Source organism: Paucibacter sp. Y2R2-4, from assembly GCF_025717535.1.
GTDB lineage: Bacteria > Pseudomonadota > Gammaproteobacteria > Burkholderiales > Burkholderiaceae_C > Paucibacter_A.
On the sequence record NZ_JAJIRO010000002.1, the window covers coordinates 691,165 to 806,507 of the forward strand.

At 63.7% G+C, this 115,343-nt stretch carries 96 protein-coding genes (2 of these 96 only partly in view); 39 read left to right on the top strand and 57 right to left on the bottom strand.

Annotation, left to right across the window (positions count from 1 at the left end):
- Together LNV06_RS10000 and LNV06_RS10005 are read left to right on the top strand one after the other, a co-directional pair.
- On the top strand, positions 1-260 hold the 3' portion of the coding sequence (locus LNV06_RS10000; RefSeq protein WP_263538097.1) for a copper-binding protein. The gene continues 103 nt to the left of window position 1, outside the view; 260 of the gene's 363 nt are visible here — the last part of the coding sequence; its start codon lies beyond the left edge, outside the window; its stop codon occupies positions 258-260.
- Between the two features lie 84 nt (positions 261-344).
- Positions 345-866 carry a hypothetical protein gene (locus tag LNV06_RS10005; RefSeq protein WP_263538098.1) on the top strand — a complete coding sequence of 174 codons (522 nt, stop codon included), beginning with the start codon at positions 345-347 and terminating at the stop codon, positions 864-866.
- A 26-nt stretch (positions 867-892) separates the two neighbouring features.
- Here the strand turns inward: LNV06_RS10005 and LNV06_RS10010 are convergent, their stop codons facing one another.
- On the bottom strand, positions 893-1,339 hold the full coding sequence (locus tag LNV06_RS10010; RefSeq protein ID WP_263538099.1) for a cold shock domain-containing protein: 447 nt from the start codon (positions 1,337-1,339) through the stop codon (positions 893-895).
- Between the two features lie 213 nt (positions 1,340-1,552).
- Between LNV06_RS10010 and ylqF the strand changes: the two genes are divergently transcribed.
- A complete protein-coding gene (gene ylqF, locus LNV06_RS10015; RefSeq protein WP_263538100.1) occupies positions 1,553-2,569 on the top strand; it encodes a ribosome biogenesis GTPase YlqF in 1,017 nt (338 codons plus the stop codon).
- Between the two features lie 37 nt (positions 2,570-2,606).
- Here the strand turns inward: ylqF and LNV06_RS10020 are convergent, their stop codons facing one another.
- The 8 genes from LNV06_RS10020 to LNV06_RS10055 form a co-directional block, all read right to left on the bottom strand.
- A complete protein-coding gene (locus LNV06_RS10020; protein WP_263538101.1) occupies positions 2,607-3,047 on the bottom strand; it encodes a type 2 periplasmic-binding domain-containing protein in 441 nt (146 codons plus the stop codon).
- Between the two features lie 62 nt (positions 3,048-3,109).
- Entirely contained in the window at positions 3,110-4,267 is a 1,158-nt protein-coding gene (locus LNV06_RS10025) for a hypothetical protein (protein WP_263538102.1), read from the bottom strand.
- 247 nt (positions 4,268-4,514) lie between these two features.
- Positions 4,515-5,411, bottom strand: a complete 897-nt coding sequence (locus tag LNV06_RS10030; RefSeq protein ID WP_411970107.1) for a beta-keto acid cleavage family enzyme — start codon at positions 5,409-5,411, stop codon at positions 4,515-4,517.
- 5 nt (positions 5,412-5,416) lie between these two features.
- A complete protein-coding gene (locus tag LNV06_RS10035) occupies positions 5,417-7,411 on the bottom strand; it encodes an ATP-binding protein (protein ID WP_263538104.1) in 1,995 nt (664 codons plus the stop codon).
- Positions 7,408-8,214 (bottom strand): enoyl-CoA hydratase/isomerase family protein, encoded by an 807-nt coding sequence (locus LNV06_RS10040; RefSeq protein ID WP_263538105.1) that lies wholly within the window; start codon positions 8,212-8,214, stop codon positions 7,408-7,410. Before LNV06_RS10040 ends, LNV06_RS10035 begins: the two co-directional genes overlap by 4 nt.
- 17 nt (positions 8,215-8,231) lie before the next feature.
- Positions 8,232-9,386, bottom strand: a complete 1,155-nt coding sequence (locus LNV06_RS10045) for an acyl-CoA dehydrogenase family protein (RefSeq protein ID WP_263538106.1) — start codon at positions 9,384-9,386, stop codon at positions 8,232-8,234.
- Positions 9,387-9,590: 204 nt separating this feature from the next.
- On the bottom strand, positions 9,591-11,201 hold the full coding sequence (locus tag LNV06_RS10050; RefSeq protein ID WP_263538107.1) for an acyl-CoA carboxylase subunit beta: 1,611 nt from the start codon (positions 11,199-11,201) through the stop codon (positions 9,591-9,593).
- On the bottom strand, positions 11,198-12,103 hold the full coding sequence (locus LNV06_RS10055; RefSeq protein WP_263538108.1) for an SDR family oxidoreductase: 906 nt from the start codon (positions 12,101-12,103) through the stop codon (positions 11,198-11,200). The genes LNV06_RS10050 and LNV06_RS10055 overlap by 4 nt, the downstream gene beginning before the upstream one ends.
- A gap of 219 nt (positions 12,104-12,322) precedes the next feature.
- Here LNV06_RS10055 and LNV06_RS10060 point away from each other — a divergent pair, with 219 nt between their 5' ends.
- From LNV06_RS10060 to LNV06_RS10080, 5 genes are all read left to right on the top strand, one after another.
- The gene (locus tag LNV06_RS10060) at positions 12,323-12,619 is read left to right on the top strand and encodes an SCP2 sterol-binding domain-containing protein (protein ID WP_263538109.1); all 297 of its coding nucleotides are present in this window, start codon (positions 12,323-12,325) and stop codon (positions 12,617-12,619) included.
- A gap of 32 nt (positions 12,620-12,651) precedes the next feature.
- Entirely contained in the window at positions 12,652-13,122 is a 471-nt protein-coding gene (locus LNV06_RS10065; protein ID WP_263538110.1) for a MerR family transcriptional regulator, read from the top strand.
- Between the two features lie 5 nt (positions 13,123-13,127).
- Positions 13,128-14,309 (top strand): acyl-CoA dehydrogenase family protein, encoded by a 1,182-nt coding sequence (locus tag LNV06_RS10070; protein ID WP_263538111.1) that lies wholly within the window; start codon positions 13,128-13,130, stop codon positions 14,307-14,309.
- A 253-nt stretch (positions 14,310-14,562) separates the two neighbouring features.
- Positions 14,563-15,771 carry an acetyl-CoA C-acetyltransferase gene (locus LNV06_RS10075; protein WP_263538112.1) on the top strand — a complete coding sequence of 403 codons (1,209 nt, stop codon included), beginning with the start codon at positions 14,563-14,565 and terminating at the stop codon, positions 15,769-15,771.
- A 2-nt stretch (positions 15,772-15,773) separates the two neighbouring features.
- Entirely contained in the window at positions 15,774-17,927 is a 2,154-nt protein-coding gene (locus LNV06_RS10080; protein ID WP_263538113.1) for a 3-hydroxyacyl-CoA dehydrogenase NAD-binding domain-containing protein, read from the top strand.
- A gap of 4 nt (positions 17,928-17,931) precedes the next feature.
- On the opposite strand, the gene LNV06_RS10085 is transcribed toward LNV06_RS10080, so the two are convergent.
- Entirely contained in the window at positions 17,932-19,104 is a 1,173-nt protein-coding gene (locus LNV06_RS10085; RefSeq protein WP_263538114.1) for a YbfB/YjiJ family MFS transporter, read from the bottom strand.
- 64 nt (positions 19,105-19,168) lie between these two features.
- On the opposite strand from LNV06_RS10085, the gene LNV06_RS10090 reads away from it, so the two are divergent.
- Positions 19,169-20,005 (top strand): M90 family metallopeptidase, encoded by an 837-nt coding sequence (locus tag LNV06_RS10090; RefSeq protein WP_263538115.1) that lies wholly within the window; start codon positions 19,169-19,171, stop codon positions 20,003-20,005.
- Positions 20,006-20,020: 15 nt separating this feature from the next.
- Here the strand turns inward: LNV06_RS10090 and LNV06_RS10095 are convergent, their stop codons facing one another.
- The 5 genes from LNV06_RS10095 to LNV06_RS10115 all read right to left on the bottom strand — a co-directional run bounded on the left by LNV06_RS10095 (position 20,021) and on the right by LNV06_RS10115 (position 24,480).
- The gene (locus LNV06_RS10095; RefSeq protein WP_263538116.1) at positions 20,021-20,644 is read right to left on the bottom strand and encodes a protein phosphatase CheZ; all 624 of its coding nucleotides are present in this window, start codon (positions 20,642-20,644) and stop codon (positions 20,021-20,023) included.
- A 149-nt stretch (positions 20,645-20,793) separates the two neighbouring features.
- Positions 20,794-21,486: a CBS domain-containing protein gene (locus LNV06_RS10100; RefSeq protein ID WP_263538117.1), complete on the bottom strand. Its 693-nt coding sequence runs from the start codon at positions 21,484-21,486 to the stop codon at positions 20,794-20,796.
- 5 nt (positions 21,487-21,491) lie between these two features.
- On the bottom strand, positions 21,492-22,670 hold the full coding sequence (locus LNV06_RS10105; RefSeq protein WP_263538118.1) for a GGDEF domain-containing protein: 1,179 nt from the start codon (positions 22,668-22,670) through the stop codon (positions 21,492-21,494).
- A 71-nt stretch (positions 22,671-22,741) separates the two neighbouring features.
- Positions 22,742-23,635, bottom strand: a complete 894-nt coding sequence (locus LNV06_RS10110) for a Rossmann-like and DUF2520 domain-containing protein (RefSeq protein ID WP_263538119.1) — start codon at positions 23,633-23,635, stop codon at positions 22,742-22,744.
- Positions 23,632-24,480: a class I SAM-dependent methyltransferase gene (locus LNV06_RS10115; protein ID WP_263538120.1), complete on the bottom strand. Its 849-nt coding sequence runs from the start codon at positions 24,478-24,480 to the stop codon at positions 23,632-23,634. Before LNV06_RS10115 ends, LNV06_RS10110 begins: the two co-directional genes overlap by 4 nt.
- 146 nt (positions 24,481-24,626) lie before the next feature.
- Between LNV06_RS10115 and LNV06_RS10120 the strand changes: the two genes are divergently transcribed.
- The 3 genes from LNV06_RS10120 (at position 24,627) to LNV06_RS10130 (ending at position 26,722) form a co-directional block, all read left to right on the top strand.
- Positions 24,627-24,971, top strand: coding sequence for a zinc ribbon domain-containing protein YjdM (locus LNV06_RS10120; protein ID WP_263538121.1), 345 nt, complete (start codon positions 24,627-24,629; stop codon positions 24,969-24,971).
- 228 nt (positions 24,972-25,199) lie between these two features.
- On the top strand, positions 25,200-25,643 hold the full coding sequence (locus tag LNV06_RS10125) for a DoxX family protein (RefSeq protein WP_263538122.1): 444 nt from the start codon (positions 25,200-25,202) through the stop codon (positions 25,641-25,643).
- A 146-nt stretch (positions 25,644-25,789) separates the two neighbouring features.
- The gene (locus LNV06_RS10130; protein WP_263538123.1) at positions 25,790-26,722 is read left to right on the top strand and encodes a winged helix-turn-helix domain-containing protein; all 933 of its coding nucleotides are present in this window, start codon (positions 25,790-25,792) and stop codon (positions 26,720-26,722) included.
- A 4-nt stretch (positions 26,723-26,726) separates the two neighbouring features.
- Here LNV06_RS10130 and LNV06_RS10135 read toward each other — a convergent pair whose 3' ends face one another.
- A complete protein-coding gene (locus LNV06_RS10135; protein ID WP_263538124.1) occupies positions 26,727-27,407 on the bottom strand; it encodes a LysE family translocator in 681 nt (226 codons plus the stop codon).
- Positions 27,408-27,510: 103 nt separating this feature from the next.
- On the opposite strand from LNV06_RS10135, the gene LNV06_RS10140 reads away from it, so the two are divergent.
- Positions 27,511-28,482: a helix-turn-helix transcriptional regulator gene (locus LNV06_RS10140; RefSeq protein WP_263538125.1), complete on the top strand. Its 972-nt coding sequence runs from the start codon at positions 27,511-27,513 to the stop codon at positions 28,480-28,482.
- A 32-nt stretch (positions 28,483-28,514) separates the two neighbouring features.
- Here the strand turns inward: LNV06_RS10140 and LNV06_RS10145 are convergent, their stop codons facing one another.
- Positions 28,515-28,985 carry an Lrp/AsnC family transcriptional regulator gene (locus tag LNV06_RS10145; protein ID WP_263538126.1) on the bottom strand — a complete coding sequence of 157 codons (471 nt, stop codon included), beginning with the start codon at positions 28,983-28,985 and terminating at the stop codon, positions 28,515-28,517.
- A 146-nt stretch (positions 28,986-29,131) separates the two neighbouring features.
- On the opposite strand from LNV06_RS10145, the gene LNV06_RS10150 reads away from it, so the two are divergent.
- Together LNV06_RS10150 and LNV06_RS10155 are read left to right on the top strand one after the other, a co-directional pair.
- Positions 29,132-32,707 carry an indolepyruvate ferredoxin oxidoreductase family protein gene (locus LNV06_RS10150; RefSeq protein ID WP_411970108.1) on the top strand — a complete coding sequence of 1,192 codons (3,576 nt, stop codon included), beginning with the start codon at positions 29,132-29,134 and terminating at the stop codon, positions 32,705-32,707.
- 190 nt (positions 32,708-32,897) lie between these two features.
- Complete coding sequence (locus LNV06_RS10155) at positions 32,898-33,572, top strand: substrate-binding periplasmic protein (protein ID WP_263538128.1); 675 nt, start codon at positions 32,898-32,900, stop codon at positions 33,570-33,572.
- Between the two features lie 27 nt (positions 33,573-33,599).
- Here LNV06_RS10155 and LNV06_RS10160 read toward each other — a convergent pair whose 3' ends face one another.
- The 5 genes from LNV06_RS10160 to LNV06_RS10180 all read right to left on the bottom strand — a co-directional run bounded on the left by LNV06_RS10160 (position 33,600) and on the right by LNV06_RS10180 (position 38,517).
- Positions 33,600-34,256 (bottom strand): 2-hydroxychromene-2-carboxylate isomerase, encoded by a 657-nt coding sequence (locus tag LNV06_RS10160; protein WP_263538129.1) that lies wholly within the window; start codon positions 34,254-34,256, stop codon positions 33,600-33,602.
- Positions 34,257-34,431: 175 nt separating this feature from the next.
- Positions 34,432-35,346 carry a DUF11 domain-containing protein gene (locus tag LNV06_RS10165; RefSeq protein ID WP_263538130.1) on the bottom strand — a complete coding sequence of 305 codons (915 nt, stop codon included), beginning with the start codon at positions 35,344-35,346 and terminating at the stop codon, positions 34,432-34,434.
- 212 nt (positions 35,347-35,558) lie between these two features.
- The gene (locus LNV06_RS10170; protein WP_263538131.1) at positions 35,559-36,689 is read right to left on the bottom strand and encodes an acyl-CoA dehydrogenase family protein; all 1,131 of its coding nucleotides are present in this window, start codon (positions 36,687-36,689) and stop codon (positions 35,559-35,561) included.
- 143 nt (positions 36,690-36,832) lie between these two features.
- A complete protein-coding gene (locus LNV06_RS10175) occupies positions 36,833-37,507 on the bottom strand; it encodes a PEP-CTERM sorting domain-containing protein (RefSeq protein ID WP_263538132.1) in 675 nt (224 codons plus the stop codon).
- A 341-nt stretch (positions 37,508-37,848) separates the two neighbouring features.
- Positions 37,849-38,517, bottom strand: coding sequence for an SDR family oxidoreductase (locus LNV06_RS10180; RefSeq protein WP_263538133.1), 669 nt, complete (start codon positions 38,515-38,517; stop codon positions 37,849-37,851).
- Positions 38,518-38,677: 160 nt separating this feature from the next.
- Here LNV06_RS10180 and LNV06_RS10185 point away from each other — a divergent pair, with 160 nt between their 5' ends.
- The 8 genes from LNV06_RS10185 (at position 38,678) to LNV06_RS10220 (ending at position 51,919) form a co-directional block, all read left to right on the top strand.
- Positions 38,678-42,496, top strand: a complete 3,819-nt coding sequence (locus tag LNV06_RS10185) for an ATP-binding protein (RefSeq protein WP_263538134.1) — start codon at positions 38,678-38,680, stop codon at positions 42,494-42,496.
- Between the two features lie 68 nt (positions 42,497-42,564).
- Positions 42,565-43,932, top strand: a complete 1,368-nt coding sequence (locus tag LNV06_RS10190) for a hypothetical protein (RefSeq protein ID WP_263538135.1) — start codon at positions 42,565-42,567, stop codon at positions 43,930-43,932.
- Positions 43,933-43,945: 13 nt separating this feature from the next.
- Complete coding sequence (locus LNV06_RS10195) at positions 43,946-44,413, top strand: substrate-binding domain-containing protein (protein ID WP_263538136.1); 468 nt, start codon at positions 43,946-43,948, stop codon at positions 44,411-44,413.
- A gap of 5 nt (positions 44,414-44,418) precedes the next feature.
- Positions 44,419-46,986 carry a SpoIIE family protein phosphatase gene (locus tag LNV06_RS10200; protein ID WP_263538137.1) on the top strand — a complete coding sequence of 856 codons (2,568 nt, stop codon included), beginning with the start codon at positions 44,419-44,421 and terminating at the stop codon, positions 46,984-46,986.
- A gap of 50 nt (positions 46,987-47,036) precedes the next feature.
- Positions 47,037-47,381, top strand: a complete 345-nt coding sequence (locus LNV06_RS10205; protein WP_263538138.1) for an STAS domain-containing protein — start codon at positions 47,037-47,039, stop codon at positions 47,379-47,381.
- 23 nt (positions 47,382-47,404) lie between these two features.
- Positions 47,405-49,069, top strand: a complete 1,665-nt coding sequence (locus tag LNV06_RS10210; RefSeq protein WP_263538139.1) for a Na/Pi cotransporter family protein — start codon at positions 47,405-47,407, stop codon at positions 49,067-49,069.
- 21 nt (positions 49,070-49,090) lie between these two features.
- Entirely contained in the window at positions 49,091-50,929 is a 1,839-nt protein-coding gene (locus LNV06_RS10215) for a uracil-xanthine permease family protein (RefSeq protein WP_263538140.1), read from the top strand.
- Between the two features lie 342 nt (positions 50,930-51,271).
- Positions 51,272-51,919: a PEP-CTERM sorting domain-containing protein gene (locus LNV06_RS10220; RefSeq protein ID WP_263538141.1), complete on the top strand. Its 648-nt coding sequence runs from the start codon at positions 51,272-51,274 to the stop codon at positions 51,917-51,919.
- Between the two features lie 371 nt (positions 51,920-52,290).
- Here the strand turns inward: LNV06_RS10220 and LNV06_RS10225 are convergent, their stop codons facing one another.
- The gene (locus LNV06_RS10225) at positions 52,291-52,773 is read right to left on the bottom strand and encodes a hypothetical protein (RefSeq protein WP_263538142.1); all 483 of its coding nucleotides are present in this window, start codon (positions 52,771-52,773) and stop codon (positions 52,291-52,293) included.
- Positions 52,774-52,832: 59 nt separating this feature from the next.
- The gene (gene udk / locus LNV06_RS10230; protein ID WP_263538143.1) at positions 52,833-53,474 is read right to left on the bottom strand and encodes a uridine kinase; all 642 of its coding nucleotides are present in this window, start codon (positions 53,472-53,474) and stop codon (positions 52,833-52,835) included.
- A gap of 386 nt (positions 53,475-53,860) precedes the next feature.
- Between udk and LNV06_RS10235 the strand changes: the two genes are divergently transcribed.
- A complete protein-coding gene (locus tag LNV06_RS10235) occupies positions 53,861-58,834 on the top strand; it encodes an autotransporter-associated beta strand repeat-containing protein (protein WP_263538144.1) in 4,974 nt (1,657 codons plus the stop codon).
- A 108-nt stretch (positions 58,835-58,942) separates the two neighbouring features.
- Here the strand turns inward: LNV06_RS10235 and LNV06_RS10240 are convergent, their stop codons facing one another.
- The 3 genes from LNV06_RS10240 to LNV06_RS10250 form a co-directional block, all read right to left on the bottom strand.
- Positions 58,943-59,722 (bottom strand): hypothetical protein, encoded by a 780-nt coding sequence (locus tag LNV06_RS10240; RefSeq protein WP_263538145.1) that lies wholly within the window; start codon positions 59,720-59,722, stop codon positions 58,943-58,945.
- A gap of 259 nt (positions 59,723-59,981) precedes the next feature.
- A complete protein-coding gene (locus LNV06_RS10245) occupies positions 59,982-61,205 on the bottom strand; it encodes a globin domain-containing protein (protein WP_263538146.1) in 1,224 nt (407 codons plus the stop codon).
- A 46-nt stretch (positions 61,206-61,251) separates the two neighbouring features.
- On the bottom strand, positions 61,252-61,563 hold the full coding sequence (locus LNV06_RS10250) for a hypothetical protein (RefSeq protein WP_263538147.1): 312 nt from the start codon (positions 61,561-61,563) through the stop codon (positions 61,252-61,254).
- 128 nt (positions 61,564-61,691) lie between these two features.
- Between LNV06_RS10250 and LNV06_RS10255 the strand changes: the two genes are divergently transcribed.
- Positions 61,692-62,141 (top strand): RrF2 family transcriptional regulator, encoded by a 450-nt coding sequence (locus LNV06_RS10255; RefSeq protein WP_263538148.1) that lies wholly within the window; start codon positions 61,692-61,694, stop codon positions 62,139-62,141.
- 73 nt (positions 62,142-62,214) lie between these two features.
- On the opposite strand, the gene LNV06_RS10260 is transcribed toward LNV06_RS10255, so the two are convergent.
- The 6 genes from LNV06_RS10260 to LNV06_RS10285 all read right to left on the bottom strand — a co-directional run bounded on the left by LNV06_RS10260 (position 62,215) and on the right by LNV06_RS10285 (position 68,846).
- The gene (locus tag LNV06_RS10260; RefSeq protein ID WP_263538149.1) at positions 62,215-63,396 is read right to left on the bottom strand and encodes an acetyl-CoA C-acyltransferase; all 1,182 of its coding nucleotides are present in this window, start codon (positions 63,394-63,396) and stop codon (positions 62,215-62,217) included.
- 25 nt (positions 63,397-63,421) lie between these two features.
- The gene (gene aceK / locus LNV06_RS10265) at positions 63,422-65,257 is read right to left on the bottom strand and encodes a bifunctional isocitrate dehydrogenase kinase/phosphatase (RefSeq protein ID WP_263538150.1); all 1,836 of its coding nucleotides are present in this window, start codon (positions 65,255-65,257) and stop codon (positions 63,422-63,424) included.
- Positions 65,258-65,285: 28 nt separating this feature from the next.
- A complete protein-coding gene (gene can, locus LNV06_RS10270; protein ID WP_263538151.1) occupies positions 65,286-65,978 on the bottom strand; it encodes a carbonate dehydratase in 693 nt (230 codons plus the stop codon).
- Positions 65,975-66,565 carry a GNAT family N-acetyltransferase gene (locus LNV06_RS10275; protein ID WP_263538152.1) on the bottom strand — a complete coding sequence of 197 codons (591 nt, stop codon included), beginning with the start codon at positions 66,563-66,565 and terminating at the stop codon, positions 65,975-65,977. Before LNV06_RS10275 ends, can begins: the two co-directional genes overlap by 4 nt.
- Positions 66,565-67,743 carry an isovaleryl-CoA dehydrogenase gene (locus LNV06_RS10280; RefSeq protein ID WP_263516732.1) on the bottom strand — a complete coding sequence of 393 codons (1,179 nt, stop codon included), beginning with the start codon at positions 67,741-67,743 and terminating at the stop codon, positions 66,565-66,567. The genes LNV06_RS10275 and LNV06_RS10280 overlap by 1 nt, the downstream gene beginning before the upstream one ends.
- Positions 67,744-67,961: 218 nt before the next feature.
- On the bottom strand, positions 67,962-68,846 hold the full coding sequence (locus LNV06_RS10285; RefSeq protein ID WP_263538153.1) for a LysR family transcriptional regulator: 885 nt from the start codon (positions 68,844-68,846) through the stop codon (positions 67,962-67,964).
- Positions 68,847-68,962: 116 nt separating this feature from the next.
- Here LNV06_RS10285 and LNV06_RS10290 point away from each other — a divergent pair, with 116 nt between their 5' ends.
- From LNV06_RS10290 to LNV06_RS10320, 7 genes are read left to right on the top strand one after another with little or no spacing between them, the layout of a single operon-like run.
- A complete protein-coding gene (locus tag LNV06_RS10290; protein WP_263538154.1) occupies positions 68,963-69,304 on the top strand; it encodes an HPF/RaiA family ribosome-associated protein in 342 nt (113 codons plus the stop codon).
- Between the two features lie 53 nt (positions 69,305-69,357).
- Positions 69,358-70,056, top strand: coding sequence for a Bax inhibitor-1/YccA family protein (locus tag LNV06_RS10295; RefSeq protein WP_263538155.1), 699 nt, complete (start codon positions 69,358-69,360; stop codon positions 70,054-70,056).
- Positions 70,057-70,105: 49 nt separating this feature from the next.
- Positions 70,106-70,411, top strand: coding sequence for a TFIIB-type zinc ribbon-containing protein (locus LNV06_RS10300; protein WP_263538156.1), 306 nt, complete (start codon positions 70,106-70,108; stop codon positions 70,409-70,411).
- 13 nt (positions 70,412-70,424) lie between these two features.
- Positions 70,425-70,580 carry a hypothetical protein gene (locus LNV06_RS10305; RefSeq protein WP_263538157.1) on the top strand — a complete coding sequence of 52 codons (156 nt, stop codon included), beginning with the start codon at positions 70,425-70,427 and terminating at the stop codon, positions 70,578-70,580.
- A gap of 38 nt (positions 70,581-70,618) precedes the next feature.
- Entirely contained in the window at positions 70,619-71,080 is a 462-nt protein-coding gene (locus LNV06_RS10310) for a TerB family tellurite resistance protein (RefSeq protein ID WP_263538158.1), read from the top strand.
- Positions 71,081-71,121: 41 nt separating this feature from the next.
- The gene (locus tag LNV06_RS10315) at positions 71,122-71,760 is read left to right on the top strand and encodes an exopolysaccharide biosynthesis protein (RefSeq protein WP_263538159.1); all 639 of its coding nucleotides are present in this window, start codon (positions 71,122-71,124) and stop codon (positions 71,758-71,760) included.
- A 58-nt stretch (positions 71,761-71,818) separates the two neighbouring features.
- On the top strand, positions 71,819-72,811 hold the full coding sequence (locus LNV06_RS10320) for a sodium-dependent bicarbonate transport family permease (protein ID WP_263538160.1): 993 nt from the start codon (positions 71,819-71,821) through the stop codon (positions 72,809-72,811).
- An 18-nt stretch (positions 72,812-72,829) separates the two neighbouring features.
- Here LNV06_RS10320 and LNV06_RS10325 read toward each other — a convergent pair whose 3' ends face one another.
- Positions 72,830-73,315: a cyanophycin metabolism-associated DUF1854 family protein gene (locus LNV06_RS10325; protein WP_263538161.1), complete on the bottom strand. Its 486-nt coding sequence runs from the start codon at positions 73,313-73,315 to the stop codon at positions 72,830-72,832.
- Complete coding sequence (locus LNV06_RS10330) at positions 73,312-75,591, bottom strand: cyanophycin metabolism-associated ABC transporter (protein ID WP_263538162.1); 2,280 nt, start codon at positions 75,589-75,591, stop codon at positions 73,312-73,314. Before LNV06_RS10330 ends, LNV06_RS10325 begins: the two co-directional genes overlap by 4 nt.
- A 292-nt stretch (positions 75,592-75,883) precedes the next feature.
- Here LNV06_RS10330 and LNV06_RS10335 point away from each other — a divergent pair, with 292 nt between their 5' ends.
- The 4 genes from LNV06_RS10335 to LNV06_RS10350 all read left to right on the top strand — a co-directional run bounded on the left by LNV06_RS10335 (position 75,884) and on the right by LNV06_RS10350 (position 84,007).
- On the top strand, positions 75,884-78,073 hold the full coding sequence (locus tag LNV06_RS10335; RefSeq protein ID WP_263538163.1) for a cyanophycin synthetase: 2,190 nt from the start codon (positions 75,884-75,886) through the stop codon (positions 78,071-78,073).
- A gap of 59 nt (positions 78,074-78,132) precedes the next feature.
- A complete protein-coding gene (cphA, locus tag LNV06_RS10340; RefSeq protein WP_263538164.1) occupies positions 78,133-80,712 on the top strand; it encodes a cyanophycin synthetase in 2,580 nt (859 codons plus the stop codon).
- 849 nt (positions 80,713-81,561) lie between these two features.
- Complete coding sequence (locus tag LNV06_RS10345) at positions 81,562-83,292, top strand: ExeA family protein (RefSeq protein WP_263538165.1); 1,731 nt, start codon at positions 81,562-81,564, stop codon at positions 83,290-83,292.
- 22 nt (positions 83,293-83,314) lie between these two features.
- Positions 83,315-84,007, top strand: coding sequence for a general secretion pathway protein GspB (locus LNV06_RS10350; protein ID WP_263538166.1), 693 nt, complete (start codon positions 83,315-83,317; stop codon positions 84,005-84,007).
- Positions 84,008-84,063: 56 nt separating this feature from the next.
- On the opposite strand, the gene LNV06_RS10355 is transcribed toward LNV06_RS10350, so the two are convergent.
- The 6 genes from LNV06_RS10355 to LNV06_RS10380 form a co-directional block, all read right to left on the bottom strand.
- Positions 84,064-84,267, bottom strand: coding sequence for a YbdD/YjiX family protein (locus LNV06_RS10355; RefSeq protein ID WP_102769604.1), 204 nt, complete (start codon positions 84,265-84,267; stop codon positions 84,064-84,066).
- 49 nt (positions 84,268-84,316) lie between these two features.
- Positions 84,317-86,386, bottom strand: coding sequence for a carbon starvation CstA family protein (locus LNV06_RS10360; protein ID WP_263538167.1), 2,070 nt, complete (start codon positions 86,384-86,386; stop codon positions 84,317-84,319).
- Between the two features lie 181 nt (positions 86,387-86,567).
- Positions 86,568-87,203, bottom strand: a complete 636-nt coding sequence (locus tag LNV06_RS10365; RefSeq protein WP_263538168.1) for a response regulator transcription factor — start codon at positions 87,201-87,203, stop codon at positions 86,568-86,570.
- Positions 87,200-88,579 carry a cache domain-containing protein gene (locus LNV06_RS10370; protein WP_263538169.1) on the bottom strand — a complete coding sequence of 460 codons (1,380 nt, stop codon included), beginning with the start codon at positions 88,577-88,579 and terminating at the stop codon, positions 87,200-87,202. Before LNV06_RS10370 ends, LNV06_RS10365 begins: the two co-directional genes overlap by 4 nt.
- 75 nt (positions 88,580-88,654) lie before the next feature.
- Positions 88,655-89,290, bottom strand: a complete 636-nt coding sequence (locus LNV06_RS10375) for a PEP-CTERM sorting domain-containing protein (protein ID WP_263538170.1) — start codon at positions 89,288-89,290, stop codon at positions 88,655-88,657.
- An 82-nt stretch (positions 89,291-89,372) separates the two neighbouring features.
- Positions 89,373-92,030: a cellulase family glycosylhydrolase gene (locus tag LNV06_RS10380; protein ID WP_263538171.1), complete on the bottom strand. Its 2,658-nt coding sequence runs from the start codon at positions 92,028-92,030 to the stop codon at positions 89,373-89,375.
- Positions 92,031-92,387: 357 nt separating this feature from the next.
- Between LNV06_RS10380 and LNV06_RS10385 the strand changes: the two genes are divergently transcribed.
- Entirely contained in the window at positions 92,388-93,023 is a 636-nt protein-coding gene (locus LNV06_RS10385; RefSeq protein ID WP_263538172.1) for a PEP-CTERM sorting domain-containing protein, read from the top strand.
- Positions 93,024-93,173: 150 nt separating this feature from the next.
- Here LNV06_RS10385 and LNV06_RS10390 read toward each other — a convergent pair whose 3' ends face one another.
- The 3 genes from LNV06_RS10390 to glmS form a co-directional block, all read right to left on the bottom strand.
- Positions 93,174-94,070, bottom strand: a complete 897-nt coding sequence (locus LNV06_RS10390; RefSeq protein WP_263538173.1) for a TIGR02285 family protein — start codon at positions 94,068-94,070, stop codon at positions 93,174-93,176.
- A 113-nt stretch (positions 94,071-94,183) separates the two neighbouring features.
- Complete coding sequence (locus tag LNV06_RS10395) at positions 94,184-96,079, bottom strand: GGDEF domain-containing phosphodiesterase (RefSeq protein WP_263538174.1); 1,896 nt, start codon at positions 96,077-96,079, stop codon at positions 94,184-94,186.
- Positions 96,080-96,490: 411 nt separating this feature from the next.
- Positions 96,491-98,362 carry a glutamine--fructose-6-phosphate transaminase (isomerizing) gene (glmS, locus tag LNV06_RS10400; protein ID WP_263538175.1) on the bottom strand — a complete coding sequence of 624 codons (1,872 nt, stop codon included), beginning with the start codon at positions 98,360-98,362 and terminating at the stop codon, positions 96,491-96,493.
- A gap of 149 nt (positions 98,363-98,511) precedes the next feature.
- Here glmS and LNV06_RS10405 point away from each other — a divergent pair, with 149 nt between their 5' ends.
- Positions 98,512-99,000 carry an Lrp/AsnC family transcriptional regulator gene (locus tag LNV06_RS10405; RefSeq protein WP_263538176.1) on the top strand — a complete coding sequence of 163 codons (489 nt, stop codon included), beginning with the start codon at positions 98,512-98,514 and terminating at the stop codon, positions 98,998-99,000.
- 83 nt (positions 99,001-99,083) lie between these two features.
- On the opposite strand, the gene LNV06_RS10410 is transcribed toward LNV06_RS10405, so the two are convergent.
- The 9 genes from LNV06_RS10410 to LNV06_RS10450 form a co-directional block, all read right to left on the bottom strand.
- A complete protein-coding gene (locus LNV06_RS10410) occupies positions 99,084-100,202 on the bottom strand; it encodes a trypsin-like serine protease (RefSeq protein WP_263538177.1) in 1,119 nt (372 codons plus the stop codon).
- A 276-nt stretch (positions 100,203-100,478) separates the two neighbouring features.
- Positions 100,479-101,585, bottom strand: a complete 1,107-nt coding sequence (locus tag LNV06_RS10415) for a trypsin-like serine protease (RefSeq protein ID WP_263538178.1) — start codon at positions 101,583-101,585, stop codon at positions 100,479-100,481.
- A gap of 232 nt (positions 101,586-101,817) precedes the next feature.
- The gene (locus LNV06_RS10420) at positions 101,818-102,999 is read right to left on the bottom strand and encodes a class I SAM-dependent rRNA methyltransferase (RefSeq protein ID WP_263538179.1); all 1,182 of its coding nucleotides are present in this window, start codon (positions 102,997-102,999) and stop codon (positions 101,818-101,820) included.
- Positions 103,000-103,026: 27 nt separating this feature from the next.
- Positions 103,027-104,550: a hypothetical protein gene (locus LNV06_RS10425; RefSeq protein WP_263538180.1), complete on the bottom strand. Its 1,524-nt coding sequence runs from the start codon at positions 104,548-104,550 to the stop codon at positions 103,027-103,029.
- Positions 104,551-104,570: 20 nt separating this feature from the next.
- Positions 104,571-105,539: a tyrosine recombinase XerC gene (locus LNV06_RS10430; protein WP_263538181.1), complete on the bottom strand. Its 969-nt coding sequence runs from the start codon at positions 105,537-105,539 to the stop codon at positions 104,571-104,573.
- Positions 105,540-105,556: 17 nt separating this feature from the next.
- A complete protein-coding gene (locus LNV06_RS10435) occupies positions 105,557-106,288 on the bottom strand; it encodes a DUF484 family protein (protein WP_263538350.1) in 732 nt (243 codons plus the stop codon).
- Between the two features lie 8 nt (positions 106,289-106,296).
- Positions 106,297-107,154 (bottom strand): diaminopimelate epimerase, encoded by an 858-nt coding sequence (gene dapF / locus LNV06_RS10440; protein ID WP_263538182.1) that lies wholly within the window; start codon positions 107,152-107,154, stop codon positions 106,297-106,299.
- A 45-nt stretch (positions 107,155-107,199) separates the two neighbouring features.
- Positions 107,200-108,090 carry an LpxL/LpxP family acyltransferase gene (locus LNV06_RS10445; protein WP_263538183.1) on the bottom strand — a complete coding sequence of 297 codons (891 nt, stop codon included), beginning with the start codon at positions 108,088-108,090 and terminating at the stop codon, positions 107,200-107,202.
- Positions 108,091-108,092: 2 nt separating this feature from the next.
- On the bottom strand, positions 108,093-108,986 hold the full coding sequence (locus LNV06_RS10450; RefSeq protein ID WP_411970098.1) for a lysophospholipid acyltransferase family protein: 894 nt from the start codon (positions 108,984-108,986) through the stop codon (positions 108,093-108,095).
- Positions 108,987-109,162: 176 nt separating this feature from the next.
- Here LNV06_RS10450 and metK point away from each other — a divergent pair, with 176 nt between their 5' ends.
- Entirely contained in the window at positions 109,163-110,344 is a 1,182-nt protein-coding gene (metK, locus tag LNV06_RS10455; protein ID WP_263538184.1) for a methionine adenosyltransferase, read from the top strand.
- Between the two features lie 761 nt (positions 110,345-111,105).
- Here the strand turns inward: metK and LNV06_RS10460 are convergent.
- The 4 genes in view from LNV06_RS10460 to glyS are tightly spaced (at most 39 nt apart) and all read right to left on the bottom strand, a layout consistent with a single transcriptional unit that may run on beyond the window.
- Positions 111,106-111,939: a M48 family metallopeptidase gene (locus tag LNV06_RS10460; RefSeq protein ID WP_263538185.1), complete on the bottom strand. Its 834-nt coding sequence runs from the start codon at positions 111,937-111,939 to the stop codon at positions 111,106-111,108.
- Between the two features lie 39 nt (positions 111,940-111,978).
- Positions 111,979-112,758, bottom strand: a complete 780-nt coding sequence (locus LNV06_RS10465; protein ID WP_263538186.1) for a lysophospholipid acyltransferase family protein — start codon at positions 112,756-112,758, stop codon at positions 111,979-111,981.
- On the bottom strand, positions 112,758-113,408 hold the full coding sequence (gene gmhB / locus LNV06_RS10470; RefSeq protein WP_411970099.1) for a D-glycero-beta-D-manno-heptose 1,7-bisphosphate 7-phosphatase: 651 nt from the start codon (positions 113,406-113,408) through the stop codon (positions 112,758-112,760). The genes LNV06_RS10465 and gmhB overlap by 1 nt, the downstream gene beginning before the upstream one ends.
- Positions 113,409-113,426: 18 nt before the next feature.
- On the bottom strand, positions 113,427-115,343 hold the 3' portion of the coding sequence (gene glyS, locus LNV06_RS10475) for a glycine--tRNA ligase subunit beta (RefSeq protein ID WP_263538188.1). It continues 189 nt past the right edge of the window; the window shows 1,917 of its 2,106 coding nt (coding positions 190-2,106); its start codon lies beyond the right edge, outside the window; the stop codon is at positions 113,427-113,429.

Here is a 115,343-nt window from a genome sequence, read left to right on the forward strand (position 1 = left end):
CCGCTGCCGCGGCTTCTGAACAGGCCGAAGCCTGGACCGAAGCCGAGGTAAGACGCATCGAGCTGGCCACCCGCAAGCTCACGCTCAAGCATGGCGAGATCAAGAACCTGGACATGCCGGCCATGACCATGGTCTTCACCCTGAAGCCTGGTGCGTCGGGCGAAGACCTGCTGCCGCAACTCCGGGTGGGCGAGCGCATCCTCTTCCGGGCCGAGATGGCGCAGGGCAAGACCTGGCTGGTGGAATTGAAGCGCCCCTGAGCCCTTGGGTTTCGGGCCCTCAAGTTCTAGGCCAAGCAGCCGAAGTCCAAAGACCAAGTTGTCCAAGGACTGAGGGGTGCCTGCATGGCCGACAGCCACAGCGTCAATCCAAGCCAAACCCTGCCGGAACTCGAAGCCGCGCTGGCCAAGATGGTGCATGAGCGCTATTTCGAAGCCGAGAGCGACGACGAGGCCGAGATGCAGGCACTGGCCGCCAAGGACTGCGAGTACCTGATGACTCGCATCCGCTGCCTGGAACTCAGCCTGAAAGCGGCGGATGATGAATTGGCCTGGATAGGCCCGGCGGCGCGCAGCTCACCGGCGCAATCGCTGCGCCGCATCAAGGCCTTGTGCGGCCGCTACCCGGACCTGTTCAGCGCCATGCAAGCGGTGGCAGTCACGCACCCCGGTGTGTCGCGTGAGATGCTGGCCATGGCCATCAAACAGTTCCGGCGCGATGCCGAGGCCTATACCCAGGAAGACCTGGTCGGCCTGCTGACCTGCGTCACCCATGGCGCCCTGCAGGCCTTTGAGGCGGTGCTACGCACCCGCAAAGGCGCCGACCGCAAGGCGGCGGCTCTGCCCTGGGGCAAACACACCGATTGATCGCCGAGCGAACCGGCAAACGGGCTTCAACGCAACACGCTTGCGCCGGCCGCCAGCTTGGTGCCGCCCGCGGTCTTGTGGCCCAGCAACTTGGCTACGTGGCGGCCATCCGCCTGCGAATAGTCCAAGCCAATCAAGGCCCCTGCGCTCAAGAGCAAGACCAAAACCGCACAGGCAGCGTAAGCCAGAGTCGGTCGACGTGACTTCAAAGCGGGTCGCTTGGAGCGATGGCGCTCCAAGGCCGTTTCGGCGAATGTAGGTGTGGGTTTGGGGCGCATCACGCGCGCCGCCTGTTTCTGGCCGTTGCTTCCTGACACAACTTCGAAGCTGAGCAACTCGTTTTGCATTGGCTGCGAACTGCTGGCCGGAAAGGCCGAGATATGCACGAACAGCGCCTGGCCACCATGCAAGGGTGTGATGGCGCCAAAGCCGCGCTCCACATGCCACTGTGTCAATGTGCCTTCGAATCGCATGATTTTTCCCTCTGAACGATAGGCCTGAGGTCAAACCCGCCCAGCCAAGGCGAGCACGGCCGCAAGCGCCGCCCCCTGTTTTCTTATGGCTCTCATGGTGCCGCAAGCAGAAAAAGCAGCTGCAACAGTTGGTAAGCAAGTGCATGCCGCCGGGCACATCAGGAGCCGCGACAATAGCCAGGTCAGCGCAGCAAAAAAGAAAGAGCAAGAAGCATGGCCATCAACTGGTTCCCCGGGCATATGAATTCGACCCGGAACGCGATCAACGAACGGATGAAGGCCGGGCTCGATGTGGTCATCGAGATGCTGGACGCCCGCATCCCCGGCTCCAGCGCCAACCCGCTGCTGGCCCAGCTGACCGAAGGCAAGCCCACGCTCAAGCTCTTGAATAAGCAAGACCTGGCCGACCCCGAACGCACCGCGCTGTGGATGGCGCATTACAACGCCCTGCCCGACACCCGCGCGATTGCGCTGGACGCCAGCATCAAAGCCCCGGCGCAAGCGCTGATCAAGGCCTGCCGCGAGCTGGCGCCGCTGCGCGGTGGCATGGTCAAGCCGGTGCGGGTCTTGATCTGCGGCATCCCCAACGTCGGCAAGTCCACCTTGATCAACACCTTGGCGTCCAAGCGGGCGGCCAAGACCGGCGATGAGCCCGGCATCACCAAGATCGAGCAAAAAATCGTGCTGGCCGAAGACTTCTATCTCTTCGACACGCCCGGCATGTTGTGGCCCCGCATTGCCATCGAGGAGAGTGGCTACAACCTGGCCGCCAGCGGCGCCATCGGCCGCAATGCTTTTGAAGAAGATGAGGTCGCGCTGGAGCTGCTGGACTATCTGCGGGTGCACTACCCCACCCAGCTGATCGAGCGCTACAAGCTCGGCGACATCAGCGGTTTGAATGATGAGGAACTGCTGACGGCCATCGGCCGCAAGCGCGGGGCCATGCTCAGCGGCGGCCGCGTCAATTTGCAAAAAGCCGCGGAAGTGCTGATTTACGAATTCCGCCAGTGCATCCTCGGCCGCATCACGCTGGAAACACCCGAAGAGTTCAAGCAATGGGCCGCCAAGGCCGAGGCAGCGGAAGCGGCGCGTAAAGCCAAGGCCGATGCCCGCAAGGCTCGGCGCAAGGGCAGCGGCGTTCGCGAGGCCAGTTCGGGCTCAGCCCCGCAGACCGAGGGTGAGCACGCTGAAAACGCTGAGGACGCTGAAGACGAGGCCAGCGAAGACTGAATCGACGGCCGAACGGCTGTCGACTCAAGATGCCCCCTCACTCGACCACCAAGACCACCTTGACGCTGGCGTCGACGGCCGACTTCTCGATATAGCCGATGGCATCCACATTGGCAGCCACATACTTTTTCACATCGGCTGCGCTGGGTAACTCCTTGGGCGGCGTGGCCTTGCCGGAAAAGGTCAGGCGCGACCAAGCCGCCTTCACCTGCGCGCCGGTCTTGCCCGCCGCCTTGCTGTAAAACTGCTCACGCACACTGCTGGAGTCTGGCAAATCGGCCAGCGCCACCGTGCCGCCGCTGGGCAAGGTGCTGGACTTGCCCAGGAACAAAGCAGCCGCTTGCTCGGGCGTCAACGCGCTCAAGGGGCTCTTGGGGTTGACGATCACGGCGGTCTGCGCCGCGGCCCAGCTGCTCAGGCCGCACAACAGCAAGGCCACAAGGACGCGGGACTTGGACTTCAAGTAAGAATTTTTCATGGCTGTGTCCTGATCATGGAATGCAAATGCTGGGTTCATTCAATGCCTGTCGGTGCCAAGGCCTAGAACACCACGTCGTAGGAAGCACTCATCAGCTGCGCATTGCCCGCCCCTGGAACGGCACTGCTGTCGCGAACGCGGTCAAACTGCAGCTTCAAAGCGCCGCCCTTGTGCAACTCATAGCGCAGGGCCAGCAGTTGGCTGCGTAGCTTGACGGGTGAATAGGCTGCCGCGTCATAGCTGCTTTCCAGATAGGCGCTGGTGCCGCCGGTCAGGGTGAAGGCGCCCATGCGGTAGCCCACGGTCAGCAAGTAGTACTTGGCCTTGTAGTTCAGCGACTGCCGCTTGGCCTGACCGAACTCGCTGCGCACAATCCAGTTGTCAATGTCGGCATTCAAGGCCAGACCCACGAAGTCTTGTTTGGGCCCGTTCGATTCAACATCCACCACGCCGCTGTCACGGTCGACCTGCTTGAAGGTGCTGCGCACATAACTCAAGCGGCCGGTGAACCAGTCTCTAGAAAACTCGAAACTGACGCCGCCGATATCGCCCCACTCCACATCCTTGGGGGATTCGTTGTAGAGCCGCGAATAGGGGTTCTTCTTGCTGCTCTCGTTGCCGATCAGCGCCTCGGTGCGCAAGGACCAGGCGCCAACTTCGCTTGAATAGCTCAGGCTGGCGCCGTTGTAATTGACCACGTCCCAGCCGTATACATCCGGGCTGGGTCTTATGGTGTTGTAGGCATAGCCCACGTCCTGAAAGTCGGAGTAGTAGTACAGCGGCAAGCGCTTGCGCCCAACTTGCAGCGTCCATTCGGGCGCGATTTGATAGGCCAGGTAGAGCCACTCAAGGTTCAAAGCCTGGTCCTTGACGGCGCGGGTCGTGAGCTGAGTCGTCGCGCTCCACTGCGGATTGAATTTGACGGTGGCCTGCAGGCCGGCCCTCGACTCGGGCGAGGCCGTCACATCGTCACCATACACACCGGCATGGCCCCAATCAGCAATGAAACGGGTGCAGTTATTGCTGTGTGCGGGCGCGAGGCCGCTGCTGACACAAGAGCCCGAGGTTCGCCCCAGGACCAAAGATGCAAAGCCCGATGTGCTGAGCTCTTGTGCATGGGCGCCCAGTTGCAGGCCCAAGCCCAGACTCAACAATGCCAAGACGCCCCGGCTGCGCGCCGTTGAACCTGAACCCAAGAACGCCTGTCGACGATGCACCATGCCAAGCTCCAGTCAGAGTAGAGGGAAAAACTGCTTCACCAAACATCTCTGTACCCAGGGCTTGAAGCGGAGCCTGCTGCGCGTGATCTCGTCGCTGGCCCCCTGCCCTTGTTGCGGCACCCGCTTGACCCCTCCCGAAGCCAAGCTTTGCTGCAACGATAGCCAAATCAGGGCGGCATGGCAGGGTTTTCACTCGGGCTTTGGAACAAAAACCACAGGGCTTGCCTGCAAGCTGGCGCTTCGTTAACTAGTTCTCAGTTGGCAGACCCAAGAGTTGCCGGGTTTCGTCGGGACTGGCGATTCCCCGGCCCGCCCGCACTGCGCAAGCCGCCAAAGCCTCGATCAAGGCCCCGTTGCCGCTGGCTCGCTCGCCATCGGGGAGATAAAAAGTGTCCTCCAGCCCTGTGCGCAACATGCCACCCAGATCCGCGGTGAGCTGATGCACCGGCCAAATTTCCTGCCGGCCGATCAGCGTGGTCTGCCAAATGGCCTCGTCGACCAAATAGCGCGGCAAAAGCTTCAGCAAGTCGCCATCCACCGGCATGCCCGAGGCCACGCCCATCACCAGGTTGTACTCGGGCCGCCCCATCTCGGGCTTGAACATGCCGGACTTCACAAACATGCCCACCGCCCGCACGATGCCGACATCGAAGCACTCGAACTCGGGATGCACGCCGCATTCGCTCATCACATCCAAAAAGGCCTGGATCTTGGACACCGGGTTGTCAAAGACCATGGGCGGCCAGGCCCAGCGGCCGTCGTCTTTGAGCTTGAGGTAGTTGAGGCTGCCCGCATTGCAGGCGGCAACCTCGGGCTTGACGCGCCGGATGCAAGCGGCGGGGCCGGAGATGTCCGCACCGATCACTCCAGTCGTTAGGTTGATGATGACGCCGGGACAGGCCGCGCGGATGGCGGCGATGACCTGATCCGCCACCTCCGGGTCCCAACTGGGCAGATGACCCAGGCCCTCCTCCTGCATGCGCAGATGCACATGCATCACCGACGCACCGGCATTGAAGGCGTCGCGGGCCTCAGCCGCCATCTGGGCCGGCGTCACCGGCACCGGGTGCTGCTTGGGATTGGTCAGCACCCCGGTCAGGGCGCAGGTGAGCACCGCTTTGTCGCTGCGCAGGCTTTGGGGCATCTTCATCACTCGCTTCCCTTCACTTCTTCCGAGACTTCCATGACTTGCAGTTCCACCAAGACATCGCCTGCGGCCACTGCATCTTTTGGCGCTGCGTGAATGGCTTTGACGCGCGCGGCCATGCCCGCTGTCAGCCACATCTCCATCTTCATGGCCTCAACGCTGAGCAAGGCCTGACCCTCGCTGACCCTGTCGCCCACCTGCACCAGCAGCTGCGCGACCAGGCCGGCCACCGGCGAGCAGGCACGCAAAGGATCATCGGCGCGCTGGGCGCTCTGCGGAAAGGCCGAGACCTCGCTGAAAACATGACAAGCCGCCTCGCTGACCAAGTGCAGCTCGGGCCCGTCCGGCGTTTCGGTGCCGCGACAGATGAGGCGGCGCTGCACCCCATCGAGGCGCACACGGGTCCAGCCATCGCCGACTTCGGGCAAGCGTTCAAAGTCATGCTGCTGGCCCGAGTCGGTGATGCGAACCTGCTGACCCAAACAAGCCACACGCAAGCTCTTGCGCTCCGCGCCGCATTGCAGGCTGAGCTGAAACGCTTGCACGCAGATCGGCCGCGCTGAGGCCGGGCCTGCCGCCAAGGCCATCAATCCTGCGGCGATCAGCCAATCGCGATGCTGCGGCTGGGGTCGCTGCATCAGCGCTGCGCCTGCCTGAGCCCAGGCGTCCAGCGTGCCAGTATCCATTCGGGCCTCGGCAAAGACTGGGTGTTGCAGCAGATCCCGCAGAAAGCGACCGTTATTGCGCAGCCCCAGCAGGGGCAGGTCTTCAAGGGCCGCGCTCAAACGACGCCGCGCATCATCGCGGTCACGGCCATGCACGATCAGCTTGGCCACCATGGCATCGTAAAAAGGCGAGACCTCGTCGCCCTCTTGGATGCCCGCATCGACGCGCACATCCGCTTGTGTCCTTTGCGGCGCCCAGCCAATGATGCGGCCGGTCTGCGGCGCGAAGGCTTCATAAGGATCCTCGGCATACAAGCGCGCCTCGATGGCGTGGCCGCTGAACTGGATCTGTTCCTGACGCAAGGGCAAGGCCCCGCCGGCCGCCACTCTCAGCTGCCATTCGACCAAGTCCAAGCCGGTGATCGCCTCGGTGACCGGATGCTCCACCTGAAGCCGGGTGTTCATCTCCAAGAAGTGATGCTTCAACTCAGCGTCCACGATGAACTCCACCGTGCCCGCGCCCACATAGCCTACGGCCAGGGCGGCAGCCACCGCATCGCGGCCCATGGCTTCGCGCATGGCCGGGCTGACGATGGGCGAAGGCGCTTCTTCAATCACCTTCTGCCGGCGCCGCTGGGCGGTGCAGTCGCGCTCACCAAGATGCACAGCATTGCCTCGGTTATCCGCAAAGACCTGCACCTCGATATGACGCCCACCCTCAATCAGGCGTTCCAACATCAGGTTGCCATCGCCAAAAGCACTCTCGGCCTCACGCCGTGCGCCGGCAATGGCTTGCGCCAGCTCGCTGGTTTGCAAGGCCAGGCGCATGCCACGGCCACCGCCGCCGGCCACCGCCTTGACCAGCAAGGGGAAGCCCAAGGCCTCGGCCTCGCGCTGCAAGCTGGCATCGTCTTGCTGCTCGCCCAAATAGCCGGGCGCGCAGGGCACACCCGCTGCCAACATGCGGCGTTTGGCACCAGCCTTATTGCCCATGGACAAGATGCTGGCCGCAGGTGGCCCAATGAACACCAGCCCGGCGTCCACACAGGCCTGGGCAAAGTCGGCCCGCTCGGACAAAAAGCCATAGCCGGGGTGAATAGCATCGGCGCCAGTCGCGCGCGCCGCAGCCAGAATTGCCTCGATGTTCAGATAGGACTGAGCCGCCGGCGAGGCGCCGATGTGCACGGCCTCATCGGCCTGCAGCACATGCGGCGCGCCGCGGTCGGCGTCGCTATAGACCGCCACGCAGCGATAGCCGAGCCGGCGCGCCGTGCGCAGGATGCGGCAGGCAACCTCGCCCCGGTTGGCGATCAAGATCTTTGAAAAACTCATTGCGGTGCCCACCGTGGTTTGCGCTGCTCTACAAAAGCCATCACGCCCTCTTGACCTTCCGGCCCCGCCGCCGCGTGAGCAAAGGCCTCGGCCGCCTCTTCCACCAGCGAGGCCGCCTCGTGATGGCAGGCGCGCGCCATCAAGCGCTTGGTCGCCGCAACCGCCTGGGGCGCGCACTGCAGCATGCCGCTGAGATGGCGCGTCAGCGCGGCGTCCAATTGGGCGCCGGCATGCAGCTCATGCACCAGGCCGAGCTGCAAGGCCTGGGCGGCATCAAGCCGCCCGCCACAAACCGCCAGGCGCCGCGCTTGCGAATATCCGAGGCGCTCGACCAAGAAGGGCGCAATCTGCGCCGGCACCAGGCCCAGCGAGGTCTCGGGCAAACGAAAGCTGACCGTCTCGCTGGCCAAGACCAAGTCAGCCACGCAGGCCAGACCAAAGCCTCCGCCCATCACCGAGCCCTCCAGCACCGCCACCACGGCCAAAGGGCTGCGCGCAAAGGCGCCGCACAGATGGCCAAAGGCGGCATTCATCTGCTGCAACACGCCAGCGCCCTCGTCGGCCATGCGCATGCGCGCTTGCGCCATGTCCTTCAGGTCGGCGCCGGCACAAAAATGGCCGCCGGCACCGCGCAAGACCAACACGCGGACTTCGCCGCCCTCTTCGGCATCGGCCAGAGCGACGCGCAACTCGGCCACCATTTCCAGCGAGAGCGCGTTGCGGACCTCCGGCCGATTCAAGCTCAGGTGCAGAACCCCACCGGCTTCGCGGCGCAGTTCCAGCGTTTTGTAGTGCTGCAGCATGGCGATGCCCTCCTCGTTCAGTGGCTGCCTTTGGGCAGCGTGCCTTCGAGCTTGCAGATGATGCCCAGCATCACTTCGTCCGCCCCGCCGCCAATAGACACCAGCCGCCCATCGCGGAAGGCCTGGCTGATGGGGTTGTCCCAGGTGAAGCCCATGCCGCCCCAGTACTGCAAGCAGCTGTCCGCCACCTCGCGGATCAGCCGCCCGCATTTGAGCTTGGCCATAGAGGCCAGCTTCATCACGTCCTTGCCCGCCACATACTGTTCCACCGCGGAATAGGTCAGCGCCCGCAGCGCCTCCACCTCGGTGCGCAACTCGGCCAAACGGAAGTGCACCACTTGGTTGTCCAGGATGCTCTTGCCAAAGGCCTTGCGCTCGCGGGTGTACTCAATCGTCAGATCGATCAGGCGGTCTAGATTTTTCAGTGAGGAGGCCGCGCCCCAGAGACGCTCCTCTTGGAACTGCATCATCTGGAACATAAAGCCCAGGCCCTCTTGGCCGATCAGATTGCGCTTGGGCACGCGGACGTTGTCGAAGAAAAGCTGCGCGGTGTCGGACGCGTCCATGCCGATCTTGTGGATCTTCTGACGGCTGATCCCGACGGCGTCCATGGGCACCACGATCAAGCTCTTGTTCTTGTGCACCGGGCCTTCGCTGGTATTGGCCAAGAGACAGCACCAGTCGGCTTGCATGCCGTTGGTGATCCACATCTTGCCGCCATTAATCACATAGTCACCGCCTTCGCTGCGCGCCGTGGTCTTGACCGCAGCCACGTCTGAGCCGCCCCCCACTTCGCTGACGCCGATGCAGCCGACCAAATCACCCGCGATGGAGGGCGTTAGGAACTCGCGTCGCAACTCATCACTGCCGAAGCGCGCCAGCGCCGGGGTGCACATATCGGTGTGCACGCCAATGCCCATGGGCACACCGGCGCAGTAGCAGGTACCCAGGGCCTCGGCCATCACCATCGAGTAGCTGAAGTCCAGCCCAGCGCCACCAAACTCCTCCGGATACTTCAGGCCCAAGAGGCCCAAGTCGCCCAGCTTCTTGAACACCGCGTGCGCGGGGAACTGCTCGGCCTTCTCCCATTCGGGCACATAGGGGTTCAGCTCTTTCTCGACAAACTTGGCCACCGTGTCGTAGAGGGCGCGGTGTTCTGGGCTCAGGTTCATATCTAGGTCTCCGTGCTTGTTGTAGAACTTGTCCGTCAATAGTCGGGGTCGGCTGCCGGTCGCTTTGAACGCATGGCTGCGTTGCAGATCCTCGCGATACCTCCGGGTATCGCTCCGGTATGCGCCTTGCTCTGCGCTCAAATCGTCTCGCCACCCTCTGACCCACCTATTGACGGACAAGTTCTTAGAAATCCGAGCTCGGGCCTAAAGCCGCGCCACGCCAAAGCTATTGCCATGCAGATGGCGTTGATCGGCCTCACGCGCTAGGCTCAGAGCAAGGGCCAGCGTGCGGCGGGTATCGCGCGGGTCGATCACGCCGTCGTCCCAGAGCCGGGCGGTGCCGAAGAGCACGCTGGACTCACGGTCGATGCGGGCGCGCAGCTGCTCGCTCATGGCGGACAAGGCTTCGTCATTGACCTCAGCGCCCATGCGCTCCAGCTTGGCCCGGTTGATGATGTCCATCACCTTGGCGGCCTGCGCGCCTCCCATCACCGCGGTGCGGGCCGTTGGCCAGGAGAAGATGAAACGCGGATCGAAACCGCGACCACACATGCCGTAGTTGCCGGCCCCGAAAGAGCCGCCCAGCACGATGGTGAACTTGGGCACCCTCGCATTGGCCACCGCCTGAATCATCTTGGCCCCATGCTTGATGGCGCCGCCGCGCTCGGCGGCCTTGCCCACCATATAGCCGGTGGTGTTCTGCAGAAAGACCAAGGGCGTGCCGCTCTGGTCGCAGAGTTGAATGAACTGCGCGGCCTTGGTGGACCCCTGCGGCTGGATCGGCCCGTTATTGCCAATCAGGCCGACGCGTTGGCCTTCGATGCGCGCGTGGCCACAAACCGTCTCGACGGCGTACTCGGCCTTGAACTCCAAAAAGTCCGAGCCATCGACCACGCGGGCGATCACCTCGCGCACGTCATAGGGCTCGCGCTCATCTTGCGGCACCACGCCCAGCAGCTCTTCGCTGGGATACAAGGGCAAGGGAGCAGGGATTGGAGCCTTGACCTCATCCCAATTCAATTGCCCCAGCAACTCGCGGGTCAGCGCGATCGCGTGCGCATCGTTCTCGCTCAGGTACTCGCCCAGGCCGGTGATGCGCGCATGGGTGTCGGAACCGCCCAACTCTTCGTCACTGGCATCCTCGCCAATCGCGGCCTTGACCAGCGGAGGGCCCGCCAGATAAATGCTGGAGCGATCCTTCACCAGCACCACATAGTCCGACAAGCCTGGCAGATAGGCACCACCGGCCGTGCTGGAGCCATGCACCACGGCGACCTGCGGCAGGCCCATGGCCGAAAGACGCGCTTGGTTGGCAAAGCTGCGCCCGCCTTCCACAAACATCTCGCTTTGGTACATCAGATTAGCGCCGCCGCTCTCCACCAAATAGATCAGTGGCAGCTTGTTCTCGCGCGCAATCTCCTGGGCCCGCAGCGCTTTCTTCAAGCCCATGGGCGCCACTGTGCCGCCCTTGATGGCGCTGTCGCTGGCGGAAATCATCACCCGCTTGCCGGTCACCACACCGATGCCGACGATGGAACCGCCGCCCAGCACCGCCTTCTTGCCATCGTCATCGTGCATACCCAAACCGGCCAAGGGCGACAACTCCAGAAAGCCGGAGTCGCGATCTAAGAGGCGGGCCACCCGTTCACGAGGCAAGAGCTGACCCCGGGCCTCGAACTTGGCGCGCTTGCTTTCCGATTCAGCCACCACCTTGGCCTCCAGCGCGCGAATCTCGGCCAAGCGCTCGTTCATGCGCCGCGCATTGGCGGCAAAGGCGGTCGAGCGCGGGTTGATGCGGCTGTGGATGACGCTCATTTCAGTACCTCAGGCACGGCCGCGCGATGAAAGCCGTCAAAGGCCGGTGTGCCCGCGTGATCGATGGAGGGGAACATCGGATTTCCCAGCGAAGCGCCGCCGTCGATTTGCAGCGTCACGCCGGTGATGAAACCGGCCGCGGGCGAGAGCAAGAAGACAATAGCCGAGCTGATCTCGGCCTCGCTGGCCAGGCGGCGCAGCGGCACATGGTCTTTGAGCTTGCGAATCATGGGCTTGATCGCATCGCCATAACTGTCCATGCCACTGGAGGCCACCCAGCCCGGTGCCACCGCATTCACCCGCACCCCGGCATGGGCCCACTCAAAGCTGGCACTCATGGTCAGATTGCTCATGCCGGCGCGCGCCGCGCCGCTGTGCGCCATGCCGGGCATGCCGTTGCGGAAGTCGGCCGTCATATTGACGATGGCGCCACGGCCCTGCCCCTGCATGCTTTGTGTGAAAATCTCGCGCATCATCAAGAAGCCGCCGGTCAAATTGTTGGCCACCACCGCCTCAAAGCCGCGCTTGCTGATCATCATCAGCGGCGCCGGGAACTGCCCACCGGCGTTGTTAACGAGGCCATGAATCGGGCCATGCTCGGCGATCACGCCAGCCACCTGGGCCTTGACCGCTTCGTCATCGCGGATGTCAAAAGCACGCCAGGCGCACAGCCCGCCGTCGGCTTGGATCTCTGCGGCCACGGCCTTGAGCTTTTCTTCGCTGCGGCCCGAGATCAAGACCTTGGCGCCCAGAGACGCCAACTCATGCGCCACACAGCGACCAATCCCGGAGCCGCCGCCGGTCACCCAGATCAACTGACCCGCAAACAGGCCGGGGCGAAATACCGAGCGATAGTGGGACGACGAAGGCTCAGCCTTCGGAACAGCGGCAACCTCACTCATAGGGGCAAGCTCCTGCACTGCGGCAATTCGGCACTTAGCGATCCATGCCTGAGCCAGGCATGACCTTGTGGGTTGATAGCTTCCGTTAACGTCACCCCTATTGCCTATCGGTGATTACCATGAAACTAAGGGCAGCGTTTGTGCGTAGCATGCAGACACGCTTGGAGTGCCCAACCCAGGCCCAGCCCCTTCGCAGATACCCCACAACAGGAGAGCCCTATGGACATGCAAGCCGCTACCACTGCCCTGCGCGCCAAAGTCGGAGACGACAGCGGCCTCAATGCCATCCTCAAGTTCGACTGCGGCGCCGATGGCGTGGCGGTGATTGATGGCAAGTCGGTGCCGAACAGCGTCAGCAATGAAGACCGCGAAGCCGACTGCACCGTGGCCATCTCGCTGGAGAACCTGGCCGCCCTTTTGAGCGGCGAGCTCAATCCCATGAACGGCTTCATGATGGGCAAGTTCAAAGTCTCGGGCGATATGAGCGTGGCCATGAAGCTGCAACGCGTGGTTTGAGCGCTGCAGCCGCAAGCATGGACCTCAAGCTCATGAGCAGCAGTAGCCAGAACAGCAGCACGGCAGCGCGCACCGCCGCCGCCCGCGAGGTGTTGAATCAAAGCGCGGCCGGTGCACCGGTGGAAGCTTTGTTCGGCATCACCGAGTTGTGCGCCGAGTTTGATTTGTCGGCCCGCGCCATCCGCTTTTATGAGGATAAGGGCCTGCTGCAACCACGCCGCGTCAATGGCGCGCGGGTCTACACCCAGCGCGACCGCACTCGGCTGAAGTTGATTTTGCGCGCCAAGGCCTTGGGTTCCTCACTGGCGGAGATCAAGCAATTCTTGGACCTGTACGGCACCCACGGCGAGGGCCGTGCCAAGCAATTGCAGTTCACGCTGGAGCGCACCGATCAGGCGATTGCCGAGTTAGAACAAAAGCGCGCCCATATCGAGGCAACCCTCGCCGAGTTGCGCCTGATCAACACATCGGTGCGCCAGCAACTGGCCGCCCAGGAGAAGTAAACACCATGTCTGCCCTGCCTCTTTTTCCTTCAAGCTGGATCAGCGAAGAGCACCGGATGCTGCAAGACTCGGTCGCCCGATTCTTCAAGCAGGAATGGGTGCCGCGCGCGGCCGAGTGGCGCGAGGCCGGCATGATGGGCCGCGACACCTGGCTGCAGGCCGGCGCCAACGGTCTGCTGTGCGCCTCTATGCCTGAGGAATATGGTGGCGGTGGCGGCGACTTCGGTCATGACGCCATCATCCTGCTGGAGCAAGCCAAGGCGAACTTGAGCGGCTTTGGCGGCGGCCTGCACTCGGCCATCGTGGGGCCTTACATCCTGCACTACGGTAGCGAGGAACAAAAGCAGCGCTGGCTGCCCAAGATGGCCAGCGGCGAACTGGTCGGCGCCATCGCCATGACCGAGCCGGGCACCGGCTCTGACCTGCAAAACGTGGCCACCCATGCCCGCCGAGATGGCGATCACTATGTGCTGAGCGGGCAAAAAGTCTTCATCACCAATGGCCAGAACGCCAATCTGATCATCGTCGTCTGCAAGACCGACAAGACGCAAGCTGCCAAGGGGATCTCGCTGCTGGTGGTGGAAGTCGAGAAGGCCGACGGCACTTTGGTCGACGGCTTCCGCCGCGGCCGCAATCTGGACAAGATCGGCATGAAGGCGCAAGACACTTCGGAGCTCTTCTTCGACGAGGTGCGGGTGCCGGTGGCGAATCTGCTCGGTGGCGCCAATGGCGAAGAAGGCCAAGGTTTTTTCCAGCTGATGCAAGAGCTGCCGCAGGAGCGGCTGATCATTGCCGTCACAGCGGTTGGCTCGATGGAGCGCGCACTCACTGAGACATTGGCCTACACCCAGGAACGCAAGGCCTTTGGCAAGACGATTTGGAACTTCCAGAACACACGATTCAAGCTGGCCGAGGTGCAGTCTCAGGTGCTGGCCGCTCGCGCCTTTGTCGATGCCTGCATGGAAGCGCATTTGAAGGGCCAACTTGATGCCGCCCGCGCCGCCCTTGCCAAGGCCTGGACCACCGACCTCGCCTGCAAGGTGATGGACGAGTGCCTGCAACTTTTTGGCGGCTATGGCTACATGATGGAGTACCCCATCGCCGAGCTCTACGCCGACGCCCGCGTGGCCCGCATCTATGGCGGCACCAACGAAATCATGAAAGAGTTGGCGTCGCGGTTTATGTGAGCCGCACCTCTCCGCGCGTTCCCAGTGCGGAATCTGACATTGAGCGGGCACCCACATCGAAACGAACAAGCAGGCTGTGTGCAAGACGGGCGGCCGGGCGCTCTGCGGAGGGAAGTAAAGGAGGAGCCGGCGAAGCCGGCGGGGGACATGGACGGAGCAGAGTGACCGGTCGCCTTGATCCGCCAGACTTGAAACCCAAGCTTGCGCAAGACACCACGGCCAACACACGACAAGAAAGCAGGAGACACGGCCCATGAACTTCGATTCCTACATCTACGACCACGTCCGCACTCCACGCGGCAAAGGCAAAAAAGACGGCGGCCTGCATCAGGCCAGCCCCGTCTGGCTGCTGCGCACGCTTTTGCAGGCCCTGGCGCAGCGGCAATCGCTGGACACCGCCCTGGTGGACGATGTGGTGTTGGGCTGCGTGACGCCAGTGGGCGAACAAGGGGCGGACATTGCCCGCACCGCAGTGCTAGACGCCGGCTGGGCCGAGAGCGTGACCGGGGTGACGCAGTCGCGGTTCTGCGCCTCGGGGCTGGAGTCCGTCAACCTCGCCGCAGCCAAGGTCGCCAGCGGCTTTGAGCGCTTGGTGGTGGCCGGCGGCGTGGAATCCATGAGCCGCTGGCCCATGGGCAGCGACGGTGGCGCCTGGTTCATGGACCCGCGCATCAATCAAGCGCTGGGCTTTATTCCACAAGGCATCAGCGCCGACCTGATTGCAGCGCTGGAAGGCTTCAGTCGCACCGATGTGGACAGCTTTGCAGTGGAATCCCATCGCCGAGCCAACACCGCTCGGTCACAAAGTTACTTCAGCAAGTCACTCGTGCCGGTGTATGACATCGCCGGCCTCTTGCTGCTGGCCCAAGACGAAACCATACGCCCCGGCACCAGCCTGGATACCTTGGCCAAGCTCGACCCCAGTTTCGCCATGATGGGCCAAATGGGCTTCGACGCCACCGCCCTGCGCAAGTACACCACGCTGGAACGCGTCCCGCATATTCATCATGCCGGCAACTCCTCCGGCATCGTCGATGGCGCGGCGCTGATGCTGATCGGCAACAAGGCCGGTGGCGAAGCGGCAGGGCTGAAACCCCGTGCCCGCATCCGCGCAGCGGCGGTGATCGGCTCCGAGCCCACCATCATGCTCACCGGCCCCACACCGGCCTGCCAAAAAGCACTGAAACAAGCCGGCATGCAAGCCGCCGACATCGACCTCTGGGAAATCAACGAAGCCTTTGCCGTGGTGCCGATGAAGACAGCGCGCGACCTGGGGCTTAGCTTGGACCGGGTCAATGTGAACGGCGGCGCCATTGCCATGGGCCACCCGCTCGGGGCCACCGGCTGCGTCATTCTGGGCACCCTGCTCGATGAGTTGGAGCGCCGCAACTTGAGCACAGGCTGCGCCACGCTCTGCGTGGGCGGCGGCATGGGCATTGCCACCATCATCGAAAGGGTCTGATCGTGAGCAAGGCTTTGAACATTGAACGCGGCGCGGACGGCATCGTCATCGCCACCATGGACCTCCCCGGCCATTCGATGAATGTGCTGAACGAGGCCTTGTCTGCGCCGCTGGCTGGCCTGACCGATCTGCTGGAGCAAGACGCCAGCGTCACCGGCCTGATCCTGCGCTCGGGCAAAAAAGACTTTCTGGCCGGCGCCGACATCGACCGCCTGCGCGCGCTGAGCACGGCCCAAGAAGCCTTTGATGCCTCGATGGCGCTGAAGCACTTCATTCGCCGCTTTGAGCGCTGCGGCAAGCCGGTGGTGGCCATCATCAACGGCATGTGCCTGGGCGGCGGGCTGGAGATCGCGATGGGCTGCCACTGGCGCATCGTCATCGACGACGGCCGCGCCAAGCTGGGCCTGCCCGAGGTCAAGTTGGGCCTGCTGCCGGGCGGCGGCGGCACCCAGCGCCTGCCGCGCCTGGTGGGCATGCAACAAGCCTTGCAATGGATGAGCGAAGGCACGGAGGTGCGCGCCGCCCAGGCCTTGTCCAGCGGTTTGGTGAACGCCTTGGCCGCTAACCCCGAGGACGCGCTGATGCAAGCGCGCGCCTGGATCAGCGCCAACAAGTCGCCCAAGCAGCCCTGGGATGCGCCCAAGTTCCGCTACCCCGGCGGCGACTCACGCTCGCCCGCCGTGGCGCAGATGCTGGCGATTGCGCCCTCCATGGCCTCGGCCAAGAGCTATGGCAATTGCCCGGCGCTGAGCCACATCATGTCCAGTGTCTTCGAAGGCGGCCTGACCGACTTTGACCGCGCCTTGGAAATCGAAGCGCGTTACTTCGCCGCCTGCGCCATCAGCCCCGAATCGAAGAACATGATCGGCACGCTCTGGTACCAGCTGAATGCGCTGAAGAAAGGCGCCTCACGGCCCGCCGGCCTACCGCGCAGCAAAGTCAGCAAGTTGGGCATTCTGGGCGCTGGCATGATGGGCGCAGGCATAGCCTATGTTTCGGCCAAAGCCGGCATCGAGGTCGTGCTTTTGGACAGCAGCCAGGCTGCCGCCGACAAAGGCAAGCAGTACTCGCAAGAGCTGCTGGACAAGGCTGTCAAAAAAGGCCGCAGCACGCCCGAGAAGCGCGATGCCCTGCTCGCCAAAATCACCCCGACCACAAGCTATGCAGACTTGGCCGGCTGCGATCTGATCATCGAAGCGGTGTTCGAAGACCGGGCAGTCAAGGCCGATGTGACGCGGCAGGCCGAGGCCATCATCGCTGCAGACGCGGTGTTCGCCTCCAACACTTCCACCCTGCCCATCACCGGCCTGGCCCAGGCCTCGCAGCGGCCGGCGCAGTTCATCGGCCTGCATTTCTTCTCGCCGGTGGACAAGATGCCGCTGGTGGAAATCATCGTCGGCAAGGAGACTTCGGACGAGACGCTGGCGCGAGGCTTTGACTATGTGCTGCAGATCGGCAAGACGCCCATCGTCGTGAACGACTCGCGCGGCTTCTACACCAGCCGGGTCTTTGCCACCTATGTGATGGAGGGCCTGGCCCTGCTGGCCGAAGGCGTGCATCCGCGCTCGATTGAAATGGCGGGCCTGCAAGCCGGCATGCCGATGCCGCCACTGGCCTTGCAAGACGAGGTCTCGCTGAGCTTGGGCCTGCATGTGGCCGAGCAAACGCGCAAGGATCTGGCCGCAGAAGGGATCCGTTATGTCGAACATCCCGGCGAGCCGGTCTTGCGCCAACTCTGCGCGTTGGGCCGTATCGGCAAGAAGGGCGGCCAAGGTTTTTATGACTACGCCCAAGGCGAGAAGAGCTTGTGGCCGGGTCTGGCAGAGTTGTACCCGCTGAAGGCCGAGCAAGCCAGCCAGGCCGAGCTGATCGACCGCCTGATGTTCGCCCAGGCCAATGAGGCTGCGCGCTGCTTGCAAGAAGGCGTGCTGCGCTCGGTGGCCGATGCCAATATCGGCAGCATCTTCGGTTGGGGCTTTGCGCCCTTCCAAGGCGGCGCGCTGCAGTTCATCAACGCCTATGGCCTGCCTGCCTTTGTGGCGCGTGCTCAAGCGCTGGCGGCGCAATATGGCGAGCGCTTTGCCCCGGCGCAGCGCTTGGTAGAGATGGCCGCCAAGGGCGAGCGTTTTGAAGAAGGCGGGCCAGGCGAGCCCTGATCCCTCAAGCGCTCGGCTCGCGCATCAAAACCGTCAGCAAGCCCAGGCCCAAGGCCAGCACCGCGGCCGTGATCCACAGCGCCCCTCGGTAGCTGCCGCTGGCTTGCGCCATCGCGCCGGCCAGCGCCGGGGCGCCTACTTGGGCGAGGCCATAGCTCAGCGTCAGCCGGGCCATGGCCTTGCCGGGGTTGTGCGGCGCGCGCCGCCCCACCAGCGCCAGCGTCAGGCTGACGATGCCGATGAAGGTGGCGCCGTAGAGCAAGGCGCCGGACAAGGCCGCTGCCAGTCCGTCGGACCAGGCCGGTAGCAAGACCGACAGAATCTGCAAGGCAAAGGCAGCAAACAAAGCCTTCAACTCACCCCAGCGCCGCGCCACCCGGTCCCAGATAAAAACGGCCGGCGTGGCCGCCAAACCCACCAAGGCCCAGGCCCAAGGCCCCTGACCGGCCAGCAGCGGCTGGCGCTCGACGATCGCAACGGTAAAAGTGGCGCTGATCACAAAGCCCCAGCCGGCGCAGAAGTACATGGCCATCATCAGCGCCATCCAGCGCCGGGCCGGTACTGCGGGGGCGGCAAGTGCGGCGCTTGGTGCCGGCGGCACCGGCGGCCGCCAGGCCCAAGCCGGCGCAAGAAACAGCAGGCCAATACCAGCAAAGCCCAGCCATTGCTGCGACCAACTCAGCGCCCATTCCGCCATCAAGTAAGCGCCCAGCGCCGACACCACAATGCCTAAGCCCAGTCCGATGAAATGAAGGCCTAGCTCCGGCCGGCGGCCTTGCCGCATCAGCCAAGCCAGCACCAGGCCCGAGCCCAGCAACATGCCGGCGGCGCCGCACAAGCCGCCCAGATAGCGCGATAAAGCCCAGACCCACAGCTGATCACTCAGGCCCATCAAGGCGGTGATCAAAAGGCTCAGCAGCAGACCGGCGCTATAGAGCCGCTGCCGCAAGGCCGGGCCGTCCATCCAAGCGGCCAAGAGCGCACCACTCATATAGCCCAGGTAATTGATGGAGGCGAGCCAGCCGCCCTGCAAATGGCTGAGCCCAGCCTGGGTCTGCATCAAGGGCAAGAGCGGCGTGTAGGCAAAGCGCGCCAAACCAATCGTCAAGACCAAGCCGCAAATACCGCCGACGATGACTTGCCAGGCTTTCAAGGTTTCGGCAGGGGTATTTGGCATGGCCCAAGCCTAAGCGATCCGGCGCCGACTTGTAATCAGCAACTGCGCGCCCATATGGAAGCCTATGGACACGAATGCCCTGCCCCTCTTGCTGACCATCGCTTTGGCGCTGGTCTTGATCTTGTGGCTGGCGAGCGGCCCCTTGCTGCAGCGCCGGCGTCGACACCGTCTGCGTGCGCAAGCCTTCCCGCAGGCCTGGCGGCGCATCTTGCGGCGCCGCGTGCCCTTGGCGCAGCGCTTGCCGGCAGACTTGCATCTGCGGCTCAAGCAAGAGATTCAGGTGTTTTTGGCTGAGAAGCCCATCATCGGTTGCGATGGCTTGGTGGTGACCGATGAGATGCGCGTCACCATCGCAGCGCAGGCCTGCTTGCCGCTGCTGGGGGCGCGGCGCGACTACTACCCCAAGCTGAAGCAGATCCTGCTTTACCCCGGCGCCTTTATGGTGGACCGCCCGGTCACCGAGGCTGGCGGTGTGCTACGCGAACAGCGCCGTGCACTGGCTGGGGAGAGTTGGGTCCAGGGTCAGGTCTTGCTGTCTTGGCGCGATGTGCAGGCGGGTGCCGCCGACCCGTCCGATGGCCACAATGTGGTCATTCATGAGTTTGCGCACCAACTCGATCAAGCCAAAGGCCATGCCAATGGCGCGCCGGTCTTGGCCGATGCCCAGGCCTACCGGCGCTGGTCCACGGTGATGCAAAACGAGTTTGATGCGCTGCGAGCCCGCCTGGCGCAGGGCGAGCCGGGCCTGATCGACACTTACGGCGCCACCGATCCGGCCGAGTTCTTCGCCGTCTGCAGCGAGTTGTTCTTTGAACGGCCGCTGGACTTAGCGATGCAGCATCCCGCCTTGTACGGGCAATTGAGCAGCTATTACCGGCTCAACCCGATCGCTTGGCAGTAAGTCAGGATTTAGAGTTCAAAAGCCCAAAGAGGCCAGCAAGTCGTCCACATCGTCTTGCTGCAAGGCCTTGTCCGGGGTCTGCACGCCTTCCAGACTTTGGCTGGCAGAGTCGCTGAACTCGGGCTTGGGTGGCTCGAACTGGGCCAACATATGCTCCAGCGGCGCTTCCACGCTTTCCAGCATGCCGACCACTTTATTGATGACTTGGCCGGACAGATCTTGAAAGCCCTGGGCCATCATGATCTCGGTGTGCAAAGACTTTTCGCGGCTGGCAAAACTGGCCGCATTGGCGGCATAAGCGGCGCAGAGTTTGAGCATCTGGCGCGCGCGGTCGACCGTCAAATCCGGCGCCAAAGCCATGCGGCACAGGGTTTCTGAGAGATCCGAGCCCTGGCGGCGCACCTGTTCGGCATCATCTTGGGCCGCATCGACCAGGCCCAGCACCTTGGTGGCGGCCTCTTCGGTCATGCTGCGCACATAGGCCAGACGCTCGCAGGCATCGGGCAGTTCTTGCACCACTTTGTGCAGAACCTGCACCGGGTCCTGGGCCGCCAAAGCGGTCTCAGCCGACTCGGCCGCCACGGCGACAGGGGTTTCAGACACTGGGGACGGACTCACTTGCTGAAGAACTGCTGACATGGTGATCGACTCCCTGAACTGCCCGCCCACTACCGGCGGCAAAAAACCTGGCAGCGATTATCGAGACACCCCCCGGTTTGCGGGTCAAACGCGCTTCAAGCCGCCGCCATGTTTGAGAGATTTTTCACAACTTGCGAGCTAGCGGGACCTCAAGTCCAAAGGTCCAGCGGGGCCTCGCGGGTCAAGGCACGCAAGATGTCGCTGCGGGACAGAAAGCCCAGCATATTGCCGTACTCGTCCACCACCGGCAGGCCGGGCAGGCGCAGGTCCAACAAGGCTTGCGCGACTTCGCGTATCGGCGTGTCCGGCCGCGCGGCCGGCACCGGGCTCCACATCACCTGTGCGACAGGTTGGTCCAGCCAATCCAGCCAGGCTTGGCTATCTTCCAAATGTTGTGGCCCAGGCAGCAGATCGGCCCGCAAGAGCAAACCGACCAGGCGGCCATGCGCATTGACCACGGGCGCCTGCCCTACGCCGGCCCGGCTCAGCAGCGCCAGCCCCTGGGCCAGCGTCGACTGCAAAGGCACGGTGTGCAGGCGCCGGCTCATCAATTGCTCCACCAAGCTCAGCACATGGCGCTCCGCCGTGCCCTCGCCCATGGACTGCGCCTGCTGATAAGCCGCCAAGGCATCGCTGGGGCGCGGCTCGGCGCCACCCAGGGCCGGCAATGCCGTGTCAGGCGCCGGGCCGGCCAGCAAGACGCCCGGCGCTTGCAAGGCCGGGTCCGCTTGCACCGGCTCGATCGCCCGGACCCGGGATACCGCCTGCACCGGGCTCAGCTCACGCAAACCCTCGAGCCGGCCGCTGAACACCCGGCCATTGAGCCCATAAACGGTGAACATGGCCGCTAGCCTCCCGCCAGCAGGGCGGGCTGTGGCAGAGCCACCTCGACCCGGTTGCGGCCGTTCTGCTTGGCGCGGTAGAGCGCGGCATCGGCGGCGCCGACCAATTTGTCGGCCGTGTCGCCCCCAGTGACCGCCCCGCCACGCACGCCGATGCTGATGGTGACGGCAATGCTGTGCGCGCCCCATTGCGTGGGCGTGGCCTCCACCGCTTGTCGCAGCGCCTCGGCCAAGGTTTGCGCGCCCTCCAAGCTGGTATCGGGCAGGATGACCAAAAATTCTTCGCCACCAAAGCGACCAATCTGGTCCTGAGCCCGCAGCCGACTTTGCAGAATCTGGGCCACGCCGCGCAAGACCATATCGCCGGCCTGATGGCCGTAGCCATCATTGACATGCTTGAAGTGATCAATGTCCAGCATCAAGACACTCAGGTACTGGCCTTGTCGCTGCGCCCGCGCCACGGTGTTCAAGAGTTGGTCGGTGATGGCGCGCCGGTTCGCCATGCCGGTCAGCATGTCCTTCATGGCCAACTCAAAATTGAGCCGTTCGGCGCGCTCCACCGTCATATAGACAAAACCCAAAGTGATGCTCAGGATCACCCACATGGAAATCAAAAACACCAGCGCCAGCCAGCGGCTGGTGTCGGCCCCGGACTGGTCGTCCAGCGCACCCGTGATCGCCGCCGCCGAGCGCAGCGACAGAATCAACAAAAGCACCGAGAACGCGCCCACCAGGATGTAGCGGCCGCGGCCATGCTGCTTTTGGCCCGGGTGCAACAAGGCCAGCAAGATCACGCCGATCTGATAGCAAAACACCAGGGTCACGCTGAGTACCCGCCAGCGCGGCTGGTTCAGCGACAGCAGCGTCAAGAAGGGCACCAAGACCACCGGCAAAGACCAGCGCAGCCCCAAGCTCTCAGCGCCTTGAAAGCGCCTCAGGGCCACTTGCATCAAGACCAGAGCGAGTGCACAGGCCGTGTTGCCCGTCACGAGGATCACGCCGAAGGACAAAAAATCCCGCAGGGCAAAGACGGCTTGGCTGGCGCCATAGAAGAGCAGAGCCAGCGCCCAGGCCCACAAGGCATGCCGAGCCGGCTGCCCCCAGGCCATGAATGCAACCCAGAAAGACAGCAGCAAAGCGACCGAAGTCACCACCACGAACAGGGTCTGCATGTCCAGGCTCATGGGCGCATTCTAGAAGGCGAACGCTTGTTCGCGCTAACGGATCAATCGCTCAGGGCCGAAGTCGCTGCTGATCAGGGTTTGATCAGAGTTTGCAGGTCCTGCAAGCCGGCTTCATCCAGGCGGCCGCTGAGGCGCGCCAAGCGCAATTGGCGTTGTGCCAGCTGTCGGTAAAAAGCGCCGTGATCGCCAGCCATGGCGTCCAGCGCTTGCAAATGGGTGGCGACCACGCCCAGGTCACCCCGTGAGATCGGGCCAGACAGCGCACCGCTCAGTCCACGCGCCTCGGCCGCGTCCAGCGTGCCTCGAGCCAGGGGCAGCAAGGCCGACAAAGCGGCCGATTCCGGCAGCCCCACCTCGGCCCACAACTGCGCCGCCTCATCCAACATCGACAGCAAGAAACTGGCCGAGTAACTGGCCGCCGCATGGTAAGCCGCACGGCTGCCGGGCGGCAGTTGCAAAGGCCTCATGCCCAGCCGATCGGCCAAGTCATGCAAGCGCTGCTGCAGATCAGCATCGGGCGAGCCCAGCTCGATGGCCACAGTGCTGCCGGCAAGCAGGTGCTCGGCACGCGCGGGGTCTGAAAAAATCTGCAGCGGATGAAAGCCCGCCGTCTGCGCGCCCGCCCGCGTGGCCGCCGCCAGGGCGCTCAACTCGGTCGCGCCGCTACAGTGCAAGGCCAACTGCGCGGACCTCCAGGGCAGGCGATCGGCCAGCGACGCAATCGCATCGTCAGACACGGTCAAAAACACCCAGTCGGCCGCTTCCACCGCCTGCTCGGGGCTCAAGGCCTGGCAAGCCGGAAGCTGCGCGGCCAGTTCTTCAGCGGCCGCCGTCGAGCGGCTGGCCACCGCCACCACATCCGCCCCTCGAGCCGCGCAGGCGCGGGCCAGGGTCCGCCCCAGGCGGCCTGCGCCTACAAAGGCCAGGCGGGGCGAGTGATGGCTCGGTGGCGGCGTTTTGATCAAGGCTTGACGAACTTCAGCGTCATGCGGTCGCTCTCACCAATGGCTTCGAAGCGGGCGCGGTCCTTGTCTTTGCTGGCAAAGCTGGGCGGCAGGTCCCAGACGCCGTTCGGGTGGTCCGCCTTGTCCTTCGGGTTCGCATTGACCTCGCTCGTGGCCACCAGCTTGAAGCCGGCGCCCTCGGCCATGCGGATCACATAGGCCTGATGGACGTAGCCGCTTTCGGCCTTTTCGGTTTGCGTGGCGCTGGCTGGCAGGCGATGGTCCACCACGCCGAAGACGCCGCCCGGCTTCAGGGCCGTGAAAACGCTCTTGAAAACCGCCTGGGTCTTGGCTTCGCCCAAGGACACCCAGTTGTGGACATTGCGGAAGGTCAGCACCATATCGGCGCTGCCGGGCTTGGCGTAGTCCAGCTTGCCGGTGCCGGCGGCAAACACGGTCACTTGTGCGCGGTCGTAGAGCGCCGGGCTGGCGGCCAACTTTTCCTTCATGCGCGCGGCGCTGCGCTGAAAGTAAGCCTGCTCGGAGGCCGGATCATCACCCGCCAGGATCAGCTGCCCCTTGTCGCGCAGATAGGGCGCCAAGATCTCGGTGTACCAGCCGCCGCCGGGCGACAACTCCACCACGGTCATGGTCGGCTTGATGCCAAAAAAGCTCAGCGTCTCGTAGGGATGGCGTGCGGCATCACGCGCCACAAAAGCCGGCGTGCGATGGCTGCCGGCGATGGCGGCCTTCAGCGCCTCATCCGCCGAGGTCTGCGCATGGGCGGACGAGAGCGTGGTCACCGCGGCCACCAAACCCAGGCCTGCCAGCAGGGCGCTTCGACGAGACTTGTGCAGCAAATTCATGGTCAAGGATTCTCCGAATCAGGGGGATGAAGTGCAAACAGGCGCGAGTATGGCTTGCCTGCGAAGACCTTGCCGAAAGGCATGAGCGAAAATAGGCCCATACCCCGCCACACCCGGCGCCCTAACTCCAAGGCTTTGCCCCCACCATGTCGAACCCCAGCGCCTGCCCTGTCTGCACACTTGAAAACACCTACCGCGACGGCGAAATGAATATCTGCCCTGACTGCGGCCACGAGTGGAGCGACAGCACCGCGCAGGACAGTGCAGCCGAAGACGGCGTCAAAGTGGTCCGCGATGCCAATGGCCAAGTCTTGGTCGACGGCGACTCCGTCATCCTGATCAAGGACCTGAAGGTCAAAGGCTCGTCCATCGTGCTGAAAAAAGGCAGCAAGGCCAAAGGCATTCGCCTGGTCGACGGCGACCATGATGTGGACTGCAAGATCGACGGCGTCAGCCTCAGCCTCAAGTCGGAATTCCTAAAGAAGGCTTGAGTCACTGTTGGGGCTTGCTCCCGCAGGGGCCTAATTCGGGCCCAATTCGGGTCCAAATACGCCCATTCCAAACTAAAAAGTAAGTATTCAGAGTTCTTCAGACAAGTTTCAGAACTTTTCAAACGAGATTGGCCCGCTTCGCCGCAGCATGCGGCCTCGTGACCTTGAGGCATCCGCAACGCCGCAAAGCCCAAACCCGGGCCAATCTTTTTCAAAGGACTCTGATTCATGTTGTTCACCCCCACCCACGATGCACGCTCCGATGCGCGCAGCCAGCAAGCCCTGATCGCACTGCGACTCACCATCGCCCTGCTGATCGCCATCCACGGCTGGACCCGCTTCCTGCATGGTCATGTGCCCGGTTTCGGCGTTTACCTGGGTCAGCACGGCCTGCCCATGGCCGCCTTTCTAGGCGCCACCATGACCGCGCTGGAAGCCTTGGCCCCCTTGCTGCTGAGCTGGCGCCGCATCGTCTTCCCGATGAGCCTGGTCTATGCCTTCATCTACATGGTCGGTATCCCGGTTCACCATCTGCAAAACGGCTGGTTTTCATCCGGCAGCGAGGTGGATGGCTGCGAGTACCCAGTGCTGATGATCGTCTGCTTCCTTTGTGTGGCCTGGCAACACGCGCCGCAATCGCTGCGCCGCCCGGGGCTTGTCGCTGCGGCTTGACGAGCGTGAGCCGATAGTCGCAGCGCCGGCGCCCTAGAATCCGCCAGCGCCGGCCCCAAGCCGGCATGCGCCAAGCCCGGCCGGCGCGACCCACCAGGGGTTGCGCTGTGTAAACAAAGCGGGAAGGCACTCTGACCAGACCAGCCGTGGACCGAAGCTCCGATCAAGATTTTCTGCTGGGCGACTGGCGCGTGATGCCGAACAGTGGGCAGATCTGCCTGGCTGACAGCTGCGTTCGCCTGGAAGCCCGCAGCATGCGCCTGCTGGTCTATCTGGCCGAGCGGGCTGGCGAGGTCGTCAGCATCGAGGAATTGCTGGAACAAGTCTGGCCCGGCGTGGTGGTCTCGCCAGACTCGGTCTACCAAGCCATTGCTGGACTCCGCAAATCGCTCGGAGACGACCCCAAACAAGCGCGCTACATAGCCACCGTGCCCCGCATGGGCTACCGCTTGGTGGCCCCACTCGGCGCTAGCGATGCCGTGCCGCCTGAACTCATTGAACCGAGCGAGACCGCCGCCGCAAAGGCTTCGACGACAAGCAACACAGCGACACCGGACCGCGTCGGCCAGACTTGGTTCAAGCCGGGATTGATCATGACTCTCGTGGCCTTGCTGCTGGCCCTCGGCATGGGGATCTGGTCGGCCAACCGCGCGCCTGCAAGCAAGGCGGCCATTGTGGTGCTGCCCTTTCTGGATCTGAGCCCCGAGATGGATCAAGAGGTGTTTGCCGACGGCATGACCGAGTCCCTGATCGAGATGCTGAGCAAACAGCCGCGCCTCAGCGTTGCGGCGCGCTCGCTGGCGTTTGCCTACAAAGGCAAGGGCACGCCGATCGGTGAGATCGCCAAGGCCTTGGGGGCGAACTATGTGCTGGAGGGCAGCGTTCACAAGTCGGGCCAGACCCTGCGAGTCAGCGCCCAACTCGTTCGGGTCGAACAAGGTTTCGTGGTCTGGTCTGAATCCTATGACCGGCCCGCCACCGATCTGCTGATGATTCAGGACGATATCGCCGCCGAAGTCGGACGCGCGCTGCTCCCCTCACTGAATCCCCCGCCCGGCCTCACGGCCTCCTCTCCATAAGCTGTCAGGCCTCCAAGCCGTGCCAGCCCCCCCACAGTCCGGCCAGCGCAGCCAGTATCAAGAGCAAGCCCACCCCGAACATCATGCGGCGCTGGGTGGCCAGCCGCGGCGGTCTCGCCTTATGGGCCAGCGCCACCAGCAACAAGACCGTGCCGTAAATAGCAATCTGGTTGCCGGCGATGATGGCGCCGAGCAGGAAGGCCTGCGCCCCCACGCTGCGCACCTCGCTACGCAAAAAGGCCGGGAACACCGCCAGCATGAAGGCATAGGCCTTGGGGTTGAGCAGGCAATTCAAGATGCCGCTGCGAAACACCGCCCACAAGCTGCCCGCCGGCATCGGAGCCGCTTGGGCGGCAGCACCCTCGGGCATGTTCTCCACCTTGCCCAGTTGGCGGGCACTGCGCATCAAGCCCCAACCGATCCAGGCCATATAGGCCGAGCCGGCCAGCAGGAGCAGTTGAAACGCCCCCGGCCACCAGCGCAGCAAGGCCGCCACGCCGCTGAGATTGATCAGCACATGCAGCAGGCCGCCCACCACGATGCCCGCCAAGGCGGCCACGCCACCGCGCAGGCCCCGTGCCAAGGCGCTGCCGGTGATGAAAGCCATGTCCATGCCGGGCAGCACGATGATGCCGAAGGTCAGGGCAAAAAAGAGCCAAAGGCTGCTGGAGGTATCCATCGTCATTGCAAACATCCCTGAAGGGATCCGGAAGAAAGTGGCGGCAGTCTAGGGGCTTGATAGGACAGAATCTGCCCTGTATTGAATGCTAGGAACCAAGGAGAGCCCGATGGGCCAAGACAAACCCACCGGCCGGGTGCTGGCCTTGCTGGAACTGCTGCAATCACAAGCCCTGTTGCGCGGGCCGGAGCTGGCGCGGCGCCTCGACGTAGATGCCCGCACTCTGCGCCGCTACATCGTCCACTTGAGTAATTTGGGCGTGCCGGTCCAGGCGCAGCGCGGCCGCGACGGCGGCTACCGGCTGCGGCCCGGCTTCAAACTGCCGCCGATGATGTTCACCACGGACGAGGCGCTGGCTTTGGGCATGGGCTTGCGCGCGGCCCGTGAGCTGGGCTTGGACGGCATCTTGCCGGCCATCTCCAGCACCCAAGCCAAGCTGGAGCGGGTGATGCCGCAAGGCTTGCACCGCCGCATTGCGGACTTGAACGAGGTGGTGACGCTGGACACGCGTCGCCACGGCGCCGGGCAGCGCCAGCTGGGCTCGGGCATCAAAGACTGCTTGCCCGCACTCAGCGCCGCGACTCGTGCCCAACAGCGGGTGAACCTGGACTATTTGGCCGGCGACGGCGAAAGCAGCGAGCGCGCCGTTGACCCCTATGGCCTGGCGCTGCGCGGCGGCGCTTGGTATCTGGTGGGCTATTGCCATTTGCGCCAAGACCTGCGCACCTTTCGCCTGGACCGTATCCGCGCCCTGCAAGCCCTGCCGGCCAGCTTTGCACGCCCCCAGAACTTTGATGTGCAGCAGCATTTGAGCGAGGCAATCGCCACCTTGCCGCGCAATCACACGGTGGAGCTGCTGATCAAGGCAGACCTCGCCCAGGCGCAGGCCTGGATTGCGCCCGAGCTGGGCCAGCTCAGCAGCACCCGTGGCGGGGTGAGGCTGAACGCACAGATCGACGCCCTGCCCGCCTTTGCGCGCGAGCTGGCCGCCTGGCCATTTGCTTTCAAGATCATCAAACCCATCGCTTTGCGCCGCGCGCTCGCGGCCCATGCGCAAGCGCTGCTGGACTTGGCAAGCTGAGCGGCCGCAGGCTTCGGGCCTGCCATCAAGCATCACCCCACCGGCAGTGCCGTCTCGTACTTGACCTCGCGCAGCACCACATTGCTGCGCACACTGGCCACACCGGGCACCTTGAAGATCTGGCCTTGCAGGAACAGGTCGTAGGCCTTCATATCGGGCACGACGACCTTGATCACATAGTCGGCCTCGCCGGTGATGCCGTGGCATTCGATGATTTCGCGGCTGGCCAGCACCAGGCGCTCGAACTGCTCCACCGCCCCCTCGCTGTGGCGCACCAGGCTGACGTTAGCGAGCACGCAGATATTGAGGCCCAGTTTTTCGCGGTCCACCAGTGCCACATGGCGGCGGATCACGCCGCTGTCTTCCAGCTCCTTGATGCGGCGCCAGACCGGTGTGGCCGACAGGCCCACCTTGTCAGCCAGGGTCTGGGTGCTTTGCCGGCAGTCGGCCTGCAAGGCTTCCAAAATCTGTTTGGTGGCCCGATCGAAACGATCCATTTCCATTTAAGACTCCTTTGAGATGAATTCTCTCATTCGCCCGCTTGACAGCGGTAAACAGAGCAACAAACACTTGGCCCTCTGACGAAAAATCCCGGCCAGCCATCGCTCGTTCGATCGTCCCTCGAGGAAAGCCCATGTCCAGCTCAGAAATCCAAACCACCAGCCCCGCTCCCCAGGAGCCCGCGCTGCGGGACTACAAGCTCTCGGACAACCTCGCGGCCACCAGCGGCGCGGTCTTCCTGACCGGCACCCAAGCACTGGTGCGCTTGCTGCTGGCGCAAAAAGCGCAGGACGAAAGCAAGGGCCTGAACACCGCCGGTTTTGTCTCCGGCTACCGCGGCAGCCCGCTGGGCATGGTGGACCAGCAGCTCTGGAAGGCCAAGAAGTTCCTCGAGGCAGCCAAGGTCAACTTCCTGCCCGCCATCAACGAAGACCTGGCCGCCACCGCCTGCCTCGGCGTGCAGCGCGTGGCCCTGGACCCGAAGCGCACGGCCGATGGCGTGTTCGCCATGTGGTACGGCAAGGGCCCGGGCGTGGACCGCTCGGGCGATGCACTCAAGCATGGCAATGTCTACGGCACCTCGAAGTTAGGCGGCGTGCTGGTGGTTTGCGGCGACGACCATGGCTGTGTCTCGTCGAGCACCCCGCACCAGAGCGATCTGGCCCTACAGGCCTGGCACATGCCCATCGTGCACCCGGGCAATGTGGCGGAGTATCTGGAGTTCGGCCTCTACGGCTGGGCGCTCAGCCGCTTCTCTTCCACCTGGGTCGGCTTCAAAGCGATCTCCGAGGTGGTGGAATCGGGCATGACGGTGGACCTGGACAGCGTGCCGCTGGACTTTGAGCTGCCGGTCGATCACAAGCCCCCGGTGGACCTGCACATCCGCGCGGTCGACCTGCCCTCGCTGGAGCTGGAAACGCGCCTCGAGCACAAGCTGAACGCCGTCAAGGCCTTTGCCAAGCTCAACAGCATCGACAAGCACATCGTCGTGAGCCCGCGCGCCAGCCTGGGCATCGTCACCGTGGGCAAAGCGCATTACGACTTCATGGAAGTGCTGCGCCGCCTGGACCTGGACCCCAATGCCCTGGCCGCCGCCGGCGTGCGGGTCTACAAGGTCGGCCTGGTGTTCCCGCTGGAGGCCTCACGCATGAGCGAGTTCGCCCAGGGCCTGACCGACATGCTGGTGATCGAAGAGAAAGCCCCGGTCGTCGAGCGCCAGATCAAGGAACTGCTCTACCACCTGCCCGATGCGCAACGCCCGCGCGTGGTGGGCAAGACCGATGAGCATGGCCAGGCCGTGCTGAGCGCTTTAGGCGAGCTGCGCCCCTCGCGCATCATGAACACGGTGGCCGACTGGCTGGCCCGCCTCAACCCCGCGCTGGACCGCCGCCATCTGGTGGTGGATTTCCTCACCCCCTGCCTGCTCTCCAACGCGGCCGATGGCGTCCGCCGCCAGCCCTACTTCTGCTCGGGCTGCCCGCACAACACCTCGACCAAGCTGCCCGAAGGCTCACGAGCCCTGGCCGGCATCGGCTGCCACTTCATGGCCAGCTGGATGGAGCGCGGCACCTCAGGGCTCATCCAGATGGGCGCCGAGGGCGTGGACTGGGCGGCGCACAGCCGCTTCACGACCGAGAAGCATGTGTTCCAGAATCTGGGTGACGGCACCTACTACCACTCGGGCTATTTGGCCATCCGCCAGGCCATCGCCGCCAAGACCAATATCACCTACAAGATCCTCTACAACGACGCGGTCGCCATGACCGGCGGCCAGCCGGTGGACGGCCAAACCAGCGTGCCCCAGATCGCCCGCCAGGTGGAGGCCGAGGGCGTGAAGCGCCTGGTGGTGGTGAGCGACGAGCCGCAGAAGTACCAAGGCCACGAGAACCTGTTCCCGCCGGGCACCACCTTCCACGACCGCAGCGAGCTCGACGCGGTGCAGCGCGAGCTGCGTGAGATCGAGGGCGTGACGGTGCTGATCTACGACCAGACCTGCGCCGCCGAGAAGCGCCGCCGTCGCAAGAAGAAAGAGTTTGTCGACCCGCCCAAGCGGATCTTCATCAACGAGGCGGTGTGTGAGGGTTGCGGTGACTGCGGCCAGGCCAGCAACTGCCTGTCGGTCGTGCCGGTGGAAACCGATTTCGGCCGCAAGCGCGCCATCGAACAAAGCAGCTGCAACAAAGACTTCAGCTGCGTCAATGGCTTTTGCCCTAGCTTTGTTTCGGTGCATGGCGCGCAGCTGAAGAAGCGCGTGGGCGGTGGCTTCACCGCGCAAGACCTGGCACGCGAGATCGCGGCGATTGGCACGCCCAAACCCTGGAACTGGACGGGGCCTTTTGACCTCTTGGTCACCGGCGTGGGCGGCACCGGTGTGGTGACCGTGGGCGCCTTGGTGTCCATGGCCGCGCACCTGGAGGGCAAGCAAGCCTCGGTGCTGGACTTCATGGGCTTTGCGCAAAAAGGCGGCTCGGTGCTGAGCTTTGTGCGCGTGGCGCCAACGCAAGACCTGCTCAACCAAGTGCGCATCGACACCCAACAGGCCGATGTGCTCTTGGCCTGCGATATGGTGGTGGGCGCTTCGCCCGATGCCTTGGGCACCGTCAAGCCCGGCCGCACCATCATCGTGGCCAACACCCATGAGCTGCCCACCGCCGCCTTTGTGCGCAACCCCGATGCCAGCCTGCAAGGCGACTCGCTGCTGGCCAAGATGCGCCATGCAATTGCCGATGACAGCCTGCTCTCCACCCTGGATGCGCAAGCCATCGCCCAAGACCTGATGGGCGACACCATGCCCAGCAACATCATCATGCTGGGCGCCTGCTATCAGCGCGGCCTCATTCCTCTGAGCCAAGGCGCTTTGCTGCGCGCCATGGAACTCAATGGTGTGGCGGTGGAAGGCAACAAGACCGCCTTTGCCCTGGGCCGCTTGGCGATTGGTGCACCTGAAGCGTTGGACCGCCTGCGCGGCGGCGGTTCCACCGAGCACAAGGTGCAACTGCTCTTGGGTCAAGACAAGCTGGATGGGCCTGACGGCTTGATCGCCCGCCGCATGCAACATCTGAGTGCCTATCAAGACGACGCCTATGCGCAGCATTATGCCGCTTTGGTCGCTCGCGTGCGCAAGGCCGAATCCGCCTTGGGCGAAGCCGGCAAGGCCGAGCGCCTGTCCAAGGCCGTGGCCCGCTACTACGCCAAGCTCTTGGCCATCAAGGACGAGTACGAAGTCGCCCGCCTCTACACCGACGGCAAGTTCGAAGCGGCCATGAAGGCGCAGTTCGACAACTGGGAGCGCCTGAGCTTCCACCTGGCTCCACCGCTGATCGCCAAGCCCGGCGCCGATGGCCGAGCCAAGAAGATCGAAATGGGCAGCTGGACCTTCAAGGCCTTCAAGCTCTTGGCCAAATTCAAGGGCCTGCGCGGCGGCGCACTCGACATCTTCGGCAAGACCGAAGAGCGGCGCATGGAGCGCCAGCTGATCAAAGACTACGAGGCGCTGGTGGACGAGTTGCTGGCGGGGCTGAGCGCCGAGAAGCTAGACATCGCCCTGCAACTGGCCCGCTTGCCCGAGCAGATCCGCGGTTACGGCCATGTCAAGCATGCGAACGTGGTGACAGCCCAAGCCAAACAAAAAGCACTGCTGGACCACTTCCACGGCCGCAGCGCCGAGCCGGTGGCGCAGAACGTCGCCATGCCGCAGCGGATCAAGAGCGTGGCGGAACTCTGAGGCCCACACTGAAAGACGCGTCCTCTCGATAGCCCGGACTTCGAGACGACGCGCTTGGGGTTATCGTTCAAGGGTGAAACACGCGCCCCGCTTTTCTCGTCGAACCCAGGCTCTGGTGCGGCTGCTGGCCGCGTCGTGGCTTGGCTTGATTGGCCTTGCCGCGGGACCTACAGCTTTTGCGGCAGCGACAGTGCCCATTTGTGTCGGCGACTTCCCACCGTTCAACAGCCCCAAGCTGCCCAAGCAAGGGCCCGTGATCGAGATCACCACCGAGGCCTTCAAGCGCTTGGGCTATGAAATCCAAACCCAATTCATGCCCTGGGCTCGCATCTTGAAAGAGGGCGAAGACAAGAACTGCCTGGTCTTGGGCATGTGGCGCAATGCGCAGCGCGAACAAGTGTTCAACTTCTCATTGCCGATTGTTCAGCAAGAGCTGGGCTTCTTCATCAAGCGAGAGTCCAAGATCAAAGACTGGCGCGAGCCCGGCTTGCTCCAGCAACAACTGATCGGCGTGGAGCGAGCCAGCTATTTGCCACCGGCACTACAGGAACCCGGGATCCGGCTGGACCCGTCGGCGGGCATCAAGTTCAACCTTCAAAAACTCGCGCGTGATCGTATTCAGCTGACCTTTGGCAACAAAGACAGCGGCCTGTACATCATCAAAAACGAGCCCGATCTACAAGGCACAGTGCGATGGCTGCCTCCCGGCATTGAGCGCAAAGACACTTACCTGGCCTGCGCCAAGAATCACCCCGAGCAAGAGGCGCTGCTGGACGCCTTCAATCAGGGCCTGCGCAGCATGCGGGCCGATGGCAGCTTTCAGAAAATTCTCAGAGAAGCTGGTTTATCGTCCTCAGCGCCTTGAGATATCACCGAAGCCGCCTGCCAAAAATCAAGCCAATCCCTTGAATGGGCCCGAGTGCAGCCAGCTCTCAATTTGCGTTTGCCGGTCATTGCCCCAGAAGGGCTCACCATCGATGATGAAGAACGGCGCGCCAAAAACCCCGGCGGCGATGGCCGCGTCATTGGCGGCCTTCAAACGGTCTTTCCATTGCGGATCGGACCAAGCGGCCTCAGCGGCGTCGGCGTCCAAACCGCTTTGCGCCGCCAATTCCTTCAGTTGCACAGGATCATTCAAGGCCACGCCGCGCGCGAAGTAGGCGCGAAAGCCCGCTCTGGCCCAAGCCACGGCTCGCGCCGGATCTTGACTGTTGAGCCACCAGAACACCCGAGCCGCGTTCTGCGTCGGGATGGGGAAGCTCTCCGGCTGCCGGTAAGGCAGGCCCGCAAACTGCGCCGAGCGCTCAAAGTCACGCAAGGCGTATTCACGTTTGAGCGGATAGGCCACCGGCGGCTTGAGTTCCGCCACCTGGAACAGCGCGCCCAGCAAGACCGCATGCCACTGCACGCGGCGCCCATGGCGCGCGGCGACGGCATCGATCCACTCCGACGCGATGTAAGAGTAAGGCGAAGAAAAATCGAAATAGAACTGGATGGAGCCGCGCTGCATGGCTTGCGCGGCGCGTTCGGGAAAGGTGGTTTCAAGCATGGGTCAACAGTGGAACATTTCAGCGCTGTGCGGCACCCGGATAAGCACGCAACGCTCTGCGCACAGATGGCGCAAATTCACGGAAAAGAGAAAGGGGCCAAGCCTCGCGGCCTGACCCCATTTTTTCTCTCGTCCTCAGAAAGTAAACGCGATGACGCGATTCGCGCCTGCCGCCTTACTGAGGCGTGAGGACGGTAGCCTCGTCGTTGCCGGAATTACTGTCTCCTTTGACACGTGTCTTGACACCGAATACCAAGCCCGCACTCTTACCTGCAGCGAACTGATACGGCAGTTTGATCACCACCGTCTCGCCCTTGGGCAAGCTGGGCACCGTCATCAAGGGAGAGCTCAGGGTACTCGGGCAAACTGCGGCACCCGTCGCGCTGCAAGTGATGGTGCCCAAGGTGGGGGCGTTCTCCGCTGGGGTGCTCGTAAACAAAAGCCCGACCGGCACGTCGGTGGCGGTATCCGGACCTTGGTTGCTCAAGGTAATCACATACTCAAAGTTGCCGCCGGCAGGCACGGCCACCGTGGGTCCGGTGGCTTGCACGCCAACGTCCACGCTATAGGCCTTGACGCCCACGGACTGGCTGCTGCTGGACAACTGGCCGCCATTGCTGGTGCTGGCCGCGGCGGACATATTGACCGTGCCGCTGGTGCCCGCTTTGATCTGACCTTCCACATCAAAAGTGAGCGTCGCACCAGGCTGCAGATTGCTGACCAAGATGCGTGAGCCGCCGCCGGCAGGACAAGCGCTGCCCGCGTTGTCCGACGAGCATCGGACCACCTTGAAGTCAAGCAGCACGGCATCAGCGGAGACGCTGAAGTCGGTCGAGCCTGCCACGCCCTTGCCGACATTGCTCAGCTTGACGGTGGCCATGGTTTGCGTATTGCCCGACGGAATCGGGTTGCCAGCAGGCTTGATGCTGACCGAAACTTCGGCCGCGTCCACAGGAGGGGGGGGCGTCACCTCGCCGCCACCACCGCCGCCGCCACATGCGCTCAGCAAAGCAGCCGCGGACAAAGAAGCCACTGCCAGCAGCGGGCGAAGACGAGGGCTGGTTTTGAATGGGGTGGCTTGCTTGTCCATGGATATCTCTCGAGGGCTTTCAAAAAGGCTGGGGTCTAGGCCTGGCGGCGAAATGCATCGGTCGGTCACCTCCTATACAGAGGGGTTTCTGACGTTGAGGCGGCATTCTAGGAATCCCACTTTCGCCTGTCTGTGTAAGTTTTGTACAAAGACGAAGCCGCCCCCCTGATCCAGGCTTTCATTGCCCTCCTCAAAGCCCCGAGTCCAGCCAATCAAGCCAGCGCGCGGCCGATCAAGATCTTTTGCACTTCAGAAGTGCCTTCATAGATCTGGCAGACGCGCACATCACGGTAGATGCGCTCAACCGGGAAGTCGCTCACATAGCCGTAGCCGCCGTGCACCTGGATGGCGTCGGAGCAAACACGCTCGGCCATCTCGGTGGCGAAGAGCTTGGCCATGGCTGCCTCTTTCAGGCAAGGCTGACCGGCATCCTTCAAGCTGGCGGCATGGTGGATCAGTTGGCGCGCCGCTTCGATCTGCGTGGCCATATCGGCCAGCTTGAAGTTGATGGCTTGGTGCTTGAAGATCGCTTGACCAAAGGAGCTGCGTTCCTTGCTGTACTTCAAGGCCGCTTCAAAAGCCGCACGCGCCATGCCCACGGCTTGCGAGGCAATGCCGATGCGGCCACCCTCCAGGCCCGACAAGGCGATCTTCAGGCCTTGGCCTTCTTCGCCCAAACGATTGGCCACCGGCACGCGGCAGTTTTCAAAGCGGATCTGCGCGGTGTCGCTGGCATGCTGGCCCATCTTGTCTTCGATGCGGTCCACTTCGTAACCGGGCGTGGTCGTCGGCACCAAGAAGGCGCTGATGCCCTTCTTGCCCGCCGCCTTGTCGGTCACCGCCATGACGATGGCCACATCGCCGTTCTTGCCGCTGGTGATGAACTGCTTGACGCCGTTCAGCACGTATTCGTCACCGTCCAACACAGCGGTGGTGCGCAAACCGCCAGCCTCCGAGCCTACATGCGGCTCGGTCAGGCAAAACGCGCCCAACATATCGCCGCGCGCCAGCGGCTTCAGAAAGCGCTGCTTTTGGTCTTCATTGCCAAAGGCCATCAGGATGGAGCAGACCGGGCAGTTGTTCACGCTGACCACCGTCGAAGTGGCGCCATCACCAGCACCAATCTCTTCCAAGATGATGCTTAAGCCCAGATAGTCCAGGCCCGCGCCGTCGTACTCGGTGGGCACGGCCACGCCGTAGCAACCCAGCTCGGCCAAGCCCTGCAACTCAGCGGCTGGGAAGTGATGGGTCTTGTCCCAGTGCGCCGCCTTCGGCGCGATTTCGGTTTGCACATAAGCGCGGATCGCGTCCTGGATGGCGCGGTGGTCGTCGGAAAGCAGCATGGCGTTTGTCTCGGATAAGTCTGTATTCAGGCGCCACGCGCCTCAAGCGCGCAGCAAAACCTGAACGATACCGCGTCCGGCGAAGCCTGCCTTCGCTCAGGGCATGCGGCGCGGGGCGATGCCATGCCCCGCACGCCCCAGCATCAAGCCTGCTTGCGGCGGCGCGCGACGGTCACGCCCGCCAATGCCAGGCCGACCAAGGCCAAAGAAGCGGGCTCGGGCACATGGTTGCTCAGGGCCACATTGTTCAGCGCAAAGTACTCGGTACTGGAGTTATTGCCTGAAGCGTAGCCGTAGCCGATCCAGCGCAGCGAGTGCGTGCCCGCGCTCAGGCCAGACTTCAAATCAATGTTCACGGTCGAACCGTTGGTGCCAGCCGAGGCGAGCAAATTTGTGGCCAAGTCCAACCAGCCATCGCCGTTGTTGATCTGCACTGCGAACTTGTACCCAGGCGCAGTTGGGAAAAACGCATTGTGGTTGTGGAAATGCGTGAAGCTCAGTGACAGATCATTCATGGCCTGTGCCAAGGTGAAAGTCAGCGAAGGCGTGTTGTTGCTGTTGTTGAAATAACGTGTCGCCGAGACCTTGCCGTAGGTGCCACCAAAAGGCTCCACGCCATTGTTGCCGGTGTTGAAGCTGGCATTGCTCACGCCCGCCGCTGTGCTTGAGGCGGCAATGCCGCTGATCTGGCCCAGTTTGGCGTTCTCAAAATCCCAGGCCGCCACCACACCGGCCTGCGCCGAGGCGCTCAGCGCAGACAGCGCCACGGTCATGGCAGCCAGGCCCAGCTTGGACGTGGATGTGTTGATTTGCTTCATTGGATTCCCCCGCTTCTTTCATCAAAATTGGTTGATGACAAAGCCAGACTTGCGCAACTCCTGTGTGCAGTGATCATGACGTTTGACGAGCGAATTATGGGAAGCAAGCCCCCGATAAACACCCCTCAACTGCGGTGTTAGGTTTTCACGAAACGCGAGGGGACTAGAGCTAAAACGCAGACGCCCATCCGAAGAGAACGCCGATGAATAGGGGCCTTTATGGCCTTGACACCCAAACCCACTTCTTTGACGAATCGGCCAATCGACACTTCAAGCCACAACACAAAGTGCCGAAAAGCGGAACAAATTCACGCTCGGCGTGTGGCGCCAAAGACAAGCCCTTACCAGCTCAGTCGTTCGCCGTCGTAGTTGATGAAGCTGCCCTGGTCGGCCGGGCTCAAACCCGCCATCACCGAGCGCATGCCGGCCACGCTGGTGTGCACCTCAATGTCCGCGTCCTCGCCACCCATCTCGGTGCGCACCCAGCCGGGATGCACGCTGATGCACATCGCCTTGTCTTGCAGCAACAAAGACGCATCCTTCAGCACCGAATTCACCGCCGCTTTGGAGGCGCGGTACAGCCAGCCCTGGCCATTGCTGCGCAAGCTGATCGAGCCCATGCGCGAGGAGATGATGGCCAGGCGCGCTCCCGGCGCCAAGGCATCTTGCAACTGCGGCAGCACCCGCATCGGCCCCAAGACATTGGTCTGCATGACGGTGTTGAATTCGGCCTCGGTCGGCGTTTGCAGCCCATTGGAACGCGGGCCGTAAACACCCGCCACCAAGACCACCTGATCGAAGGCATAGCCGTCGATCTGCCAAGCCAGGCCCGAGGCGCTGGCGGTGTTCATGACGTCCAACTTCAGCGCCACCGCACCCAGATCACGCAGGCGCTGCAGCCCGGCCTCGTCGCGCGCCGTGGCCACCACCCGGTCGCCCGCCTCGCGCGCCTGACGCACCCATTCCAAACCAATGCCGCGCGAAGCGCCGACGATCAAGACTGAGGCCATGTTCGAGAGTTCCAAGTGATTGGGAGAGCTGGGCGCGATTCTGCCCCAGCCCCTGCCTGCCCCTGCTTGCACGGGCTTGTGTTGGGCCGAACTGCTGAGGGCTGCGCGCGGAGCGGGTGTCATCTCGGACGGGCATACTGCCGCCTGATTCTGGACCGCCATGCCGCTCAAGCCCCCCGATCCCTCTGCTTTCGCCACTGCCGCTGCGAGCCCGCAGCCAGCCGCCAAGACCTCGCCTCAGCTGCGTCTGCTGGGCGGCTTTGAATTGCGCGGCGCGCAGGGCCAGGTCTTGCCCCTGCCCTACGACAAGGTGCGCGCCCTGTTGGCCATGCTGGTCTTGCAGACCGGGCCGCTGTCGCGCGAGCTGCTGGCCGAAACCCTGTGGCCAGACTCCGCGCTAGAGCAGGCGCGCGCCAATCTGCGCCGCGCCTTGTTCGATTTGCGCCGGGTGCTGGCCCAGCTTTGGCCCGAACAGCCGGACCTCGAGCCGCTGCGGAGCGACAAAAAGCAGTTGCAGCTGCGCGATGACCTGGCCTGGCAACTGGACTGCCGAGACTTCGCCCTCGCGCAACTGGATGCCGCCACGCCGCAAGCCGAGGCACGCCGCCAGGCTCTGCAGCAGGCCATGGGCCTTTATCGCGGTCCGCTGCTGGACGGCTTGCAATTGCCCGAGGCGCCCGGCTTTGAGGCCTGGCTGCAGCCGCGCCGCGAAGCCTTGCTGCGCCAGGCCCAACAGGTGCTGGAGGCGCTGGGCCAGTTGCATGAAGACGCCGGTGAGGTCCAAGCTGCTCTGGCCTGCGCGCGCCGCGCCCTGGCCCAAGACCCCTGGTGCGAGCTGGCCCTGCGCCGTTGCATGCGCTTGCTGGCGCCCACCGCTGCCGGCGAGGCGCTGGCCTTGTTCGAGCAGTTCCGCAAGCAGCTGCAAGCCGAGCTGCAGCTGCAACCGCAGGCCGCCACCCTGGCCCTGGCCGAGGGTCTGCGCCAGACTTCATCGCTCGCCCCCGAGGTCCCGACCGCAAGAGCCGAACGCCGCCGCGTCGTCGCCCTGGCCTGCGAATGGGAAGCCCCGGCCGACGAAGCCGACCGCGAGGCCGAGGCCCTGGCCGCCGCCCTGCAAGCTCGGCTACAGCAAGCTCGCCAGCTGCTGCAGGCGCGCGGCGCCCATGTGCAGCGCGCCGAGGGCGGCGAGCTCTTGGCCTTTTTCGGCCACCCGCGCGCACAAGAGCAAGCGCCGCGCCTGGCCCTGGATGCGGCGCTGGAGCTGGCCGCCGCGCAGGAAGAAAACAGCCGCCAGCCCTGGGCTCTGCGCCAGGGCCTGCATGTGGGCTGGGTCCATGCCGACCCCGAACAGGCCTCTCCCGACAGTGTCGGTGCGCTCTCGCGCCTGGCGCGCAAGCTGGCCTTGCAGGCCGAGGCGGGCCATATCGGCGTCAGCGCCGAGCTGCGCCAGCAAAGCGAACGTCACCACCGTTTCGCCATGCCCCACACACCGGGGGGCAGCGCCGAGCTGCTGGGCGCCCGCCCGGCGCAAACTGCCAGCCGCCTGGACACGCTCAAGCCCATGGTCGGCCGCAGCACCGAGCTGGCCCAGCTGCAAGAGGAATGGGCGCGAGCCCAGCAGGGGGCACGCACGGTCTGGGTGCAAGGCGAGCCCGGCCTGGGCAAGACCCGGCTGCTGCTGGCCTTGCGCCAGCAAGTCGCGGCTCAGCCGGGGCACAGTGGGCAGCCTGCTCCGCCCATCTCACAGCTGCATTGCCGCCCCGAGTACCGCCACACCCCGCTGCAGCCGGTGCGCGCCACGCTGCGCCGGCGCCTGGGTGCCGCGCTGGAGGGCGACGAAGCGCAAGCCGAACAAGCCCTCGGCCTCCTCTTGCTGCAGGCCGGCATCGCCCCGGCCGCGCAAGCTGGCGCGCTGAGCCTGCTGCGCCCACTGCTGCTGCAGAGCCAGGCCGACACCGCCGCGAGCGAACCGCTGCACAAGCGCGAGCTGCAAACCTTGCTCTGCGAGCTGTTCGAAGGCCTGGCTCAAGGCCGGCCGCAGCTGCTGCTGCTCGAAGACCTGCACTGGGCCGACCCGTCCACGCTGGAGCTGCTGCAGCTGCACCTGCAACGACATCTGCAGCGCCCCGCCGCTCAGCGCGCTCCGGGCCTGCTGCTGCTCAGCTCCCGCGAGGCGCCGCCCGAAGACCTGCGCGCCAGCCTCGACCTCTGTCTGACGCTCAGCCCCTTGCCTGCCGATGACATGGGCCGCCTGATCGACCTGCTCGAGGGCAGCCCACCGCCCGCGGCCCAGCGCCAGCAAGTGCTGCAACGCGCCGGCGGTGTGCCGCTGTTTGCCGAAGAGCTGGTGCGCTCGCTGCGCCTGCGGCCCGAAGACAAGGTGCCCGCCACGCTCTGGGACCTGTTGGCCGCCAGCCTCGACCGCCTGCCGCCCGAGGCCAAACGCCTGGCCCAGGGCGCGGCTCTGCTGGGCAGCAGCTGCTCGCCGGCCTTGCTGCAAGAGCTGCTGCAGCTGCCGGCCGGGCCGCTGGCGCAGCAGTTGGCCCAGCTGGCGCGGCTCGATCTGCTGCAAGCCCACGGGCCGCAACACTGGCAGTTCCGCCATGCCTTGATTCGCGACGCGGCACTGGAGACCCTCAGCGCCGGCGAGCGCCGCGCCTTGCACCGCCGCGCCGCCCAGACCTTGATGGGCCCCTTCGCCAGCCTCGCCGCCGATGCACCCGAGGCCCTGGCCCAGCATTTGCACGCCGCCGGCGACCCGGTGGCCGCGCATTACTGGCTGCAAGCGGCCGAGCGCGCCGCCGCCCAATCGGCGCACCAGGAGGCGCGCCACGGTTTCGAGCAAGGCCTGGCCGCCCTGCAATTGCCCGAGGCCACGCCGGCCCTGCTGCAGCGCCTGCGCCTGCCCTTGCTGATGGGCCTGGGCCACGGCCTGTTGGCCCTGGAGGGCTATGGCTCGCCGGCCGCGCGCCAGTGCTACCGCCAGGCGCTGCAAGCCTGCGACGAAGCCGGTGCCAGCAGTGGCCCAGGCCAGCGCTTCCAAGCGCTCTGGGGCTTGTGGCTGGGCAGCCGCAGCGGCCCGGATGAGCGCCCCGTGCTGGACCTGGCGCAGGAGCTGCTGACGGTGGCCGCCGACACCGGCGATGCCGCTGCCGCCGTGCAAGCGCGTTATGCCCTGGGCAATAACCAGTTCTTCCTGGGCCACTTGCAAGCCTCGTGCGAAGCCCTGGCCGAGGCGGCCGCAGCGGGCGAACGCCTGCCCGCCCGCCAACGCACCCAGCTGACCCAGCGCTTTGGCGAGCATGGCGGCATCGCCGCGCGCGCCATGTTGGGCTGGCCCTTGGCTTTGCAGGGCCGGGTGGACGAGGCCCTGGTGCAAAGCCAGCTTGGCTTGCAGCAAGCACGCGAACTTGGCCACGCCCACACCCTGGGTTTTGCCCTGGCCATGAACGCAGTGCTGCAGCGCCATCTGCGCCGCCCCGAGGCCGCCATGCCGCTGAGCCTGGAGCTGCTGGCCCTGGCCGAGCGTCATGGCCTGGCCCTGTGGCAGGCCGTGGGCGCCCTGGTGCTGGGCTGGAGCCAAGCAGCCGGTGGCGACCCGGCCGGCCTGCTGCCCATCCGCCAGGCGGCCAGCGCCTCGGCCGTGGCCATGCCCAGCACCGAAGCGACCTTCCTCTCCTTTCTGATCGAAGCCTTGCTGAACCTGGGCCAGGCCGAGGAGGCCCTGGCGCAAGTGGACGCCTGCCTGCCCAAGGCGCAAGAGCGGCAGGAGTTCTACCTGCTGCCCGAGCTCTGGCGCATGCGTGCCCAGGCCCTGGCTGCCTTGGACGGGCCAGGCGCCGAAATTGAACAAGCGCTGGATGAAGCCTTGAAGGCCGGCCAAGCCATGGGGGCCGACTTGCTCTTGCAGCGCAGCGCCGCTCAGCGCCAGGCCCTGTTCAAGGGCTCTCCCGGCCTTTCAACGGAAATTCAACGCTAGCTCGGCAAGCTCTCGCTTAATTTCAGGCCCGCCACACATGCTGCGGGCCGTAGCGAGGGGATGCTTTGATGCGGACAAGACCAAAACAACACAGGCGCCCGGCCGCCTGGGCGCTGGTAAGCCTGGGCCTGAGCCTTTCTTTGGCCGGCGCCAGGACCTATGCGGCCGAAGAAAGCAACGACAACCGCGGCAACCCGCTGCGTTTCTCTGGCTTTGCCACCTTGGGTCTGACCCACAACGACAACGCCACGGCCGGCGCCGTCACCTCCTTCTCGCAGCTCAAGCCGGTGTACCAAGGCTGGTCGGCCAATATGGACACCGTGCTGGGTCTGCAGTTGGAATGGCAGCCGCTGAACAGCACCACCTTTCAAGTGCAAGGCGTGGCGCGAGCCGGCGAAGACATGCAGCCGCGCCTGCGCATCGCCGCCCTGCGCCAGCAACTGGGCCAAGGTCTGAGCCTGAACCTGGGCCGCATGCGCAGCCCGCTGTTCTTTGACTCCAGCATTGCCGAGATCGGCTATGCCAATCTGACCGTGCGCCCCTCTCCGACCATCTACGGCGTGATCAACAGCGTCGCCAGCTTGGACGGTGCCGATCTGCAGTGGCGCCTCAACCTGGGCGACGCCAGCCTGCTGGCGCAGGTCTTCGGCGGCCGCTACGACTACACCCACCGCTTCAACAACTTCTCGCCCGCCCTGTCGGCCGATGCCAGCCTGCGCGGCCTGCTCGGCTTCAGCCTCAGCGCCAATCTGCAAGACTTGACCCTGCGCGTCTCACGCACCGAGATTGACCGTTATGTGCTGCGCTCCGATCAAGTCACTCAAATCAACACCGGCCTCACCCAGCTCAGCGGCGCTTTGCAGCAGATGACCCTCAACCCCATGCTGCCACCGGCCATGGCGGCCGCCTTGCAGGCCAAGGCACAGGGACTGGACGCCTTGCGCAACCCTTTCGACAACCGCCCCATCTACACCAGCGTCGGCCTGGACGGCAACTGGCAGCGCTGGCGCCTCTTGGCCGAGCTGACCTGGATGGACCCGCGCAACGATCTGGTCGGTCGCGGCACCGGCTACAGCCTCACCCTGGCGCGCAGCTTCGGTGATTTCACACCCTATTTGAATGTGGCCCAGCTGAAGCGCTCCAGCGCCAAGCTCAACACCTCGACGCTGGCCCCCACCGGCCTGAACCCGCAGCTCGACGCCGGGCTGAGCCAGCTGCAGCAGGGCTTTGACCAGGCCCAGCAGTTCGCCGACATCAGCAGCCGCTCGCTCAGCTTCGGCCTGCGCTGGGACTGGCGCGAGAACATGGCGATCAAAACCCAGCTCGACTTGGTGCGCACGCCCAATGCCAACACGCCTGGCCCGCTGGCCGTGCCTAAGCTGCCCTTCGACAACAAGCTCCAGCTGTTCAGCGTCACGCTGGACGCGGTGTTCTGAGGAGGGCATGGACATGAACTTCGCAAAACACTTGTCGCCCCGTACGACCTCCACCTTATTTGCTCTGCTGACCCTGCTTTGGCTTGCCTCGTCACAGCCTGCGCTGGCCGCCAACGAACTGGTCGTGATCGCCCACAAAGACGTGGCGTTGGACAAGATCAGCCCCGAGCGCATGACGCAGATCTATCTGCGCCAGCAACAAAACTGGCCCGATGGCCAAGCTATCCAGCCCATCGACCTGCGCGAGGGCAGCGGCCTGCGCCGCGCTTTCTATGACCAGGTCACCGGCCGCAGCCCTGGCCAGCTGCGCGCCTTCTGGGCACGCCAGAGCTTCACCGGCATGGGCTTGCCGCCGCGCCAGGTGGACAGCGATGAAGAAGTCACTCGCCTGGTGCAAAGCACGCCGGGCGCGATTGGCTACGTCTCACGCAAGCCCAGCGGCGCGGGCGTGAAAGTCCTGCTGACCGCCAATCTGGACTGACTGTTGTGACGACTGCCGCCACCGACCTCGGCCGCACGCAAACCAGCTGGCTGCGCCTGCTGGCGCCGGCCAGTTGGCTGTCGGGGCGGCTGAGTTTTTCGCGCAAGTTCCTGCTGGTCGGCGCGGTCATGCTGGTCGCCCTGGCCATGCTGAGCTGGCCGCTGCTGCGCAAGGCCAGCCAAGACGCACAAAGCGCCGAACTGGAGCGCCGCGGCCTGGCCGCCCTGGCCCAACAAGCGAGCGTGCTCAACACCTTGGTGCGCCAGCGCGGTGAACTCAAGGCCGAGCGCAGCGACGCCCAAGCCGTCAAGGCGGCCAACGCTGAACTGCAAGCCTTGCTGAGCTGGGCGTCCGCGCCGCAGGCGCCAACCCAGGCCCCATCCGTCAGCGCCCTGCCCAGCACCTTGCCCGCTCTGGCGCAGCGCCTGCAGCAGCAATGGCAGCAGTTGCAAGACCTGGGCGCGCAAGAGGACGATGCCCAGCGCCGCTTTGCCGCCCACACCGGCACCATCAACGCCCTGCTGGCCTTGATGCGCGAAAGCGCCCGCGCCCACCGCCTCAATGTGGACCCCAAGCTGGACGCGGCGTTTGAAATGCTCAGCCACCGCCTGCCCCTGCTGATGGAGACCCTGGCCAAGCAACAAGACGCGCTGGCCCTGTCCAGCGACAGCATGGCCAGCTACGCGGTGGCCGCCCAAGTGGTGCTGAGCGAGGCCACGCCCGCCCTGCGCGCCGGCATGCAGCAGCTGCTGGCGCCGGGCGACCGCGCTGGCCTGCAGGCCCAACTGGACGAACTGCTGGCCCGCATCGAACGCCAGCAAGACGCCGTCGACAAAGTGCTGGATGCGCCCCAAGCCCTTGCCGAGCTGCGCCCCATCGCCAGCGCCAATCTGGCCCAAGCCCAAGCCTTGCTGGTGGCCAGCACCGTGCAGGCCGACGCCTTGCTGCAAGAGCGCCTGACCCAGCTGCGCCGCAGCCAGTGGCAGGTGGGCGCGCTGTTGGTGGGGGCGATGGCGGCGATTGCCTATCTCTTCGCCGGCATCTATGTCTCCACCCTGCGCTCGCTGCGCCGGCTCTCACAAGGCACGCAAGACTTCTGCGCCGGCCGGCTGGACACCCGCATCCACATCGACACCCAAGACGAGCTGGTCCTGGTGGCGGGCAACTTCAACACCGTGGCCTCTGAGGTGGGGCGTTTGCTCGATGTGATCCGCGAGCAAAACGAGTCGCGCCAGCGCGAGCTGGAGCGCCTGGTGCAACAGCGCACCCTGGAGTTGGCCGACAAGAACGACCAGTTGCACCTGGCCGCCCTGCGCGTGCAAGAAGAGCTGGAGTCGGCCCGCGATATGCAGCAGGCCATCCTCCCGCAGCACTTCCCCGACACGGCGGACTTCTCCATGCAAGCCTGCATGCACCCGGCGCGCGAGTTGGGTGGTGATTTCTATGACTGTTTCGCGCTCTCGGGTGGCCGCTGGGGTTTTTTGGTCGCCGATGTGGCCGGCAAAGGTGTGGGCGCGGCCTTCTTCATGGCGGTCTCGCGCACGGTGCTGCAAGACCTGGCACAAGACGAACTCGGCCCCGAAGAAGTGTTGGCCCGTGCCAATGATTTGCTCAGCGGGCGCAACCCCATGGAGCTGTTCGTCACCGCCTGCTACTGCATCTACGACCCGCGCGACGGCAGCCTCGCCTACGCCAGCGCCGGCCACCCGCCGCCGCTCTTGCGCAGCGCCCAAGGCGAGGTGCAGGCGCTGGACTGCGCGCGCGACATCGCCCTGGGCGTGCTGCCCGGCATGAGCTACAGCCGCCGCCACGCGCAGCTCGCAAGCGGCGACACCCTATTGCTCTACACCGACGGCATCACCGAAGCCTTTGACGCCGCCGAACGCGCCTATGGCGAAGAGCGCCTGATCGCCTGGCTGCGCAACAGCCGCGAGCCCCAAGCCGCCGCCAAGCTGGCCAGCCTGGTGCGCGATGTGGCCGACTTCGTCGGTGGCGCCGAACCCAGTGATGACCTGACCGCCCTGCTGCTCTGCGGCAAGCCACGCACCGAGGGCGAGCCCTTGGCCGAAGCCCCCACCGATTCCCCCGACCTGTCCGCCAGCCCCCAAGCCCAAGGAGCTCTGACCGTGAGCCACACCCCCCTGGAACTGAAGAACAAAACCTTGCTGTTGGAGTACCGCTTGGACAGCCGCGTCGAGGAGATCGCGCCGCTGGCCGAAGCGGTGGACGAAGCCCTGGCCGAGCGGCCCGATCTGGCCTTTGCCGTCAACCTCTGCCTGGAAGAGCTGATCACCAACACCATCCAACACGGCCTGCACGGCGCGCCCGACCGCCCCATCCATGTGCGGCTCTCACGCTCGGACGAGTGGTTGGAAATCATCCTCAAAGACGACGCCCCGCCCTTCGACCCCTTTGTCGAAGCGCCCGAGCCCAGCCTGGACGCCGGCGTGGAAGAACGTGCCGTCGGCGGCCTGGGCGTGCACATGGTCAAAACCATGATGGACGAAGTGCGCGCCTTCTACGACGGCAGCGGCAACCTGATCGTGCTGCTCAAAACCCTCAAGAAGCCTTGAGGCCAACGTCCTGCCTGCCTACCGAATTCGACCCAAAGAAAGACACCCCCATGAGCTTCGAACACCAAAGCAGCGATGAACAAGGCAGCCGCCTGCTCAGTCTCAAAGGCCGCATCGACAGCGCCACCGCCGGCGCCTTTGAGCAAGCCGTGCAAGACCTGTTCGCCACGCCCGGCGCCCGCGCCCTGCTGGACTTTGCCGCCGTGGACTACATCTCCAGCGCCGGCCTGCGCGTGGTGCTGATGGCCGCCAAACGCGCCAAGCAAGCGCAGGGCCGTTTGCTGCTTTGCGGCCTGCCCCAGCATGTGCGCGAAGTGTTTGAGATCAGCGGCTTCTTGAAGATCATCGACAGCGTCACCGACCGCGCCGAGGGTCTTCGCCAGTTGAGCGCCTGACTGCGAATTCCCACGGTTCCTTCATGAGCATCTTTTTCAGCCTGTTCGCCGGGCTGGGCCTGTTCTTCATCGGCGTTCGCCTGATCAGCAGCAATCTGCGTCAGGTGATCGGCCGCCGCCTGCGCCAGCTGATTGCGCGCGCCGTCACCAGCGCGGGCTCGCTGGCCTTGTTCGGCCTGCTGGCCGGCGCAGTGATGCAAAGCGTCAACGCCGTCATCCATGTGCTGGTGGCCCTGGTCACCGCCGGGGCCATGGACCGCAAGCGTGCCTTCCCCATCATCCGCTGGGCCAATCTGGGCACCTCGCTGCTGGCCCTGGTGGCCGCCATTGACTTGCATGCTCTGGCCCTGTGCCTGGTCGGCCTGACGGGCATTGCCTACTACCAGCAGATCGACCAATCCACCCGCTGGCGCCACGCCGTTGGCGCGCTGCTGGGCTTGGGCCTGCTGTTCCTGGGCACCGACTTCATCAAGACCGGCGCGGCCATGCTGCGCACCGCCCCTTGGCTGCGCGAGCAGATCGCCGAGCTGGGCGTCTGGCTGCTGCCCAGCTTCTTCATCGGCGCGGCGGTGGCCTGGGCCGCGCAGTCGTCCACCACGGTGGTGGTCATCACCATGAGCCTGGCGGCCGGCGGCCTGATTGGCTGGAACGGCGGCGCCATGCTGGTGATGGGCGCCGGCCTGGGCTCAGCCGCCTCGGCCTGGAACCTGGCCGGCCGCTTGCAAGGCAGCGCGCGCCAGCTGGTGCTGTTCCAGGTCTTGCTGCGCCTGCAGGGCCTGCTGCTCACCTTCATCTTCTACGCCTGCAACCGCTGGCTCTTGGACGAGCCCTTCGGCCGCCTGCTCGATCACTTTGACATGGGCTTGCCCGCGCGGCTGGCAGCCTTCTATATGGTGGTGCAAGTGCTCAGCGACCTGGGCAGCCGCGCGCTAGAAAAACCCAGCCTGCGCTGGCTGCAAGCCTGGGCTGCGCCCTCGCTGCAAGAGAACCTGAGCAAGCCCCACTTTGTGCACGACGAAGCGCTGGACGAAGCCGAAACCGCCCTGCTGCTGGCCGACAAAGAGCAGCAGCGCCTGCTCGCCTGCCTACCCGCTTATCTCGACGCACTGCGGCAAGACGCCCCCGCCGCCCTGGCCTCGGCAGACAAACGCCAGGCCGCCGAGAGCCAGGTGCTGCAGCTCTGCGAGCAGTTCTTGGTGGAGCTGGCCGACCGCCAGCGCAGCCGCGATGTGCTGGAGCGCAGCATGGTGCTGCGCGACCGCAACCGCCTGCTCGGCTCGCTGCAAGAGTCGCTGGCCGAGCTGCACCAGAGCACCCAGGCCGCCATGGGCGACCCCACCGTCGCACAGCTGCTGGACCAGCTGGTGCAAAGCCTCCACATGATGTTGGAAACCCTGGCCGAAACCGCCGCACTCGCCCAGCCCGACGCCGAAGACCTGGAGCTGCTGCGCAGCCTCACCCACGACCGCTCGGAGCTGATGGACGGCATACGCCGCCGCCTGCAAGGCAGCGAGCTGGACGCCGGCCTGCGCCAGGCCGTGTTCAGCGCCACCACGGTGTTTGAGCGCTGCGTCTGGCTGGCGCGGCGCTATGTGTTGCTGCTGGACAGCCCCGCCGCTTCGCAAGCATCGATGCACGCGGCCGCGCACAACACCTCGCCCGCCTTCTCTCCCTCACCCAAGAACTGATTGTTGAGGCCCCCCACTGTGATGCAAGCTCTGAGCCGCTGGCTGCCCCCGTCCAAGCCGGTGCGCCGGCCCTTCGAGCTGATCTACGCGGCCGATGAATGCCCGCCGCGTGGTGCGCTCGGCCTGCTGGCCTTGCAACATGCGGCCACGGTGCTGGCCTTGATTGCCCATGTGCTGGCCGCCGCCAAGATCGCGGGCTTGAGCCTGCCGCAAACCCACTCCATCGTCGCCATGACCCTGCTGGGCATGGCCATGGGCACGGCACTGCAGGCCTGGGGCGGGCGCTGGGGTAGCGGCACCTTGCTGGTCTTCCAGCCCGACCCGATGATGATCACCGTGGCTGGCGCGGCCATCGCCAGCTACGGCCTGGGCTCCCTGGTGCAGGTAAGCCTGATTGCCGCCGGCGTCACGCTCTGCGTGGGCCCGCTGATGCGCCATCTGCGCGCCCTCTTCCCGCCCACCGTGGTGGGCACGGTGGTGTGCATGGGTGGCTTGGGGCTGGTAGAGCCGGCCATGCGCAATGCCTTGGGCATCCATGAAACGGCCCCGGTGGCCGGCAACTTGCAAACGCTGCAGATCGACGGCATCAGCGCCCTCATCTCGGGCGCCACCCTGGCCAGCATCGTCGTGCTCTCGGTCTGGGGCGGGCGGCGCTTCAAGCTGCTGGGCGTGTTGGCGGGCTTGTTGATGGGCCTGCTGATCGCCGCGCTCAGCGACCGATTGCTGGGCCTGGAGTGGCTGCACAGCGCGCCTTGGTTGGCCCTGCCGCAGCCCATTGCGCCCAGCTTCAACCTCGGCCCCGAGATCATCTTTGCCATCGTGCTGATCGCCACGCTCAACCAGCTGGACAACATTGGCTGCCTGATCGTGATGGACAAGACCGACAACGCCGACTGGCGCCGCGCCGACATGCAAATGGTGGGCCGCGGCATCCGCGCCAATGGCGCGAGCGACTTTGTGAGCGGCCTGTTCGGCAGCTTCCCCACCGCGCCCAGCTCGGCCAATATCGCCCTGGTGCACGCCACCGGCTCCAGCAGCCGCTACATCGGCCTGGCCTGCGCGGCCCTGCTGCTGCTGGTGGCCCTGAGCCCGCTGCTGACCATGGCGCTCACGCTCATCCCGCAAGCCGTGCTGGGCGCCATCTCGCTCTATGCTGCCGCGTACTTGATCGTCTCCGGCATCGAGATGATTGCCACCCGCGCGCTCGACAGCCGGGGCATCTTCATGGTGGGCCTGTCACTCTGCGCCGGCCTGGCCACCATGCTGATGCCGGGCCTGAGCCAAGGCCTGCCCGATGGCCTGGCCATGCTGGCCGGTGACGGCTTTGTGGTCACCGGCGTTTGCGTGATGGGCCTGAACCTGCTGTTCCGCCTGGGCACCCGCTTGCGTGCCAGCTGCGAGCTGGACCCGCGCCTCGGGCCCATCAGCCACCAGCTCACCGCTTTTGTGGAGCGCCAAGGCGGCGCCTGGGGCGCCCGCATGGACATCGTCCGCCGCGCCGCCCTGGCCGCGCTGGAAGCCAGCGAAGCGATACAAGCCGCAGGCGGCGGCCGCCTGCTGGTGATACGCGGCAGCTTTGATGAATTCAACTTCGACCTGGAACTGCTGCACGAAGGCGAGCCGCTGCGGGTGGGCGCTGCGGCCGAGCCGGGCGATGGCTCAGCGGGCAATGCGGCCGCTGTGCCGCTGGATCTGGATGCGCTGATGAACAGCGATGAAGACGATGTCGATATCGAAAGCCAACTCGACGCCGCCATGGCCCGCGTGTCAGGTGTGTTGATGCGCCACCTAGCAGACAAGCTCAGCAGCGCCAGCTTGGGGGCGGGGCAGGCGGTGTTGAGGTTGCATTTTGATCATTGATGAATTGCCAGTTCGGGCACTGCAGGCCTCGACTATTGGCCCATTCGAGCCCAGGCTGACCGTGCTCACCCCAAGTGCCAGACAGCATTTGACGGCGGATTTCTCGGCGGAACTTGAAGCTCGTGACCGAGTGACTCTCTACAGCACCCGAGAATCAGTGATTACCCTTTCAACTTGAAATCTGACAACGAAATTTGCACAGCGGCTTTAGGTGTACGTTTGTCTCAGGTCTCCTCACTCGCGAGCCCCTCGGTCAGGGGGAGGTCACGTCGAGACATACCTGCTACCGTTACTCAATCAGTAGAGCCGCCACCAATTCAATCCCAGTCGGAAGGAAAAGCAATGAAGAATTTGAAGGTTTTGGCAGTCGCAGTCCTCGCGCTAGGTTTTTCAGCAGCGCAAGCGGGCCTCGTCTACAGCAATGTCAATCTGTCCAATAATGGGAACGAGGCTACCAAGTGGTTGCAGGCGGAGGACTTTACCTTGTCCGCCAGCGCAACACTGACTTCAGCCACCGTGTACATGGGCGTGACTGCCGGCGCGGTACCTGCGGTGTGGGACGGCAACTGGCAGTGGGGCATCTACAGCAGCGCCGGTAGCCAACCAGATGCGCTGTTGGCCAGCGGCTCTGGCATTTCCAGCGCAGTTGATTCGGGTCAGTCGTTTTTCAACTCGGCCGTCTACGCATTCACCTTTGATCTCAATGATTTCGCGGCGACTGCAGGGCAAACTTACTACCTAGGTATCCATGCAGCGAAAGATTTTTCTCAACGTGCTGGCCTTTACTGGGTTGGGTCGCATGACAGCGTGGGCGGCACAGGCCAAGAACTCTATGAAGGCAACACCCCGTGGAATTCGAATGGCGTAGAGCACGCCTTCTCACTCTCCAGCGATCAGCGCAACAATGTGCCGGAACCTGGGTCCCTGGCGCTGCTGCTGGCTGCTGCTGCGGGCATGGCTGCCGGATATCGCCGACGCGCTGCCCGCTGAAGCAAACTGAGTCGTCTGGCTGGGGCGATGTCCCCTGCCAGTCTGAGCCTGGCGAGAAATCTACAGGGCAACACATTCGACTCACGGGTGTAGCCCATCGGGGCTTGAGGGCCATGGCTTATTTGCAGCCCAGATGGCCTCGCCGAATTCTCCTCTTGACCCGCGCCTTGCACCCTACAAGCCTGCAAGCCTGGGGTCAGGTCTTTAATCATTAGACCGACCTTTCTGCTGTTAACGATTTAAGACTTGACCCTGCGTCGGTTCCTGAGCTTCAGCGGCCAGACCCTGAAGTGTTCTATGCGGTGGCGATGGCCATTTAGTTGATGGGAATCACTACTTCTTTGTGCCCCCCGCTCTGTGCGCCGGACCGCTCAGTCAGTACACCAATCCCACTCCACCTCACTCAGCTTGCCCATGCCGAATCTGAAGGTGAACTTGTCGCTGCAGATCTCCGCAAGGCCTCGGTAGGCCATCCAGTTGGGGCCGCTTTCGTCGGGGGCGCCGAGTTGCTTTTGAATATCCGCCGGGCTTGATGTGCCGATATAGAGGTCGCTGACGAGATGCCCGGGGCGGCTGACCCGCAGGGCTATGGGAGCTTGCTTACCTGGTGCGGCCGGCGACACCAGCCAAGAGGCAGCAATTCCCGAGCCTCGGAATTCCTTTCTGACCAGGGCAGCTTCCGCCCGAAGTGTTCTCACCTTGGACGGTGCGGCCAAGTCAATGGCGGCTTGGGTATATCCCTCGCCAAAGCGATAAACAATTTCGCGCCCACCTTGCTGTTCAGCGCTGGGTGCCGCTCCACACGCATTCGCAAGCACGAGGGCGAAAACAAACACTGCGTTCGACTTGATCATCAGAAGCGATCCCAAAGTGATGGTGTTGATGCTTAAACCCCGCGCTTGGGCGCATCCACTCACCCTCGCCCCATCTCCTGCAACAAGCTCCTCACCTTGGTGGTGATGATGTCCACCGCCGGGCCATTGGCGCCGTGGGGCAGGATGACGTCGGCGTTGCGCTTGGTGGGCTCGATGAACTGCTTGTGCATGGGGCGCACGGTGTCCATGTACTGGCTCACCACCGACTCGGTGCTGCGGCCCCGCTCCGAAATGTCGCGCTGCAGGCGGCGGATGAAGCGCACATCGGAGGCGGTGTCCACATAGATCTTCAGCGACATCATGTTGCGCAGCTTGTTGTCGTACAGGGCGAACAAGCCTTCCACCACGATGATAGGCGCGGGGTTCACGGTGATGGTGTCGCTGGAGCGGTTGTCGGCCGCGAAGTCGTACGCCGGCATGGCGATGGCCTCGCCCTTGCGCAGCGCCGCCAGGTGCTGGGTCATCAGCGGCCAGTCAAAGGCATCCGGGTGGTCGTAGTTCTGCTTGCGCCGGTCTTCCGCCGGCATATGGGACTGGTCGCGGTAGTAGTCGTCTTGCATCACCACCGCCACGTTCTCAGCCCCGATGGCGGCCACCACCTGGCGCGTCACCGTCGATTTGCCGCTGCCGCTGCCGCCTGCGACACCGATGACGAATGGTTTGTGAGTTGATTTGGGCATGAGGGGTGGCGCTGCGGCGAGAGGGATCGGGGCCTGCGAAAAGGCAAGCGGGATGAGGGGTAGATTTTAGAAGGGCCGAGGGCGGCATTCGGAGTTCATGCGGCCGCAGCCCTGATCGCACCCCATTCGACTCATGCGTGGAGCAAGAGGGTCAGGCCTGAATTTGAGACTCAGTCAAGGGATCAGGTGGCATGAGGCCTTGGAACTCAAGGCCGAACCGCGGTTTGCCCGAATTCTCCGGTTTGCCCGGCTTCCCCATCTTCCTGACCGCCGCCGTCACAGAGAACACCCGGTCAGAGCCGACTCTTTTGATCGTTCAACGCTGATTCAACGCTGCCTGTGCAGGATGGCGCTTGCCATCCCGCATTCAGCCTTAGGAATCACCGATGAATCCGACTCAGCCCGTCCTCGCAAGCGCCACTCGCTCAAGGCAGCGACATATCGCCCGCCCCCTGGCCTTGAGCCTGGCTCTGGCCTTTGCGGCGCTGCCGATGGCGCCCGCCACGGGCGCAACCGTCATCACACTGAAGCCGGGCCTGCCGCTGACGCTGAACGACGATTTCGACCGCGACTACGGCCTGCAATGGGGCGACACCGTCTTTGACGGCCAGGGCCAGTTGGTGAAGACCGGGGCCGGTGCGATCCGCTGGCGCAACGCCAAGCTCACCTTCGCGCTGCTCGAGGGCAGCTTGATTGACATCCAGGCGGGTACTTTCTACGGCGGCGCCTCGGGCCGCGACGACTGGCGAAACAACAAGGCCGATTTGAAGGTCAGCGGCACCGGCATCTTCGATGGCGGCAACGCCAATGTGCAGGTCGGCGCCCTGAACGGCAACGGTCTGATCCGCACCGGCGCTACCAGCGGCACGGGTTACCAGACCTTCACCCTGGGTGTGAGTAATCTGGACGGTAGCTTTGCCGGCGTGGTGGCTGACGCGCTCGGCCCGGGCCGCCTCACCAAGGTCGGCAGCGGCACGCAGATTCTGAGCGGCAACAACACCTACACAGGGGGCACCCATGTGGCGGCGGGCACCTTGGCCATCGGCAATGGCGGCAGCAGCGGCAGCATCCTGGGACCGGTGCAGGTGGACGCCGGCGCCAGCCTCGCCTTCAACCGTTCTTCCGACCTGACCTTTGCAGGCGCGATCTCTGGGGGCGGGCAGTTGCTCAAGCAGGGCTCTAGCGTCTTGACGCTCAGTACCCCCTTGGACGCTGCACTGAGCGTGCGCGTCGAAGACGGCTACCTGGAGGTGGCCACACCTTGGAAAAGCACAGCCGAGGTCAGCATTCTCGATCGTGGCTCGTTGAGCCTGACAAGAGGCGCAAGCGAACTTTCGGGACTGCTTCGGATGGAGTCCGGTGGCTGGCTAAACGTATGGAATGGCGGCCATTTGCGCCTCAGCGGCGGCGTAGAGAACGGCAGCCTCGAGTTCAACGGCAGCAGTGGCGAAATCACCGGCAATGCGCAGCTGAGGCTGCTGTCCTTGCAAACCGACGGGGACAACCGGAGCAGCGCTGTGCAACTGGGTCGTTCCGACACCCACACCACGGTTCAGTACGAAAACATCTACGTGACCACCGGGACCGAGTTGCTGGTGACAGGGCCCAACACCACGGTCAAGTCAGGGCAGCTGGGCGATTTGAGATTAAGCGCAGAAACGCAGGTACGCGTGCTGGATGGCGCACAGCTGAGTACCAATGGGCTGAAAATGGGTGGCTCCGGCGCGAATCGAGCCAGCATCCTGGTTTCTGGCAGCGGCTCAAAGTTCCAATTTTTGCAAAAGGAACAAGTCCGGTTCAGCCGATTCACGATAGAACAAGGTGGCCAACTGTTCGGTGACCTTGCAGCCGCGAGCACCGTTTTGAACGTTCGCAACGCCGGCAGCATCGCCACCGTAAATGTGATGCAACTCCAGGCAGGCTCAGTCGAAGTTGCTGCGGGCGGCCGCCTGCAAACCAACACCTTCGGCGGTAGCTCGGGCAATAAAAGCAGCGTCAGCGGACAGGGCAGCGTCTGGAACAACACCGGCCTTTTCACATTGGGCGGTGGGGACAATCTCAGCAGTGTGACGCTGCGTGACGAGGGCCTGCTGCACACCGCCTTCTTGGACGTCCTTCCGGGCGCCAGCGTGCTGCTGGACGGCGGCCAGCTGCGCATCGACAAGGTGGGCAGCAGCTTCATGGCTGGACTGGACTGGCGCAGCGGCCGGCTGAGCCTGGGTGGAGACACAGCGCTGAACCAAGGCCTGTTGGCCGCCTCGCTGTCCTTGGACGCGGGGCGCCAGCTGGTCGTCAACGGTCGGCTGTCGGTGAACGAGGGCCAAAGCCTGCAGCTGGCCCAGGGCGGCAGCTTGCAAGTGCAAGGTTTGACGCTGGCCGGCGGCAGCTTTGCGGTCGGGGCCCAGGCCGACATCGGCGGCAGCTTCGACTGGCAAGGCGGCACTCTCACCTTGAGCGGCGACGCCCAGCTGGGCCAAGCTTGGCTGGCAAAAATGCCGGTTTTGACGGCGCAGCGCTCGCTGAACATCCAGGGCTCGCTGAGTAGCAGCGCGCAGGCCGCGCCCTTGCAAATCGGCGCCCTCGGGCGGCTGACGGTGCAAGGCTCGGCCGATCTGGCTGGCGCCATCCAAATGGACAGCAGCGGCGCCCTGGTGCTGGACGGCAACAGCAGCGCACGCCTGAGCGGCGGCATCACCGGCGGATCGCTGAACCTGGTCGCTGGCAGGGGCGAACTCAGCGGCAGCGCCCAGCTGAACAACATCACGCTGCAAGCGGGGGGCGGCGGCAACACCAGCACGCTGCAGCTGGGCGGCGGCGGCAGCTCCACGGCGGTGACGGTCGACGCATTGGCGCTGAGCGGTGGCTCGCGCTTGCTGATCACCGGCAAGAACACCACGCTGGACGGCAAGGCTGGCGCGGGCAGCCTGCTCGCCGCCAACAGCCAAGTGGACATCACCGACGGGGCCCGGGTCCGACTGAACAAGATCTCGATCAGCAACACGACCCCACGCGCCCCTGGCGATGCGCCCGATGTGCGGGTGGCGGGCAGCGGCTCGCTGCTGGAGGGCACGGCCAACACCACGCTCAACGGCGCACTGCTGATCGTGGAGCAAGGCGGCCAGCTGCAAACCGGCAGTGCCAGCCTGTTGGGTGGCAGCGCCAGCGTGAGTGGCGCGGGCAGCCTGTGGCGCAATGTCGGCGATTTGTCGCTGGGGCATGACGGCACGGTCAGCAGCTTGCAGCTGAGCCAGGGCGGCCAGCTGCAAACCGGCAGCCTGAATCTCGGTGCGGGCGCCCGCCTGCTGTTGGATGGCGGCGTGCTGAGCCTCAGCGCCCCCGGCGGCAGCTTTATGGCCGGGCTGGATTGGCAGAACGGCCAGCTGAAGCTAGGCGCCGACACCGCGCTGAACCAGGGCTTGCTGGCTGCCTCCCTCACGCTTGACCAAGGCCGGCATCTGGCCGTCCAGGGGCAGCTGAGCGTGAACAGCGGGCAGAGCCTGCAACTGGGCGCCACGGGCGGCCTACAGGCACAGCGCCTGCTCTTGGCCGGCGGCAGCTTTGAAAGCGTGGCCTCGGCCGACATTGGCGGCAGCCTGGTCTGGCAAAGCGGCACGCTGACTCTGCACGGCGATGCGCGCAGCTCGCAAGGCCTGCTCGCCGCCGCTGCCGCGAACCCGCTGAACAACCAGCAGACGCTGCGCGTGCACGGCGCAATGACCTTGGACGGCAGCAGCGCCTGGCAACACCAGGGCGGCACGCTGGAGGTCAATGCCTTGCACGCCAGCCCGGGTTCAGCCGCCTTGGATTGGCGCAGTGGCAGCGTCGTGATCCATGGCGATGCGGCGCTGGGCGACGGCTTGTCGGCTCAGCTGCTGCTGGACAGCGGCAAACAATTGACGGTCGATGGCCGCTTGAGCGTGGCCGGCGGCCAAAGCCTGCAGCTCCAAGGTGCAGCGCTGAACTACGGCACGCTGGCCTTGCAAGGCGGCCGCCTTGAGATCGACGCCAAACAGGCGCAGAGCGGTCGCTTCGATTGGCAGCAGGGCACGCTGGCGCTGCGCGGTGATGCGGCGCTGGACAACGCCTGGATCGGCGGCCAGCAGGTGTATGCCAATGGACGCCATCTGGATGTCGCCGGCACGCTGGCTCTGGGCAACGCATCGCTGACGATTCAAGACGGCGGGCAAGTGGGCGCCAAGGCCATCCAGCTTGGGACCGGCAGCGTGCTGCTGGACGGCGGCGTGCTGCGCACCGACAGCTTCGGGGCTGAGCTGGCCGGCCAGCTCCGCTGGAACCGTGGCACCTTGGCCATCAGTGGCCCGGCCGGAGCCAGCCTGGGCCAAGGCGGCCTGAAGAAGCTGACCGTGCTCGGCGAAGGCCAGACCTTGCAAGTGGCCCAAACGCTGAACGTGGGCCGCAACACCCAGCTGCTCTTGGATGGCGGCCAGCTGTCGGCCGGCACCTTGGCCCTGCAAGGCGGCATGGTGAACAGCGGCGATGCGGCGCTGAGCCTCAAGGGCGTTCAGCAGCTGCAGGGCTTTGGCCAAGTGAACGGTGCGATCCAAGGCGACGCAGCCACGCGCATCCTTGCCAGCGGCGGCAGCTTGAGCTTGGGCGATGCCAACCAGGCGGGTGGATTTAGCCACGCGGGCGCCTTGAACGTGGCCGCGGGCGCGACCGCGCTCTTGCTCTCGGCCGATAGGGCCCACCTGAATGGCCGCACCGAGCTGGCGACGGGCGCGCGGCTGCTGTCGGTCAACGGCACTCAGCTGGGCCAAGGCGCCGAGCTGCTCGGCTTGGGTGACGCCCGCGTGGAAGGCCAGTTCATCAACGAGGGCAAAGTCAACGCGCAAAGCGGCACGCTGAGCTTCTTGGGCGACGTCAGCGGCACCGGCAGCTACGCGGGGCAGATCCAGTTCAAGGCCGGCTATGAGCCGGGTCAAGGCCTTGCTGCGGTGGACTTTGGGAGTGGCAATCTGAGCTTTGGCGACAAGTCAGTGCTGACGCTGGAATTCGGCGGTGCCTCGGCCAGCCCCGACTTCGACCAGCTGCTGCACATCGGCCAGCTCGACTTCCAGGGCACCTTGCATCTGCAGTTCGATGCCGGCTTCAAGGCCCAGGCCGGTGCTCAATACACCTTGTTCGACTTCCAGTCCTTCACCGGCTCCTTCAGCCCCGACCGCATCGTCGTCAGCGGGCTGGATGGTCAGCAACTGGACCTGAGCCGCCTGGCGCAGACCGGGCAAATTCAGATCAGCCCGGTGCCGGAACCCGCCAGCTATGCGCTGTGCTTACTCGGCCTGGTGCTGGTGGCGGGTGCGAGCCGGCGCCGCCGGCAAAGCACTGAAAGCCGCGTCTGAGCAAGCAGCTCGCATCAAGATTGGCTTTGAAGCACGAGAGGCCTTCGCAGGTCGCTCGTGCACAGCAGCTTTGGGGTCAGGTCTTGCCCGTCCAGCTTGGACCTGACTTCAAACTGCCCGCCGCCGCGTCGCCCGCAGGCCAATCAAGCCCAGCAAGACCAGGGCAGCGCTGTGCGGCTCTGGGACCGCGTACGGCAGCGATAGGCTTTGCGTCATGGTGAACAAAGAGAGCTGGGACACTTGAGCCTCATCGGCGAGGTTGTCCAGGCGGATCTGCAGGCGGCGCGTGGCACTGCCATTGCCCGACTGGCTCGCCAAGGTGTCGTTGTCCAGCCAAGCGCCCTGCTCTCCCCAGAAGCCCATGAAGGAAACGACCTCCACGGATTCCCAGGGCTCGGTCACTTGCGCCTGAATGCTAGCCTCTGCGCTGACAATCAGCGCCATATGGGGGTCCAGCACGAAGTGAACCGGGCTGCTGCAGGCGCTGGTCAAGCTGGCGCAGATTTGCCAGCTCCGATTGGCGCTGTTTGAATCCGGCGGCAAGCCGGTGTCCTTCAAGCTCGCCGCGAATGCCAAGCCCGAGGCGCCGTTGCTGATGCTGGCCGAGGCCTCGAACGGGTCGGACGCCCAGTGTTCCGCCACCGAGTCGGGGAAGTTCATCGTCAACCCAGAACCCCAGTTGTAGACGCCCCAGCCTTCACCCCCTTGGGCCACCCCGCCCAATTCGATCAGCTCGACAAATTGCCGAGCGCCCGTGTCGAGGTTCAACAACTCGAACTGAATATTGCTCATCGACGCAGCGGCCATGATACCGGCCGAGCTTGGGCCCGAGGCCATGATCAGTGGCAGCGCTAGCAGGCTGCACAGTGCGCGCTTCAGAGTTCTCATCGAGTGGCCTTCACGGTTGGAGGTGCTTTGCAAGGCCGGGGCCTGAGGGTTGGGAAAAGCGCAATTCTTGGGACAGAAGGTCCAAGCGGAGGGCTTTGCCTGCGGCAACGATTGTGCTTGCCCGGCTGAGGCGACCCCATTCGGAGTTCCCCTCGCTCGCCTCAACACGCCTCAGCACGCCTCAACACGCCTGCTGGGCGTGGTCGCGCAAGACCTGACCCTGAGGCTCAAGGGAAGGCACGCAGTGGGGGGACACTGATTATTGCAAGTCACCCAACAGGTCCGGCCCAAACACCTCGTAGTGAATGCGGCTGCGATCAATGCCTTGAGCCAGCAAGCTGCGGCGCTGCGCTTGCATAAAGGGCAGCGGGCCGCAGAGGTAGAAGTCAGCATCGTCAGGCCAGGAGGCCAGGCCTTGCGTGTCGAGCGCCATGCGGCCGGGCAAAGCCTTGGGGCAGCTGTGGCTGTCGCTTTCCAGCCAAAGCTGATAGCGCGCCTGCGGCAAGCGTGCCAGCGTGGCCTCGACTTCTTCGCGCAGCGGGTAGTGCTGCTCGGACGTGGCGGCATAGGCGAACACCAGCGGGCGATCAGGCTGGCTATGGGCAATGTGCTGCAGCATGGACACCATGGGCGTGATGCCCACGCCCGCGCTGATCATCACCACCGGCTGCGCGCCGGGTTTGAGCTGGAAGTCACCCGCAGTGGGGCCGACGCGCAGCGTGTCACCCACGCGGAGGTGCTCGTGCAGGCGCGTGGAAACCAGACCCGCAGGGCTTGGACCGCCCTCTCCTTCCTTGGCTGCTTCACACCGCACGCGTTTGACGGTGATACGCCAGACACCTTCGCCGGGCCGGTTGGAGAGGCTGTACTGGCGGATCTGGGTGAGGCCGAGTTCAGGCAGCGGCAGCGCGACGCTGAGGTACTGGCCGGGGATGAAGTCGCTCAAAGGGCTGCCGTCTTGCGCGCGCAGGGTCAGCGTTAGGCTGTCTGAGCTGCTGGCTTCAAGAGCGCTCACCTCCAACTCCGGCCAGGCGCCGCCCACGGTCCAATAGCGCTCTTGGTAGAGCCGCGCTTCACGAGCGATCAACTCGGAGGCCATCAGCCAGTAGACCTCGTCCCAAGCACTGGCAATCTCAGCCGTGATGGCTGCGCCCAACACCTCGCCGATGGAGGCCAAGAGATGGCGCCCCACGATGGTGTACTGCGCCGGCGTGATGCCCAGGCTGACGTGCTTGTGAGCGATGCGGTCCAGCACGGGGCCGATCTGCTGCGGCTTGTCCATGTGGTGGGCGAAGGCGTAGACGGCCCGCGCCAAAGCCTGCGCTTGCTCGCCCTGGGCTTGGTTGCTCGCATTGAAGAGGTTCTTCAAGTCGGGGTGCTCGCCCAACATGCGTTGATAAAAGTGCCGGGTGATGGCTTCGCCATGCTCCAGAACAACGGGCAGAGTGGCTTCGATCCAGGGGCGTGCGGTGGTGGACAACATGTTGGGGCTTTCTTCAGAGTGTCGGAGTTGAGCGAAAGCTGGAGCCTTAGACCGAACGGGCCATGGCCTCTTGCGCCGCAAGGCGGGCGACATAGCCGAGCTTGAACACGCCAGCCGCCACCGGAATGGCCAGATGGGCAACGACTTGCGCCGGCAACGACAGCGCAGGGGCCAAGGGATAGGCCAGCGCCGTCGCCGCCACGGCCACCACTGCGGAGTAGCCCATGGCCTTGCGCGACCAGGCGAACACACTGCGGGCATTCCAGGCGGGTGCAGCGGTGGCGGGTGCCTCGCGGCGAGACGAGGTCGCCAAGGTTTGAGCGGGGCTGTGGGCGAGTGAGAGTGCAAGCGATGACATGGTGGGCTCCTTTGCGAGGTCGTCAATTTATAAGATTCATTTTGCATGCATCTTTAAGACCATAGAAAACTAGGGTTATTGCCTAGTGCATGAAAACGGGCAGCACTGCCCTCGAATACCATGGGCGCATGCAAATCACCCAGCACACCGACTACGCCCTGCGGGTGCTGATCTACCTCGCCAGCAACGAGGAACGATTGGCCACCGTGCAGGAAATCGCCGAGCGATTCGACATCTCTCGCAGCCACCTGACCAAAGTGGTGAACGGCTTGATCCACAGCGGCTTTGTGGAAGGCCTGCGCGGCAAAGGCGGCGGCCTGCGCCTAGCCCGCCCGTCCGCCGAGATCGGCGTGGGCGATGTGGTGCGCCAGATGGAAGGCGAACCGGTGTTGGTGGAGTGCTTTGGCGCGGAAAGCCAGTGCGTGCTCAGCAGCAACTGCCGCTTGAAAGGCGCGCTGAAGAGCGCTCTGCAGGCCTTCTTCGCCGAACTCGATGCGGTGAACCTGGCCGATTTGGTGGGCAAGCCGCAGTGGCGCCTGATGCACTCACCGACCCGGCCAGCGCCGCGCTCAGTCTGAGTTCCATGAATAAAAAAAGCCAGCGGCCCTGAGGACCGCTGGCTTGCTTGGCTAGTGACGCAGTGTCTGGAACTTAGATCAGTTCCACACCCATGGCGGTGGCCTCACCACCGCCGATGCACAGCGCGGCCACGCCACGCTTCAGGCCGCGGTGCTTCAGTGCGCCGATCAGGGTGACCAAGATGCGGGCACCGGAAGCGCCAATCGGGTGACCCAGGGCGACGGCGCCGCCGTTGACGTTGACGATCTCGTGCGGCAGCTTGAACTCGGCCATGGCCGCCATAGTCACGGCGGCGAAGGCTTCGTTGACTTCCCAGAGGTCGACGCTCTTGGCATCCCAGCCGTTTTTCTTCAGCAGCTTTTCAATAGCGCCGACCGGGGCGGTGGTGAACCACTCGGGGGCGTTGGCGTGCACAGCAGTGCCGACGATGCGGGCGATGGGGGCCAGGCCCAGCTTGGCGGCGGTGCTTTCACGCATCAGCACCAGGGCAGCGGCGCCGTCGGAGATGGAGCTGGAAGTGGCGGCGGTGATGGTGCCGTCCTTCACAAAGGCAGGCTTGAGACCGGCGATCTTGTCCAACTTGGCCTTGAAGGGCTGCTCGTCGCGGCTGAAGACGGTGTCCACGCCACGGTTGCTGACGGTGACGGGCGCCATTTCCCAGGCGAAGCTGCCGTCTTCATTGGCGCGCTTGGCGCGCTCGGTGGAGGCCACAGCGAAGGCGTCTTGCGCTTCGCGGGTGAAGCCGTATTTGCTGACGCAGGTTTCGGCAAACACGCCCATGGCCTTGCCGCGCTGGTAAGCGTCTTCCAGGCCGTCCAGGGCCATGTGGTCGTACATCTGGGCGGCGCCGTACTTCACGCCCTTGCGAGCGAACATCAGGTGCGGGGCGTTGGTCATGGATTCCATGCCGCCGGCGATCAGGATGTCGGCGCTTTCGGCCTTCAGCGTGTCGTGGGCAAACATAGTGGCGCGCATGCCAGCGCCGCACATCTTGGACAGGGTCACGGCGCCCACCGATTGGGGCAGACCGGCCTTCAGCACCGCCTGGCGAGCGGGCGCCTGGCCCTGGCCGGCCATCAAGCAGTTGCCGATGAAGGCTTCTTGGATGGCGTCGCCCGGCACGCCAGCGCGCTCGACGGCGGCCTTGATGGCCACGGCAGCCAGTTCCCAAGCTTGCAGGCCGGCGAAGTCACCGAGCAGGCCGCCGATGGGGGTACGGGCGGCTGAAACAATAACGATGGAATCAGTGGACATGGTGTGTGCTCCTGGTTGCGGGTGTTTATTGAACGGAAAGATCGTGGTGGCTGGCCGCCATCAAGGCAGCGCCATCGACGGCGGGAGGTGATGCCGGCATCAAGCGAGTTTGCGCGTTGGCAAAGCGTTTGTGCGGTTCATAGGGAAAAACATCGTGCACATGGCCGGCCTGGATGCGCAGCTTGTGCTGCTGCCAGTAGTCGGCATCGAGCAAATCGGCATGGTGACGCATGAAGAGTTCGCGCACGCCGGGGTGGCCGAGCAAGAAGGGGCCAAAGGTTTCGGGGAAGACATCGCGTGGCCCCACCCGGTACCAAACCTCGCCGGACATTTCTTCTTCCTCATTGCGCGGCGCGGGCACATGGCGGAAGTTGCAATCGCTCAGATACTCGATTTCGTCGTAGTCGTAGAACACCACCTTGCCATGGCGAGTGACGCCAAAGTTCTTCCACAGCATGTCGCCGGGGAAGATATTGGCGGCCAGCAGGTCTTTGATGGCGTTGCCGTATTCGATGACGGCATGCTCCATCTGCTGCGGCGTGGCTTCTTGCAGATAGATGTTCAAAGGCACCATGCGGCGCTCGATATAGACATGCTTGAGCACCAGGTCATCGCCCTTGGTTTCCATCAAGCTGGGGCAATAGTGTTGGAGCTCGGCGAGCAGTTCTTCATCAAAACGATGACGAGGAAGTGCAACGTTAGAGAATTCCAGCGTGTCGGCCATGCGCCCCACCCGGTCATGCTGTTTGACCAGCAGGTATTTACTCTGGATCAGCTCGCGCGTGGCGTTCTCTTTTTGCGCCGGGAAGAAGTCCTTGATCAGCTTGAACACAAAGGGGTAGCTGGGCAGGTCGAAGACCAGCATGACCATGCCTTTGATGCCGGGGGCGATGCGGAACTTGTCGCTGGAATGGCGCAGATGGGCGAGCAGGTCGCGGTAAAACAGGTTCTTGCCGTGCTTTTGCAGGCCGATGGCGCTGTAGAGCTCGGCGCGCGGCTTGCGCGGCATCATCGAGCGCAGGAAGGCCACAAAGGCGCTGGGCACTTCCATATCGACCATGAAGTAAGCCCGCGCGAAGCTGAACAGCATCAAGAGATCGTCTTCACCAAACAGGGCGGCGTCGATGCACAGCAGGCCCTGCTCGTTGTGCAAGATGGGCAGCGCAAACGGCGTCTCGGTGAAGCCGTTGATGATCTTGCCGACCAGATAGGCGCCCTTGTTGCGATAGAACAGGCTGGACAAGACCTGGATCTGAAAATTGGTGCGCCAGCGGAAGTCGCCCAGTTGCTGGGCCACCGCGCTCAGCACCCGGTCGACATCGCGGTCCAGGTCTTCAAAGTCCCGCTCTAACTGGAAGTTAGTGACGACCCGGCGCAGGGTCTCGCGCAGCTTGTCGCGCGTGGGGTAGTAGGCCCGGTAGGTGGGCTTGGCTGCGGGCTCGTCGTTCTCGATGTACTCGGTGGAGACTGCCGGCCGCACAAAGAGGAATGAGTTGTGAAAGTAGCTGTGGTGCAGGATGCGGGTGCAGACCGAGTTGAAAAAGGTCTCGGCCAGCTCGGGCTGATGATGGTTGGTCAGCAGGCCGATGTAGTGCAGCTTGACCTGCTGCCAGACTTCCATCGGCAAGCTGCTGGCTTGGAAGCGCTCTTCAAGCAGTTGCACCGCTTCATCAACCCGCAGGTCATAGAACTCGATGCGCAGGGCTTGCGCGCGTTGCTGGCCGTGCCAGTCGCCTTGCTCGAAACGCCGCTTGGCTTCGGCGCTGGTGGCGCGAAACAAGCGGTAATGCCGGTTGAAGCCGCCCAACATTGCCTGAGCGATCTCGAAAGCGCGGGAGTCGGTCAGCTTCTGCGGGAACATGGCGTGTGCTGGGCGGCCGAGGCCAGCCTCAGACCTGAAGGTCGTCCGGCGACTTCTGCCGCTGGCCTTCGTAGCGCTGCTTGACGGCACGCAGCGCTTTTTGAAACGCGGGTGCCACTTGCTCAGCCGCTGCCGCGGTGATGCGCAAATCTTCCAGCAAACCGTTGTGCAGGCCGTAAACCCAACCGTGCACGACGATCTCTTGGCCGCGCGCCCAGGCGTCTTGCACGATGGTGGTCTGGCAGGCGTTGCGTGCTTGTTCCAAGACATTCAGCTCGCACAAGGCGTTGACGCGCTGCTCGATGTCCAGCTGATCCAGCCACTCTTGGTGATGGTTGCGCACGTCTTGCACATGACGCAGCCAGTTGTCGACCAAGCCGGTGCGGGCGTCATGCAGGGCCGCCTTGACGCCCCCGCAATTGGAGTGACCCACCACGATGACGTGCTTGACCTTGAGCGCATCGACGGCGAACTGCATCACCGAGAGGCAGTTCAAGTCGGAGTGCACCACCACATTGGCCACATTGCGGTGCACGAACAGCTCGCCAGGCAGCAGATTGACCAGCTCATTGGCGGGCACGCGGCTGTCGGCGCAGCCAATCCACAGGTATTGCGGGGTTTGCTGCTTCAGCAGTCGAGAGAAGAAACCGGGCTCACGCGCTTCCGTGTCCGCAGCCCATTGCTTGTTGCTGTCCAGCAGCTCTTGAAGTTCGGTGCTCATGGCGTGATTGTCAGGGGATCGAATGACAGCGAGCTTGCAGGCGAAACTTGGTGTCGATAAGCCGCCCACACCACACGGTCAATCAAGTGCCCAGCCTTGAAGGCGCTTTGCGGCCAATGCGCCTCCAGCGTGTAGCCCGCGCTGCGCGCCACCGCTTGTGAGCCTTGGTTCCAGGCAAAGATGCCGGCACAGAGCCGGTTCAGATCGGGCTGATTGGCCCAGGCCCAGGCGGTCACAAGACGCAGCGCCTCACTGCAGATGCCACGTCGCCAGAAGGCTTGGCCAATCCAATAGCCAATCTCGGCATTGCAACGCAGCCAACCCGCCTGCGCCTCAAAGCCGACGCAACCGATGATTTGGCCCTCGACCTCAATGCCCCAGACATGCCCACCCTCGCGCCACCCGCCGCCACACCAGGCCTCAGCGTCCGCCAAGGTATAGGGGTGCGGAAAGCCGTCGAATAGATTGCGCCAGACATCCACATCGTCAGCGTGAGCAGCCAAGGAGGGCGCATCGCCCAAGCGAAGCTCACGCAGCAAGCAGCGTTGACCTTGCAGCGTCGGGATCTGAACCTGGGCTTCGCTCATTACATCGTTTCGGCAAACAGTTCGCGGCCGATCAGCATGCGGCGAATTTCCGAAGTGCCGGCGCCGATCTCGTACAGCTTGGCATCGCGCCAGAGGCGGCCCAGCGGGTACTCGTTGATGTAGCCGTTGCCGCCGAAGATCTGCACGCCTTCGCCGGCCATCCAGGTGGCTTTCTCGGCGGTCCACAGAATCACCGAGGCGCAGTCCTTGCGGACCTGGCGCACATGTTCGGCGCCCAGCAGGTCGAGGTTCTTGGCCACGGTGTAGGCGAAGGAGCGGCCGGCTTGCAGCACGGTGTACATGTCCGCGACCTTGCCCTGGATCAGCTGGAATTCGCCGATGCTTTGGCCGAACTGCTTGCGGTCGTGGATGTAGGGGATCACGTTGTCCATCACGCTTTGCATGATGCCCAGCGGGCCGCCGGTCAGCACGGCGCGCTCGTAGTCCAGGCCCGACATCAGCACCTTGGCGCCACCGTTGACGGCACCCAGCACGTTCTCGGCCGGCACTTCCACGTTTTGGAACACCAGCTCGCCGGTGTGGCTGCCGCGCATGCCCAGCTTGTCGAGCTTTTGAGCGATGCTGAAGCCCGGCATGCCCTTCTCAATCAGGAAGGCGGTGACGCCGCGCGCGCCCAGCTCGGGCTCGCTCTTGGCGTAGACCACCAGGGTGTCGGCGTCGGGGCCATTGGTGATCCACATTTTGTTGCCGTTGAGCAGGTAGTAGCCACCCTTGTCTTCGGCTTTCAACTTCATGCTCAGCACGTCAGAGCCTGCACCGGGCTCGCTCATGGCCAAGGCGCCAACGTGTTCGCCCGAGATCAGCTTGGGCAGGTACTTGGCTTTTTGCGCGGCGTTGCCGTTGCGCTTGATCTGGTTCACGCAGAGGTTGCTGTGCGCGCCGTAGCTCAGGCCCACCGAGGCGCTGGCGCGGCTGATTTCTTCCATGGCGATCATGTGGGCCAGATAGCCCATATTCGCGCCGCCGTACTCCTCACCGACGGTGATGCCCAGCACGCCCAGATCACCCATCTTGCGCCACAGGTCCATGGGGAACTGGTCGGAATGGTCGATCTCGGCCGCACGCGGCGCAATCTCGGCCTGCGCAAAGTCGCGCACCGCATCGCGCAGCGCGTCGATGTCTTCACCAAGTTGGAAATTCAGGCCGGGCAAATTCATGGGTGTCTCCAAGATCTCTAAATTGGGGTCAGAGTCATTTATTGAGGCGATATTGAGGCGAAACGAGCCCGCGCGATGCGCTCGGCGCAGGCTCTCGCGCTGCACCGAGTCATCGTATCGCCGGGTCGGCTTTCGTGCCAATTGACGTTTACGTAAACGTCAATTGATCGGCAAATTCTAATCGCAAGCCAGGGGTCATTGAAAGCTGAGAGAACGCTTCAATGCCAAGCCAACAGCAAGCGGCGGATCAGCGGATGCGCCACTTTTTTGTCGGCGCCAATGGCGAAGAAGTTCTCTTGCACGCCCTCGCAGTCGCCGATGCGGATCAGGTCGTAGCGCGACAGCAGCTTGTCTTCCACCAACTCGGTCGCCGGGAATACGCCCATGCCGCCGCCGCCAAAGGTGGCCAGCAAGGCGCTGTCTTCAAACTCACCGACGATGCGCGGCTTGACGCCGACGCGCTCGAACCATTGGTCGATGCCGGCACGCACCGCCGCATGGGTGGTGGGCAGCAGAACAGGCACCTCGGCCAAGGAATGCGGAAAGTTGGCCCGTGCCGCCTCCACCAAATCTGGCGGCGCATACCAGGCCATGGCCGAAGCGCCCAGCGAATGGCTGTAGACCTTGAGATTGGGGTTGGCCGGCGCCGCACGGTCGGCCAGCACCACGTCGAGGCGGTGCAAGGCCAAGTCGCTCAAGAGGCCTTCGAACTGGTCTTCATGGCAGAGCAGGCGCAGGCCGGGGTCGTCCATCACCGGCAGCAACAAGCGCCGCACCGCCAACTTGGGCAGGCCGTTGGAGATACCCACCGCCAGCCGCACCGAGGGCGTGCTGGCGGCGTCGCGCACCAAGGCCGGCAGCTGCTCGCCCAGCTGAAAAATCTGATCGGCCTGCCGCAGCGCCGCCTGCCCGGCCTCGGTCAAGACCACGCCGCGCCCGGCCGGCTTGAGCAGGGCAAAACCCAGCGCACGCTCCAACTCGCGCACCTGGGTGCTGACGGTTTGCACCGCCATGCCTAAGCGCTCAGCGCCACGCGTCAGCCCGCCCTCCTTGGCCACCACCCAGAAGTAGTACAGATGCCGGTAGCTGTAGTTGCTGCTCATGCTGCGCCCTTGGTTGACTACGGTTTTTCAGAAGTATTTTTCAATGATTATCTGCTTTTTCAATTGAAGTGCTCTGCCTATGCTTCAGCCACCCTCAACCCGCCAGGAGTTTTGATATGCAAGTCCATTTCGAATCCAAAGACGCTTCGGCGCTGGCTCTTCGCGACGTCGCCGCCGAGCGACTGCGCTTTGCCATGCGTCGCGTGGCCTTGAACGTGCCACTGGCTCGGGTGCAGATGAGCGATGTGAACGGGCCGCGCGGCGGCATCGACAAGCGCTGCACGCTGGAGTTGCGCACCCATGGAGCCGGCACGCTGGTGATCGTGGCCACCGCCCGAGCGTGGCGCGCCGCCTTCGAGGCCGCGCTGGCCCGAGCAGCCCACGCCCTGGTGAAAGCCTGGCAGCGCGCCCGCAGCCATCCGCGCAATGACAAGCGCTTGCCGCTAGAAGCGCGCTGACAAAGCCTGGTCAAAACATCCACAAACCATTGAACACAAGGAAGACACCCATCATGGACACCTCGAACAAAAGCTATGCCATCACCGCCAACCAGGAGATGGCCTCCCACCTGAGCGAACGCCACAGCCCCGCCGTGGCGCGCGTGCTGCGCAACACCTACGCCCTGCTGTCGATGACGCTGCTGTTCAGCGCGGCCGTGGCCGCGGCCGGTGTGGCCTTCAAGCTGCCGGCTCCCGGCCTGATCCTGACCTTGATTACCAGCTTCGGCCTGCTGTTTGGTATCCACAAGCTGCAAAACAGCGGCTGGGCGATTCCCGCCGTCTTCGCCTTTACCGGTTTCATGGGCTACAGCCTTGGCCCGGTCTTGGCCAAGTCACTGGCACTGCCCGGCGGCGCGCAAACAGTAATGCTGGCCTTGGCCGCCACCGGCGCCACCTTCCTGGCGCTTTCCTCCTATGTATTGGCCACCAAGCGCGACTTCAGCTTCATGGGCGGCTTCTTGTTCGCCGGCATGGTGATCGCGCTGCTGGCCGGCCTGGGCGCTGTATTCCTGCAGATCCCGGCGCTGGGCCTGGCGGTTTCGGCCATGGTCGCGCTGCTGTCGGCCGGCCTGATCTTGTTTGACACCAGCCGCATCGTGAACGGTGGCGAGACCAATTACGTCATGGCCACGGTGGGCTTGTACCTGTCGATCTTCAATCTGTTCAGCAGCTTGATGGCCTTGTTCGGCTTTGGCAGCTCTGAGGACTAAACCCACAGGCCTCAGCCCAAGCTCAATTTATTCAGAAAGCGAGACCTCTATGAAATGCCCACGATGCCCCGCGACCACCTTGCTGCTCAGCGAGCGCCAAGGCGTGGAAATTGACTACTGCCCCGACTGCCGCGGCATCTGGCTGGACCGCGGCGAACTCGACAAGCTGCTCGAGTTCGCCGCCAGCAACGCCAACCCAGCGCCACGCCGCGCCTCCGGTCATGCCGACTTTGAAGACTCCGACTACGGCCCAGCCCCAGTTCGCCACGGCAATCAAGGCCATCGTGGCCATGAGGTCCACGGCGGCCCGGTACAGCGCCGCAAGAAGTCGTGGCTGAACGATTTCTTTGATTGAAAGAAGCCTGTCGATGAATCAACTCGCTCTCGGCCTGGCCTTGCTGGCCGCCGCCATCTTGTATGGCGCCTATTTCGAATACGCCGCGAAGAACCAGCGTGACGCCGGCTTGTTGGCCGGCGTCGGCAGCGCCGGCCTAGCCGGCAGCCTCGCCGCCTTCCTGATCTGAGCTGATCTGAACATTTGCAAGAAGCAAGCACCGCCCTCATGCGCCCCTACCCTCGCAACAGCCCGCAAGCGGCCGCCCGCATCCTGTCTTTGGCCGCCCTGGCCGACGGCAGCCTCTCACCGATCGAACTCGCGACCTTGGAGCAGATCGATGCCTACGGCCAGCTCGGCCTGCATCCGTTGCAAATGCAAGAGGTGATGCGCGGCTTGTGCGCAGACCTGCTCAGCCAAGCGCGTCTGATGCAATCCAGCGTTTGCGCCATCGATCCAGGCACTTTGAATGAGGTGCTGGCAGAAATCGATGACGTTCAACTTCGACTGACCCTGCTGCAGCTCTGTGTGGCCGTGATTGAAGCCGATGCCTGCATCGAGGCCGGCGAATCCCTGGTGCTCTTGGCGGCGCTGGAGCAATGGAATCTGCACTGGGCCCTGAGCGACGCGGCCGATCGCCCTTTCAGCGAATCTAGTGACTCCAGCGACTCCAGCGCAATACGCCACTAAGCCACTAAGCCACAGAAACCCAATAGAGACATCGCCCCACCATGACCCAAGCCCTGTCCGAGCGACTGAGTCGCGCCGCTGCCGATCTGCCGCCCGACAGCGTCACACTGCAAACCCTGGCTGCCGCCCATGGGCCGGCTGCTCAAGGCACGCTCTTGATCCTGCTCTCGGCGCCCTGCGTGCTGCCGGTGCCCGGCGTCGGTAGCGTGCTGGGTTGGGGCTTGTTGGCGATTGCGATTGCGCTATGGAGGCAAGACCCCTTGCAGCTTCAATCGCACGCCCAATTGCCGACCCAGGTGGCGGACATTCAACTGCCCAGACTCTGGGCCGAGCGGGTCTTGAAACTGCTGGCGCGCTTTTATGCCGCGGCGGGCCGCATGGCACGTACCCGCCTGACTCATCTGACCGAAGGCGGCGCGCAACGCTGGCTGGCCGCCAAAGTGGGCCTGATGGCCGTCCTGATCGTACTGCCCATTCCTCTGGGCAATCTCTTCCCGGCGATCAGCCTGATGTTGGTGGGCATGGGTTTGGTGGCGCGCGATGGCTTGGCCATCTTGGCCGGCAGCGCGATGGCAGCGGTCTCGGTGCTGTTCAGCGTGGCGGTGTTGGCGGCCGGTTGGATCTGGGGGCTGGAACTCTGGGACTTGATCGCCAACTTACCCACACAAATCATGGGTTGACTCCCATCCCTGGACAATTGCGTTCTGCACGTAAAAACCAAATGAAAGAACAAGCACGATGCAGAGCTTCCTCGATCCCGCCATCCTCTTTTTCGTGTTCGGCATCCTCGCCGGCGCGCTCAAGTCCAACCTCGAAATCCCGCCGCAGATCTCGAGATTTTTATCCCTCTATCTCTTGATGGCCCTGGGTCTGAAAGGCGGCTTCGCGCTCGCCAAATCAGGCCTCACCCCCGAAGTCAGCATCAGCCTGGGCCTGGCCTTGCTGCTGGCCGTTTTGGTACCTGCCCTCGGCTATCTGATTCTGCGTCGCTGGCTCTCGGGCTTTGACGCTGCGGCGATTGCGGCCACTTATGGCTCGGTCAGTGCGGTGACCTTCATCACCGCGGTGCAGTTCCTCGACACCCATGGCATTGCCTACGGCGGCCATATGGCAGCGGCGATGGCGCTGATGGAGTCACCCGCCATCATCATGGCGGTGCTGCTGGCCAATCTGGTGCGCCGCAAGGAGGCCGCTAAAACAGGCGCCACAGCGGGTGCCACTGCAGCCAGCGCGCCTGGCCCCTTGTCCAAGGTGATGCATGAAGCGCTGACCGATGGCGCGCAACTGCTCTTGATCGGCGCCATGCTGGTCGGCATTCTCAGCGGCGAGGCGGGCAAATCGGCCATGCAACCTTTTGCCGGCGACTTGTTCAAGGGCATGCTGTCCTTCTTCTTGTTGGACATGGGCCTACTGGCCGCTCGCAATATGGGCAAGCTGCGCAGCCAGCCACCACTGCTGATCGCCTACGCCTTGGGCGCGCCCTTGGTGCACGCGGGCCTAGCGCTGAGCCTGAGCGTGCTGTGCGGACTGTCCGCCGGCAATGCCGCCTTGTTGATGGTCTTGGCAGCCAGCGCCTCCTACATCGCCGTCCCGGCGGTGGTGCGCCACGCCATCCCGGAGGCCAATCCCAGCCTTTACTTCGGCATGTCGCTGGGGCTGACCTTCCCCTTTAATATCTTGCTGGGTATTCCGCTGTATGTGAGCGTGGCTCAGCGGGTGATCCCCGGCTGAGCCAGCGCCCGCCGGCAGTTAAAGGAATCGCTCGAGAATCTTCTTCGACGGGCGATCCAGGGCAAAGCGGTCTTGCACCATCAATTGCAGGCCGTGGCTGCTGGAGATCAGCAGCCGGCCCTCGCCCAGGCGGCGAATGTCTTCTTCGGTCTTCAGAATGAAGCGGGTCTCGCCCCGGTCGGTCTCCACCGTCCATTGGCTGGGGGTAGAGAAGGTCGAAACCTCTTTGATGCGCTGAATCATGGGCACGAACTCGCGGCTGGCCAGCTCAGCCGTCAGCAGCTCGCGATCAGTCGCCGGCAAATCGCTGAGCCGGTCAATCCAGGCCAGCTCATGGCCATCGCTGCCCAGCAGCGAAATACCTTCATCCGGCGCCGAGATCGGGTGCGCGCGCACCACATTGATGTCGCGGTGTTCCTGGCCCTGCAGATCGGTCAGCACCAAGCGGCCAAAGGCATTGCGCGAGAGTTTCTGAAAAATCGCCATGGTCTTGTTCTCACTCATGCTTGAGCCGTATGGGCGTTCAGATTGGGCAACATCGGCGGCACCTCATCGCCATCGGCATCCACGCGACGTGCCTGCGCCTCATACAAGCGCCAGTAGGCGCCCTGCTTGGCCATCAGCTCGTCGTGCGGGCCTTCTTCGACCACTTGGCCGCGATCCATCACCACCAGGCGGTCGGCCTTGCGCAGCGTCGACAGGCGGTGAGCAATCGCAATCGTGGTGCGGCCCTTGACCAGGTTGTCGAGCGCCTTTTGGATTTCTTTCTCGGTTTCGGTGTCCACCGAAGAAGTGGCTTCGTCCAAGATCAGGATGCGCGGGTCGATCAGCAAGGCGCGCGCAATCGAGATGCGCTGACGCTCGCCGCCGCTCAGACCTTGGCCGCGCTCACCCACCAGCGAGTCGTAGCCCTGAGGCAGACGCAAGATGAACTCATGCGCATGGGCGGCGCGAGCTGCGGCGACGATTTCTTCGCGGGTTGCATCGGGCTTGCCGTAAGCGATGTTCTCGGCAATGGTGCCGAAGAAGAGGAAGGGCTCTTGCAGCACCAGGCCGATATGGCGGCGGAAGTCGGCCACCGCAATGCGGCGCAGGTCGACGCCGTCCACGCGAATGCTGCCTTCGGTCACGTCATAGAAGCGGCAGATCAGGTTCACCAGCGTGCTCTTGCCGGAACCGGAGTGGCCGACCAAACCAATCATTTCACCGGGCTTGATGTCCAGGCTCAGGCCGCGAATCACCGCCCGATTGCCGTAGCGGAAGCCGATGTCATGGATCTGCAAGCCGCCGCTAATCTTGGGGCTGGGCACCGGATTCGTCGGCTCCGGCACATTCGACTGGTGGTCCAAGATATCGAAGATGCGCTTGGCGCCTGCGGCCGCTTTTTGCGTCACCGAGACGATGCGGCTCATCGAGTCCATGCGGCCGTAGAAGCGGCCGATGTAGGCAATGAAGGCGGTCAAGACACCGACCGTGATTTCCTGCTTGGACACCAAGTAAATACCAAAGGCCCAGACCACCAGCAAGCCGAACTCGGTCAGCAACGACACGGTGGGCGTGAACAAACTCCAGGTTCGGTTCAGCTTGTCATTGACCTTGAGGTTGTTGGCATTGGCGTCGCGGAAGCGCTGCGCCTCGCGCTTCTCTTGCGCAAAGGCCTTCACCACTCGGATGCCCGGAATGGTGTCGGCCAGCACCGAAGTCACCTCGCCCCAAACCCGGTCGATCTTCTCAAAGCCGGTGCGCAGACGATCACGCACGCGGTGAATCATCCAGGCGATGAAAGGCAGCGGCAGCAAAGTCACCAGCGCCAGCCAGGGGTTGATTGAGAACAGGATGGTGGCTGTCATCAGCAGCATCAAGACGTCGGTGATGAAGTCCAGCGCATGCAAAGAGAGAAACACGCTGATGCGGTCGGTTTCCGAGCCGATGCGACTCATCAGGTCGCCGGTGCGCTTGTTGCCGAAATACTCCAGCGATAGGCTCAGCAAATGGTCAAAAGTGGCCGTGCGCAAGTCAGCCGCGATGCGCTCGGAAGCCAGCGAGAGCAAATAAGTCTTGGCCCAGCCCAGCAACCAGGACACCAGGGCTGCACCAAACAAGCCGCTCAGAATCAGCGCCACCAGCCAGGGGTCGATCTTTTGACCGTTCTGGAAGGGAATCAAAACCCGGTCCATCAGCGGAATGCTCAAGTAAGGCGCCACCAGCGTGGCCGCCGTCGAGCCCAGCATCAGGGCAAATCCGCCCAGCAACTGACCTTGATAAGGCTTGGCAAAGCGGCTCAGACGCAGCAAGACCCAGGTGGAGGGCGGCGTGTGCAGCTCGCGGTCGCAAGTCGGGCACTCCTCGCTCTCGGGCGGCAGCGGCGCCTTGCAGCTGGGGCAGTACTCCAGGTCTTCGGCCGTCTCGCGCGGCGGCGCGTCGCCCTGCTCGATGCGGCGCTGAAAGGCTTCTTGCCAGCGCTGCGCCTGCAAATTGATCTGCAAGGTGAAGCGCCAAATGGCCAAACGGCCTTGGGCGTTGAGCAACTCCAAGGCGCCAACGCCAGCTTGGTCGGAGATTTGCATGCTCATCTCGGCCTGCAAGTCCCAATCCGTCCAGTTCCCCGTTGCCGGGTCCCAGGCCAGCAAGCGCCGGTTCGTCAACACCAGCAAGCCGCTGGCGAAGCGCAGCTGCGAGTCCAGGTCAACCTCCAGCGGGGCCAGGACGTTCTCCTGGGCAAGCAGCCGCGATTGACACTCCGCCCATTTCGGGTGCTGCAAGGACACTTCAACTGACATGTGAGGGTGCACTCTCGTGATAAGCCCGCCGCCCCAAAGAGACGCCAGGCAAGGTTTGACCCCCGGATTTTCACCCAGATGCAGAAGCCGGCGTCTAAATTGAGTCCTTCTTCACAAAACTAGCGCCACGCCCCGAGTCACACAAAGCCTACAAAGCTCGCTGAAACGATGGCCCAACTGAGCGCACAATTGCGCCCTGCCATGCTTAACGACGCCCGGTGAACTTCACCTGTTGGCAAGCCTGGCCCCAATTCACGCCAAAGCATGCGGCCCTGAACCGGCCCCCTCATCCATGAGCAAGAAAGAAGACATCAAGCTGTTGCGCATCAACTATTTGCGCGGCCCCAATATGTGGACTTACCGTCCCGTGCTGGAGGTCTGGCTGGATCTGGGCGAGTTGGAAGACTTCCCGACCAACAAGCTGGACGGCTTCACCCCCCGCCTGACCACCGCCCTGCCGGCCTTGATCGAGCACCACTGCGGCGTTGGCGAGCGCGGCGGCTTCTTGCAGCGCCTGGAAGAAGGCACTTGGTGCGGCCATGTGTTGGAGCACATCGTCATCGAGCTACTCAACCTCTCGGGCATGCCCACCGGCTTTGGCCAGACTCGCTCGACCAGCCAGCACGGCGTCTACCGCATGGTCTTCCGGGCTCGCGACGAGCAGGTCGCCCGCAGCGCCTTGGCCGAAGGCCATGCGCTCTTGATGGCCACCATCAATAGCGAGCCTTTTGACGTCAATGCCGCCGTGGCTCGCATCCGTGACAAGCTGGACGACTGCTACCTCGGCCCTTCGACGGCCGCCATCGTGGCCGCCGCCACCGACCGCCGCATTCCGCACATCCGCCTGAACGACGGCAATCTGGTGCAACTGGGTCATGGTGCCCGCCAACGCCGCATCTGGACGGCCGAGACCGACATGACCAGCGCAATTGCCGAAGGCATTGCGGGCGACAAAGACCTGACCAAGACTCTGCTCAAGTCCGTGGGCGTGCCGGTGCCAGATGGCCAGGCCGTCAAGACCCCGGCCGAGGCCTGGGAAGTGGCGCAGGACCTGGGCCTGCCGGTAGTGGTCAAGCCCAGCGATGGCAATCATGGCCGAGGCGTGACCCTGGATCTGCAAAACCAAGCCGATATCGAAGCCGCCTTCAAAGTGGCCGATGAAGAAGGCTCAGAAGTGCTGGTGGAGCGCTATATCCGCGGCAACGAGCACCGCCTGCTGGTGGTGGGTGGCCGGGTGGTGGCCGCCGCGCGCGGCGAGGCCGCTTGGGTGGTTGGCGATGGCCGTCAAACGGTGCGCGAACTGGTGGACCACCAGATCAACACCGACCCGCGCCGGGGTCTGACCGAAGAATTCCCGCTCAACCGCATCACCCTGGGCGACGACCCGGTGGTGATTCTGGACCTGCAGCGCCAGGGCCTGACGCCCGAGGCAGTGCCGGAGGCCGGCCGCCAAGTGCTGATCCAGCGCAATGGCAATGTCTCCATCGATTGCACGTCAGAGGTGCACCCGGACGTGGCCCATGCGGTCTCGCTGGCGGCCCGTGTGGTGGGCCTGGACATCGCCGGCGTCGACCTGGTCAGCGAAGACATTGGCAAGCCGATGAGCGAAACCGGCGCCGCGATTGTGGAAGTCAATGCTGGCCCCGGCCTCTTGATGCACTTGAAGCCCGCCGGCGGCAGCCCGCAGCCCGTGGGCAAAGCCATCATCGACCATTTGTTTGCTGAAGACGAATCGGGCCGCATCCCGGTGGTGGGCGTGGCCGGCTCGCGGGGCACCCACACCATCAGCCGCCTGGTCGCCTGGCTCTTGCATCTGAATGGCCGCCATGTCGGCCTGGCCTGCCGCGACGGCCTGTTCCTGGGCAGCCGCCGGGTCGAACGCCGCGCCTCCAACAACTGGGACGCTTCGCACCGCCTGCTGATGAACCGCACCGTGGACGCGGTGGTCATCGAAAACAGCGCCGCCTCCATCTTGCGCGATGGTCTGGCCTATGACCGCTGCCAAGTCGGCGTGGTCACCGATATGGGCGGCATGGACAGCTTGAGCGAGTTCGATGTGCAAACCGAGGCGCAGCTGTACAAGGTGCTGCGCACCCAGATCGACGTGGTGCTGTCCGAAGGCATGGCGGTGCTGAACGCTGCTGAGCCCGAGTTGCTGGAGATGGCCGAGCTGAGCGATGGTGATGTGCTGCTCTACGCGCTGGACGGCAGCCTGCCGGCCCTGGTGGAACACCGCGCCAAGGGCGGCCGCGCTGTCTTCTTGCAAGGCGGCGCTGCGGTGTTGGCCGATGGTGCTTCAGAAACTGTGGGCGCCAATGTCGACGCCTTGCTCAAGCGCTTCACCGCCACGCAGACCGCGGTCGGCGCCGAAGTGGACGCCGGCATTGTGCTGGCGGCCGTGGCGACCGCCTGGGCCATGAATATTTCGCCTGAGCTGATCTCTGCAGGCATGGACACCTTCGTGCCCGAACTGGCCGCCTGACTCAAGACTGAAGTCCGAGTCAAAGCGCCCGAACACTAGATTCCCGAGGAAGAGCAAACATGGAAGTCTCTCGCACCCGCGCCCTGCGCGGCCCGAATATGTGGAGCCGCCACACCGCCATCGAAGCCGTGGTGCACTGCACACCGGCCGAGCAGTCGATTGCCGACATGCCCGAGTTCGAGGCCCGGCTGCGCGCCCTCTTCCCCAGCATCGGCCCGCTGCGGCCAGCCAGCGCCAAGCGCACCCCAATCTCGCTGGCCCATGTGCTGGAGCAAGCCACCCTGGCCCTGCAAGCGCAAGCGGGTTGCCCGGTCACCTTCAGCCAGACCCATGTGACCTCCGAGCCCGGAAGCTACCAAGTGGTGGTGGAGTACAGCGAAGAAGACGTCGGCCGCATGGCTTTTGACGCGGCTTGCAAGCTGGTGGAAGCGGCGCGGGATGGCGGCAGCTTCGATGCCGACGCCACGCTGAAGGAACTGCGCGATCTGGACGAAGACGTGCGCCTCGGCCCCTCAACCGGTTCCATCGTCAACGCCGCCGTGGCGCGCGGTGTGCCTTATCGCCGCCTGACCCAGGGCAGCCTGGTGCAATTCGGCTGGGGTGCCAAGCAGCGCCGCATCTGGGCCGCCGAGGTGGACGCCACCAGCGCCGTCAGCGAATCGATCGCCCAAGACAAAGACCTGTGCAAGCGCCTGCTGCAATCGGCCGGCGTGCCGGTGCCGACCGGGCGTCCGGTGGAGTCCATCGACGATGCCTGGGCCGCCGCGCTGGAGATCGGCTTGCCGGTCGTGGTGAAGCCGCAAGACGGCAACCAAGGCAAAGGCGTGACTGTCAATGTGGTGACGCGCGAGCACATGGAAATCGCCTACAAGGCGGCCGACGAAATCGGCCAGGTCATGGTGGAAAAGTTCCTGCCCGGCAGCGACTACCGCCTGCTGGTGGTGGGCGACAAGCTGGTGGCCGCCGCACGCCGCGACCCGCCGCATGTCATCGGTGACGGCCAGCTGACCGTCAAGCAATTGGTCGACAAGGTCAATGCCGACCCCAAGCGCGGCGATGGCCACGCCACCTCGCTGACCAAGATCCGCTTCGACGACATCGCCGTGGCGCGCCTGACCCAGCAAGACCTGACCCCCGATTCGGTGCCTGAAAAAGGCCGCCGCGTCATCCTGCGCAACAACGCCAATCTGTCCACCGGCGGCACCGCCACCGATGTAACCGACGATGTGCACCCCGAAGTGGCGGCTCGCGCCATTGCTGCGGCACAGGTCGTGGGCCTGCATGTCTGCGGCGTCGACGTGGTGGCCGAAAGCGTGCTGCGGCCGCTGGAAGAAATCAACGGCGGCATCGTCGAAGTGAATGCCGCGCCGGGCTTGCGCATGCACCTGTCGCCGTCCTACGGCAAGGGCCGCAATGTCGGTGAGGCCATCATCTCGCACCTCTATGGCCACGGCCACAAGAGCGAAGACGGCCGCATTCCGGTCGTCGCCGTCACCGGCACCAATGGCAAGACCACCACCTCACGCCTGATCGCCCATCTGTTCGCCACCTGCGGACTCAAGGTGGGCATGACCAATACCGACGGGGTTTACGTCGATGGCCGCCAGATCGACAGCGGCGATTGCTCCGGCCCCAAGAGCGCCCGCAATGTGCTGATGCACCCCGATGTGGAAGCGGCCGTGTTCGAGACCGCCCGTGGCGGCGTGCTGCGCGAGGGCCTGGGTTTTGACCGCTGCCAAGTGGCCGTCGTCACCAACCTCGGTGCCGGCGACCACCTGGGCATGAACTTCCTCAATACCGTGGAAGAGCTGGCCCTGGTCAAGCGAGTCATTGTGCAAAACGTTGCGCCTAACGGTTATGCCGTGCTGAACGCGGCCGACCCGGTGGTCGCCAATATGGCCAGCACCTGCCCTGGCCAGATCATCTTCTTCGCCGCCGACCGCCACCATCCGCTGATGGCCACGCACCGCGCCCAAGGCAAGCGCTGCGTTTATGTGGACGGCGATCAGCTGGTGGCCGCTCAGGGCAGCTGGCGCGAAAACATTCCGCTGCGCGACATCCCCATCACCCGCAATGGCGCGATCGGCTTCCAGGTCGAAAACGCCATGGCCTCGGTGGCCGCCGGCTGGGGTATCGGCATCGACTGGGACACCATACGCCGCGGCGTGGCCAGCTTCGCCAATGACGCCGACAACGCACCCGGCCGCTTCAATGTGATGGACTATCGCGGCGCCACCGTGATTGCTGACTACGGCCATAACGCCGACGCCATGCGGGCCCTGGTGGCGGCCGTGGCCGCACTGCCGGGCAATAAGCGCTCGGTGGTTATCAGCGGCGCCGGCGACCGTCGCGACGAAGACATCCGCGAGCAGACCGTCATCTTGGGCTCTGCCTTTGATGATGTGATCCTGTTCCAGGACGCCTGCCAACGCGGCCGCGAAGACGGCGAGGTGCTGGCCTTGCTGCGCCAAGGCCTGGAGGGCGCCGAGCGCACCAGCTTCATCGACGAAATCCGCGGCGAGTTCGTCGCCATTGACTCTGCGCTGGCGCGACTGCAGCCGGGCGATCTGTGCCTGGTGCTGGTCGATCAGGTGGAAGAAGCGCTGGCCCATTTGGCCAAACGAATCTCTGAAGGCTGAGACCGGCTCTAAGCCCGAGCGGGAGCCTGTGATCGCCTTTTTTCGCTGAAGGCGGCATAGCGCCCGGAGCGGACTGTTTGGTTTTGCGTGTGAGGCACGGCAGCCCAGGCCGTCGCTGGGCTCATGGCTCGGGGGTCGGCCCTGGTGGGCCGACTGCCTTGCGCTGCTCGCAACTTGGGGCCGGCTCCGAACTCACTGCACTCGCTGCGCTCGTTCCGTTCAAACATGCGGAGCCAAGCTAGAGGTGGAAGCGCGCTGCGCGCGCGCCCCAAGTCGCTGCGCTGCTCAGCCCCTCACAAATCGCCCAACAACGGCCCGGGCTACCGTGCGCCTGCATAGCGAACGCCGTGCTTCTCCAACCGTGCCAAGAGCCCGGTTCGCATTGACTCGGCCCGCCGACGGGCGATTTGTGCTCGGCCGAGAGCGCAGCGGAGCGGGTCAGGCGCGCACAGCGCGCTTCAACTGCTGACTTGGCAGCCCCTGTTTGAGCGCAGTGAGCTTGCGCGAACGAAGCGAGTTGGCTGCCGCTGACCCGCGCAGTGAGCACCGAGGGAAGTCGGCTCGCCAGAGCCGACCCGGGAACCATGAGCACGGCGGCGGGCCGAGTCAATGCGCGTGTCAGAGCCTCAGAGGGAAGACAGCTCCGGGCACTTTGCTGTCGGTCACTCTCGGCAAGCGCTGTGATCCAAGGCAAAAAGGTGGCGCATTTCGCAGACATTGGTATCGACTGCCGCAGGGCGCGAGGCGAGAGCCTCGTGCCTTTTCTTCTGCCGCGCCCATCCTTGGCGGCATGAGCCGCTACCATCGGCGCCATTCCAGCTTTCTTCACGGGACGCGCCTGCCCCACCCATGTACGCGAACTTCTTTGGCCTGAAGCAAGAGCCCTTTTCGATCGCCCCGGACCCGCACTACCTCTATATGAGCGAGCGGCACCGCGAGGCGCTGGCGCATCTGCTCTACGGCCTGCGCGGTGGTGGCGGCTTTGTGCTTTTGACCGGCGAGATCGGCACCGGCAAGACCACCGTCTGCCGGGCCTTTTTGGCGCAAACGCCGAAGCGCTGCAATGTGGCCTATATCTTCAACCCCAAGCTCAGCGTCAGCGAGTTGCTGCACACGGTGTGCGAGGAATACGGCATCCAGCACCACCAGGCCTTGCCCAAGCAGGGCGAGGCCGCTGGCTCGGTCAAGCCTTTTGTCGATGCGCTGAATGAGTTCTTGTTGCGCACCCATGCGGTCGGGCAGAACAACATCCTCATCATCGACGAGGCGCAAAACCTCTCGGCCGAGGTGCTGGAGCAGTTACGCCTGCTGACCAATTTGGAAACCCATGAACGCAAGCTGCTGCAGATCATCTTGATCGGTCAGCCGGAATTGCGCGATATGTTGGCGCGGCCGGAGTTGGAGCAACTCTCGCAGCGGGTGATCGCACGCTTTCATCTGCCGGCTTTGTCGGAGGCGGAGACCGCTCACTATGTGCGCCACCGCATGGGCGTGGCCGGCTTCAGCGCCGCCCTGCCCTTTGATGCCAAGGCTCTGAAACTTGTGCATCAGCTCGCGCGTGGCGTGCCGCGCCGCATCAATCTGCTGTGCGACCGCGCCCTGCTCGGCGCCTATTCGCAAGAGCGGGCGCAGATCGATTCGCGCACCGTGGAGCGGGCGGCGGCTGAGGTGTTTGGCCCGGAAGCTCTGCCGCGCCCTTGGCTGAAACGCAGCGCAGCGCGCTGGAGTCTTGGGCTACTCAGCCTGGCAGTGCTCGGCGCTGCCGCCGGCGGCGCATGGGTCTGGCAAGCGCGCAGTGGCACGGCAAGCCTCATGGCCACGGCAGCCATCGCAAAGCCGTCTTCGACACCCGCCCTGCCGGCCGCATCAAGCGCCAGTGCCGTCAGTCGCCCTGCAGCGTCAGCCGCAGAAGCCAAGCCCGCACCTGCTCCGGCAGCAACAGCTCTCAGCCTGGGCCTGCGCAGCGAAGGCCAGGCCTGGCAAGCCTTGGCCCAACTCTGGGGGGCTGAGGCGCCCGAACTCGAAGCCTGCGCCGCCCTGGCCCGCCAGCAATTGCAGTGTTTTCGCAGCAGCAAGGTCAACAGTGGTGACGGCGGCCTGAGCCTGCTGCGCCTGCTCAATCGCCCGGCTCTGCTGAGCCTGCGCGATGAGGCGGGTCAGCCTTTTTATGTCTTGCTGCTGCGCCTAGACGATCAAACCGCCACCTTGAGCTTGGGCAATCAAACGCAGCGCATCTTGCTCTTGGCGCTCAGCCAGCAATGGCGCGGCGAGTTCAGCACCTTGTGGCGCGCGCCTGCGGGCTACAGCACCCGTGGGCCCAATAGCGCCTTGCAGCCCTGGGTGAAGACGCAGCTAGACAAAGCCTTTGGTGAAGCCTCGCCTTCGTCGGAATCGATGAAGCAAGACCAGAAGAGCAGGCTGGCCGCCTTCCAGCGCGCGCAAGGTTTGCGCAGCGACGGCCAGACCGGCCCGGTCACCTTGATGCTGCTGAATGCAGTGGCCGGTGTCGATGAGCCGCGGCTGCAAGCCAGCGCCGAAAAGCCTGCATCGGGCAAGCCAGCCGCCAGCTCGGCACCCTGAGCCCAAGAAAGCCAAATGCGCCATGTCCTACATTCTTGAAGCCCTGAAACGCGCCGAGGCCGAACGCGAGCGCGGCAGCTTGCCGACGCTGATGAGCCAGACCGTGGGAGTGGACGCGCCCACGCCGGCCAGCCCGGCGCCCGCCTCCAAGTCGGGCCTGCGTCTGGCCGTCGGCCTGGCCGCTGTGCTCGGTGTTTTGGCCTTAGGGGCTTGGCTGGGTCGAGGTTTGGGGTCGGACGAGGCGACGCCTGCTGCGCCGCCGCCAGCCCAGCCAGCGGCGGTATTGCCAGAGCCTGCGCCCATAGTCAGCACTGAAGCCCCACCTGTGCCCTTGGCCAGCCGGGTCGTGCCGCCACCGCCGGTGATGGAACCCGTGCCCGCACCCAACACCCCATCGCACATGGCGCAGAAAGAGCCGAGTCCGGTCTTGAGCAAGAGCGCCTCGACAGAGCCCGTCGCTGCGCCCACCGCCCCCACACCGGCGACCGCGATCCCCGCGCTGAAAGACCTGCCTGAAGCACTGCGCCGCGAGGTGCCAGCGCTCAGCGCCAGCGGCGCGATGTACTCAGAGATTCCGTCCAAGCGCATGCTCATCATCAACGGCCAGCTGCTGCAAGAAGGCGCACGCGTGACGCCGGACTTGACGCTGGAGCAGATCGAGCTGAAGAGCGCGGTGCTCTCTTTCAAAGGCCAGCGCTTTCGCATCAGCTACTGAAGCCAGCCCCAAAAAAACGGGCCCCGATCAGGAGGCCCGTTTTTGTTTTCGCCAGCTCAGCAACAGCGGCTCATGCGCCCATCCGCGCCGCCATAGCGCGCCGCCTGGCGCTCGCGGAAGAACTGCTCATACGTCATGGCCGGCTGGTCCGGGTGGGTGCGGGCCATGTGTTCGCGGTAGGTGTCGAAGTCGGGGAAGCCGACCATCAGGCGCAGGCCCTGAGCCAGGTAGCGGCCGGCTTGGCCGACGCGCTGGCGCAGTTCGCGCGCTTGTTCGATCACGTCCTCAGCGGCAGCCATGGCTTGACACTCAGCGTGCCGCAGCGGCTGACAAAGCCACAAACGGCGTTTCCTGCGCCGTGGGCTTGGCCGAGGCGCGCGCGGCCAGAATGGCGCGCACGCTGTAGATCAGCACGCTGATCACCACGAACATGAAGAGCACGCACAAGGCGGCGTCCAGGCGGTCGTTGAAGACCACGCGGCTCATGGCTTCGGGTGTCTTGGCCGGGGCCAACAGCTGGCCCTCAGCCAGGGCCTTGCTGTACTTGCTGGCGTGCGCCAGGAAGCCCACCTTGGCGTCAGTCGAGAAGATCTTCAACCAGCCGGCGGTCATGGTGCAGATCAGCAGCCACAGGGCCGGCAGGGCCGTCACCCAGGCATAACGCTGCTTCTTCATCTTGAACAGCACCACCGTGCCCAGCATCAGGGCCACGGCGGCCAGCATCTGGTTGGCGATGCCGAACAGCGGCCACAAGGTGTTGATGCCGCCCAGCGGATCGACCACGCCCTGGTAGAGGAAGTAACCCCAAGCCGAGACGCACAAGGCGGTGGCGATCAGGTTGGCGGGCAGCGAGTCGGTGCGCTTGAGCGCGGGCACAAAACTACCCAGCAGGTCTTGCAGCATGAAGCGGCCGGCGCGGGTGCCGGCGTCCACGGCGGTCAGGATGAAGAGCGCCTCGAACAGGATGGCGAAGTGGTACCAGAAGGCCATCATGGCCTTGCCGCCGATGGCCTGGTGCAGGATCTGCGCCATGCCCACGGCCAGGGTGGGTGCACCGCCGGCGCGCGCCAGGATGGTGTTTTCACCCACGTCCTTGGCGGTCTGGATCAGCATCTCGGGCGTGATGACAAAGCCCCAGGTCGAGAGCGTGGCGGCCACGGCCTCGGGCGTCTTGCCTACCAGCGCGGCCGGGCTGTTCATGGCGAAGTAGACGCCCGGCTCGATGCAGGAGGCGGCCACCAGGGCCATCACCGCCACAAAACTCTCGGCCAGCATGCCGCCGTAGCCGATGAAGCGCGCGTGGGTTTCGTTCTCCAGCATCTTGGGCGTGGTGCCTGAGGAGATCAGCGCATGGAAGCCCGAGACGGCACCGCAGGCGATGGTGATGAACAGGAAGGGGAAGAGATCCCCCGACCAGACCGGCCCGCCGCCGGCGGCGAACTGGGTGATGGCCGGCATCTGCAGCGTCGGTGCGACAAAAACGATGCCGATGGCCAGGGCCACGATGGTGCCGATCTTCAGGAAGGTGGACAGGTAGTCACGCGGGGCCAGCAGCAGCCACACGGGGATGGAGGCGGCGACGAAACCGTAGCCGATCAACATCCAGGTCAGCGTCGTGCCTTCGAAGGTGAACATCGGGCCCCAGACCGGGCTCTCATGCACCCACTGGCCGCCGACGATGGACAGCATCAGCAGCACAAAGCCGATGATGGAAATCTCGCCAATGCGACCCGGGCGCAGATAGCGCAGGTAGACACCCATGAACAGCGCCACGGGAATGGTGGCCGCCACGGTGAAGGTGCCCCAGGGCGAATGCGCCAGGGCCTTGACCACGATCAGCGCCAGCACGGCCAGGATGATGATCATGATCATGAAGGCGCCGAACAGCGCGATCAGACCGGGCACCAGGCCCATCTCCTGCTTGACCAGATCGCCCAGCGAGCGGCCGTCGCGGCGGGTGCTGATGAAGAGGACGATGAAGTCTTGCACCGCGCCAGCGAACACCACACCGGCCAGCAGCCACAGCAAGCCGGGCAGATAGCCCATCTGCGCGGCCAGCACCGGGCCGACCAGCGGGCCGGCGCCCGCGATGGCGGCGAAGTGGTGGCCGTAGAGCACGTATTTGTTGGTCGGCACATAGTCCAGACCGTCGTTGTGCCGCCAGGCGGGCGTTTGGCGCCGCGGGTCCAGCTCCAGCACGCGGCTGGCGATGAAGAGGCTGTAGTAGCGGTAGGCGATCAAGTAGACGCAGATTGCGGCCACCACCACCCATAGAGCACTGACCGCTTCGCCGCGGCCCAGGGCCACGGTGGCCAGCGCAAAAGCGCCCAGCACCGCGACCAGAAGCCACCCAAGGTGGCGCCTGATGTTCGAGGACATGAGTTTTGTCTCCTGATCCGCGCGGTCTTGGCTGTTGGAGGGAGAAAGCAAAAAGGCTGAAAAACTGAGGGACCGCTGCGTGGGTCGCAGTCTCGGCCAGGCGCCCGCGGCGCGCATCCGTCAGACCACGCGCGCCATCGCGTGGGAGCACTTAAGGGTCAACCCTAGATTACTGCCAACCTCAGTGCTGACCCGCGTGCTCGACGGCGTACTTGATCAGCTCGGCCTGGCCCTCAAGGTTGAGCTTGCGCTTGATGTTCTGACGGTGCGCTTCCACGGTGCGAACGCTCAGGTCCATCGCAATGGCAATCTGTTTGCTCGATTCGCCACGCCCCAGGGCGGCCAGCACTTCGCTCTCGCGCGGCGACAGCAAGGGCCGAGGCGCTTGGGCGCGGAACAAGCGCCGCGAAACGGCGGGGCTCAAAAAAGTGCCTCCGCCCGCCACGGCCTGAATGGCGGCAATGATCTCGCTGGCCGGCGCGTCCTTCAGCACATAGCCCTGGGCGCCCGCCTGCAGCGCGCGCTGCACATACTCGGGGTTGTCGTACATGCTCAGCATCAGCACGCGCAGGCCGGGATGGCGCTGCAACAGGTCCGTTGCCAGCTCGATGCCGCTGACCTCCTTCATGCCCACGTCCATCAGCACGATGTCCACCGCCGTGTGCGCCAACAGCGCCAAGGCCTCGCGCGCATCGCCGGCCTCGCCCACCACCGCGAACTCGGGCACCGCGCCCAGACGCAGGCGCAGGCCGTCGCGCACCAGCGGGTGGTCGTCCACCAAGGCGAGGCGGATAGCAGCGGATGCGGGAGTGTTCATACAGAGGCAGTGGATGCAGGGTTCAAAGACAGCGGCACCTCGGCCCAGACCTCGGTGCCCGCGCCGGGCTGCGAGCGGATCTGCAAGCGCCCGCCGATGGAGGCCAGGCGCTCACGCATATTGCGCAGGCCAATGCCTTGGCGCGGATGCTCTTGCACGGCAGCCTCGTCAAAACCGGCGCCATCATCGCTGATCTGCAGCCGCACCCAGCCGGGCTCGAAACTCAGGCTCAATTGCAAATGAACCGCCGCCGCATGCTTGGCGGCATTGGTCAGCGCTTCTTGCGCGACCCGGAACAGCACGGTCTTGACCAACTCCGGCAGTTCCACCGGCTCGCCCTGCACGCTCACTTCCACCTGCTCAGCGCCGCCATCGTCCTCAAACTCACGGCCCAGGGTTTCGAGTGCGGCAGGCAGGCCCAGGCTGTCCAACAAGGCGGGGCGCAAGCGGTGCGAGATGCGGCGCACCTCGTCCAAGCTGGCCTTGAGCCGCTCCAGCGCCGTGGCCAAGACCCGCGCCGGCAAGGGCCGTCCGGCCTCCAGCGCATCCACCGCCGACTCGACCAGCAGCTTGGTCGCCACCAAGGTCTGGCTGGTGCCGTCATGCAGTTCGCGGGCCAGATGCGCGCGCTCATCTTCTTGCGACTGCACCACCTGGTGGGCCAGCAGGCGCAGCTTGGCATCGGCTAGGCGTTGCTCGCTGACGTTCAGCAAAAGGCCGGTGCTGCTGATCAAGGCCACGCCGAAGACGGCGATGCCGGCGATCCAAAGCAAGGTGGTGGCGATATTGCTGCTGGCCTGGGCGTCCAGCTGGGCCATGGTGGCTTGGATGTCGCCGAGATACAGCCCGGTGCCAATCATCCAGCCCCAGCGCTCCAGTGGCACCACATAGCCCAGCTTGGCCTCGACCTGGCCATTGGACGGGCGACGCCAGAGGTAGTCGACAAAACCGCCGCCCTGGCGCGCCTGGGCAATTAACTGTTGGATGGTGGGCCGGCCTTGGGGGTCACGCATGCCCCACAGATTGCGCCCCACCAACTCGGGCTGGCGCGAGTGCATCAGCGAGTTACCCTGCAGGTCGTAGACGAAGAAATAGCCGTCCGGCCCATAGTCCAGCGAGGCCAGCAGTTGGAGCGCTTGCGCGCGCTGCGCCAGCGGGTCGCCGGGCGCCTCGTACAGCGGCTTCACCGTGCTGACCGCCAGCGCCACATAGGCCTTCAGCTCAGCGCGGCGGGCCTCCATATAGGCCTGCTCCACCAAGGCATGCTCGCGCTGCACCAGCTCGCGCTCCTGATGCCGAACCGCCAGCGCGATCAGGATCAGGCTGGCCACCAGGGGCAAGACGGCGAGGAGGATGAATTTGGCGCGGAGCTGCATGGGTGGCAAGGATAGTGCCTTGCCCTCAGCCGCCCCTCTCAGCCCGCCTCAGCCCCTTCAACAGCGCCGCAACTCTTAGGCTTGGCGCCGACGCAGCGCCCCACCCAAGGCCAGCAGTCCGAGAGCCATCAAAGCATAGCTCGAAGGCTCGGGCACGGCCGAGGTGATGCCGACCTGGATCTGCCCGGCATCCCACTGCCCATCGGGCACATCGGGGGCCAGGTCTTTCATGGTCTCGGCGAACTCCACCCGCAAAATGCCGTCGGACTGCACCGCGAAAGCCAGCCCTGCATCGAGCAGGTTGACCGAGCCGGAGTAGCTCATGGTGCCGGCAAAGCCCTCGCTGCCAGGCGTCAACCAGACCCCGTCATTGCCGGCGCTGCTGCTGAAGCGCACCTCCATATCGCTGAGCCAGCTGGCGCCAAAAGCGCTCAAGGTCACGTTCCAATCGAGCGAGTTGATCAGCGCGCCGGCACCGACCTGGAAATTCAGCACCGTGTTGCCGGGAGCGCCGGCCAGGCCGACGCTTTGCGCCCCTGCCACCTCAATGGCCAGGGTGCTGCTCGAAGCTTGGGGCAGCAGAGCAGGCAAGGCGATCTTGGTGGCCGCGGGTGCGGCGAGCACTTGAGCCGCTTGGGCATGGCCCAGAGCGAGCAAGCTGGCGAGGGCCAAGGCGGTGGCCGGGAAAATTCTGAGTTGCTTGAGTTTCATGGTTTGAATCCTTGTGTGCGCTTGATTTCTTGGGCCGAGGCGTGCCAAGCCCTTGGCACGCCCTTCTTGGGTCTGCCGCGCTTCAGTTCATCTTCTTGACGATGAGGTAGTTGATGTTCCAGCCGCCACCGACGGCCTGCAGGCGCAATCGATGTGAGCCTGCGGCCAGGTTGAAGCTGGCGCCACCCAAGGTCTTCCAAGACTGCCAGCCGCCGGTGTCGGGCACCGCCATCGCATCCACCTTGACGCCGTCGATCAGCACCTCAAAGCCGGTGCTGCCGCCGCCGCTGGCCAGACGATAGTCAATGGCGAACTTGGCCGCGCTCGCACTGGAGACTTCAAACTCGATGTAGCGGCCCGGCTCGAAATGGCCCACGTCCTTGCCACCCCCGGTGTCGGAGCAGTCTTCCAGCTGAATGCCCAACATGGCGGAATAGTCTTCGGCTTCAATCTTGGCAGGCAAAGCCACGCTGTAATTCGGCAGATTGGTGACTTCCTCGCTGCGATAGCTTTCGTCCTCGGCATCGATGGCACTGACCGTGTAGAAATACCTGACGCCGGGCTCGGCAAAGGTGTCCGTGTAGGTATTCAGTTTGTGCCCACTGACCAAGCGAGTGGCACTGCTGGCGTCACCACGCAGGCGGTTGCGGTAGACGCGGTAGCCGGCCAGATCGGGCTCGCCATTGGCGGCCCAGCTGAGTTCAACCCCGTTGGCGACGGGCGTGACCGTCAAGCCTTTGGGCTGAGCTGGCAGGCTGAAAAGACTGACCCCGGCAACAGCAGGCAAATACTTGGCCAAGCCTTTGTTCACTTCGTAAGCCTGGCTGCCATAGCTCTTGAACAAGGCCTCGATCTCCGCCACCGGCGCGCGGGTGAAGTCCACCTTGCCGGCTTGGTCCACCACATCCACGCCTGGCGTTGGCTCTTGGGGCACCAGATAGACCTCGGCCCAGGTTTCCGTGCTGTTGTTGCTGCGGAAGCTGCCGCTCAAGCTGTAGCTCTGCCCGCCTTGCAGCGTGACGGCTTGGTAGACCGCGCCATTGATCAGGCCACTCACACCCGCCGGGCGCGAAGCACGCAAGACCGCACCGTCGCCGCCCACCGGCGTCTTGTCGCCCACTCGGTAGTTGAAGTCAAAGTTCTCGCTGCCGTTGATGGTCAGCGTGGTCCATCCGTTAGCGCTGCCAAAGCCGCCGTTGACCAGCATCTCGGCCTTGCTGGCGTCGTGGACCAGGCTGATATTGTCAAAGGTCACATCGGGTGAGCCGCCGCCGGTGGCGCCGGTCTTGATCACCAGGTAATAGGTCTTTGCGCCGCTGCCGCCAATCTTGATGGTGCTGGGCTTCTTGGCGCAGGCATCGGCGAAACGGGCGTCCCATTTGGCGCAATCCCAGGTGCTGGCCTTGACCGCCAGGCCCAGGCCGGTGTCACGGTTGACATCGACCGCATTGGTCACCATGCCCCAGGTGCCCTGACCTTGCCCGCCGCCGGTGCTGACAAATTTATAGGCCCAGTTGGTGGCTGCCCAGCCATAGGAGCCGTAGGTGTCATAGGTCGCGCGCCCGATGCGACCGCCCAAGTCCAGCCCGGCCGATTGCCAGGGCTGAAACTCGCCCATCAGCATCGGTGTGTTGCTCGCCTTGACGCGCCGATTCACATCGCAAACCCCGCCCGTGCCCTGCGGGCCGCAGCGCAGCCAATCGCGGTGGATGTCGTAGGGGGCGTCATTCGGCCGGTCGCCAAACAGGCCCGGATAGGGATGCAACTCAAAGGCCACATTGCTCATGCCCTTGGCTGCGGGGTCGCCATAAACCTCGAAGTTGCCGTAATGCGCCGGCAGCAAGACGATGTGCTTGTTGTCGATCTTGCGAATGGTTTGGTAGAGCTCGGTGACGCGCGTGGCCATGTCTTCGGCGGTGGAGCCCCAGGGCTCATTGAGCGGGTCGTAGGCGGCGACCGCCGGCTCGTCCTTGTAGCGCGCAGCGATCTGTTCCCAGAGCCAGCGGGTGCGCTCCTGAAACTCAGTGCTGGTCCAGTACTTGTTCTGGCCCGAGCAGCCGGTATGGTCATTGGGCGTTTGGCCGCCTACAGCGCCGTGCAGATCAAGAATTAGGTAGATGCCGCGCTTCTTGGCCTCGGCAATCGACCAATCCAAATACTTCCAGGCATCGGCGCGCAGGGTCTTGGGCTTTTTCTCGTCCTCAATGACGCTCCAGAGAATTGGCAGGCGCACCAAGTTGAAGCCGAAGGCTTTGATCTGGTCCCAATCGCGCTCTTTGATCCAGTTGTCGCGGTAGAGCTGGATCAGGCGCTCCTTCTCGGCATAGCCAAAGCGTGTGCTCAGTTGCGCCTCTAGCGTGCATTGGTCAATGACGCCATTGCCGCCCTGACCCATCATCCAAAACTCTTGCACCAGCCAGTTGCCGAGATTGGTGCCCTTCAGCTGCACTGCCTCGCCATTGGCCTTGACCCACTGCGTGCCGCTGCTGCGCAGAAAGCTCAGCTCCACAGCGGGCGGCGTGACTGGCGGGGTGATCTTGCCGATAGAAGCGGCCAAGGCGCGGGCATTCGCGGTTTGGGCCTGGGCCGATTCATCCGGGGCGGATGTGCCCCCACAAGCAGACAAGCTGAGCAAGGCCATCACGGCCAGCCAGCCGGAGGGTCGACTGGGCACAAGTGGGCTTGATTGGGTCGCTGGGACGTGACGCGCCAGGGCGCGGACAGGGCGGGATGCAGGCATGGTTTCAGTCCTCCGTTTGAGGCCCATCCCGATGACAGGCCGCTGGCGCTTTCGCCGGCGGATTATTGAATTCGTTAATTTATTGTTAAACCCGCATTAACCCTGAATACAGGCAGCAAGGTCAAGCGATCACGATCCAGCCCAACACCGCGAGCGACAAACAGCGGACCACTGCCTGATACCGGCGATAGCTTCCGGGTCATCAGTAGCCTAGGGTTAAAACGAAGTTAATAATTTGTTAACTTCAATAAGATCGATTCCAACCCCATGCTTAACGAACGGCGGATCAGTCGGAACCGGGGTCTTGCGCAAGCGGCGCAAACTGATCTTGTTCGCTCTTCTAGGAAAGAACGCCCAATGAATTCAAAGTTTCACCTTTGCCTCCTGGCTGCCGCGTGCCTGGCCGCCGCTGGCGCCGCTAACGCCGAATCGCTGCTGATCGACGGCGACTTCAACAATGCCGCCTCTTGGAACAAAAGCACTGAGAGCGGTGGCTGGGCCAATGTGGAGAACGCGGCCGCTGTCAGCCTGAATGGCTCGCAATACCTGGTCACTGGCGCTGCCGGCAACGGCGGCGGCGGGCGCTTCTGGCAAACCGTGGCGGCCAGCGCCGGCTTGAACTACACCCTGGACGTCTTCAGCGGCGCCGATGCCTGGTGGCTGCCCACCGGCACCATGACGCTGTACTTCCTGAACAGCGATTCAACACTGCTGAGCAGCGCATCGAGGAACACCGTCGACCCTGCCGTCTATGGGCAGAACTACGACATCCCTCACCCCTGGGAGGCCTACTCGCTCAGCGCCGTCGCCCCCGAAGGCACGACTGCGGTGAAGGTCGAATTCGCCGCCAACAACGCCACCGGCAGCATCTGGTTTGAAAACGCAGCACTGAACGTCAGCGCCGTACCCGAACCCAGCTCCTGGCTCTTGATGAGCTTGGGCGGGGTGGCCTTGCTTGGTGCGCGCCGCCGCAAGCAGGCCTCGCAGCACTGAGCTTCAAATCACTCCAACTCAAGCACAGGAAAAGGGCGCCTGGGCGCCCTTTTCCTTCACCAGTCAGCAGACTAAAAACTCCTCTGGAGTGCACACCGCTTGGCCTCTCGGCAAGTCATGTTCTGCCGCAAGTCTCTGGCCCCACCCCGCTCAGCGGATCACCGAAGGCTTGGCTCGGTTCTTGAAGAAGACCTCCATGCGAGCCCCGTATACCCTGCGTGTTTCTGGCGTAAGCCATTCCGCAGCCGACTCACGCAGCATGGCCGCCGCTTCCGGCGTTCCCAAAATTTTGTCGATACCCTGGATTGCCGCGAGTCCCCATGGCGTGCGCGGGCAGACCACACCCGACAACAAGGGCTGGCTGGCGCCGGCAATCGGCTGGCTGACCAGGTCTGCAAAATTTGGAACGGAGCGGCGCGCCTGGGCAATGCCTACTTCATAGTCGATGGTGTAGTCGATCCTGCCTTTGCCCAACATGGGCAATAAGTTACTGCCGTAATCGGCGGATGAATAGCGAGTGAGCGACGACTTCCCAGGGGCAGTTCGAGTCAGCATCGCATCGATGAAATCGCCATAGCTGCGCCCATCGACAAGACCTCCTTGCAGCCGACTTTCCTTGAGAAGTTTTTCAAGATCGATCTCGCCAGCCGCATTGCGCGGCAGCTTTTTCAGTTGGCTGCGATGCACGATCAACTGCATGGGCGGCCCGATGAAGGTATTGGAAAAATAGGCCAATTTCTCGCGTTCGGCCGTGCGGACCGATGGAACTTGGCAGACATTTTCACCACTGCTGATCATTTGCCAGGCACGGCGCGGATTGGCGCGGATGACTTGATGCTTCACTTCCGGCCAGCGCTCCGCCACATATGGTCTGATCCGGTCCAAAAGCTCATCCTCTGGCTTGGCCTCTCTGTCGGCGGCCACAGATTCAGGCACGATAGAAATCCAGGTGACGGTGTCAAGCTGCAGACTCAATTCGCCCTGAGCCTGCAACGCAGGGGAAGTCAAGAGAAGGGCGAAAAGGACGATGCTGGACAGGGCGCTCAAGCGAGAAGCTCCGCGGAATGGACCAAGGGTCTCAGGGTACCAAATTCAATGCAGGCGCTGCAACCGGCCTCATGAGGACCGGCGCGAAGTGGCACTCGCGGAACACGAGAAGTTCAGGGGCCCAACAATTGCTCCAGCGGCTGCGGCCGCGCGAAGTAGAAGCCTTGCAGGCAAACGCCATGAAGCCCGCTGATGCACGCGACCTGGCCTGCTGTCTCCACCCCTTCGATCACCACCCGGCAGTCGAAGTCGCGCCCAAGTTCGCACAGGGTCGACAAGACCATTTGGCTACGGCGATCGGTTTCTATGCGCTGAACAAAAGAACGGTCGATCTTGATCTCGTCGAAGTGCACCTCACGCAAATAGCTCAGCGATGAGAAGCCGCTGCCGAAGTCGTCCAGCGAGACCTGCACCCCCAGGTCGCGCAAAGCCCCACAGGCCTGACGCAAGCGCTGCAGATCTCCCACGAAGACTTCCTCGGTGATCTCGACGATGAGATTGCTGGGCGACACGCCGCTTTCTAGCAGCAGGCGCTGCAGCAGATCGGGAAAGCTCGGCGAAAGAAACAAGGCGGGCGACACATTGGCAGCCACCTGGGTATCGGCGCCATAGCGCTCACACAGGGCCGGCACGTCTTGCAAGATGCGCTGCAGCATGCGCTCGCCGAACTGAGTCATCCATCCCTCGGCATGCAAGACGCCAATGAAAGTCGCAGGTCCAGGCACCTGCTCCTCGCCGACGGGCCGCATGCGCGCCAAACCTTCAAAGCCAACGATCTGCTGGTGCTCACGGTCGACCTTGGCCTGATAGACGGCATAAAAGCCGTCTTGGTCTAAGGCTTGACGCACACGCTCTCGGAGCAATTGCTCCTCGTGCAGCTGTTGCACCATCTCGGCCGCAAAGGCCACGCAGGCGCCCGGCCCTTGAGCGACCGCACGCTGCAAGGCCACTTGCGCACCACGTCGCAAGGCATCCAGGTCGAGGCCATGCTCCGGAAAACTCACCAAGGCTGCATGGAACTGAATGCCCAGCCTGTCCAGTGACAGCTTGCTTCGTGCATGAGCCATAAACGCCTGGCTGGCCTCTTCCAGTCGATGGGACTCAGCCTCGGGCGCCCATACTGCCAGCTGATCACCAGACAAGCGACAGAGCATCAAGGTTTTGGCGGACAGGTTTTTGCGCAAGAGCTCAACGCCCTCGCGCCAAAGCTGGTCCACCCGCATCGGTCCATGCAAGGCACTCAGTTCTCGCAAGCCCATGAGCTCAATCACCATCAACTGATGCGCCACTCCCTTGGCGCGGTGGCGCTCCAATTCGCGAGCCAAAAACTCCACATTCCACAGCCCTGTGACTGCGTCTTGGTAAGCGAAGCGAAAGAGCTTGCGGTTGCCGGACTCCAGCAGCTCGATCTGGCCCAGCAAGCGATGCTTCAACTCAAAGATTGCTCCGCCCATGGCCGTACCCAGCAGCACCACGGTCAAGCAAACAATCAACCAAGCCTGCGGCCGACCCGAGAAATTGGGCGCATCCGTGGTCACCTGGATCCAATCCAAGTTGACCCCGACGGCCACTGCCGCAAGTAGCAGCACGCAGCTCACCGGTAGCGCCAAGGCGCGCGGGCCACTCCAATTGGTAAAGGACAAGGCCATCACCCCAGCCACCAACAGGTAGCCGTCTGGGGAATACGGATTAAAGACGATCGCCGGCACAGCCACAAAGATGCCGGTCAATGCCAGGCAAGCCAAGCGCCGACCGGACGGTATGCGATGCCGGCTCAGCCACAACAAGATCAAGCCCACGGCGGCTAGGGCATCAACCAGCATAGAAACCGGATAGACCTTGGCTTGCAGCAAAACCAAGGCACAGGCCGCAGAGACAAGGCTAGCAATCAACACCATGCGATCGATCAAGCGATCGCTCAGCCCCAAGCTCATCGCCGGCTCAAGCCTATGCAGGGATGGGTCACTGACAGCGCCGTCAGCAACCGGGGAAGCCGGGGATGAATTCATTGCGGGTCTCCGGGTGTTCGTACTCACCAGTGCACCTTGAAGCCAGGTGGTCGCGCTGCGAATTGTAGGAAGGCGATTGCCTCAACACGCATGCACAAAACCCTGCATTTCTAGCCATTTGAATGCCTTCTGGTGAATGGATCCTGACCAGCTCTACAAGTGCGGCCCCAGCATGTCGGTCGAGCCGAGCCTATGCTCGCGTGCGATTGCGTGCGATTGCGTGTGAGCAAACGCACGACATGCCCTCCGCCCTCCGCCCTCCGCCCTCCGCCCTCCGCCCTCCGCCCTCTGCACGCAAGCAAAACAGGCAAAAAGAATGACGCCTAAGCGCCATTCTTTTGTTCACGCCTCAACCGGCGGAATGCTGACTGTCTCTATATTTTCAGCTACAGCATGAGCAAAACATAACCATCACTCTACAGTGACCGACTTGGCAAGGTTACGAGGCTTGTCCACATCAGTGCCGCGCGCGCAAGCCGTGTGATAAGCCAGCAATTGCAGCGGGATCACGTGCAAGATGGGGCTGAGCGCGCCGTAGTGCTCGGGCATGCGGATCACATGCAGACCGGGCTCGGATTGGATCTCGGTGTCGCCGTCGGCGAAGACATAGAGCTGGCCGCCGCGGGCCCGGACTTCTTGCATATTGCTCTTGAGCTTTTCCAGCAAGGTGTCATTCGGAGCCACAGTCACAACGGGCATCTCGGCGGTGACGAGCGCCAAGGGGCCGTGCTTCAGTTCACCGGCCGGGTAGGCCTCGGCGTGGATGTAGCTGATTTCTTTCAGCTTCAAGGCGCCTTCCAAAGCGATCGGGTAATGCAAGCCTCGGCCCAGGAACAAAGCGTTTTCCTTGCGAGCGAACTCTTCGCTCCAGGCGATGACTTGAGGCTCCAAAGCCAGCACCGCCTGAACGGCCACCGGCAAGTGACGCAGCGCTTTCACATGTTCGGCTTCTTGGTCTTCACTCAGATGCCCGCGGGTTTGCGCCAGGGCCAAGGTCAACAAGAACAAGCCCACCAGTTGCGTGGTGAAGGCCTTGGTGGAGGCGACGCCGATCTCGGCACCGGCACGCGTGATGTAGGCCAACTCGCACTCGCGCACCATGGCACTGGTGGAGACATTGCAAACGGTCAGGGTGTGCTTCATGCCCAGCGAGCGGGCATGCTTGAGGGCCGCCAGAGTGTCTGCGGTTTCGCCGCTTTGGCTGATCGTAACGACCAGGGTGCGCGGATTCGGCACGCTGTCGCGGTAACGGTATTCGCTGGCGATTTCAACGCTGGTGGGGATCTTGGCAATGCTTTCCAGCCAGTACTTGGCGGTGGAACCTGAGTAGAAGCTGGTGCCGCAGGCCAGGATCAAGACGTTGTCCACCTCCTTGAAGATGCGGTAAGCACCGTCACCGAACAACTCGGGGCTGATGCCGGTGATGGCTTCCAGGGTGTTGGCAATGGCCGTGGGCTGCTCGAAGATTTCCTTCTGCATATAGTGGCGATAAGGGCCCAGTTCGGCCGCGCCGCTGTGCGCATGCACGGTGCGAACCTCGCGCTGCTGCGACTCATAACGACCGGTTTCAGCGTTCAACTGGCTGATCCAGAAGCGGCCTGGCTGCAGGTCCACCACATCACCCTCTTCCAGGTAGACGATTTGATCGGTCACACCGGCCAGCGCCATGGCGTCAGACGCCACGAAGTGCTCACCATCCGCGGCTTCCATGCCCACACCCAAGACCAAGGGCGAGCCTTCGCGAGCCGCCACCACACGGTGCGGTTCATCGCGGCAGAACACGGCCACGGCGTAAGCGCCCTTCAGGCGCGGCAAGGCTTGCTGCACCGCTTCGAGCAAATCGCCGGTGTAGAGATGGTCGATCAGATGCGCGATCACCTCGGTATCGGTCTGGCTGCTGAAGACATAGCCACGCGACTTCAGTTCCGCACGCAACTCATCATGGTTCTCGATGATGCCGTTGTGCACCAGGGCGATGCGACCGACGCTGTCGGCCGCGGCATTCGGGCCTTGCGAAAAATGCGGGTGGGCGTTGTGCACCGCCGGCGCGCCATGGGTGGCCCAACGGGTGTGGGCAATGCCGGTGCCGGAGGCAATACCGTCCTCAGCCGCCAAGCCGGTCAATTCAGCCACGCGTGAAGTGCTGCGGGCGCGCTTCAGGCCGCCGTCTTGGTGCACGGCCACGCCGCAAGAGTCATAGCCCCGGTATTCGAGACGCTTCAGGCCCTCGATCAAGATTGGGACGATATTGCGCTGGCTGACGGCTCCGACGATTCCACACATGATGTTGGGCTCCAGAAAATGTTTGGGCTTGAGTTCGGAGCGAATCGTAGGCATTCAACCGAAATGATTGCTTTCAAAATATCAATCTATTTGAAATAATTAGCCACACCCATATATCGGCGACGACATATTTCACGAGTAGGCTATTTATGAATGATTCGGTCACATCGTTGGAGTTGGACGCCAGCGATCTGCGCATCCTGGAGCTGCTGCAACAAGATGCCGCACTGTCCAACCAAGACTTGGCCGGTCTGGCTCATGTCTCGCCAGCGACCTGTTTGCGGCGCGTCAAGCGCTTGGTAGACACCGGCATCATCGAGCGCCGAGTGGCGCTGCTGTCGGCTGAAAAGCTCGGCGCGGGGCTGACGGCCATCGTTGAAATCACTTTGGACCGACAGGGTGCTGAACATCTGCAGGCTTTTGAGGCGCGAGTGCTGGCTGATGTGGCCGTGCAGCAGTGTTACCAGGTGTCCCCTGGGCCCGACTTTGTGCTGATTTTGCAGGTACCCGATATGCCGGCCTACCACGCCCTGGTGCTGCGCCTGTTCACCCAGGATGCCAATGTGCGCAACGTCAAGGCTTTCTTCAGTGTGCGACGCGGCAAGTTTGAGCCGCGCGTTCATTTGCCTAGCCGCTGAACGATTCAACAGCCAGGCCGGCGAACAAGAAAAAAGCGGCCCGAGGGCCGCTTTTTGGTTCAAGGCAGAACGCGTCGAAGCGATCAGGCCTTGTTGCGACGGCGCGCAGCGCCAGCCACCACCCACAGGCCCAGGGCCATCAGGGCATAGGTTTGGGGTTCAGGAACAGCGGTCACGCTCGCGATGAAGTCAAGGTGCGAGAACACGGCGGTGGAACCCGACAGGTCGCCATAGCTGGACTTGTTGACCGAGCTCACATCGCAGTCCAGACCGAAGGTGCTGCAAGCTTGCCAGCCCCAGGAATGCACACCCGACAAGACCCACTCGCTACCGTTCCAGACGAAGTCGCCACCCCCGGAGTCTCCGCCGGCAATCAGGCCTTCCATGCCGCCCAAGCCTTCATTGCTGCTGAACTTGTTGCCGGTCATGTCAGCAATGCGCTGCATGGTGTTGTTCTGTGCAGTGCCCTTGTCGAAGTCCACCATATAGGTGACACCGTGCTTGTAGTAATTCTCGTCGTAGCCCCAATCCGGACCCACCGCATCGCCCACCACCTTGTTGAAGGTCTTGCTGTCGATGTCAAAGGTGTTGAAGGCGTAGTGACCGTACTTGCCGTCATTCCAGTTGGTGGCAGTGTTTGCGCCGCCATTGCTGGTGGTGCCATAGCCGGCGGTCAGATGAGTCTTGCCCACATCGTTGGTGGTGCTGAGGTTGTAGCCCTTGATGGTCGTAACCGGGGCGTCCAGCTTCAAGATGGCGATGTCTGCGCCCGTGTCCAGTTCGCCAGTCCAGCCGGCGTGGATGAAGGCATTGCCCACCGAGACATTGCGGGTCTCAACGGCCTTGCCGTCGTACCAACCAAACTGCACGGTCATTTTGCTGAAGTCGTCAGCGCAGTGCGCGGCGGTCAGCACGTACTGACCACCCGCCAGCAGCGAGCCCGAGCAGGCGTAGTTGCCGCCCGAGGTGGTGAAGCTCAGACGAGCCACGCCGTCCAGCAAGCCGGCCACGCCGCCAATGTTTTGGCCGGGGGCAAAACGCCAGTTCGCGGGGTCGCTGGTGTTGCCAGTCAGCGGATCCATGCCAATCGCGCTGGCAGGAGGCAAGCGCAGGTTTGCTGCGTTTTGATCGCCGGCGGCGTGGGCGGCGCCGACCAAAGACAGCAGCGCGGCTGCGGCGATGACATTCAAATGCTTGACCAAGGTCCTACTCCTCAAAATTTGTTTTAAAACGATCGATGCCCTGATCAACGCTGCCAGGCGGTGCCCGAAACTGTCATTGCCAGTGGTTCTTTTGTACCCATCGATGCGTGAATATTGTCACGCCACCGACACCCCGCCAACCCCTACACAAGGGCAGTGAAAACCCCATCAAGGAAGTCACCTAGCCGAGGTGACAGGCAGTTATGCAAGCGGCGCCCTTGGACCTTTCGATCCAAGGGCGCCGTCTCTTGTTGGCCTTCAGAAGGCCACGTGATGTCAGCCTTGCTTGCGACGGCGAGCGGCAGCGGCCACACCAATGAGGCCCAGGGCCATCAAGGCATAAGTCTGCGGCTCAGGCACAGCGGTCACGCTGTTGATGAAAGCCGCATGCGAAAACACAGCGGTGGAGCCCGACAGGTCACCGTAGCTGGAGCCGTTGGCGGTGGCGTTGTCGCAGGTTCCGGGCGTGGGGACGCCGTAATAGCTGCAAGCCGAGCTACCACCCCAGCCCCACGAGTGCACGCCAGACAGCAGCCATTCGGTGCCGTTCCAGACGAAGTCGCCACCACCCGAGTCACCGCCGGCGATCAAGCCCTCGTTGGCCAGATTCGAGATGCCGGTATTGCCCCAGTTCTGACCCACTTTGGCGCCAATACGGCCAATCGTGTTCTTGTCAGCTGTGCCGTTGTCGAAATCGACCATATAGGTCACGCCGTACTTGTAGTAGTTGGCGTCATAGGCTGGATCAGCCAGGCTGTTCAGCGTCTTGCTGTCGATGTCGAAGGTATTGAAGGCGTAGTGGCCGTAGTTGCCGTCATTCCAGTTGGTTGCACTATTGGTGTTGGCCGCCTGGGTGGTGCCATAACCCGCCATCAAATGCTCTTTGCCCACATCGTTGGTGGTGCTGATCTTGTAGCCCTTGATGGTGGTGACCGCTTGGTCGAGCTTCAGGATGGCGATATCGGCGCCGGTGTCGAGATCGCCGTTCCAGCCGCTGTGCACGGTAGCGCCGCCCACAGCCACATTGCGCGTAACGGTCGCCGTGCCGTTGTACCAGCCGAACTGCACCTTCATGCTGGTGAAGTCATCGGCACAGTGGGCCGCGGTCAGCACGTATTGGCCGCCTTCCAGCAGCGAACCCGAGCAAGCCCAACTGCCCGACGAATTGGTGAAGCTCAAGCGAGCCACGCCGTCCAGCGCGCCAGCCACGCCGCCGATCGTCTGGCCCGGCGCAAAGCGCCAGTTCGATGGTGCCGAGGTGTTGCCCGTGCTGGGGATCAAGTTGTCCAGCGAGGTGACTTGCCCGTTGCTGGCTTGCGCTGCGCCAGTCAGGGCCAAAGCAGCAGCGGCTGCGAGCAGTTTGATGGTGTGAACCTTTGCCATGATGTCCGAGTCCTTCCGTGATCGGCGCCCACAGGCGCCTCCTCCCAAGCGACTCAAAGCCTCTTGTGCCTGAGCCGCGCCAGACGATGCAGCGTGCTGCAATCGATGGCGGGAATATGTCACGCTCGAAGCCGGGGGCAACTGATGGCTTTTGCCGAAGTGCAAACCCTTAGGCACTCACCCAGTTGACCTGCTAGACGCCCCTCTTGTAGACGCGCAGCCTTTCAGGCCATCAGGATTTCAGGATCAGCAAACCCTTCAGATACTCCCCTTCCGGGAAGCAAATGGTCTGCGGGTGGTCTGGCGTGGCGCCGACGCGGTCGAGGATGAAACCGTCCACCTGCGCATCCAAACCCGCACCGGCCACAATTTTGTGGAACAAATCGGGTGAGATTCCACCTGAACAAGAGAAGGTGAACAGCAGCCCTCCCGGCGCTAGCAGGCGCAGCGCCAAACGGTTGATGTCTTTGTAAGCGCGCGCCGCACGCTCTGCGTGGGCTGCAGTGGGGGCGAACTTAGGCGGATCCAGCACGATGGCATCGAACTGGCGACCCTCCTTTAAAAAGCCCCGCAGGGTGGCATTCACATCGGCGTCCATGGCCTGGTGGCGAGCGGGATCAAACCCGTTCAAGACCACATGAGCTTGCGCTCGCGCCAGGGCCGGCCCCGAAGAATCCACACTGATCACCTGCTCGGCACCACCGGCCAAGGCCGCAACGGAGAAGCCCCCGGTGTAGCTGTAGCAATTCAAGACAGTCTTGCTGCCGTAGTGCCGGACGGCGTCGGCAAAACGTTTGCGGTTGTCTCGCTGATCCAGGTAATAACCCGTCTTATGGCCTTCAGCCACGTCCAAGCTGAGGCGCCACTCGTGTTCGCTGATCGTCACTTCTGTCGCGCCTTCGCCACGCAGCCAACCGGTTTGAAGGGGCAGGCCTTCGAGCTCGCGGACTTGCGCGTCGGAGCGCTCATACAGACGACTCAGGCCGGTGGCGGCCATCAAGTGCTCGATGATCTGCGCCTTCCAGCGCTCCACCCCGCTGGAGAGAAACTGTGCCACCAAGGTGTCGGCATAACGGTCGACCACCAGGCCGGGCAAGCCGTCGGCTTCGCCATGAATCAATCGGATCGAGTCCGAAGCGACCGGCAGGCGTGCTCGCATGGCCAAGGCACGGGCGATGCGCCGCTGGAAGAAGGCGCTGTCGATGCGCTCACTCTCGTCAAAGCTCCACGCGCGCAGGCGAATCTGCGATTGCGGACTGAAGGCAGCCCAGCACAGGAACTGCCCTTCGGCCGATTCAACACGCACGGTTTCGCCGCTGTCCGCCCCGCCGCGAGCAATGGAGCTTTCAAAGACCCAGGGATGGCGGCGCTCCAAAGAGCGCTCTTTGCCGGGACGGATGACAACTTTTTTCATGGCCTGGACCTTTTCTTTCGCACAAGTTCAACGCGCCAGGCTGCCAAAGGCATAACCGACCGAGAGGTTCAGCAGCGGCGCGGATTGGGCGCCACTGCGCATGCCGCGCCAGTGACCCAGGCCCGCGCGCAAACGCAGGCGTTCGCCTTCCCACAGCGCATAGGCTTCGGCCTGCAGCAAGGCGCCGCCACCCACATCCACCCCGCCGCCGCCAGCCGCGCCGGCGAGCAATTCGGCGCCGAAACGCGTGGAAGCCCACAGCGGCTGGGTCTGCAGGCCCAGGCCAAACAGCCCGAAGGAATAGGCGCCGGCCTTGCCGAAAGCCGCACTGCCGGCCTGCGCAACGCCGTAGACCGAAGGCGTCAGCTCACGCGTCATCACCATGGCCATCTGGCCAATCGCGTCTTGGCTGCCATTCTTGAAGCGAACCTTGGGCAGGTATTGATAGCTGGCAAAGAGCTGCTGGGTGCGCACCGTGCCGGACTCTTGTTCCAGACTGTTGCCAATGGAAGGCGTGATGTCCAGCGGCAAGGCCAGGCCCAAGCGGACAAAATTGGCCGAGAACTGGCCGCGCGGCGCTTTGCTGAGACCCCCATCCAGGCGCACGGTCGCACCCCAAGGCGTGATCCAGCGCAGCGTTGGGCCGGCACGCAACAGCCAACCGCTGCCGGTATCGATATTGCCACCGCCGCCCAAGCCCAAGCCTAACTGCCCGCCTGCGCGCAAACGGGGGCTGCCAATCGCCCAGTCTTGCCCGGCCGTAGCCAGCACCTCCATATAGCCGTCGGCGCCGCCCTGTGCGGCACCGGCAGCCTCGACGCCCCACCAGCTGCCATCGGCGATGTACTGGCGCAAGTCCGCGCCGGCAAAGCCCATGCGCTTGGTGCTGGGCACACCGCTGCGATTGCGGGTGCCAGCGCGCGGGGTGGCAAAGCCGCCCTGCAAAGCGATTTCGTCAAAGCCCATGCCTGTGCGCTGGCTGGCGCGACCGCGCTTACCCGAGTCGCTGGGCGCGAAGCTGGCAAAGCTGCTCGAGCGCCCCAGCACCAAGCCGATGCTGCTGTCGCTGATATTGCCGCTGGGGAAGCGAACATGGCTGAGCGCCACGCCGCTGTACCAGTCGCCCGCCTGCAAACGCAAGGACAACTCGGGCCGCAACATCAGTCCGCCACCAAAGCGCACCTGATTCGAGCCGACGCCCCCGCCAGCTCCGGCGTACAAACCGGCCGCCACATGTGCGTTTGAGCCCAAGCGCCAGCGTCCTTGAGCCGTCAAGCCGAGCGTGAACAGTCCACCGTAATTGCCCTTGGCCGCGCCATAGACGCTGGGGCCGAAACCCCAATCGTCGTTGACCGCCATCAAATAGCTGCCGCCCAGCAAGGCAGTCTTGTCGCCATTGGGCATGCGCAGCGGCGTCCAGCTGGTTTCAATCGCGGCAGGACGCAAAGAGGCGGGGCGCACGAGCGCAGCATCGGCGCCCACGGCAGCACCAGACTGAGTCAAGGAAGCCAGCGCGACCGCAAGGGGCGCCAGGGCGGGCAAAGTAGGCATGGTCTGAACAGAAAGTGACATTAGTTTTTTCGCTTCGCCCGCGGGTGCGCGGCGTCGTAGATTTTCGCTAGGTGTTGAAAGTCCAGCTGGGTGTAGACCTGGGTGGTGGTGATGTGGGCATGGCCCAGCAGTTCTTGCACCGCTCGCAAATCACCACTGGACTGCAGCAGATGCGAAGCAAAGGAATGGCGCAACATATGCGGATGCACATGGCTGGGCATGCCTGCGGCCAAAGCACGCTGTTTCAGCATGGCGCGAATCTGCGAAGCGCCGAAACGAGCCCCACGAGCGCCGACAAACAAGGCCGCCTCATCCGCACGAGCCAATTGCCCCCGCACCGCCAGCCATTGCTGCAGGGCTTGCATCGCGGCTGCGCCGACGGGCACGCTGCGGCGCTTGGATCCTTTACCCAGCACATGAGCCTCGCCAGCCTGTTGATCCACCCAACCCAGCGCTTGAACGCTGGCCAACACATCCAGTCCGACCACCTCAGAAATCCGCAAGCCGCAGCCATACAGCAACTCGACCACACAGCGGTCGCGCGCCTCGGTGCGCACGTCCAGTGCTGCGGCCTCGGGCTGGTAGTCCGCCAATTGCACGGCATCGTCCACGCCCAAGGCTTTGGGCAAAGGCTTAGGCGCTTTAGGCGCTCGCAATCCTTCAAAGGGATTCAGATCCACCAAGCGCTGTTGACCCAGCCAGCGATACAAGCCTCGCCAGACCGACAGCATCAAAGCCAGGCTACGCGGGCCGAGATCGCTTTGCGCATGCAGCGTGGCCAACAAAGCGCGCGCCTGATGCGAACGCAGCGTCAGCAGATTTTGGCCACGCTGTGCAGCCAAACCCTGCAAACGCCGCAGGCCGTCTTCATAAATGAGCAAGGTGCGTGGCGCCAGTCGGCGCTCCACCCGGACATGGCTCAAATAATCCAGCAGTTGAGAGGCCAGCGGCTCCGGCGCATCCGCAGCGTTGAAATCTTCTTCAGACACGCCTAGGCCGCATGCGATCAGGGCTGCGTGGATTCAGCGCCGGCGCCCTTGCCCGCGCCGTTCTGAGGCGCCAGGCGCGACAAAGCCGCGCTGGCGATCTCACCCACACGCGACAAGAACTCGGTGCCCATCTCCGCGGTGTAGCGAGTCGGATCGGGCGAACCCAGCACCAGCAAGCCAATGCTCTGGCCCGGCTGCGCGCCCAAGGTCAGCGGAATCAAGGCCAGGGAGCTGGCGTTGGCGGCCGCGCCCTCCTCACCACTCAACCAGCGCGCCGCCTCAAAGCCGGAGTTGACGCCGCAATAGGGCTGACTCAGGCTGGCCGCAAAGCTCTTCACATCTTGGCTGACAGCCTGAGCGAACTCAGCCCCAGCGTGCTCGGGCGCCACATCCCAAAGGCGCAAACCCGCCAGCGGAATCATGAACTGGTGGCGCAACTCCTGCGTCAACACCGCCGGCAGCTCGGCCGGCTGTGCCGTCAGCATCAGACGTTTGGTCCAGCGATGCAGACGGTCGGCAATGGCCACATTTTCTTGGCCGTTGCGGATCATCTCGATGATCTTGAACTCCAGGCCCTTGATCTTCTCGCGCAGCATTTCGGCCTGACGCTCTTGCAAGGAAACCGCGCGGGCACTGTGCGGGTGGGTCAATTGCACCGAAGCCAAGAGTTCGGCGTGGCGCTCAAAAAAGCCCGGCGTATTGGCCAAAAAGTCCGCGATGTCTTTTTCGGTAATGCCCTGCGTACCCAGTTCTTTACTCACAGCTCGATCTCTCCTTCAAACACGGTTTGCGCAGGTCCTGTCAAGAACACCGGCGCTTGCAGACCGGCGCTCAGGCCGGCCCATTCGATTCTCAAATCACCCCCGCGGGCATGCACTTCCACCGCCTCGTCCAGCAAACCCAAACGGATGCCGGCCACCACGGCAGCGCAGGCCCCCGTGCCACAGGCCAGGGTTTCGCCGGCATCGCGCTCAAACACCCGCAGTCGCACCTCTTGGCGCGACACGATTTGCATAAAGCCGGCATTGACCTTGCGCGCAAAGCGCGCATGCGCCTCCACCAAGGGTCCGATCCGTTCCACTGGCGCTGCGTCCACATCGGCAACCAATTGCACCGCATGCGGGTTGCCCATGGACAGCACGGCGACTTCACAAGCAGCCTCAGCCAGCGGCCATAAGTCGAAGCCACCCAAGTGGCGAGCGTTCAAGCCCTGCGAATCAAAGGGCAGGCGCGCGTGTTCAAACACCGGCGCGCCCATGTCCACGCTAACCCGGCCGTCTTCGCGCAAATGCAATTCCAGCAAGGCATTGACGGTCTGCACCCGGATGCTGCGCTTGGGGCTGAGGCCTTTCTCGTTCACATAACGAACAAAGCAGCGGGCGCCATTGCCGCAGTGCTCGACCTCGTCACCGCTGTTGTTGAAGATGCGGTAGCGAAAGTCCACCTCGGGCGAGTCGCTGCGCTCGATCACCAAGATCTGGTCACAACCCACGCCAAAGCGCCGATCGCCCAAACGGCGGATCTGCTCGGGGCTCAAGGTCAAGGGGGCTTGCAGGGCATTGATGACGCAAAAGTCATTGCCCGCGCCCTGCATTTTGGTGAAGCGCAGTTTCATTCTTGGATTATCACCGCGCGCCTCTGCGTGGCACCTGGCTCGCCCTCAGTTGTAGAAAGACGGCTCGCCCTCCGGTCGTGTCTTGAAGCGTTTGTGCACCCACAGGTACTGCGCCGGGTTCTCGCGCACCCGCGCTTCCAGCCAGGCATTCATCTGCGTCGCATCCGCCACCAGGTCGCCGCTGGGGTAGCCCTCGGGCGCGGCCCAAGCCTCGACCACATAGCCTTGGCCGCCCGGCAGCATGGTGACGATCAAGGGTTGCACCACCATGCCCATAGAACTGGCGATCTTGGAGGGCGCAAGCAAGGTGCAGGTCGACACGCCGAAGAAAGGCACAAAGGCCGAATCCTTGACGCCAAAGTCCATATCGGGCGCGTTCAAAAAGGCATAGCCTTGGCGAATCAAGCGCAAAACGGGGCGGATGCCCTCGTGCCGGTCGACAAACGCGGTCTTGCCGAAGCGAGCACGGCCCGCCAGCATGCGGGCGTCAAACACCGGATTGCTTTGCGGCTGATAGACATCAACGCCCGGATTTTTCTGATTCAACATCAGCGCCGGCGCGGCCCATTCCAGGCCCGCGAAATGCGGCAACACCCACATCACCGGCGCTTCGCTGGTCTCGGCCAGTTTGATGTCTCCCTTGATCTGAACCAGGCTTTGCAGGCGCTCGGCCGAGGCAAACCAAAGCAGACCTCGCTCCAACACGCTGCGCCCCATCCAGCCAAAGTGCTCACGCGCCAGTTGCTCACGCTCAGCAGCGGAGCGCTCGGGAAAGCAGAGTTCCAAATTGCGCAAGGCAATCCGGCGACGGCGTTTCGCCAGATGCCAAAGCAGCCAACCTAGACCGCGACCCAAGGCCGCCAAGATCGACAGGGGCAAAAAATGCAAGAGCCACAACAGGCCGATGGCGAAATGCGCGGCGAGGCGAGATCCCATGTTCAAGCCTCCCGTCCGGCGTCAACGTCGGCAGGCGCGACGCCAATATCGAGGCCGCGGGGTTGCTTGTAGCGGTTGTAGCCCCAGAGGTACTGCTCGGGGGCCAGGCGGATCAACTGTTCCATGGATTGATTGATGAGGGAGGCTGCGGATTCTGGCGCGGAATCGGCCGAAATTTCGGGCCCCGGGTAGACGTGAATGGCATAACCGCGCCCGGCGCTCAGTCGCTCCCCCCAAATCAGCAACGGTGTCGCACCGGTTTGTTGCAGCAAACGCGCCGCCAAAGTCATGGTGTAGGCCGAGCGGCCAAAGAAAGGCGCCCACACCCCCAAGCCCTCGGGCGGCACCTGATCGGGCAAGAGACCAATGGTTTGACCACGGCGCAGCGCGCGGATCATTTGCCTCACACCCGCCAAAGTCGCGGGCGCGGTGGCCAAACCTGGCCGACTGCGCGAGGCCTCCACCACGGTGCGCAACCAAAGCTGCCGCGCCGGACGATACAAGACGGTGATCGGAGCCTCCGGGCTGGCAAAGCGCTCGGCATAGGCTTGCGCGGTGATTTCGAAACAACCCAAATGCGGCGTCAACATCACAATGCCTCGCCCATGAGCCAGCGCCTGTTCGATCAATTCAGCGCCATGCCAGCGCACAAAATCCCCCAGCGGCAAACTCGGCGGGCGCATCCACAACCAGGGGATCTCCATCATCATGCGTCCGGCACCGGCAATGCCCCCACGCGCCGCGCGCCACGCCAGTCCAGCGATCTGCACATTCGCCTGGTAGCGACGCCGATAACTGGCCGAAGCCCAATAGGTCAACCAACCCATGCTTGCACCCACACCGTGCAGCACACGCAAGGGCAATTTCGCCAGGGTTCGGAACAGCAGCATCAACATATTTCTATAATCTCGTTATCGCCGAGTTAATTTGGACAACTTGCGGGGCGATGCGGGCTTTATTCAAATGAATGAAACATCCGCCGGGCAGCGATGCTCAACAAATGCTGCTAAAGCGTTCGCCGCGTCTCCCGACAGCACGGCAACGCCGATCAACTGTTAACTGGAGTGTAAAAGTGGCGAACAACGATTTTCTCTTTACTTCTGAATCTGTCTCTGAAGGTCACCCCGACAAAGTCGCGGACCAGATCTCGGACGCGATTCTCGACGCAATCTTCGCCCAAGACCCACGCTCGCGTGTGGCGGCCGAAACCTTGACCAACACCGGCTTGGTCGTGTTGGCCGGTGAAATCACCACCAACGCCCATGTGGACTACATCCAAGTGGCGCGCGACACCATCAAGCGCATCGGCTACGACAACACCGAGTACGGCATCGACTACAAGGGTTGCGCGGTGCTGGTCGCCTATGACAAGCAAAGCAACGACATCGCCCAAGGCGTGGACCATGCGTCTGATGATCACCTGAACATCGGCGCCGGTGACCAAGGTCTGATGTTTGGCTATGCCTGCGATGAGACGCCCGAGCTGATGCCCGCGCCCATCTATTACGCTCACCGCCTGGTGGAGCGCCAAGCGCAACTGCGTAAAGACGGCCGCCTGCCCTTCCTGCGCCCTGACGCCAAGAGCCAGGTGACGATGCGCTATGTGGACGGCAAGCCGCACTCGATCGACACGGTGGTTTTGTCCAGCCAGCACAGCCCCGAGATGAGCGACGGCAGCAAGATGAAGCCCGAGTTCATCGAAGCGGTGATCGAAGAAATCATCAAGCCGGTGCTGCCGCCCGCTTGGTTGAAGGAAACCAAGTATCTGATCAACCCAACCGGCCGCTTCGTCATTGGCGGCCCGCAAGGCGATTGCGGTCTGACCGGCCGCAAGATCATTGTTGACACCTATGGCGGTGCCTGCCCGCACGGCGGTGGCGCCTTCTCCGGCAAAGACCCCAGCAAGGTGGATCGCTCGGCCGCTTATGCCGCCCGTTATGTGGCCAAGAACATCGTGGCTGCCGGCCTGGCTCGCCAATGCCAAATTCAGGTCGCCTACGCCATCGGCGTGGCCAAGCCCATGAATGTGACGGTGTACACCGAAGGCACCGGCGTGATCAGCGACGACAAGATCGCCGCCCTGGTCAACGAGCATTTCGATCTGCGCCCCAAGGGCATCATCCAGATGCTGGACCTGCTGCGCCCCATCTACGCCAAGACCGCCGCCTACGGCCACTTCGGTCGCGAGGAGCCCGAGTTCACGTGGGAGCGTACAGACAAAGCTGCAGCGCTGCGCGCAGCGGCTGGCCTGTAAAGCCACTCACAGTCTTTAGGCTCTAGCCCTCTCGCCAAGCCCGCGCCCTGCGCGGGCTTTTTGTTTGGCCTTTGCTGCTGAGGGCAAATGGCGGGATCTGGCGCATTGCGGTCTTTAGGGTTCCTCTTGCAGAGGCCATCGGGGGCACGATTCCGCTCATGTCCTCCGGCTCTGGCTGCGCCAGACCCTCCCCCTTTACTTCGCTTCACCGTACCCCCGACGCCCTCGGCGATTGTTCTTGCGCCACGACCAATCCTGCCGGAGCAGGACGGCTGGGCGCTCTGAACCGCGAGGTAAATGAGGAGACCCGGGCGCAAGCTCGGGGCGGGGGACTGAGCTCGGACTCAAGGCGTCCTGAGGACGGCTTGAGCCTAGCGAAGGGCTGGTCCGCTGGACCAGACAGGAGCGGCGTGAAGCCCCCAAGTGGCTTGATCGCCGCCAAGCCAAAGGACTGCAAAGCGCCATTTGCAGCCAAGCAATCCAAAAACCTCGGAACAAAAAAAACCGCCGGCACTGAGCAAGAGCCTTGCTAGGTGGCGGCGGGTTTTCAGCCTTTTATTTTGGCAAACAGCGAAAGGCGAACTTGAAGCCTTGCGAAGTGATCGGTCTTGAACTGATCCTGTTTGCTGGCGATGACAGCATGTGAAGAAAGTTTGCTGGAAGGCCAAGACATCAACAAGCCCCCCTTTGGTGGGATAGCCCCATCCACGCAAACTCACGTCTGGTATTCGCCTGGTATTTTCGGTTTGAAGTGCCGATTTCTACTCGGCAATGATGGACTCATCGCGCAACTGGCTGCGGGCCTGCTCAAACTCAGGCAACACTGAGCGCACCACCTCCCAGAAGCGGGCGCTGTGGTTCATCTCGCGCAAATGAGCCAACTCATGCGCCACCACGTAGTCGATGATGGCGGGCGAGAAATGGATCAAGCGCCAGTTCAGGCGAATCGAGCCATCGACACTGGCGCTGCCCCAGCGGGTTTGGGCCGAGCTCAGGCGCAAATGTTTCATCTCCACACCCAAGGCCTGCGCAAAGTGTTGGCAGCGAGGCTCAAACACTGCGCGTGCACGGCGCTTGAGCCAAGCTTGCGCCAGATCGCGAATCTGCTCTTCGCTGGCTTGCGCTGGCAGCCCCAAAAGCAGCAAGGCGCCGGTTTCATCCAGACGCACACCCGTCAGGTTTGGGTCTAAACGCAGCCAAACTGGCTGGCCCAGATACCTCAACATACCGCCTTCACGCCACTCGATTCGTGCCGCTTCGACACGCCGAGCGCGCTCGCCCTGCTCGACCAGCTTGCGCAAGATCCAATCTGATTTTTGCAACAGCGCCCGCTCGATATCGGCTTGCGGCAACCAACGCGGGGCACTGACGCGCAGGCCCTCGGTGCTCACGACAAAGCCGATGCTGCGGCGCCGGGCTCTGCGCAACTCATAGGCGACCCGGTGTTCACCCAAGCTCAATTCACGGGTGCTTTTGGCGGAAGGCGAGTCTGCAGCTCCGGGCGCCTTGGCCATGCGGGGCGCCACCGACTCGGTGTCCGCATGAAACAAAGACAGTTGCGAATCTTGCAGGAGCTGAGCCAGTCGCTTGAGCATGCTGTGAGCGCCTCTTGCCGAGAGTGGTAACGATCAGACTTACGCGGCCGCCGCGCTGGCCTTGGATTCGCGGTAGGCCGAGGGGTCAAGGCGACGCATTTCCGTCTCGATCCAGGTTTCGACTTCGCGCATCAATTCGCCAGCCTCTCGGCCCACCGATGGAATCGGTTTGCCAATCGAGATGTCCACCACGCCAGGCCGCAACAAAAAGCTCTTACGGGGCCAGCACACGGCCGAGTTCGCCGCAATCGGCACCACCGGCACGCCGGTTTCGATCGCCAAACGGCTGCCGCCAGTTTTGTACTCGCCCTTTTGACCCCGCGCGATGCGGGTGCCTTCAGGGAACATGATGACCCAATGGCCCAGAGCGGCCAATCGCTTACCCTGCTCGGCCACTTTGGTCCAGGCCTGAGCCCGCTTGCTGCGATCGATATGGATCATGTCCATGCGCGCCATCGCCCAACCGAAGAAAGGCACATATAGCAGTTCGCGCTTGAACACATAGGCCAAGGGGTGCGACATCAGCGCCGGGTAGGCAAAAGTCTCCCAGGTACTTTGATGCTTGGACAAGAGAATCACCGCCGAGCGCCGGTCGGCTTCAGTCGGCAAGTTCTCCATGCCCTGAATGCGCCACTGCACGCCACAGATATAGCGTGCGCCGTAAATCGCCAGACGCAACCATCCCGCGCAAGACCAGTAGACCTTGTCGCCCTTGGCGAACACAGAGATCAACAAGACGGCCAGGGCCCAGGGAATCACCGTGACGGTCAGAAACAAAACAAACAAGAAAGACCGCACAGCGGCGAGCAAGAAAGACATCAGTTCAATTCTCCAGGGCCGGTATTCGGCGGCAAGTCTTCACCGCGCGCATCGGCTTTGCTACGGCGTTCTTCATGAATCAAGGTTTCGGCAAAGGCGCTGAGGCTGGCATGCACCCGCGTGCCAGGCACCAGGGCCACCATATCGGCCAACTGCTCCTCATCCAGCATGCCCAGGCGATCGCTGCGCACCAAGTGCGGAATGCAGCCCGCCGCCTTGGCCGTCTGCAGGTCCCGCAAGGACGCGCCCACCATATGCACTTGCGACAGACCGACGCCAAAGCGCTCGCCAATCTGCAAGAGCAAACCGGGCAAGGGCTTGCGGCAATCGCAGCCCTCTTCCGGTGTGTGCGGGCAGAAGAAGGCAGCGTCCAGGCGACCGCCCTTTTCGGCCAGCAACTGATTGAGTCGCAGGTGAATGGCGTTCAGCGAGGCCATGTCCAAGAGCCCGCGGCCAATACCGGGCTGGTTGGTCGCCATCACCGTGTGCCAGCCTGCATGATTCAAGCGAGCCACGGCCTCCAGTGCACCCGGCAGAGGCTGCAACTCCTCGACCGACTTCACATGATCGTCGCGGTAATGGTTGAGCGTCCCGTCACGCCCCAAGATGACCAGCTTCATGGGGTGACTGTGATCGGAACGCATGGGCATATCCTTGTGAGTAAAGCGTTAGCTGGCCAGGCGCGACAGATCGGCCACACGGTTCATGGCCTCGTGCAGCGTCTTCAAGAGCCCCAAGCGATTGGCGCGCAAGGCCGGGTCTTCGGCGTTCACCATCACGCCATCAAAGAAAGCGTCGACCGGTGTGCGCAAGGTCGCCAGTTCGCGCAGCGATGACTCGTATTGACCCGCGTGGAAGAGGCTGTCCGCAATCGGCCGCACATTCTTCAAAGCCGTCGCCAGATGCTGCTCGGCCGCTTCCTGCAGCAGGGCCTCATCGATACGCGCCGCCACCGCCTGCTCGCTCTTCTTCAAGATATTGCCGATGCGCTTGTTGGCTGCTGCCAAGGAGGCGGCTTCAGGCAAGCCCGCAAAAGCGCGCACGGCCTGCAAACGCGCAGCCACATCGGCGAGGCGCTGCGGGCGCAGGGCCAGCACGGCGTCGACCTCTTGCGCGCTATAGCCCTGCTCGCGCAGCGAGCCAGACAAGCGATCAAAGACAAACTCGCCCAAGGCCACGCTCGGGTCTTGAATCAAAGCACCAAAAGCCGGCACCGCGGCCTGAATCAGGGCATCCAGACCCAGGCCAGACGCGCGCTCGCTGAGCATGCGCACCAAGCCCAAGGCGTGACGGCGCAAGGCAAACGGATCCTTGTCGCCGGTCGGCAACTGACCAATACCGAACATCCCGACCAGGGTTTCCAGCTTGTCGGCCAGAGCCACAACCAAGCCGACCTCGTTGCGCGGCAACTCGTCGCCGGCAAAGCGCGGCTTGTAATGGTCTTCAATGGCGATGGCCACCGCTTCGCTGAGGCCGTCATGGCGCGCGTAATAGCCCCCCATGATGCCTTGCAGCTCGGGGAACTCACCAACCATATCGGTCAACAGGTCGGCCTTGGCCAGATGGGCCGCTTGATCGACTTGCTCGGTCAGCACACCGCCGCCCAACAGCCCCGCAATCGCGCGGGCGATCGCACGCACCCGCTCGACGCGTTCGCCCTGCGTGCCCAGCTTGCCGTGGTAAACCACCTTGGCAAGACCTGGCACCCGATCGGCCAGCGTCTTCTTGCGGTCCTGATCGAAGAAGAACTTCGCGTCGGCCAGGCGCGGGCGCACGACGCGCTCATTGCCTTCAATCACCGCGCTGGCGTCGGCCGGGCTGATGGCGCTGACAACCAGGAAATGATTCGTTAGCTTGCCAGCAGCGTCCAGCAGCGGGAAGTACTTCTGATTGGCCTTCATGGTCAGAATCAGGCATTCCTGCGGCACAGCCAAGAACTCGGGCTCGAACTGGCAGCTCAGCACATTCGGGCGCTCGACCAGAGCCGTCACCTCGTCCAGCAGGGCTTCGTCCTCGATGGGCTTCAGGCCTTGCTTGGCCGCAGCCGCCTGCAGCTGGCGCGCGATCTCGGCGCGGCGCTCGGCAAAGCCGGCGATCACGGCGCCCTGATCGCGCAGCTGCGCGGCATAGCTGTCGGCGCTCTCAATCGTCAACTCAGGCGTGCTGGCCTCGAAGCGGTGGCCGCGCGTGGTGCGGCCCGATTGCAGGCCCAGGGCGGACACGGCCACCAGCTCCGCGCCGTGCAGGGCGACGATGCCGTGCGCCGGACGCACGAACTTCACATCGGTCCAGCCGTCTTTCAGCTGGTAGGTCATGACCTTGGGAATAGGCAGCTTGGCCAGGCTCTCGTCCAGGGCTTTTTGCAGGCCTTCGGCCAGGGTGGCACCGGGCACCAGCTGGTCCAGGAACAGGGCCTCGGCCTTGCCATCGGGCAAGCGCTTGAGCTGGGGCAGCACCGAGGTATCGGCGCCGATGCTGGCCAGCTTCTTCAGCAGGGCCGGCGTGGCTTGACCTTCGGCGTTCAGCGCCACCGCCACCGGCATCAGCTTTTGCTGCACGGCGCGGTCGGCGGCCTTGGGCGCCAC

Coding starts and splice junctions, on each gene's coding strand:
- LNV06_RS10005 (WP_263538098.1), top strand. CDS start 345: ATGGCCGACAGCCACAGCGTCAATCCAAGCCAAACCCTGCCGGAACTC.
- LNV06_RS10010 (WP_263538099.1), bottom strand. CDS start 1,339: ATGCGATTCGAAGGCACATTGACACAGTGGCATGTGGAGCGCGGCTTT.
- ylqF (WP_263538100.1), top strand. CDS start 1,553: ATGGCCATCAACTGGTTCCCCGGGCATATGAATTCGACCCGGAACGCG.
- LNV06_RS10020 (WP_263538101.1), bottom strand. CDS start 3,047: ATGAAAAATTCTTACTTGAAGTCCAAGTCCCGCGTCCTTGTGGCCTTG.
- LNV06_RS10025 (WP_263538102.1), bottom strand. CDS start 4,267: ATGGTGCATCGTCGACAGGCGTTCTTGGGTTCAGGTTCAACGGCGCGC.
- LNV06_RS10030 (WP_411970107.1), bottom strand. CDS start 5,411: ATGCCCCAAAGCCTGCGCAGCGACAAAGCGGTGCTCACCTGCGCCCTG.
- LNV06_RS10035 (WP_263538104.1), bottom strand. CDS start 7,411: ATGAGTTTTTCAAAGATCTTGATCGCCAACCGGGGCGAGGTTGCCTGC.
- LNV06_RS10040 (WP_263538105.1), bottom strand. CDS start 8,214: ATGCTGCAGCACTACAAAACGCTGGAACTGCGCCGCGAAGCCGGTGGG.
- LNV06_RS10045 (WP_263538106.1), bottom strand. CDS start 9,386: ATGAACCTGAGCCCAGAACACCGCGCCCTCTACGACACGGTGGCCAAG.
- LNV06_RS10050 (WP_263538107.1), bottom strand. CDS start 11,201: ATGAGCGTCATCCACAGCCGCATCAACCCGCGCTCGACCGCCTTTGCC.
- LNV06_RS10055 (WP_263538108.1), bottom strand. CDS start 12,103: ATGAGTGAGGTTGCCGCTGTTCCGAAGGCTGAGCCTTCGTCGTCCCAC.
- LNV06_RS10060 (WP_263538109.1), top strand. CDS start 12,323: ATGGACATGCAAGCCGCTACCACTGCCCTGCGCGCCAAAGTCGGAGAC.
- LNV06_RS10065 (WP_263538110.1), top strand. CDS start 12,652: ATGAGCAGCAGTAGCCAGAACAGCAGCACGGCAGCGCGCACCGCCGCC.
- LNV06_RS10070 (WP_263538111.1), top strand. CDS start 13,128: ATGTCTGCCCTGCCTCTTTTTCCTTCAAGCTGGATCAGCGAAGAGCAC.
- LNV06_RS10075 (WP_263538112.1), top strand. CDS start 14,563: ATGAACTTCGATTCCTACATCTACGACCACGTCCGCACTCCACGCGGC.
- LNV06_RS10085 (WP_263538114.1), bottom strand. CDS start 19,104: ATGCCAAATACCCCTGCCGAAACCTTGAAAGCCTGGCAAGTCATCGTC.
- LNV06_RS10090 (WP_263538115.1), top strand. CDS start 19,169: ATGGACACGAATGCCCTGCCCCTCTTGCTGACCATCGCTTTGGCGCTG.
- LNV06_RS10095 (WP_263538116.1), bottom strand. CDS start 20,644: ATGTCAGCAGTTCTTCAGCAAGTGAGTCCGTCCCCAGTGTCTGAAACC.
- LNV06_RS10100 (WP_263538117.1), bottom strand. CDS start 21,486: ATGTTCACCGTTTATGGGCTCAATGGCCGGGTGTTCAGCGGCCGGCTC.
- LNV06_RS10105 (WP_263538118.1), bottom strand. CDS start 22,670: ATGAGCCTGGACATGCAGACCCTGTTCGTGGTGGTGACTTCGGTCGCT.
- LNV06_RS10115 (WP_263538120.1), bottom strand. CDS start 24,480: ATGAATTTGCTGCACAAGTCTCGTCGAAGCGCCCTGCTGGCAGGCCTG.
- LNV06_RS10120 (WP_263538121.1), top strand. CDS start 24,627: ATGTCGAACCCCAGCGCCTGCCCTGTCTGCACACTTGAAAACACCTAC.
- LNV06_RS10125 (WP_263538122.1), top strand. CDS start 25,200: ATGTTGTTCACCCCCACCCACGATGCACGCTCCGATGCGCGCAGCCAG.
- LNV06_RS10135 (WP_263538124.1), bottom strand. CDS start 27,407: ATGACGATGGATACCTCCAGCAGCCTTTGGCTCTTTTTTGCCCTGACC.
- LNV06_RS10140 (WP_263538125.1), top strand. CDS start 27,511: ATGGGCCAAGACAAACCCACCGGCCGGGTGCTGGCCTTGCTGGAACTG.
- LNV06_RS10145 (WP_263538126.1), bottom strand. CDS start 28,985: ATGGAAATGGATCGTTTCGATCGGGCCACCAAACAGATTTTGGAAGCC.
- LNV06_RS10160 (WP_263538129.1), bottom strand. CDS start 34,256: ATGCTTGAAACCACCTTTCCCGAACGCGCCGCGCAAGCCATGCAGCGC.
- LNV06_RS10165 (WP_263538130.1), bottom strand. CDS start 35,346: ATGGACAAGCAAGCCACCCCATTCAAAACCAGCCCTCGTCTTCGCCCG.
- LNV06_RS10170 (WP_263538131.1), bottom strand. CDS start 36,689: ATGCTGCTTTCCGACGACCACCGCGCCATCCAGGACGCGATCCGCGCT.
- LNV06_RS10175 (WP_263538132.1), bottom strand. CDS start 37,507: ATGAAGCAAATCAACACATCCACGTCCAAGCTGGGCCTGGCTGCCATG.
- LNV06_RS10180 (WP_263538133.1), bottom strand. CDS start 38,517: ATGGCCTCAGTCTTGATCGTCGGCGCTTCGCGCGGCATTGGTTTGGAA.
- LNV06_RS10185 (WP_263538134.1), top strand. CDS start 38,678: ATGCCGCTCAAGCCCCCCGATCCCTCTGCTTTCGCCACTGCCGCTGCG.
- LNV06_RS10190 (WP_263538135.1), top strand. CDS start 42,565: ATGCGGACAAGACCAAAACAACACAGGCGCCCGGCCGCCTGGGCGCTG.
- LNV06_RS10195 (WP_263538136.1), top strand. CDS start 43,946: ATGAACTTCGCAAAACACTTGTCGCCCCGTACGACCTCCACCTTATTT.
- LNV06_RS10205 (WP_263538138.1), top strand. CDS start 47,037: ATGAGCTTCGAACACCAAAGCAGCGATGAACAAGGCAGCCGCCTGCTC.
- LNV06_RS10210 (WP_263538139.1), top strand. CDS start 47,405: ATGAGCATCTTTTTCAGCCTGTTCGCCGGGCTGGGCCTGTTCTTCATC.
- LNV06_RS10215 (WP_263538140.1), top strand. CDS start 49,091: ATGCAAGCTCTGAGCCGCTGGCTGCCCCCGTCCAAGCCGGTGCGCCGG.
- LNV06_RS10220 (WP_263538141.1), top strand. CDS start 51,272: ATGAAGAATTTGAAGGTTTTGGCAGTCGCAGTCCTCGCGCTAGGTTTT.
- LNV06_RS10225 (WP_263538142.1), bottom strand. CDS start 52,773: ATGATCAAGTCGAACGCAGTGTTTGTTTTCGCCCTCGTGCTTGCGAAT.
- udk (WP_263538143.1), bottom strand. CDS start 53,474: ATGCCCAAATCAACTCACAAACCATTCGTCATCGGTGTCGCAGGCGGC.
- LNV06_RS10235 (WP_263538144.1), top strand. CDS start 53,861: ATGAATCCGACTCAGCCCGTCCTCGCAAGCGCCACTCGCTCAAGGCAG.
- LNV06_RS10240 (WP_263538145.1), bottom strand. CDS start 59,722: ATGAGAACTCTGAAGCGCGCACTGTGCAGCCTGCTAGCGCTGCCACTG.
- LNV06_RS10245 (WP_263538146.1), bottom strand. CDS start 61,205: ATGTTGTCCACCACCGCACGCCCCTGGATCGAAGCCACTCTGCCCGTT.
- LNV06_RS10250 (WP_263538147.1), bottom strand. CDS start 61,563: ATGTCATCGCTTGCACTCTCACTCGCCCACAGCCCCGCTCAAACCTTG.
- LNV06_RS10255 (WP_263538148.1), top strand. CDS start 61,692: ATGCAAATCACCCAGCACACCGACTACGCCCTGCGGGTGCTGATCTAC.
- LNV06_RS10260 (WP_263538149.1), bottom strand. CDS start 63,396: ATGTCCACTGATTCCATCGTTATTGTTTCAGCCGCCCGTACCCCCATC.
- aceK (WP_263538150.1), bottom strand. CDS start 65,257: ATGTTCCCGCAGAAGCTGACCGACTCCCGCGCTTTCGAGATCGCTCAG.
- can (WP_263538151.1), bottom strand. CDS start 65,978: ATGAGCACCGAACTTCAAGAGCTGCTGGACAGCAACAAGCAATGGGCT.
- LNV06_RS10275 (WP_263538152.1), bottom strand. CDS start 66,565: ATGAGCGAAGCCCAGGTTCAGATCCCGACGCTGCAAGGTCAACGCTGC.
- LNV06_RS10280 (WP_263516732.1), bottom strand. CDS start 67,743: ATGAATTTGCCCGGCCTGAATTTCCAACTTGGTGAAGACATCGACGCG.
- LNV06_RS10285 (WP_263538153.1), bottom strand. CDS start 68,846: ATGAGCAGCAACTACAGCTACCGGCATCTGTACTACTTCTGGGTGGTG.
- LNV06_RS10290 (WP_263538154.1), top strand. CDS start 68,963: ATGCAAGTCCATTTCGAATCCAAAGACGCTTCGGCGCTGGCTCTTCGC.
- LNV06_RS10295 (WP_263538155.1), top strand. CDS start 69,358: ATGGACACCTCGAACAAAAGCTATGCCATCACCGCCAACCAGGAGATG.
- LNV06_RS10300 (WP_263538156.1), top strand. CDS start 70,106: ATGAAATGCCCACGATGCCCCGCGACCACCTTGCTGCTCAGCGAGCGC.
- LNV06_RS10305 (WP_263538157.1), top strand. CDS start 70,425: ATGAATCAACTCGCTCTCGGCCTGGCCTTGCTGGCCGCCGCCATCTTG.
- LNV06_RS10310 (WP_263538158.1), top strand. CDS start 70,619: ATGCGCCCCTACCCTCGCAACAGCCCGCAAGCGGCCGCCCGCATCCTG.
- LNV06_RS10315 (WP_263538159.1), top strand. CDS start 71,122: ATGACCCAAGCCCTGTCCGAGCGACTGAGTCGCGCCGCTGCCGATCTG.
- LNV06_RS10320 (WP_263538160.1), top strand. CDS start 71,819: ATGCAGAGCTTCCTCGATCCCGCCATCCTCTTTTTCGTGTTCGGCATC.
- LNV06_RS10325 (WP_263538161.1), bottom strand. CDS start 73,315: ATGAGTGAGAACAAGACCATGGCGATTTTTCAGAAACTCTCGCGCAAT.
- LNV06_RS10330 (WP_263538162.1), bottom strand. CDS start 75,591: ATGTCAGTTGAAGTGTCCTTGCAGCACCCGAAATGGGCGGAGTGTCAA.
- LNV06_RS10335 (WP_263538163.1), top strand. CDS start 75,884: ATGAGCAAGAAAGAAGACATCAAGCTGTTGCGCATCAACTATTTGCGC.
- cphA (WP_263538164.1), top strand. CDS start 78,133: ATGGAAGTCTCTCGCACCCGCGCCCTGCGCGGCCCGAATATGTGGAGC.
- LNV06_RS10345 (WP_263538165.1), top strand. CDS start 81,562: ATGTACGCGAACTTCTTTGGCCTGAAGCAAGAGCCCTTTTCGATCGCC.
- LNV06_RS10350 (WP_263538166.1), top strand. CDS start 83,315: ATGTCCTACATTCTTGAAGCCCTGAAACGCGCCGAGGCCGAACGCGAG.
- LNV06_RS10360 (WP_263538167.1), bottom strand. CDS start 86,386: ATGTCCTCGAACATCAGGCGCCACCTTGGGTGGCTTCTGGTCGCGGTG.
- LNV06_RS10365 (WP_263538168.1), bottom strand. CDS start 87,203: ATGAACACTCCCGCATCCGCTGCTATCCGCCTCGCCTTGGTGGACGAC.
- LNV06_RS10370 (WP_263538169.1), bottom strand. CDS start 88,579: ATGCAGCTCCGCGCCAAATTCATCCTCCTCGCCGTCTTGCCCCTGGTG.
- LNV06_RS10375 (WP_263538170.1), bottom strand. CDS start 89,290: ATGAAACTCAAGCAACTCAGAATTTTCCCGGCCACCGCCTTGGCCCTC.
- LNV06_RS10380 (WP_263538171.1), bottom strand. CDS start 92,030: ATGCCTGCATCCCGCCCTGTCCGCGCCCTGGCGCGTCACGTCCCAGCG.
- LNV06_RS10385 (WP_263538172.1), top strand. CDS start 92,388: ATGAATTCAAAGTTTCACCTTTGCCTCCTGGCTGCCGCGTGCCTGGCC.
- LNV06_RS10395 (WP_263538174.1), bottom strand. CDS start 96,079: ATGAATTCATCCCCGGCTTCCCCGGTTGCTGACGGCGCTGTCAGTGAC.
- glmS (WP_263538175.1), bottom strand. CDS start 98,362: ATGTGTGGAATCGTCGGAGCCGTCAGCCAGCGCAATATCGTCCCAATC.
- LNV06_RS10405 (WP_263538176.1), top strand. CDS start 98,512: ATGAATGATTCGGTCACATCGTTGGAGTTGGACGCCAGCGATCTGCGC.
- LNV06_RS10415 (WP_263538178.1), bottom strand. CDS start 101,585: ATGGCAAAGGTTCACACCATCAAACTGCTCGCAGCCGCTGCTGCTTTG.
- LNV06_RS10420 (WP_263538179.1), bottom strand. CDS start 102,999: ATGAAAAAAGTTGTCATCCGTCCCGGCAAAGAGCGCTCTTTGGAGCGC.
- LNV06_RS10425 (WP_263538180.1), bottom strand. CDS start 104,550: ATGCCTACTTTGCCCGCCCTGGCGCCCCTTGCGGTCGCGCTGGCTTCC.
- dapF (WP_263538182.1), bottom strand. CDS start 107,154: ATGAAACTGCGCTTCACCAAAATGCAGGGCGCGGGCAATGACTTTTGC.
- LNV06_RS10445 (WP_263538183.1), bottom strand. CDS start 108,090: ATGGGATCTCGCCTCGCCGCGCATTTCGCCATCGGCCTGTTGTGGCTC.
- LNV06_RS10450 (WP_411970098.1), bottom strand. CDS start 108,986: ATGTTGATGCTGCTGTTCCGAACCCTGGCGAAATTGCCCTTGCGTGTG.
- LNV06_RS10460 (WP_263538185.1), bottom strand. CDS start 111,939: ATGCTCAAGCGACTGGCTCAGCTCCTGCAAGATTCGCAACTGTCTTTG.
- LNV06_RS10465 (WP_263538186.1), bottom strand. CDS start 112,758: ATGTCTTTCTTGCTCGCCGCTGTGCGGTCTTTCTTGTTTGTTTTGTTT.
- gmhB (WP_411970099.1), bottom strand. CDS start 113,408: ATGCCCATGCGTTCCGATCACAGTCACCCCATGAAGCTGGTCATCTTG.